General features: G+C 62.1%; 100 protein-coding genes and 1 other RNA gene. 59 read left to right on the forward strand and 42 right to left on the reverse strand.

Features of this window, described 5'->3' with window-relative positions; translation table 11 throughout:
• Window positions 1-30 precede the first annotated feature (30 nt).
• From AC5PZ0_RS04195 to AC5PZ0_RS04250, 12 genes are all read right to left on the reverse strand, one after another.
• Entirely contained in the window at window positions 31-1,485 is a 1,455-nt protein-coding gene (locus AC5PZ0_RS04195) for a mannose-1-phosphate guanylyltransferase/mannose-6-phosphate isomerase (protein WP_027595300.1), read from the reverse strand.
• Between the two features lie 37 nt (window positions 1,486-1,522).
• Window positions 1,523-2,170, reverse strand: coding sequence for an alginate O-acetyltransferase AlgF (locus AC5PZ0_RS04200; protein WP_027595301.1), 648 nt, complete (start codon window positions 2,168-2,170; stop codon window positions 1,523-1,525).
• A gap of 20 nt (window positions 2,171-2,190) precedes the next feature.
• Window positions 2,191-3,348, reverse strand: coding sequence for an alginate O-acetyltransferase (locus tag AC5PZ0_RS04205; RefSeq protein WP_027595302.1), 1,158 nt, complete (start codon window positions 3,346-3,348; stop codon window positions 2,191-2,193).
• A gap of 11 nt (window positions 3,349-3,359) precedes the next feature.
• Window positions 3,360-4,817 carry an MBOAT family O-acyltransferase gene (locus tag AC5PZ0_RS04210; protein WP_085273969.1) on the reverse strand — a complete coding sequence of 486 codons (1,458 nt, stop codon included), beginning with the start codon at window positions 4,815-4,817 and terminating at the stop codon, window positions 3,360-3,362.
• 190 nt (window positions 4,818-5,007) lie between these two features.
• Complete coding sequence (locus AC5PZ0_RS04215; RefSeq protein WP_493854429.1) at window positions 5,008-6,111, reverse strand: mannuronate-specific alginate lyase; 1,104 nt, start codon at window positions 6,109-6,111, stop codon at window positions 5,008-5,010.
• Window positions 6,112-6,118: 7 nt separating this feature from the next.
• Entirely contained in the window at window positions 6,119-7,558 is a 1,440-nt protein-coding gene (locus tag AC5PZ0_RS04220) for an alginate O-acetyltransferase (protein ID WP_493854430.1), read from the reverse strand.
• Between the two features lie 13 nt (window positions 7,559-7,571).
• Complete coding sequence (algG, locus tag AC5PZ0_RS04225) at window positions 7,572-9,131, reverse strand: mannuronan 5-epimerase AlgG (RefSeq protein ID WP_027595306.1); 1,560 nt, start codon at window positions 9,129-9,131, stop codon at window positions 7,572-7,574.
• A gap of 22 nt (window positions 9,132-9,153) precedes the next feature.
• Window positions 9,154-10,632 (reverse strand): alginate export family protein, encoded by a 1,479-nt coding sequence (locus AC5PZ0_RS04230; protein WP_493854431.1) that lies wholly within the window; start codon window positions 10,630-10,632, stop codon window positions 9,154-9,156.
• Entirely contained in the window at window positions 10,629-12,188 is a 1,560-nt protein-coding gene (algK, locus tag AC5PZ0_RS04235; protein WP_493854515.1) for an alginate biosynthesis TPR repeat lipoprotein AlgK, read from the reverse strand. Before algK ends, AC5PZ0_RS04230 begins: the two co-directional genes overlap by 4 nt.
• Window positions 12,189-12,221: 33 nt before the next feature.
• The gene (locus AC5PZ0_RS04240) at window positions 12,222-13,388 is read right to left on the reverse strand and encodes an alginate biosynthesis protein Alg44 (RefSeq protein WP_027595309.1); all 1,167 of its coding nucleotides are present in this window, start codon (window positions 13,386-13,388) and stop codon (window positions 12,222-12,224) included.
• A gap of 36 nt (window positions 13,389-13,424) precedes the next feature.
• Window positions 13,425-14,906 carry a glycosyltransferase family 2 protein gene (locus AC5PZ0_RS04245; RefSeq protein ID WP_172960386.1) on the reverse strand — a complete coding sequence of 494 codons (1,482 nt, stop codon included), beginning with the start codon at window positions 14,904-14,906 and terminating at the stop codon, window positions 13,425-13,427.
• Window positions 14,907-14,987: 81 nt separating this feature from the next.
• The gene (locus tag AC5PZ0_RS04250) at window positions 14,988-16,304 is read right to left on the reverse strand and encodes a nucleotide sugar dehydrogenase (RefSeq protein WP_493854432.1); all 1,317 of its coding nucleotides are present in this window, start codon (window positions 16,302-16,304) and stop codon (window positions 14,988-14,990) included.
• Window positions 16,305-17,493: 1,189 nt separating this feature from the next.
• Between AC5PZ0_RS04250 and AC5PZ0_RS04255 the strand changes: the two genes are divergently transcribed.
• Complete coding sequence (locus tag AC5PZ0_RS04255) at window positions 17,494-18,312, forward strand: RHS repeat-associated core domain-containing protein (RefSeq protein WP_493854433.1); 819 nt, start codon at window positions 17,494-17,496, stop codon at window positions 18,310-18,312.
• Between the two features lie 122 nt (window positions 18,313-18,434).
• Here the strand turns inward: AC5PZ0_RS04255 and yaaA are convergent, their stop codons facing one another.
• Entirely contained in the window at window positions 18,435-19,214 is a 780-nt protein-coding gene (gene yaaA, locus AC5PZ0_RS04260) for a peroxide stress protein YaaA (protein WP_493854434.1), read from the reverse strand.
• Between the two features lie 136 nt (window positions 19,215-19,350).
• On the opposite strand from yaaA, the gene AC5PZ0_RS04265 reads away from it, so the two are divergent.
• From AC5PZ0_RS04265 to moaE, 5 genes are all read left to right on the forward strand, one after another.
• Window positions 19,351-20,487 (forward strand): polysaccharide deacetylase family protein, encoded by a 1,137-nt coding sequence (locus tag AC5PZ0_RS04265; RefSeq protein ID WP_493854435.1) that lies wholly within the window; start codon window positions 19,351-19,353, stop codon window positions 20,485-20,487.
• Between the two features lie 266 nt (window positions 20,488-20,753).
• Entirely contained in the window at window positions 20,754-22,148 is a 1,395-nt protein-coding gene (locus AC5PZ0_RS04270; protein WP_027595314.1) for a PhoH family protein, read from the forward strand.
• Window positions 22,149-22,348: 200 nt separating this feature from the next.
• Entirely contained in the window at window positions 22,349-22,819 is a 471-nt protein-coding gene (gene moaC / locus AC5PZ0_RS04275) for a cyclic pyranopterin monophosphate synthase MoaC (RefSeq protein WP_027595315.1), read from the forward strand.
• Window positions 22,819-23,064: a MoaD/ThiS family protein gene (locus tag AC5PZ0_RS04280; protein ID WP_493854516.1), complete on the forward strand. Its 246-nt coding sequence runs from the start codon at window positions 22,819-22,821 to the stop codon at window positions 23,062-23,064. The genes moaC and AC5PZ0_RS04280 overlap by 1 nt, the downstream gene beginning before the upstream one ends.
• A gap of 2 nt (window positions 23,065-23,066) precedes the next feature.
• A complete protein-coding gene (moaE, locus tag AC5PZ0_RS04285) occupies window positions 23,067-23,513 on the forward strand; it encodes a molybdopterin synthase catalytic subunit MoaE (RefSeq protein WP_493854436.1) in 447 nt (148 codons plus the stop codon).
• Window positions 23,514-23,673: 160 nt separating this feature from the next.
• Here the strand turns inward: moaE and rhlB are convergent, their stop codons facing one another.
• A complete protein-coding gene (rhlB, locus tag AC5PZ0_RS04290; RefSeq protein ID WP_027595318.1) occupies window positions 23,674-25,137 on the reverse strand; it encodes an ATP-dependent RNA helicase RhlB in 1,464 nt (487 codons plus the stop codon).
• A gap of 101 nt (window positions 25,138-25,238) precedes the next feature.
• Window positions 25,239-25,895, reverse strand: coding sequence for an alpha/beta hydrolase (locus AC5PZ0_RS04295; protein ID WP_099455253.1), 657 nt, complete (start codon window positions 25,893-25,895; stop codon window positions 25,239-25,241).
• 331 nt (window positions 25,896-26,226) lie between these two features.
• Between AC5PZ0_RS04295 and AC5PZ0_RS04300 the strand changes: the two genes are divergently transcribed.
• From AC5PZ0_RS04300 to AC5PZ0_RS04315, 4 genes are all read left to right on the forward strand, one after another.
• A complete protein-coding gene (locus tag AC5PZ0_RS04300; RefSeq protein ID WP_027595320.1) occupies window positions 26,227-27,255 on the forward strand; it encodes an amino acid ABC transporter substrate-binding protein in 1,029 nt (342 codons plus the stop codon).
• 67 nt (window positions 27,256-27,322) lie between these two features.
• A complete protein-coding gene (locus tag AC5PZ0_RS04305; RefSeq protein ID WP_099430380.1) occupies window positions 27,323-28,501 on the forward strand; it encodes an amino acid ABC transporter permease in 1,179 nt (392 codons plus the stop codon).
• A gap of 10 nt (window positions 28,502-28,511) precedes the next feature.
• A complete protein-coding gene (locus AC5PZ0_RS04310; protein ID WP_027595322.1) occupies window positions 28,512-29,609 on the forward strand; it encodes an amino acid ABC transporter permease in 1,098 nt (365 codons plus the stop codon).
• Between the two features lie 10 nt (window positions 29,610-29,619).
• Complete coding sequence (locus AC5PZ0_RS04315) at window positions 29,620-30,384, forward strand: amino acid ABC transporter ATP-binding protein (RefSeq protein ID WP_003251792.1); 765 nt, start codon at window positions 29,620-29,622, stop codon at window positions 30,382-30,384.
• A gap of 116 nt (window positions 30,385-30,500) precedes the next feature.
• On the opposite strand, the gene algW is transcribed toward AC5PZ0_RS04315, so the two are convergent.
• Window positions 30,501-31,661 (reverse strand): Do family serine endopeptidase AlgW, encoded by a 1,161-nt coding sequence (gene algW / locus AC5PZ0_RS04320; protein ID WP_027595323.1) that lies wholly within the window; start codon window positions 31,659-31,661, stop codon window positions 30,501-30,503.
• 214 nt (window positions 31,662-31,875) lie between these two features.
• Here algW and AC5PZ0_RS04325 point away from each other — a divergent pair, with 214 nt between their 5' ends.
• From AC5PZ0_RS04325 to cysN, 3 genes are all read left to right on the forward strand, one after another.
• Window positions 31,876-32,634 (forward strand): Nif3-like dinuclear metal center hexameric protein, encoded by a 759-nt coding sequence (locus AC5PZ0_RS04325; RefSeq protein ID WP_027595324.1) that lies wholly within the window; start codon window positions 31,876-31,878, stop codon window positions 32,632-32,634.
• Window positions 32,635-32,900: 266 nt separating this feature from the next.
• Entirely contained in the window at window positions 32,901-33,818 is a 918-nt protein-coding gene (cysD, locus tag AC5PZ0_RS04330) for a sulfate adenylyltransferase subunit CysD (protein WP_003251799.1), read from the forward strand.
• A gap of 15 nt (window positions 33,819-33,833) precedes the next feature.
• Window positions 33,834-35,735 carry a sulfate adenylyltransferase subunit CysN gene (gene cysN / locus AC5PZ0_RS04335; protein ID WP_027595325.1) on the forward strand — a complete coding sequence of 634 codons (1,902 nt, stop codon included), beginning with the start codon at window positions 33,834-33,836 and terminating at the stop codon, window positions 35,733-35,735.
• Between the two features lie 129 nt (window positions 35,736-35,864).
• Here the strand turns inward: cysN and AC5PZ0_RS04340 are convergent, their stop codons facing one another.
• From AC5PZ0_RS04340 to AC5PZ0_RS04350, 3 genes are all read right to left on the reverse strand, one after another.
• Complete coding sequence (locus tag AC5PZ0_RS04340; protein WP_265968557.1) at window positions 35,865-36,128, reverse strand: bacteriocin immunity protein; 264 nt, start codon at window positions 36,126-36,128, stop codon at window positions 35,865-35,867.
• Window positions 36,125-38,488 carry a pyocin-S2/colicin E7-DNase domain-containing protein gene (locus tag AC5PZ0_RS04345; protein ID WP_493854437.1) on the reverse strand — a complete coding sequence of 788 codons (2,364 nt, stop codon included), beginning with the start codon at window positions 38,486-38,488 and terminating at the stop codon, window positions 36,125-36,127. Before AC5PZ0_RS04345 ends, AC5PZ0_RS04340 begins: the two co-directional genes overlap by 4 nt.
• Window positions 38,489-38,600: 112 nt before the next feature.
• Window positions 38,601-39,080, reverse strand: a complete 480-nt coding sequence (locus AC5PZ0_RS04350) for an Lrp/AsnC family transcriptional regulator (protein ID WP_027595326.1) — start codon at window positions 39,078-39,080, stop codon at window positions 38,601-38,603.
• 127 nt (window positions 39,081-39,207) lie between these two features.
• Here AC5PZ0_RS04350 and AC5PZ0_RS04355 point away from each other — a divergent pair, with 127 nt between their 5' ends.
• The gene (locus tag AC5PZ0_RS04355; RefSeq protein WP_493854438.1) at window positions 39,208-40,404 is read left to right on the forward strand and encodes a methionine gamma-lyase; all 1,197 of its coding nucleotides are present in this window, start codon (window positions 39,208-39,210) and stop codon (window positions 40,402-40,404) included.
• 36 nt (window positions 40,405-40,440) lie between these two features.
• On the opposite strand, the gene AC5PZ0_RS04360 is transcribed toward AC5PZ0_RS04355, so the two are convergent.
• Both AC5PZ0_RS04360 and AC5PZ0_RS04365 read right to left on the reverse strand, forming a co-directional pair.
• Entirely contained in the window at window positions 40,441-41,160 is a 720-nt protein-coding gene (locus AC5PZ0_RS04360; protein WP_493854439.1) for a hypothetical protein, read from the reverse strand.
• Between the two features lie 182 nt (window positions 41,161-41,342).
• On the reverse strand, window positions 41,343-41,780 hold the full coding sequence (locus tag AC5PZ0_RS04365) for a Z-ring associated ZapG family protein (RefSeq protein WP_027593992.1): 438 nt from the start codon (window positions 41,778-41,780) through the stop codon (window positions 41,343-41,345).
• A gap of 135 nt (window positions 41,781-41,915) precedes the next feature.
• Here AC5PZ0_RS04365 and AC5PZ0_RS04370 point away from each other — a divergent pair, with 135 nt between their 5' ends.
• The 3 genes from AC5PZ0_RS04370 to zapE all read left to right on the forward strand — a co-directional run bounded on the left by AC5PZ0_RS04370 (window position 41,916) and on the right by zapE (window position 45,106).
• Window positions 41,916-42,551, forward strand: coding sequence for an alpha/beta hydrolase (locus AC5PZ0_RS04370; RefSeq protein ID WP_493854440.1), 636 nt, complete (start codon window positions 41,916-41,918; stop codon window positions 42,549-42,551).
• 25 nt (window positions 42,552-42,576) lie between these two features.
• Window positions 42,577-43,926, forward strand: a complete 1,350-nt coding sequence (locus AC5PZ0_RS04375; RefSeq protein ID WP_099430375.1) for a tryptophan--tRNA ligase — start codon at window positions 42,577-42,579, stop codon at window positions 43,924-43,926.
• A gap of 85 nt (window positions 43,927-44,011) precedes the next feature.
• A complete protein-coding gene (gene zapE, locus AC5PZ0_RS04380; RefSeq protein ID WP_027593995.1) occupies window positions 44,012-45,106 on the forward strand; it encodes a cell division protein ZapE in 1,095 nt (364 codons plus the stop codon).
• A gap of 179 nt (window positions 45,107-45,285) precedes the next feature.
• Here the strand turns inward: zapE and AC5PZ0_RS04385 are convergent, their stop codons facing one another.
• Window positions 45,286-46,206, reverse strand: coding sequence for a GlxA family transcriptional regulator (locus AC5PZ0_RS04385; protein ID WP_172960431.1), 921 nt, complete (start codon window positions 46,204-46,206; stop codon window positions 45,286-45,288).
• Window positions 46,207-46,419: 213 nt separating this feature from the next.
• Window positions 46,420-47,460 carry an NADP(H)-dependent aldo-keto reductase gene (locus AC5PZ0_RS04390; RefSeq protein WP_027593997.1) on the reverse strand — a complete coding sequence of 347 codons (1,041 nt, stop codon included), beginning with the start codon at window positions 47,458-47,460 and terminating at the stop codon, window positions 46,420-46,422.
• A 257-nt stretch (window positions 47,461-47,717) separates the two neighbouring features.
• Between AC5PZ0_RS04390 and rplM the strand changes: the two genes are divergently transcribed.
• From rplM to AC5PZ0_RS04425, 7 genes are all read left to right on the forward strand, one after another.
• Complete coding sequence (gene rplM / locus AC5PZ0_RS04395; RefSeq protein WP_008097538.1) at window positions 47,718-48,146, forward strand: 50S ribosomal protein L13; 429 nt, start codon at window positions 47,718-47,720, stop codon at window positions 48,144-48,146.
• Window positions 48,147-48,160: 14 nt separating this feature from the next.
• A complete protein-coding gene (gene rpsI, locus AC5PZ0_RS04400) occupies window positions 48,161-48,553 on the forward strand; it encodes a 30S ribosomal protein S9 (RefSeq protein WP_009404633.1) in 393 nt (130 codons plus the stop codon).
• A 262-nt stretch (window positions 48,554-48,815) separates the two neighbouring features.
• Window positions 48,816-49,409, forward strand: coding sequence for a ubiquinol-cytochrome c reductase iron-sulfur subunit (gene petA, locus AC5PZ0_RS04405; RefSeq protein ID WP_027593998.1), 594 nt, complete (start codon window positions 48,816-48,818; stop codon window positions 49,407-49,409).
• Window positions 49,409-50,620 carry a cytochrome b gene (locus tag AC5PZ0_RS04410; protein WP_027593999.1) on the forward strand — a complete coding sequence of 404 codons (1,212 nt, stop codon included), beginning with the start codon at window positions 49,409-49,411 and terminating at the stop codon, window positions 50,618-50,620. Before petA ends, AC5PZ0_RS04410 begins: the two co-directional genes overlap by 1 nt.
• Complete coding sequence (locus AC5PZ0_RS04415) at window positions 50,620-51,399, forward strand: cytochrome c1 (protein ID WP_027594000.1); 780 nt, start codon at window positions 50,620-50,622, stop codon at window positions 51,397-51,399. The genes AC5PZ0_RS04410 and AC5PZ0_RS04415 overlap by 1 nt, the downstream gene beginning before the upstream one ends.
• 117 nt (window positions 51,400-51,516) lie before the next feature.
• Window positions 51,517-52,140, forward strand: a complete 624-nt coding sequence (locus AC5PZ0_RS04420; protein ID WP_099430373.1) for a glutathione S-transferase N-terminal domain-containing protein — start codon at window positions 51,517-51,519, stop codon at window positions 52,138-52,140.
• Between the two features lie 10 nt (window positions 52,141-52,150).
• Window positions 52,151-52,579, forward strand: coding sequence for a ClpXP protease specificity-enhancing factor (locus AC5PZ0_RS04425; protein ID WP_265968564.1), 429 nt, complete (start codon window positions 52,151-52,153; stop codon window positions 52,577-52,579).
• 51 nt (window positions 52,580-52,630) lie between these two features.
• On the opposite strand, the gene AC5PZ0_RS04430 is transcribed toward AC5PZ0_RS04425, so the two are convergent.
• From AC5PZ0_RS04430 to AC5PZ0_RS04450, 5 genes are all read right to left on the reverse strand, one after another.
• Window positions 52,631-52,849, reverse strand: a complete 219-nt coding sequence (locus AC5PZ0_RS04430; protein WP_099430372.1) for a YgdI/YgdR family lipoprotein — start codon at window positions 52,847-52,849, stop codon at window positions 52,631-52,633.
• A gap of 142 nt (window positions 52,850-52,991) precedes the next feature.
• Window positions 52,992-53,570: a BON domain-containing protein gene (locus tag AC5PZ0_RS04435; protein WP_027594004.1), complete on the reverse strand. Its 579-nt coding sequence runs from the start codon at window positions 53,568-53,570 to the stop codon at window positions 52,992-52,994.
• Entirely contained in the window at window positions 53,567-54,160 is a 594-nt protein-coding gene (locus AC5PZ0_RS04440; protein ID WP_012274070.1) for a phosphoheptose isomerase, read from the reverse strand. The genes AC5PZ0_RS04435 and AC5PZ0_RS04440 overlap by 4 nt, the downstream gene beginning before the upstream one ends.
• An 86-nt stretch (window positions 54,161-54,246) precedes the next feature.
• Window positions 54,247-54,618 (reverse strand): YraN family protein, encoded by a 372-nt coding sequence (locus AC5PZ0_RS04445; protein ID WP_027594005.1) that lies wholly within the window; start codon window positions 54,616-54,618, stop codon window positions 54,247-54,249.
• Window positions 54,618-56,435 (reverse strand): penicillin-binding protein activator, encoded by a 1,818-nt coding sequence (locus AC5PZ0_RS04450; RefSeq protein ID WP_099455242.1) that lies wholly within the window; start codon window positions 56,433-56,435, stop codon window positions 54,618-54,620. Before AC5PZ0_RS04450 ends, AC5PZ0_RS04445 begins: the two co-directional genes overlap by 1 nt.
• A 187-nt stretch (window positions 56,436-56,622) precedes the next feature.
• On the opposite strand from AC5PZ0_RS04450, the gene rsmI reads away from it, so the two are divergent.
• From rsmI to lpxC, 18 genes are all read left to right on the forward strand, one after another.
• On the forward strand, window positions 56,623-57,498 hold the full coding sequence (rsmI, locus tag AC5PZ0_RS04455) for a 16S rRNA (cytidine(1402)-2'-O)-methyltransferase (protein ID WP_027594007.1): 876 nt from the start codon (window positions 56,623-56,625) through the stop codon (window positions 57,496-57,498).
• Window positions 57,499-57,565: 67 nt separating this feature from the next.
• An RNA gene (rnpB, locus tag AC5PZ0_RS04460) (RNase P RNA component class A) lies at window positions 57,566-57,939 on the forward strand.
• Between the two features lie 308 nt (window positions 57,940-58,247).
• The gene (gene mraZ / locus AC5PZ0_RS04465) at window positions 58,248-58,703 is read left to right on the forward strand and encodes a division/cell wall cluster transcriptional repressor MraZ (RefSeq protein WP_004575120.1); all 456 of its coding nucleotides are present in this window, start codon (window positions 58,248-58,250) and stop codon (window positions 58,701-58,703) included.
• On the forward strand, window positions 58,700-59,647 hold the full coding sequence (rsmH, locus tag AC5PZ0_RS04470) for a 16S rRNA (cytosine(1402)-N(4))-methyltransferase RsmH (RefSeq protein ID WP_493854441.1): 948 nt from the start codon (window positions 58,700-58,702) through the stop codon (window positions 59,645-59,647). The genes mraZ and rsmH overlap by 4 nt, the downstream gene beginning before the upstream one ends.
• Entirely contained in the window at window positions 59,644-59,937 is a 294-nt protein-coding gene (gene ftsL, locus AC5PZ0_RS04475; RefSeq protein ID WP_027594009.1) for a cell division protein FtsL, read from the forward strand. Before rsmH ends, ftsL begins: the two co-directional genes overlap by 4 nt.
• Complete coding sequence (locus AC5PZ0_RS04480; RefSeq protein ID WP_172960429.1) at window positions 59,937-61,673, forward strand: peptidoglycan D,D-transpeptidase FtsI family protein; 1,737 nt, start codon at window positions 59,937-59,939, stop codon at window positions 61,671-61,673. Before ftsL ends, AC5PZ0_RS04480 begins: the two co-directional genes overlap by 1 nt.
• Window positions 61,670-63,160 (forward strand): UDP-N-acetylmuramoyl-L-alanyl-D-glutamate--2,6-diaminopimelate ligase, encoded by a 1,491-nt coding sequence (locus tag AC5PZ0_RS04485; RefSeq protein ID WP_172960385.1) that lies wholly within the window; start codon window positions 61,670-61,672, stop codon window positions 63,158-63,160. The genes AC5PZ0_RS04480 and AC5PZ0_RS04485 overlap by 4 nt, the downstream gene beginning before the upstream one ends.
• Window positions 63,153-64,520 carry a UDP-N-acetylmuramoyl-tripeptide--D-alanyl-D-alanine ligase gene (locus AC5PZ0_RS04490; RefSeq protein WP_493854442.1) on the forward strand — a complete coding sequence of 456 codons (1,368 nt, stop codon included), beginning with the start codon at window positions 63,153-63,155 and terminating at the stop codon, window positions 64,518-64,520. Before AC5PZ0_RS04485 ends, AC5PZ0_RS04490 begins: the two co-directional genes overlap by 8 nt.
• Window positions 64,520-65,602: a phospho-N-acetylmuramoyl-pentapeptide-transferase gene (gene mraY, locus AC5PZ0_RS04495; protein ID WP_099430367.1), complete on the forward strand. Its 1,083-nt coding sequence runs from the start codon at window positions 64,520-64,522 to the stop codon at window positions 65,600-65,602. Before AC5PZ0_RS04490 ends, mraY begins: the two co-directional genes overlap by 1 nt.
• A 6-nt stretch (window positions 65,603-65,608) precedes the next feature.
• On the forward strand, window positions 65,609-66,955 hold the full coding sequence (murD, locus tag AC5PZ0_RS04500) for a UDP-N-acetylmuramoyl-L-alanine--D-glutamate ligase (protein WP_099455899.1): 1,347 nt from the start codon (window positions 65,609-65,611) through the stop codon (window positions 66,953-66,955).
• Entirely contained in the window at window positions 66,952-68,166 is a 1,215-nt protein-coding gene (gene ftsW / locus AC5PZ0_RS04505; RefSeq protein ID WP_099430366.1) for a putative lipid II flippase FtsW, read from the forward strand. Before murD ends, ftsW begins: the two co-directional genes overlap by 4 nt.
• Entirely contained in the window at window positions 68,156-69,235 is a 1,080-nt protein-coding gene (gene murG, locus AC5PZ0_RS04510) for an undecaprenyldiphospho-muramoylpentapeptide beta-N-acetylglucosaminyltransferase (protein ID WP_099430365.1), read from the forward strand. Before ftsW ends, murG begins: the two co-directional genes overlap by 11 nt.
• Entirely contained in the window at window positions 69,228-70,676 is a 1,449-nt protein-coding gene (gene murC, locus AC5PZ0_RS04515; protein WP_027594017.1) for a UDP-N-acetylmuramate--L-alanine ligase, read from the forward strand. The genes murG and murC overlap by 8 nt, the downstream gene beginning before the upstream one ends.
• On the forward strand, window positions 70,673-71,629 hold the full coding sequence (locus AC5PZ0_RS04520; RefSeq protein ID WP_275747166.1) for a D-alanine--D-alanine ligase: 957 nt from the start codon (window positions 70,673-70,675) through the stop codon (window positions 71,627-71,629). The genes murC and AC5PZ0_RS04520 overlap by 4 nt, the downstream gene beginning before the upstream one ends.
• A 5-nt stretch (window positions 71,630-71,634) precedes the next feature.
• Window positions 71,635-72,504, forward strand: a complete 870-nt coding sequence (locus tag AC5PZ0_RS04525) for a cell division protein FtsQ/DivIB (RefSeq protein ID WP_027594019.1) — start codon at window positions 71,635-71,637, stop codon at window positions 72,502-72,504.
• Between the two features lie 14 nt (window positions 72,505-72,518).
• Window positions 72,519-73,781 (forward strand): cell division protein FtsA, encoded by a 1,263-nt coding sequence (ftsA, locus tag AC5PZ0_RS04530; protein WP_027594020.1) that lies wholly within the window; start codon window positions 72,519-72,521, stop codon window positions 73,779-73,781.
• Between the two features lie 55 nt (window positions 73,782-73,836).
• Window positions 73,837-75,033 carry a cell division protein FtsZ gene (gene ftsZ, locus AC5PZ0_RS04535; RefSeq protein WP_003251871.1) on the forward strand — a complete coding sequence of 399 codons (1,197 nt, stop codon included), beginning with the start codon at window positions 73,837-73,839 and terminating at the stop codon, window positions 75,031-75,033.
• Window positions 75,034-75,145: 112 nt separating this feature from the next.
• Window positions 75,146-76,057 carry a UDP-3-O-acyl-N-acetylglucosamine deacetylase gene (gene lpxC, locus AC5PZ0_RS04540; RefSeq protein ID WP_027594021.1) on the forward strand — a complete coding sequence of 304 codons (912 nt, stop codon included), beginning with the start codon at window positions 75,146-75,148 and terminating at the stop codon, window positions 76,055-76,057.
• A gap of 52 nt (window positions 76,058-76,109) precedes the next feature.
• On the opposite strand, the gene AC5PZ0_RS04545 is transcribed toward lpxC, so the two are convergent.
• The gene (locus tag AC5PZ0_RS04545; RefSeq protein ID WP_027594022.1) at window positions 76,110-76,565 is read right to left on the reverse strand and encodes a DUF721 domain-containing protein; all 456 of its coding nucleotides are present in this window, start codon (window positions 76,563-76,565) and stop codon (window positions 76,110-76,112) included.
• A 308-nt stretch (window positions 76,566-76,873) separates the two neighbouring features.
• Between AC5PZ0_RS04545 and secA the strand changes: the two genes are divergently transcribed.
• The 4 genes from secA to AC5PZ0_RS04565 all read left to right on the forward strand — a co-directional run bounded on the left by secA (window position 76,874) and on the right by AC5PZ0_RS04565 (window position 82,730).
• Window positions 76,874-79,609: a preprotein translocase subunit SecA gene (secA, locus tag AC5PZ0_RS04550; protein ID WP_265968568.1), complete on the forward strand. Its 2,736-nt coding sequence runs from the start codon at window positions 76,874-76,876 to the stop codon at window positions 79,607-79,609.
• 193 nt (window positions 79,610-79,802) lie between these two features.
• On the forward strand, window positions 79,803-81,020 hold the full coding sequence (argJ, locus tag AC5PZ0_RS04555; protein ID WP_493854443.1) for a bifunctional glutamate N-acetyltransferase/amino-acid acetyltransferase ArgJ: 1,218 nt from the start codon (window positions 79,803-79,805) through the stop codon (window positions 81,018-81,020).
• A 136-nt stretch (window positions 81,021-81,156) separates the two neighbouring features.
• On the forward strand, window positions 81,157-81,789 hold the full coding sequence (locus AC5PZ0_RS04560) for a glutathione S-transferase family protein (RefSeq protein ID WP_493854444.1): 633 nt from the start codon (window positions 81,157-81,159) through the stop codon (window positions 81,787-81,789).
• Window positions 81,786-82,730, forward strand: coding sequence for a Nudix family hydrolase (locus tag AC5PZ0_RS04565; protein ID WP_493854445.1), 945 nt, complete (start codon window positions 81,786-81,788; stop codon window positions 82,728-82,730). Before AC5PZ0_RS04560 ends, AC5PZ0_RS04565 begins: the two co-directional genes overlap by 4 nt.
• Window positions 82,731-82,986: 256 nt before the next feature.
• On the opposite strand, the gene AC5PZ0_RS04570 is transcribed toward AC5PZ0_RS04565, so the two are convergent.
• Genes AC5PZ0_RS04570 through AC5PZ0_RS04580 form a run of 3 tightly spaced genes read right to left on the reverse strand, consistent with a single transcriptional unit; the run spans window position 82,987 to window position 86,542 of the window.
• Window positions 82,987-83,553 (reverse strand): cob(I)yrinic acid a,c-diamide adenosyltransferase, encoded by a 567-nt coding sequence (locus AC5PZ0_RS04570; RefSeq protein ID WP_493854446.1) that lies wholly within the window; start codon window positions 83,551-83,553, stop codon window positions 82,987-82,989.
• Between the two features lies 1 nt (window position 83,554).
• Window positions 83,555-85,585: an ATP-binding protein gene (locus tag AC5PZ0_RS04575; RefSeq protein WP_085273638.1), complete on the reverse strand. Its 2,031-nt coding sequence runs from the start codon at window positions 85,583-85,585 to the stop codon at window positions 83,555-83,557.
• Window positions 85,586-85,624: 39 nt separating this feature from the next.
• On the reverse strand, window positions 85,625-86,542 hold the full coding sequence (locus AC5PZ0_RS04580) for a putative 2-dehydropantoate 2-reductase (protein ID WP_238209511.1): 918 nt from the start codon (window positions 86,540-86,542) through the stop codon (window positions 85,625-85,627).
• A gap of 100 nt (window positions 86,543-86,642) precedes the next feature.
• On the opposite strand from AC5PZ0_RS04580, the gene AC5PZ0_RS04585 reads away from it, so the two are divergent.
• The 3 genes from AC5PZ0_RS04585 (at window position 86,643) to AC5PZ0_RS04595 (ending at window position 89,547) form a co-directional block, all read left to right on the forward strand.
• Window positions 86,643-87,128: a YajQ family cyclic di-GMP-binding protein gene (locus tag AC5PZ0_RS04585; protein WP_027594030.1), complete on the forward strand. Its 486-nt coding sequence runs from the start codon at window positions 86,643-86,645 to the stop codon at window positions 87,126-87,128.
• A gap of 114 nt (window positions 87,129-87,242) precedes the next feature.
• Complete coding sequence (locus AC5PZ0_RS04590; protein WP_493854447.1) at window positions 87,243-88,085, forward strand: mechanosensitive ion channel family protein; 843 nt, start codon at window positions 87,243-87,245, stop codon at window positions 88,083-88,085.
• A gap of 217 nt (window positions 88,086-88,302) precedes the next feature.
• The gene (locus AC5PZ0_RS04595; RefSeq protein ID WP_085273635.1) at window positions 88,303-89,547 is read left to right on the forward strand and encodes an MFS transporter; all 1,245 of its coding nucleotides are present in this window, start codon (window positions 88,303-88,305) and stop codon (window positions 89,545-89,547) included.
• Window positions 89,548-89,694: 147 nt separating this feature from the next.
• Here the strand turns inward: AC5PZ0_RS04595 and AC5PZ0_RS04600 are convergent, their stop codons facing one another.
• Both AC5PZ0_RS04600 and AC5PZ0_RS04605 read right to left on the reverse strand, forming a co-directional pair.
• Window positions 89,695-91,242, reverse strand: coding sequence for an AmpG family muropeptide MFS transporter (locus AC5PZ0_RS04600; protein WP_027594033.1), 1,548 nt, complete (start codon window positions 91,240-91,242; stop codon window positions 89,695-89,697).
• Window positions 91,243-91,285: 43 nt separating this feature from the next.
• Window positions 91,286-91,639 carry an MGMT family protein gene (locus AC5PZ0_RS04605; protein WP_027594034.1) on the reverse strand — a complete coding sequence of 118 codons (354 nt, stop codon included), beginning with the start codon at window positions 91,637-91,639 and terminating at the stop codon, window positions 91,286-91,288.
• 153 nt (window positions 91,640-91,792) lie between these two features.
• Between AC5PZ0_RS04605 and AC5PZ0_RS04610 the strand changes: the two genes are divergently transcribed.
• The 5 genes from AC5PZ0_RS04610 (at window position 91,793) to groL (ending at window position 96,371) form a co-directional block, all read left to right on the forward strand.
• Entirely contained in the window at window positions 91,793-92,803 is a 1,011-nt protein-coding gene (locus AC5PZ0_RS04610; protein WP_027594035.1) for a DUF481 domain-containing protein, read from the forward strand.
• Between the two features lie 75 nt (window positions 92,804-92,878).
• On the forward strand, window positions 92,879-93,610 hold the full coding sequence (locus tag AC5PZ0_RS04615) for a HugZ family pyridoxamine 5'-phosphate oxidase (protein WP_493854448.1): 732 nt from the start codon (window positions 92,879-92,881) through the stop codon (window positions 93,608-93,610).
• A 64-nt stretch (window positions 93,611-93,674) separates the two neighbouring features.
• Window positions 93,675-94,139, forward strand: coding sequence for an FxsA family protein (locus AC5PZ0_RS04620; protein ID WP_027594037.1), 465 nt, complete (start codon window positions 93,675-93,677; stop codon window positions 94,137-94,139).
• 246 nt (window positions 94,140-94,385) lie between these two features.
• Window positions 94,386-94,679, forward strand: a complete 294-nt coding sequence (locus AC5PZ0_RS04625; RefSeq protein ID WP_012274036.1) for a co-chaperone GroES — start codon at window positions 94,386-94,388, stop codon at window positions 94,677-94,679.
• 48 nt (window positions 94,680-94,727) lie between these two features.
• A complete protein-coding gene (gene groL / locus AC5PZ0_RS04630) occupies window positions 94,728-96,371 on the forward strand; it encodes a chaperonin GroEL (protein WP_265970262.1) in 1,644 nt (547 codons plus the stop codon).
• Window positions 96,372-96,694: 323 nt separating this feature from the next.
• Here groL and AC5PZ0_RS04635 read toward each other — a convergent pair whose 3' ends face one another.
• Window positions 96,695-97,423 (reverse strand): phosphatase PAP2 family protein, encoded by a 729-nt coding sequence (locus AC5PZ0_RS04635; protein WP_493854449.1) that lies wholly within the window; start codon window positions 97,421-97,423, stop codon window positions 96,695-96,697.
• Between the two features lie 181 nt (window positions 97,424-97,604).
• Between AC5PZ0_RS04635 and colR the strand changes: the two genes are divergently transcribed.
• From colR to AC5PZ0_RS04660, 5 genes are all read left to right on the forward strand, one after another.
• The gene (gene colR, locus AC5PZ0_RS04640) at window positions 97,605-98,288 is read left to right on the forward strand and encodes a two-component system response regulator ColR (protein ID WP_003255215.1); all 684 of its coding nucleotides are present in this window, start codon (window positions 97,605-97,607) and stop codon (window positions 98,286-98,288) included.
• Entirely contained in the window at window positions 98,278-99,588 is a 1,311-nt protein-coding gene (locus AC5PZ0_RS04645) for a sensor histidine kinase (protein ID WP_099430357.1), read from the forward strand. The genes colR and AC5PZ0_RS04645 overlap by 11 nt, the downstream gene beginning before the upstream one ends.
• A 107-nt stretch (window positions 99,589-99,695) precedes the next feature.
• Complete coding sequence (locus AC5PZ0_RS04650) at window positions 99,696-100,376, forward strand: class I SAM-dependent methyltransferase (protein WP_027594041.1); 681 nt, start codon at window positions 99,696-99,698, stop codon at window positions 100,374-100,376.
• A gap of 6 nt (window positions 100,377-100,382) precedes the next feature.
• On the forward strand, window positions 100,383-101,084 hold the full coding sequence (locus tag AC5PZ0_RS04655) for a lipopolysaccharide kinase InaA family protein (protein WP_493854450.1): 702 nt from the start codon (window positions 100,383-100,385) through the stop codon (window positions 101,082-101,084).
• Window positions 101,081-101,308 (forward strand): hypothetical protein, encoded by a 228-nt coding sequence (locus AC5PZ0_RS04660; RefSeq protein ID WP_027594043.1) that lies wholly within the window; start codon window positions 101,081-101,083, stop codon window positions 101,306-101,308. The genes AC5PZ0_RS04655 and AC5PZ0_RS04660 overlap by 4 nt, the downstream gene beginning before the upstream one ends.
• Before the next feature lie 179 nt (window positions 101,309-101,487).
• Here the strand turns inward: AC5PZ0_RS04660 and AC5PZ0_RS04665 are convergent, their stop codons facing one another.
• The 7 genes from AC5PZ0_RS04665 to AC5PZ0_RS04695 form a co-directional block, all read right to left on the reverse strand.
• Window positions 101,488-104,544: a multidrug efflux RND transporter permease subunit gene (locus AC5PZ0_RS04665; RefSeq protein WP_493854451.1), complete on the reverse strand. Its 3,057-nt coding sequence runs from the start codon at window positions 104,542-104,544 to the stop codon at window positions 101,488-101,490.
• Between the two features lie 12 nt (window positions 104,545-104,556).
• Window positions 104,557-105,735 (reverse strand): efflux RND transporter periplasmic adaptor subunit, encoded by a 1,179-nt coding sequence (locus tag AC5PZ0_RS04670; RefSeq protein WP_493854452.1) that lies wholly within the window; start codon window positions 105,733-105,735, stop codon window positions 104,557-104,559.
• Between the two features lie 273 nt (window positions 105,736-106,008).
• Complete coding sequence (locus AC5PZ0_RS04675; RefSeq protein ID WP_493854453.1) at window positions 106,009-107,106, reverse strand: DUF1513 domain-containing protein; 1,098 nt, start codon at window positions 107,104-107,106, stop codon at window positions 106,009-106,011.
• Between the two features lie 2 nt (window positions 107,107-107,108).
• Window positions 107,109-108,173, reverse strand: a complete 1,065-nt coding sequence (locus AC5PZ0_RS04680) for an imelysin family protein (protein WP_099430352.1) — start codon at window positions 108,171-108,173, stop codon at window positions 107,109-107,111.
• Between the two features lie 19 nt (window positions 108,174-108,192).
• Window positions 108,193-109,620, reverse strand: coding sequence for a di-heme oxidoreductase family protein (locus tag AC5PZ0_RS04685; RefSeq protein WP_099430351.1), 1,428 nt, complete (start codon window positions 109,618-109,620; stop codon window positions 108,193-108,195).
• Between the two features lie 259 nt (window positions 109,621-109,879).
• Complete coding sequence (locus tag AC5PZ0_RS04690; protein ID WP_085273627.1) at window positions 109,880-111,214, reverse strand: imelysin family protein; 1,335 nt, start codon at window positions 111,212-111,214, stop codon at window positions 109,880-109,882.
• 147 nt (window positions 111,215-111,361) lie between these two features.
• Window positions 111,362-113,413 (reverse strand): putative bifunctional diguanylate cyclase/phosphodiesterase, encoded by a 2,052-nt coding sequence (locus AC5PZ0_RS04695; RefSeq protein WP_027594050.1) that lies wholly within the window; start codon window positions 113,411-113,413, stop codon window positions 111,362-111,364.
• Between the last annotated feature and the right edge of the window lie 80 nt (window positions 113,414-113,493).

The following is a 113,493-nucleotide window of genomic DNA, read 5'->3' on the forward strand; positions in this document are numbered from 1 at the left end:
AAAGGGGAGCGGTTTTTCTGAGCACTGTACTTATTGCGCGATGGTCTTCACCGAAACCCCACGCTCGACCGGCGTCGAAGTGCGCCCATACACATCTTCGAAACGCTCGATGTCATCCTCGCCCAGGTAGCTGCCGGACTGCACTTCGATGATCTCCAGTGGGATCTTGCCCGGGTTGCGCAGGCGGTGCACCGAGGCGATCGGGATGTAGGTCGACTGGTTCTCGGTGAGCAGGAACACGTTCTCGTCGCAGGTCACCTCGGCGGTGCCGGACACCACGATCCAGTGCTCGGCGCGGTGGTGGTGCATCTGCAGCGACAGGCTGGCGCCTGGCTTGACGGTGATGTGCTTGACCTGGAAGCGGCCGCCCATGTCCACCGAATCGTACGAGCCCCATGGGCGGTACACTTCCAGGTGGTTCTGGGTCTCGCTGCGGCCTTGCTCGTCGAGGGTCTTGACCATCTGCTTGACGCCTTGGACCTTGTCCTTGTGGGCAATCATCATGGCGTCCTTGGTCTCGACCACGACGATGTTCTCAAGGCCGATCACCGACACCAGCTTGCCGTTGCCGTGGATCATGCAGTTGCGGCTGTCTTGCACCACCACATCGCCCTTGGTGACGTTGCCGTTGTCGTCCTTCTCGTGCACATCCCACAGCGATGACCAGCAGCCCACGTCGCTCCAGCCGGCCGACATCGGCACCACGCAGGCGCGCTGGGTCTTTTCCATCACCGCGTAGTCGATGGAGTTGTCCGGGCAGCAGGCGAAGGTGGCTTCGTCGATGTTCAGCACATCACCGTCTGCCTGGCTGCGCTCCAGGGCCAGCACGCAGGTGTCGTAGATGTCGGCGTCGTGCTTTTTCAGCTCTTCGAGGTAGCGGCTGGCGCGGAACAGGAACATGCCGCTGTTCCAGAAGTAGCCCCCGGCCTTGACGAACTCGGCGGCGCGTTTCTCGTCGGGCTTTTCAACGAACTGCGCCACCCGCGCCACACCTTCAGGCAGCAGTGCGTCCTGGCTGGAGCGGATGTAGCCATAGCCGGTCTCGGGTTTGGTCGCCGGCACGCCGAACAGCACCATCTCGCCACGCTCGGCGGCCACGGTGGCCAGGGCCAGGGCGCGCTGCAGGGCTTTCTGATCGTCGATCACGTGGTCAGCGGGCAGCACCAGCATCAGGTCGTCGCGGCCTTCGCTGACCAGCTTCATCGCGGTCATCGCCACGGCTGGGGCGGTGTTGCGGCCGAACGGTTCCATCAGGATGCCCTGGGTTTTCAGCTTCAGTGCCGAGAGCTGTTCCTGAACGATGAACGTGTGGTCCTTGTTGCAGACCACGATCGGCGCGTCCATGCCTTCGAACACCAGGCGTTGGATAGTTTGTTGGAACAGCGTGTGCTCACCGGTCAGGGCCAGGAACTGCTTGGGGAACTGCTTGCGCGACAGAGGCCACAGACGCGAACCGCTACCACCAGAAAGAATTACCGGGATCATGATGTTTCTCCAATAAGGTCGTTAATGAGGCAGGGGATCAGTTAGTGGACACTGGGCGGGTAACCCAGACCGGCGACAGGCTGCTGCCGGAACCGGTGACGTACAACACGGCAGCTTCGCCGCGCTCCAGGGCGACGGGTTTGACGTCGCTGACTTTCTTGTCGCCGGCATACAAGGCGAGGTTGACCTTGACCGGGTTGATCTCACGCTCGCCACGGCCTTTGGCGGCGACCGGCGTTACCACTTCGGTCTTGCCATCGGCGGTCTTCAGGGTCAGCGACTGGTCGCTGAGGTTCTGTACGCGTACCAGGGCTTTCTGCTTGTTCTTGAACGGCGGCTCTTCGATCAGTTGCGGGTTGCCGCTGCCGCTGTTGACCAGGGTGTAGTACTTGTCCGAGGCCAGCTTGACCGGCACGCTCTTGCCGCCCACCTGGGCGGTGTAGTCACCGCCTGGGAGGAAGCTGAAATCGCTGCTGGCCTGGGCGCCGACCTGCTTGATCTGGGTGTTGCCGACCGAGGCGGCGGCAGGCGCGCTGGCGGCGTTGTACAGGCGCACGAAGGTCGAACCTTTCGGTGCGGTGGGGCCGTACAACGCGGCGTCGGCACCGGCGAAGGCCTGCATCGAGGCAAGGGACAGGCCTGCTGCGAGGGTGAGGGCTTTGGCAATGGAAGTCTTGGTAGTCATGTGCATTTCCTCTCTTTCGATCAGTGGTTCGTCCGGGTGGACGACAGGGCCAGGTTTTCTTCGGATTTACGGGAGTTCTTCAGCTGGGCGATCCACTGCGGATCGAAGCTGCTGAGGTCGTTTTTCATGGGCAGATAACGTTCGGGGAATTCCCACACCACGACTTGTGGGGCGGCATTTTTGAAGGCATCGCTTTGCAGGTACTTGAGCATCGGCAGCAGCGGGCCGTGGCCGTCTTCGGCGTAGTTGGCGACGTCGCTGCGCAAGGCTTGCTGCAAGGCGCCGAGGAAGTTCCAGTGCGGGTTGGCGCTGTAGCTGGTGCCGACCAGTGCGACCGGGATCTGGCTGTCGGCGAACAGCGCGTCGCCCGCATCGCCAGCGGCTTGGGCTGGGCGCGTGGTGCGTTGCTGCAGGTTGTCCGGGCTCGGCAGCAGGTTGCTGAACAGCGGGTCGAGTGGCAGGAAGTTGGTCAGGTCGCCTTTGTAGGGCGCCGTGTTGCCGGCTTCGGTGATGAAGGTTTGCGGGTCGCCATTGAGCAGGCTCTGGCGGCTGACCGCTTCGGCCAGGGCTTGTGCCGCGACTTCGGCGCCCATCGGCGTCCAGTGCGTGTCGGTGCGCAGGAACACCTGGCCGCGGGCCTTGGCCTGTTCCATGGGCGCCATCAGGTCTGGGGCGAACACGTTGGCCTGGCGGGCTTGGGCATGGAAGCGGTTGTACAGGTCGTCGTGCAGGCTGGCGGGCAGCTCCTTGCCGACGTATTCGGAATAGACCCGCGCCTTGGCCGGCACGATTGCCAGCACCAGCTGGCTGCCGTGTTGTTGCAGGGTGTCGCGCACGCCACGGATCAGCGCCAGGTTTTCTTGCATCAGTTGCTCGGCACCGGCGGTGGGTTTGAACTCTTCATCGCTGAACAACCACTGGTCGCGGCCCAGCACCACGCCCGGGCGGCCTTCGTTGAACAGCTTGAAGTCCAGCGCCGCCCAGAGGTTGGTGCCCAGGCGCTTGATCGGGAACTGCTCGTCGTAGTGGGTCTCGGCGGCCTTGGCCAGCTTGCCGTTGAGCAGGGTCATCTGCGCGGTGCGCTGGAAGCTTTCCAGGCCGCCGGTGGACCAGGCGCCCATGCCGACCAGCAGGCCGAGGAACGACAGCGAATAGGTAATGCGTAATGTCCGGGTCATGGTCATCAACCTCAGAACTGGAAGTAAAGGAACGGCGAGTAGCTCTGCGCCGAAAGCTTGAGGATCGAGGCCACGAACAGCAGCAGGACCAAGGCGCGGGTCATCACCCGAGTCCAGTCCAGGCCGATCGAGCCGTCGGCGTTGACCTGCACCGGGGTTGCCTTGGGTGTCGGCTTGGCATTGCGGTAGAAGTCGCGCAGGCCGAAGAACGCCAGGGTGAGGTAGGCGATGACCAGGGTGGCCACCTGCAAGCCGGTCAGCTGGGCGCGGTTGAGCTCCGACAGCTGCCATTCACCAAAGCTGAACATGGCGGCGTACATGCGCCCGGCCACGTGCAGGTTCTCGGCGCGGAAAATCACCCAGCCGACCACGACCAGCAGGAAGGTGAAGGCCCACTTGACCGGGTTGAAACGCTGCGGGTTGGTGTCGATGCCCAGCGCCCGCTCGATCGCCAGCCACATGCCGTGCCAGGCGCCCCAGAGGATGTAGGTGAAGTTGGCGCCGTGCCACAGCCCGCCCAGCAGCATGGTCAGGAACAGGTTGCGGTAGGTGTTGAAGGTGCCTTTGCGGTTGCCGCCCAGGGTGATGTACAGGTAGTCACGCAGCCAGGTCGACAGGCTGATGTGCCAGCGGCGCCAGAACTCGGTGATCGACTGGCTGATGTAGGGCTGCTTGAAGTTCTCCATGAAGCGGAAGCCCATCATCAGGCCCAGGCCGATGGCCATGTCGCTGTAGCCGCTGAAGTCGAAGTACAGCTGCGCGGTGTAGGCCAGGGCGCCCAGCCAGGCATCGCCGGTGGTCGGGTTCTGCAGGGCGAAACAGTGGTCGGCCACCACCGCCAGGGTGTCGGCGATGAACACTTTCTTGATGAAGCCCTGCATGAAGCGGGTGCAGCCTTCGGAGAACTTGTCCAGGGTGTGGGTGCGGTTGTTGAACTGGTCGACCAGGTCTTTGAAGCGCAGCACGGGGCCGGCGATCAGGTGCGGGAAGATCGCCACGAACGCCGCGAAGTCGATCAGGTTGCGGGTGGCCGGGGTGTCGCCGCGGTACACGTCGATGATGTAGCTGATCGACTCGAAGATGTAGAACGAGATACCGATCGGCAGCAGCACGTGGGTGAGGATGAACGGCTCCAGGCCGAACGAGGTGATGATCGCATTGAGGCTGTCGACGCCGAAGTTGGCGTATTTGAAGTAGCCGAGGATGGCCAGGTCGACGCCCACGCCCAGCAGCAGCCAGCGCTGGGCCGGTTTGGTACGCACGCCGGCGGCGCCGACTTTCAGGCCGATCCAGTAGTTCCACAGGGTCACGCCGGCGAACAGGGCGAGGAAGTCCACCCGCCACCAGGCATAGAAGATGTAGCTGGCGATCAGCAGTAGCAGGTTGCGATAGCGTTGCCCGCTCAGGTAGTACAGGCCGAGAAAGATCGGCAAGAACAGGAACAGGAACACGTTGGACGAGAAGACCATCCCGGTTCTCCTAATTTGTTCACAGCATCCAGGGCAAAACGCCCCCCAAACCCCCCACGCAATGTGGCGGGCTACCTAGATCCCTGTAGGAGCTGGCTTGCCTGCGATGCAAGGCGAAGCCTTGCCCAGCGATAGTCAGGGGCCGCTTCGCGGCCCATCGCCGGCAAGCCGGCTCCCACAGGGTTTTGCGTTATTTCTTCGAAGCCGCGCTCGGGTCATAGACCCGGGTCAGGTTGCCGCCGAGCCTGAAGCTGTCGAACGGCTGCATACCGTGCTTGCGATCAAGGGTGTCGCCGACGCACTGGTACAGCGCGCACCAGGGCTCGAGCCAGGCGTACTTGCTGTCGACCTTGAGGTCTTTCATGTCCTGTTTTGTACCGGCGCGTTCAGCGAAATGGCGCGGGTCACGGGCGCCGGCCAATACGCCTTCACCCAGGCGCTGCAGGGCGAAGTTGTTCTCGCTGCGCAGGTCCACGCCATTGACCTTGGCGAAGCTGGCGATCATCGCCAGCGGTGGCAGGGCATAGTTGTGGTAAGCCAGGGCGCGCTGCTTGCGTTTGATTTCGTTGGGCAGGAAGCCTTGGTCGTCGATCTGGTTGGCGCCGACCTTGTATTCCTTCACGGCCCAGTCGAACAGGTCGCGACGGTCGGTGGCCACGGCGGTGGCCATCACCGACCAGGCCGCCCAGTAGCTGTGGTTATTGATCTTCTCCAGCGGCAGGTCGCTCCAGTCGCGCACGGTCTGCTCGGCCAGGCGGGCGAACCAACGCTCGATCTGCTCGGCCTCGGCCTGGTGCGCGGCCAGGGGCTGCGCGTTGGAGAACTTCAGGCGCAGCCACGATCCGCTCATGCTGCCCAGTGCCCATTTGCGCATCGACTTGCCGGTGTGGTTGTAGTCGGTGGACAGCAGGGCGTCGGCCCGCGCCCAGGTTTCGAGCCAGGCCAGCGTGCAGTCGAGCTGCGCCGGGCGGCCGTCACGCATGTACTGGCCGACCATCTTGCTGACCCCTTTCTCCAGCGTGGTGATGTCGGCCGTGGAGTCGCGGAAGGCTTTTTCCGAGGCCACATTGAGGGTCGCCCGGGCCTTGTCGGAGCCTTCGTACTTGCTGCGAAACTGCAGCGCGCCGGTGTACGGCCTGGGGGCAGGTTCGCAGCGGAACTTGCCATCGCTGGTCTTGAGCTTTTCGATCCCCTCGTAGTAACCCAGGGGCGGTACCAGCGCGGCGTGCGCGGCGCCGCCGAACAGGGCCAGGCTGAGCAGGGCGGGGCTGATGAGTCGCTTGAATGGGGTCATGGTCGCCTCACTGGCCGGCTTGCGCGGTTTGCGCAGGCACGGCGAAGTTGTTGCGTTTGCAGAGTTTGGCCTCGACCTTCTGGGTGCCTTTCTCCGGCCCCTGGACCTCGAAGGCCAACAGGTTCTGGCTGGCCCAGTCTTCGTCTTCGCGCATCTGGAAGACGAAGCGGCCGTCGGTGTCGGAGGTTTCCGGTTTCTCCAGCTTGATGTCCTCGTGGCGGCCGTTGAGGTACCAGAGGGTGGCCTGCAGCACCTTCACCGAAGGGTCTTCGAACTTGACGTCCATCTGCAGGTTGCGGTTGATCAGGTCTTTGATCACACCGCCCTTGCCGTTGACCATCAGCTCGTTCTTGCCGGGCTTGAGCGTGGCGCTGGCGCTCATCAGTGCCGGGCGTGCGTCACAGCCATCGTCGAGCAGGCCGAGGATCTGCCGCCAGATGGTTTCCTGGTCCAGGCGATACAGCGGGGAGAACTCCCAGATCAGAATCTTCGGCGGGTTTTTCTGGAACTCTTCGCTGCCCAGGTACTGGATCATCGAGCCTTCCAGGCCACCGCCAGGGAAGGCGACGTTGAGCACGTCGGCGCCGATGTACTGTTCGAGGAAGCCCGAGAAGTTGTAGTTCTTGCCGCTGTGGCTGGTTCCGACCAAGGTGATCTGCGCGTTGCCGCCATCGCCGAACAGGTCGTCGCCGCCGCTCGCGCCTTTTGGCTCGGTGGCGAACTGGTCCATGTACTGCACGGCGTAACTGGTGCCGCAGAGCTGGCCGGCGACGTTGTGCAGGGTGCCGGTCTTGCCCATGCGCCCGGACTTCTTGGTTTCGAATTCCTTGCGTGGGATGCCTTCGAAGGCCGGCATGTGGTGCACGGTGTCGGCCACGATCTTGGCGGCGCGCTCGGCGCCATACGGCGTCCAGTGCTGGTCCCCGCGGAAGTAGAAGTCTTTGCCCTGGTCGGCGGCGGCCAGTTGCTCGTTGGTCAGCGGCGACAGGTCGGGCACGTTGTAGCCCATCTTGCTGAAGCGCTGGAGCATGGCCTGGTAGTTGCCCAGGGCCTTCTGGTAGTCGAAGGCGGCTTTTTCTTCCGGCTTGAGCATGTTGCGGTTCACCAGGCCACGGGTCGGCTGGTAGACCACGACCAGTTCCACGCCGCGCTTCTTGAACGCGTCGTGCACCTGCTGCAGGCGTTTGTAGCCGGCGGGGGTGGTGTTGAACTCGGTGCGCAGGTCCTCGCGGGTACGGAACAGCCAGTCGCCCTGGGCCTGTACCAGCGTGGTGAAGTTCTGCTGGTAGCGGGTGGTGTAGCGGCTGGCGTCGTGCGCCTCGGGGCACAGTTGGCAGCAGGGTTCGGCGCTGAACGTCGGGGCTTTCACCTCGTCGGCGCGCACGCCCTGGCTGATCGCCAGAAGGGCGGCGGACAGGCCCAGCAGTTTCATCAGGTGTGGAGTCATGGTCTGGGCTTCCTTAATCGATCATTTCGGTCTGGCGTTCGACCGGGTCGATCAGCACAGCCTTTTGCTGGCGCACCAGCAGGTCGAGGATTTCGTCCTGGCGCTCGCCGAGGATGCCGTTGAGGCTGATGCCGTTGGCCTTGCGCGGCGCGAGCATCGACACCTTGTACAACTCGACCGACAGCGGCGAGTCGATCGACAGCGGCCCGGAGCCGTTGGCCGCCAGCTCACCGCCCACCACGATCAGCGAGACTTTGGTGTCGAACGGGTCGAGGGCGATGTCGCGGTCGGTGTCGGACAAGTCCTTGATGTGCCCGTAGACACCCACCAGGCCATTGGCCATGGCGACGTTTTCGTACAGGCGGATGTTCACGCTGTTGCGCACGCGGATGCCGTGGCGGCGGTTGTTGATCAGCTTGTTGCCCCAGATCAGGTTGTCGCCGCTTTCATACAAGGTGATGCCGTCGGTGTGGTTGCGGTAGATCTCGTTGTAGGCGATCAGGTTGTTGACGCTGTTACGGTCGATCACCACGCCCGAGAGCTTGTTGTCGTAGCTCTTGTTGTTGATGATCCAGCTGTCGTTGACCTCACGCGAGACGATGATCCCGTGCTTTTTCTTGGTGCCGTACACCGTGTTGCCGGCGATGATCAGGCGGTGCGAACGGTCGTGCGGGTCAATGCCGTAGACGATGTTGTCGCGGTAAGTGTTGTCCTTGACCACGAAGTCCTGCGTCTCGTAGCAGTAGAAGCCGTACCACATGTCGCTGAACTCCGAGCCGATGATCCAGCCGGTCGGCTCCGGGCGGCCCATGCGCTTGGCCATGTTCGGCGTGTACTGCGAGATGCTCACACCGTACGACTTGGACTTGGCGTAGCCGAAGCTGGCCATCTTGGTGTTGACGATGTAGGTCTCGGTGCCGCCCCACGACAGCAGGAACGGGCGGAATTCCTTGGGCGAGCGGAAGGTCGCCGGGCCGTTGTCCTTCTCGCGCCAGCCGGTGACCTGGGTGTCGCTGACGAACAGCTTGCCGTCGTTGACCAGAAACGCGCCGCCCTCCTGGGACAGGCGCAGTTGCTTGACCTTGCCGTTGATTTCGAGGATGCCCTTCTGCCCGACCACGATTGGCAGGCGCGCCAGGTACACCCCCGGCTCGACTTCGCTGAGGTACTGCTTGGGTACCTTTTTGCTCAGCTCGACCAAGTCGACATGGCCGTCATCGACGAATATCGCCTGGGGGATGCCGTGCTGGCGTTGCACCCATTCGGCGGCCTTGTTGTCGCCACCGATGAACTCCTTCAGCGACTCTTCCTGCAGCATGCGGCGCACGCTGACTTTGCCTTTGTGGCGGCGGTCGATCTTGTTCTGCACCGCCTCGGCAGTGAAGCCGCTGAGGTCGGGCAGTTTCGGTGGGTCCATGTGCAGCGGCTCGGTGGGCGCGCTGGACACGGTGTAGGTCTTGGCCTGCTGCAGTTCCTTGGCGATCACCGTGGGTTCTGCGGCGACGGCAAGGCCTGAGGCCAGCAGCAAGGCGCTGGCCAGGAGGCTGTGACGTAGGTGCGGGTGAAGGGGCATGACAAGAAATCCTCTACCGGCCTCAGAAGCGCCAGATCACGTCGACAAAGGCACGGTGCATGTACGAGTCCGCTTCCTTGCCATAGGCGTCACCTGGCTTGAACACACCGGCGCGCAGGCGCACCAGCGCGGACGGTTCGTCGATTGCCTGGCTCATCGAAGCGGGCAACAGGCCCTGCTTGAAGTACTTGGTGACGACCACGTCCATCTCCTGGCCGAGGTCTTTTTCGCCATTGATCAGCGGGCGGTTCACGCCGTTGTCGTTGACCGCAGCGTTGATGCCGCTGGAGCCAATGTTCTGCTCGCCATCGACGCGCCAGAACTTGTGGTAGATCAGGCTGGCGTCGTAGTCGTCGCGCAGTTGCCACGAGGCAAACAGGGTGGCCGCCTGCAGGTTGCCCAACTCGCCACGGAAGGCCTCGCCGAAGCGGTGCACGCGCGAGCGGGTACCGGTGAAGTTGGAGCGGTTGCTCTCAAGGCCGGTCTGCTCGAAGTTGTTCGAGCCGTCATCGCCACCGCCGCCGCTGCCACGGGCGTAGGCCGCACCGACTTGCCAGTTGGGGTCAAGGCGCAGGCGGATGCCGAGGTCGGTGGCCCAGGCGTTGACGTCGCCGCTCTGCTTGCCGGTGGCCACTTGATCGTCGCCCACCTGTTGGCTGCTGAGCTTGTCGCGGTCACCGGTCAGCCAGGTCAGGCTGCCCCAGTAGTTGACGGTGTGGTCGTTGCGCCAGTTGTAGGCGTCACTGTTGGCTTCCAGGCCCAGCCAGGTGAGGTCGCCGGTGCGGGTCTTGTCAAGCGCGTCGATCGTCTCGCCGGGGCTTTTCAGGCTGCCGCTGTCATGGGTGTGGTGGGCACGCAGGCCGACCCAGTGGCCGGGGGTCCATTGCGTGGCGACGTTACCGTAGAGGTGCGTGCGGTCTTTGTCTTCCGGGGCCAGTTCGGTGAGGTCGGTGCGGTACTCGCTGAAGCGCTGGGCCACGCCCAGGTCGGCCTTGAGCAGGGTGGTGTCGAAGGTCCAGTTGAGGGCTTCGATGTTGGTGTCGCGCCACATGCCGTCGTCGCTGCGCAGGCGCTGGCGGCCTAAGCGCAGTTGCTCGCCAGGGTACTGGGTGAGGCCGCTGTAGCCGACCCAGAACTCGCGCATGGCCAGGTAGCTTTTGTCCGGCTTGCGGTTGTCGTCACCGGTGTCGGTGGTGGTGCCGTCGTCGTTCTGGCGCAGGGTGTCGGTTTCGATGGTGTCGGTGGCCGCGACGGCCTGGCCCATGGCGTAGGCGCTCCAGTTGCCGCGCTCGCCGTACACCCAGGGGCGCAGGTCGAGGCCGAGGCCGTTGACGTCACCGCCGGGCCGGGTGCCGAGGTCGCGATCGTCTTCCGACTGGCCGGTGATTTTCACGTCCAGGCCGAAGTTTTTCTGCGCGGTCATGTCGGCCAGGGTCGGGCAGGACCACAGCAGGGCGAAGCTCAGGCCGATGCCGGCTTTCACGAAGGGATTGAGCGTCATAGCGAGTCCTCACCGTCTACTTCTTGTTCGTCGTCTTGCAGGGCTTCGAGGGCCAGGGTGCTGTTGGCGCCTTGGGCCATGCTGCCGCGCGCCTGTTTTTCCTGCGTCAGCAGGGTTTGCGCCTGGCTGCGCTGGTCTGGCGTGAGTTGCTGATCGAGTTGCTGCAGCAGTTCGGCCGACTGTGGCGTCGGGTTGGCCTGCGACAGTTGCGCGAACACCCAGGCGTTGCCAGGTTGCGGGCGGATGCCATGGCCTTCGCTGAACAGCTGGGCCAAGGCATAGTCGGCGCTGTTCTGGCCGCCACGGGCGGCAGCGAGCAGGTGGTCGACGGCCTTCTGTGGCTCGACATTGCCCAGGTAACCGCGGCGGTACAGCTGGCCTAGGTAGTAATGGGCGCTGACCTCGCCAGCGTCGGCGGCGGCCTGCAGGTGCTGTTCGGCTTTTGCCGCATCGGCGGGCAGCGTCTTGCCTTCGTAGTAGAGGCGGCCCAGCAGCAGTTCGGCGCGTGGCTGTTCGGCGGCGCGGCCTTTGTCGATGTAGGCCAGTAGCTGGTCGGTGTCGCCCAGCTCGGGGAAGTCGTAGACCAGTTGCGCAAGGCTGACCCACGACGCCGGGTTGGCCGGCGCCACCTGTTCGAGCAGGTCCTTGGCGGTTTTTTCGTCGGTCTGGCCGAGGCTGCGGTCAGCCAGCACACGGGCGACGCTGTCGACCCGGGTGGCCGGTACGGCGCCGCGGGCATAGGCCGCCTTGAGCTGGCCGAGCAGGGCGGCTTGCTGGTCGGGCTCGCCGCGCTTCTGGTACACGGTGGCCAGTTCGACGTAGCAGATGTCGGTGGTATTGAGCGCGGCTTTGCAGATGCTCTCGACCTTGCCCAGGTGCTGGTCGTAGGTGCCCTGGGTGCGATACAGCAGCACCTGGGCCAGGCCCGCCTCCGGGTTGCCGGCGGCGCGCCACTGGTCGATCTGTTGCTGCGCGTTGACGTTGGGGAAGCTCTGCGGGTATTGCAGGTAGAGCATCGCCAGCGGGATCAAGGTATTGCTTTCGCCTTGCTGGGCGGCGCGTTTGAGCAGCGTTTCGGCCTCTTCACGTTCAGCCTGGGTGCTGTCGGGCTTGGCCACCAGCAGGCGGCCTAGCCGAGCCTGGGCCCGTGGCGACGTGGAGGCGGCGGCGCGGTAGGTGGCTTCGGCTTGCTTGATCTGCGCGGGGTCGCGGGTGGCGACCTTGATGTCGGCCAGGCCGACTTGCGCATCGCTGTAGCCGAGGTCGGCCAGGGCCTTGTAGTTGCGCTCGGCCAAAGCGGTGTCGCCGCGCTTGAGGGCTTCGTTGGCCAGGCGCTGGTCAGGCAGGCCGGCACAGCCGGCGAGCGTGATGGCCAAGGCAAGCGTGCCCCATGTGAATGGGCGAGCGCTGCGCGCCCGTTCGCGGCACAAGGCCGCTCCTACAGGTTTTGCGCCAGGCGACAGATGGGGGAGCGACTCGGGCCCTGTAGGAGCGGCCTTGTGCCGCGAACGAGCGCGCAGCGCTCGCAAAACAGGCAACATTAATGCAATAGGCATGACGCGATCGGGCTCAGTCATCGGCTTGTCCTCTTACAGCCCACGGGCCACGGCTTTGTCGATCAGCCAGTTGAACGACGGCCCGCGGTCGCTGCTGACCGAAGCAGGGCGCCCGGCAAGTTCTGCTGGCAGGCCGCTGTCAGGCTTGATCTGCACACGGATGTCGGAGGCCAGGTCTTCGCTGTTGAGGCTGGCGCTGCTGACGATCTGGCCGGTGCGCACCTCGTCTTCGCCGGCCACCTGGAAGTTGACCCGGGTGCCGGGCGTGACCTCGTCGAACTGGCGGTAGCTGAAGCGCGCTTCGACCATCGGGTTGGTGGTGCGTGGGATCAGCTGGAAGATCGGTTGGCCCTTGGCGGCGTACTGGCCGTCATCCACCAGCTGGCGGGCGACCACACAATCGCAGGGGCTGGTGAGGGTGCCGGAAAGCTGCTTGCCGAACAGTTCCTCAACCTTGGCCGGCTCCAGTTGCGAGTCGTCCAGGTGGCCTTTGAGCATGTCCAGCATGCTGGTGCTGAAACTCGCCAGGGGCGCGCCCTTGACCACTTGGCCGCCGCTTTCAACCAAGCTGTTCACGGTGCCGTCGCGGGGCATGGTGACGCTGGTGGTGGGCACTGCGACCACGCCCGCTTCGGCGTGGCTGACGAAGTACATGCCGTACAGCGACTTGGCAACGAAACCGAAGGCGGCCACGCCGATCACGAACACGCCGAGGGTCACGCTGACCGCCTTGAGGCGGCCGAAGGCGGTCAGGCCGGCACCGCCATCCTTCTGCTTGCGCGCCTTGGTGAAGTTGTCGCGCTGCAGCGTGCTGAGCACATCACCGATGCTGATCAGCTCACCCGACAGGTGGCTGGTGATGATGTGCCGCAGGGTGGCGATGTCGCGCGGCTCCAGGTTCTGGAACTGTGCGCCGGTACGGCCATTGCTGGGGTTGAAAGAGCGCACCTGGAACTCGATGTCGATCGACAGGCCCAGGTTGTCGACCACGAACTGCAGCCGCCCGCGCAGCACATCGCCCACCGACAGTTGCTGTTTGGTGTGGAAGCTCAGGCCACCGGCGGACAGGTCATCGACCTTCACTTCGTGGGTTTGGCGCTGGTTATCCAGAAAGCGCAGCTTGGCTGGAATGCGCACCCGGGCGTGTTGGCGCTGGGCTTCGGACTCATGCACGACGTTGACGTTCACGGCGGTATTCATGGTGGTTTGTTCCTGTTAGATCCGATCCGGTTGGGCTCACACGACCATGAACAGCACAGCAACGAAGATGCTGGCCGCCGAGAAGGTCATGGTCCGCGAGGACCAGGTGTTGAACCATTGTTGAAAGCTGGCGAGGTCACGTTTGAGGGCAGTGGGCTGGCGGGTCCAGGACTGCTTGTCGAGGCGGAAGAACACGTAGATCTTCATCATCGCGCCGACGATCTGGTTGTAATAAAGGATCAGCGGATAGGCCGGCCCGACCTTGTGCCCGGAGCACAGCAGCATCACGGTCAGGATCAGGCGAGTGATGCCGATCCACAGCAGGTACACCAGCAGGAAACCCAGGCCAAACTTGAGGCTGGCGATCACCGCCACGGTCAGGCCCAGCAGGCTGGTCCACATCGACACGCGCTGGTCGAACAGGACGATGCTGGTGAACAGCCCCAGGCGCCGCAGGCCCAGGCCCAGCGCGCGGGAGTTCTGCCGCAGGTTGTTGCCGTACCAGCGGTACATCAGTTTGCGGCTGGCCTTGAGGAAGCTTTTTTCGGGCGGGTGCTCGACGGTGTTGATGGCGGCATCCGGCACGTAGAAGGTGTCGTAGCCCAAGCGCATCAGGCTGAACCAGCTGGACTTGTCGTCACCGGTGAGGAACTTGAAGCGGCCCAGGCGCCAGTGCATCAGCGAGTCGCTTTCGACGTCGGCGATGAACTCGGGGTTGGTCACCACACTGGCGCGGAACATCGACATGCGCCCGGTCATGGTCAGCACGCGCTTGGACAGGGCCATCGAACACATGTTGATGTGGCGCTGGGCGAAGCGCAGCTTGTGCCACTCGCTCATGATGTAGCCGCCGCGCACTTCGCAGAATTCGTTGGTGGTCAGGCCACCGACATTGGGGTAGAGCTTGAACCACGGCACGGTCTTGCAGACCACGCCATCGGCCAGCACGGTGTCGCCGTCGATCACGGCCACCACGGCGTTTTCGTCTGGCAGCATCCGCGAGATGGCGCGAAAACCATAGGCCAGGCCGTCACGCTTGCCGGTGCCGGCGATGCGCACGATGTCCAGCTTGACGTGTGCCGGCGGGTTGTATTTGGCCCACAGGCTTTTCACCAGCAGCTCGTCCGACATCTCCACCAGCGAGCAGACCACGGTGGTGGGGAAGCCGCAGTTGATGGCTTCGCGGATCACCGAGCTGTACACCTGCGCGGTGGTCAGCGCATCGATACGAAAGCTGGTGACCATCAGGTACACGTGGGACGGGTCCGCAGCCTTGCCCAGCTTCTGCACCTTGCGGCGCAGGTACGGGTAAACGGCGTACAGGAAGATCATGCCGCGGATGAAATGGGTGGCGCCCATCGAGTAGCGCCAGATGCCGACTGCGCCGACCAGGAAGATGAAGTGCTTCGACTGCGAGTCGAAGATATCGGCCGGCAGGGCCAGGGCGATCAACATGAGCAGGCTCATGTAGAGCAGCCACCCGGCGCACTGCAACAGCACTGTCTGGAGCCTTTGCATGTTCAGCATCCGTCGCGAAATCAGGGAAGGAAGGGCAGCGCGTGTTCCCTGAGGAGCACCTGCGCTGCCCGGCCAAGGGTGTTACCAGCAGATGCCTTCGGTACGGCTGGTGCCGCAGGTGGCTTTGCTCATGAAGCCCACCAGGTCGATCACCTGTTTGCCTTCCGGCGCTTGCTGGGCAAGGGCGCGGAACTGCTCGTCACGGTTGCCCAGGACGATGATGTCGGCGTTGTCGATGACCTGCTGGAAGTCGGCGTTGAGCAGCGAGGAAACGTGCGGGATCTTCGATTCGATGTAGTCCTTGTTGGCGCCGTGAACACGGGCGTACTGGACGTTCTCGTCGTAGATGCCCAGCTGGTAGCCCTTGCCGATCAGGCGCTCGGCCAGTTCCACCAGCGGGCTTTCACGCAGGTCGTCGGTGCCGGCCTTGAAGCTCAGGCCGAGCAGGGCGACCTTGCGCTTGTCGTGGGCTTCAATCAGCTCGAAGGCGTTCTGCACCTGCGACTCGTTGCTGGCCATCAGCGAATCGAGCAGTGGTGCTCGCACGTCGAGGCTGGCGGCGCGGTAGGTGAGGGCGCGCACGTCCTTTGGCAGGCACGAGCCGCCGAAGGCGAAGCCTGGGCGCATGTAGTACTGCGACAGGTTCAGTACCTTGTCCTGGCAGACCACGTCCATCACGTCGCGACCATCGACACCGACAGCCTTGGCGATGTTGCCGATCTCGTTGGCGAAGGTGATCTTGGTGGCGTGCCACACGTTGCAGGTGTACTTGATCATCTCGGCCACTTCGATCGGCTTGCGGATGATCGGTGCGTCGAGTTCTTCGTACAGGCTTTGCAGCACGTCGCCGCTGGCGCTGTCCAGTTCACCGATGACCGTCATCGGTGGCTGGTCGTAGTCCTTGATCGCGGTGCTTTCGCGCAGGAACTCAGGGTTGACTGCAACACCGAAGTCGACCCCGGCCTTTTTGCCTGAGCAGTCTTCGAGGATCGGAATCACCACGTTCTTCACGGTGCCCGGCAGCACGGTGCTGCGTACCACGATGGTGTGGCGGCGGGTGGTGTCACGCAGCACGTAGCCGATTTCGCGGCACACCGACTCGATGTACTCAAGGCCCAGGTCGCCGTTCTTCTTGCTGGGCGTACCGACGCAGATCATCGACACATCGCTGGCGCGGATGGCCTCGGCGAAGTCGGTGGTGCCGCGCAGGCGGCCATTGGCGATGCCCTGTTGCAGCAGTGCTTCCAGGCCAGGTTCGACGATGGGCGACTTGCCCTGGTTGATCAGGTCGATCTTGGTGCTGGACACGTCCACACCAATCACTTCATGGCCTCGCGCCGTCAGGCAGCCTGCACAGACTGCCCCTACATAACCCAAACCAAAGATGCTGATACGCATCGCTATCACCTCATGTGTGTTTATCACGCCGGCTCCTTCGGAAAGAGCCGGGCCAGGTTGATTAACAACAGTTTTTGGGCGCACGGGTCCATGGCGAATGCACACTTCGCCGAGCGCAGGCAAAATTATTCCGGAGCGCGAAAAGTTATGCGCTCAAACTTGGCAGTAAAAAGCCATTATTAAAAAACGTGCCTTGGCGTGCAGCCGTCTTTATTGCAATGCGCTACGTGGCGCGCTGCTGTGCTTGTTTTTTCAAGTGGATAAATCCTTTGAAATCAACCACTAGGACGATTTGTAAGGGCGCGTCTCTCCTGCGTGGACAGGGCTCTTGGGGGGTGCCCGTTATACCTGTCGAAGTTGCTGTGGCAGGCAGTGGATACCTGCCGTTGTCATCTGTAAGTCATCTCTCACAGCCCAGGGGCAGGAAATTCGTTACGGCACTATGAGCGATCCGGTATGACAGAAGTTCCTGGCTGGGTTTTGCCCGGATGAAAGATTTCTAAATAATTCTTCAGTGATAAATAGTTTCAATCTGATAGCACTGGGGCGTTTCGTCCCGGTATATAAAGGGCGAGATTGAGGGGGGATGTTTTAATGCCAGTATCGAAAAATATTTTTCAAAAAACGTCAAAAAAGGTACGAACGGTCTTATGGCGTTTGGCGATAAAGGGTGGGCTGGTGGTTTTTTGGCGTCGGGATTGTGGCGTGGTGGCGGTTTGATTCAGGGTCGGTGTGGGGGCGGTTGGTGGCTATTTGCCGTGATGGATTGTGTGGGGGTTGGTGCATGGCGGGGGATTTTCTGTGGTTTCGAGATCGAGCGCCGCCCGCGCGGCGCATCGCGAGCAACGCTCACTCCTACGTTTGTTTCGGGCCAGTCACGCCTGTGAAGGCGGCGCGCGACCGCCTCCCACAAGGTTAATTGGCCCGAAACAACTGTAGGAGCAGCCTTGTGCTGCGAAGCGCCGCGAAGCGGCGCTCGGTCTTGAAGCCGCAGATGTCATGTCGGGCAACTGGCTGCCTCTGCCCCAATTTTACGCGAACGCGATACTTGCTCGCCAAAGCACCAAATGCTTGAGGCCGTTTGCTAAAGGCTCTTACAAGCTAGCAGATCTGTTAGTAGTTTCACGGGTAAAACTTATAAACACTGGCAGGCAATTCGGGGGTATGCACTATAAGAAAGGAGTTAACGATGGAGCGTGATAAACGTACGGCACGGTATTTCTATCAAGGGAATAAGTTGGTTGGTGTAAAAAAGGCTGCACAGGATTGTACAATTTTCCGCGTCGTGAACCAGCCGTTAGCAGAGTGTCGCTCCAGCGATAGCTTTGTAGGTTTGCTGGCGGTTGATAGGGCAGGGTCTGTAATTCAACTCATGCAGAGAAACGACGGGGAACATTGTGCCTATTCAGTATATGGGGACGCCCCGCTGCCCAGAACGCACCTGGCCCTGGGGTTCAATGGCGAGCAGCTGGAGCAGAGCACCGATCGCTATTGGTTAGGCCAAGGCTATCGGAAATACGATTCACGGTTAATGCGATTTCTTTCGCCTGACCGAATAAGCCCTTTTGGCGCGGGCGGGCTGAATGCCTATGGTTACTGTACAGGCGACCCTGTTAATTATAGTGACCCTAGCGGGCGCATGAGAGATTGGGTCGCATTTTTGCTTTACAGGAAGAAGCTGGCGAGTATACGTAGTCATCTGAAAATGGTAAGGCGGAGGCTGGATGTTGAAAATGAAACTTATGACAAGCGATTGAAGCGTTTCGACAAAGAGTCGACTACGGAAAACCATAAAAGGTTAACGAAAACAGAAGATAAGCGTGATAAGGCTCAGGGAGAGCTGGACTACTATCAAGAGCAAGAAAAACACTATAGGTATAAAAAGGCGAAGGCCCGATACGCGGGTCACACTGAAGAAGCACTGCATAAGAAGCTGCTAGATAAGAGAGGCTGGAATATCGGTGCTGCAGAGCTTCAGCGAATAGCTACAGCGGTACGTAGTTATTAGAGGTTGGGGTGAGTGTGCGTAGGTTTCGTGGTAATGGAACAGAGTGAGCGTATTGACAGAAATGTCCGAGATTGTGACGAAAGGAGCAGCTAGAGGTTCTGCTCCTTGCATCAAATGTGTCTCTAGACGTCCGGCTGATCCCGCAAAAACACCAGATGATCCGCCTTCGACTGCTCGGCACTGTAGTAGTACCCCTGCACATCGAACTGCTTCAACTGCTCTGGGTCGCTGATGCGCTGCTCGATCACGAAGCGGCTCATCATCCCGCGGGCTTTCTTGGCGTAGAAGCTGATGATCTTGTACTGGCCGTTCTTGAAGTCCTTGAAGTCGACGTTGATCACGCGGGCCTTCAGGGCGCTGCGTTTTACCGCGCTGAAGTACTCATTGCTGGCCAGGTTCAGCAGCACGTCATCACCTTGGTCGGCCAGGGCCTGGTTCAGCCATTCGCTGATGCGCGTGCCCCAGAAGGCATACAGGTCCTTGCCGCGGGCATTGGCCAGCTTGGTGCCCATTTCCAGGCGGTACGGCTGCATCAGGTCGAGCGGGCGCAGCAGGCCGTACAGGCCAGAGAGCATGCGCAGGTGGTCCTGGGCATAGCTGAAGTCGTCTTCGCCAAGGCTCTCGGCGTCGAGGCCGGTGTACACGTCACCTTTGAACGCCAGTAACGCTTGCTTGGCGTTGGCCGGGGTGAAGTCTGGGGTCCAGCTGCCGAAACGGGCGGCGTTGAGGCCGGCGAGTTTGTCGGACAGGTGCATCAGTTCACTGATCTGGGCGGGCGACAGCTCGCGCAGTTGCATGATCAGTGCCTGGGAGTCGTCCAGGTACTGGGGCAGGGTGAAACGCTCGGTCACCGGCGGGGTGTCGTAGTCGAGGGTCTTGGCGGGGGAAATCACCGTCAGCATCGGGTCGGCTCCTGGAATCGTTGCCGGGGATTCTACGGGCTGGGCCTGGCAAGTCCAAACTATGCCGACGATAGTCACAGACCATCGCCAAGCCAGGCGCTATAGTGCGCGTTTTGCTGTTGCGGAGCTTCCCAACGTGCGCATTGCATCGGCCTTGCTGGCCACGCTGTTGAGCCTGGCCGTGCAGGCCGCCCCATCACCCCAGGCAAGCCTGGACCGCAGCCTGTGGCCCGAACAGCTGGACAGCCCGGCGCTGTTCGATGTGGCCTCGCGCGCCGAGATCCTCTCGTTCGCCCAGGTGCTGCACGAGAGCGAACTGCTGGACGATGGCGCACTGGCGGCCCGGCTAGGGTTGCGGCAGATCAACCTGCAAAAGGTCCGCCTGGTGCGGGCACGCCTGTGGCAGCGTTTGTGGCAGGGTTATCAACAGGCCCAGCGCAGCTGCGAACAGGATGCTTCGTTCTGCTACCCGGTCACGTCGATGGCGGAATTGCGTACGCAGGCAGCGACGTTCGCTGCAGATGTCGGCACGTTTTATACCGGCTGGGTCGAGCCGAGCCATCAGTTCCATGTCCGTTACCTGGATGAGCAACTGCGCAAGGCCGCCCTGTTGCCGAACACCAGCAGCGAGGTCGAGCGCCTTTCCAACCGGGAACGCAATGGCGATGAGCTCAACGATCGCATGTTCCTGCTGACCTTCGTGGGGGGCCCAGGGCCCGACGGCGGCTATACCGATACCCTCACCCATTACCTGCGCCGGCAAAAGCTTGAAGGCACGTTCTTCGTGCTTGGCAATCGCCTGCAGCAACGCCGTGACGCTGCCACCGTGGAGGCTCTGCGACAGCTCTATCGCGGGCAATGCGTGGGTATTCAGGGCTGGGAGTACCGCTCTCATGCCCAGTGGCAGGGCTGGCAGGATTCGTTGCGGCGCAGCCAGGCGCGGGTGCAGGCTGACCTGCCGGCGCAGTACGTGCCGCTGTTCCGCCCGCCTTATGGCCAGCGTCGGGCCGATGGCGAAGCGTTCATGGCCAGCCAGCAGTTGCAGGTGTCGTTGTGGGATATCGATGCCCAGGATGAGGGCCCGTTGAGCGCAGAGGCCTCGGCGCAGCGGGTGCTGACCTTGATGCTGCTGTGGCGCAAGGGGGTGATCCAATTCCACGACAGCCTGCCCAAGGCACAGCCGGCGGTGGAATGGTTGTTGCGCAACACCGCGCAGAGCGGCATTGGCTGGGAGGGCTGCCAGGCTTATGGGCATCGTGAGCAGGGGGACTAATATCTGACTGTAGACCTCACTCGCCCCCTCGCCAACCCCTGTTCGTCAATCGGAAAAATAAACTTCACCTGCGCGTAAAAATGCTTTTTTTAGTCATCGTTTATGCGGTATGAAGAAACCAGACAGCCGAGCCCTGCAGCACAGGTGGCGTCATCCACCGTGTCAGGTTCGCTTCCCGCCCGTAGCAACGCGGATACGGGAAGACCGGCAGTCACTCTGCGGCGCAGCAGACCGCGCCGTGTGGCTTCGACATAAGGTGACCGAGTATGGATGACCAAGGACGCAACCCTTCCTCCAGCAAGCCAATCCTGTATGTGCTCGATACCAACGTCCTGATTCACGACCCCAACGCATTGCTCAACTTCGAGGAGCACCACGTCGCCATTCCGATGACGGTGCTGGAGGAACTCGACAAGCTCAAGACCGGTAAACAAAGCATCGCCGCCGAATGCCGCCAGGCCATTCGCCTGATCGACCAGACCTTAGGTAACGCCTCGCCCAGCGATGTCGAGCAGGGCGTGCCGATCCAGCGCAACAAGAGTGGGCCCAAGGGCTTCCTGTCCATCCTGATGACCCCGCGCAACGAGCCGAACAAGCTGCTGCCGGAAAACCTCAACGACAACATCATCATCAACCAGTTGCTCGAAGTACGGGCCCGGCGCACCGACCTTGACGTGGTGCTGGTCACCAAAGACATCAACATGCGCCTGAAGGCGCGTGCTTGCGGTATCGCGGCCGAGGACTACAGCACCGACCAGTTGGTCGATGACGTGTCGCTGTTGTCCAAGGGCTACCATTCGGTCACCGGCTCGTTCTGGGACCGGGTCAGCAAGGTCGACACCCGCCAGGAACGGGGCCGCACCTGGCATCGTGTGCAAATGATCGACAACCTGCCGGCAGTGCACATCAACGAGTTCATCATCGATGAACAAGGCTTCGTCGGCTGGATCAAGGGCATCCGCGATGATGAACTGCTGCTGCTCGACCTGCATCAGGAACCCCTGTTGCACCAGGAAGCCTGGGGCCTGAAACCGCGAGACATCCATCAGAGCCTGGCCCTGTTCGCCTTGCTCGACCCGGATATCCACCTGGTCAACCTGACCGGCGCCGCTGGCTCGGGCAAGACCATCCTGGCCCTGGCCGCGGCCATCGAGCAGACCATGGTCAGCAAGCGTTACCGGCGCATCATCGCTACCCGCAGCGTGCAGGGGCTGGACCAGGAGATCGGCTTCCTGCCGGGCACCGAAGCGGAGAAGATGGAGCCCTGGCTGGGTGCCATCACCGACAACCTCGAAGCCTTGCACATGGATGACGAGAGCACCCACGGCAGCGTCGAGTACATCCTTGAGCGGGTGCCGCTGCAGTTCAAGTCGCTGAACTACATTCGCGGTCGCAGCTTCCAGCAGAGCCTGATCCTGATCGACGAGTGCCAGAACCTCACGCCGCACCAGATGAAAACCATCATCACCCGTGCCGGTTCCGGTTCCAAGGTGGTCTGCCTGGGCAACCTGGCGCAGATCGATACCCCTTACCTGTCCGCGACCAGCTCGGGCCTGACCTACCTGACCGAGCGCTTCAAGGACTTCCCCCATGGCGTGCACATCACCCTGCAGGGTGTGCCACGGTCGGTACTGGCCGAGTACGCCGAGTCGCATCTGTAACCCACCCAGCCGGGCGGTACGCCGCCCGGCCTCTTCGCGGGGCAAGCCCGCTCCCACAGTAGATCCACTCGATTCAAGGCCAGTGGAGATCCTGTGGGAGCGGGCTTGCCCCGCGAAGAGGCCAGCACCGACAGTACATGCCACTGCTCAAACCTGACCCACAGGTTTACACTCTGTGTTCCCTTCACAGGAGCAGAGCAGTGCTGACACATCTTGATTCCCAGGGGCGGGCCAACATGGTCGACGTCACTGAAAAGGCCGTGACCGAGCGCGAGGCGATTGCCGAGGCGCGGGTGCGCATGTTGCCGCAGACCTTGCAGATGATCGTCGACGGTGAGCACCCCAAGGGCGATGTGTTCGCCGTGGCGCGCATTGCCGGTATCCAGGCGGCGAAAAAAACCAGCGACCTGATCCCGCTGTGCCATCCGCTGATGCTGACCAGCGTCAAGGTCGAACTCAGCGCCGAAGGGCAGGACGCAGTGCGCATCGTCGCCCGCTGCAAGCTGGCCGGCCAGACCGGCGTCGAGATGGAGGCACTGACCGCTGCCAGCGTTGCCGCGCTGACGATCTACGACATGTGCAAGGCCGTGGACAAGGGAATGGTGATCGAGCAGGTGCGCCTGCTGGAAAAACTCGGCGGCAAGAGCGGCCACTACAAGGTGGACGCGTGATGAAGGTCAAGGTGATGTATTTCGCCCGTTACCGGGAATTCCTCGGGCTCGATGCCGAACGTGTGGAAGGTGACTTCGCGGTGATCGACGATGTGCGCAAGGCGCTGATGGCCAAGGGCGGGCAATATGAATTGCTGGCGGAGCAGAACCTGATGTGCGCGCGCAACGAAGAGCTGTGCCGGCTCGACGAGCCGCTGCAAGAGGGCGACGAAGTGGCGTTCTTCCCACCGGTGACCGGAGGCTGAGCATGACGGTGCGAGTGCAGCACGGGGCGTTTGACCCGGGTGTCGAGGTCAATGCCATGCATGCCGCGAATGTCGGCGTGGGTGCGGTGGTCGGGTTTGTCGGCTACGTGCGTGATTTCAATGATGGCCGCGAGGTGGCCGGGATGTTCCTTGAGCACTACCCGGGGATGACCGAAAAGGCGTTGGCCAAGATCGTGGTCGAGGCCGAGCAGCGCTGGCCCTTGCTCAAGGTCGAGGTGTTGCACCGGATTGGCGCGATGGAGCCGGGCGAACCGATCGTTTTCGTCGGTGTGGCCAGTGCCCATCGGCAGGCGGCGTTCGATGCCTGCAACTTCATCATGGATTACCTGAAGACCCGGGCGCCGTTCTGGAAGAAGGAAAACACCCAGGACGGGCCGCGCTGGGTGGAAGGCAAGCAGAGTGACCAGGATGCGGCGGGGCGCTGGTAAGCCGATCGGTGTACTTCGGAAGCAGCACGGCCTCTGTAGGAGCAGCCTTGTGCTGCGAAAGGGCCAGTGCTAACACCAATGATGACTGTGTTGTCACCGGCCTCTTCGCAGCACAAGGCTGCTCCTACAGAGATCGCGAATTACCTGGGCTCTGCGTGCCTCAATGATGCTTGCGCGGCACCGGCTTGAGCAGCTCATCCGGCGGCATCTCGCATTTGATCTTGCGCCCCAGCAGCTCTTCGATCGCCGGCAGTTGGTAGGAATCGTCCTCGCCGGCAAAGCTGATCGACACGCCACTGGTCCCCGCGCGGCCGGTACGGCCGATGCGGTGAACATAGTCATCGGCATCTTCGGGCAGGGTGAAGTTGATCACGTGGCTGATGCCATCGATATGGATGCCGCGGCCCGCCACGTCGGTGGCCACCAGCACGGTAATCCGGCCTTCGCGGAAACTCTCTAGCGTACGAATGCGCTTGTGCTGCGGCACGTCACCCGACAGTTGGGCGGCGTTGATGCCGTCGCGCACCAGCTTCTCTTCGATACGCCGCACTTCATCCTTGCGGTTGGCGAACACCATCACCCGTTCCCACTTGTTCTGGGTCACCAGGTTGTACAGCAGCTTGTACTTGTCGCTGCCGGCCACCGCGTAGACGTGCTGCTCGACCGTCTCGCTGGCGACGTTTTCTGGCTCGATCTCGACGATGGCCGGGTTGGTGGTCCACTGCTTGGCCAGGTTCATCACGTCTTCGGTGAAGGTGGCGGAGAACAGCAGCGTCTGGCGTTCGCTTTTCGGCGGGGTCTGGCGAATGATCTGACGTACCTGTGGGATAAAGCCCATGTCGAGCATGCGGTCGGCTTCGTCCAGCACCATCACTTCGACCATGTCCAGGTGCACTTCACCGCGCTGGTTGAAGTCCAGCAGGCGGCCCGGCGTGGCGACCAGGATGTCGCAATGACGCGCTTCCAGGGCCTTGAGCTGCTTGTCGAAGTCCATGCCACCGACAAAGCTCATGACGTTCAGGCCGGTGTACTTGGTCAGGGCGGCGGCGTCCTTGGCGATCTGCACCACCAGTTCGCGGGTTGGCGCGATGATCAGCGCGCGCGGTTCGCCCATGAAGCGTTCTTTGGGCGGCGGCGTCTGCTGCAGCTGGGAAATGATCGAGATCAGGAACGCGGCGGTCTTGCCGGTGCCGGTCTGGGCTCGGCCGATCGCGTCCTGGCCGCGCAGGGTGTAACCCAATACCTGCGCCTGAATCGGCGTGCAGTAGGGGAAGCCCAGGTCGTGGATCGCGTGCATCACTTCACTGGACAGCTTGAAGTCGTGGAAGCGGGTTTTACCTTCCTGCGGCTCTACCACGAAATCTTCCAGCTTCCACAGGCTGGCCTGCGGCTTTGGCTTGCGTTCGCGGCGCGGTTTGTCCTTGGCCGGTTTGTCGGTGGCGGCAGGCGCTTGGGCCTCAGGGCTGGCGTCGGCGAGTGTTGGGGCCGGCTGAGGCGCTGGCTGAGACTGGGGCTGAGCCACAGCAGCGGGAGCAGGCGCGGGCGTTTTCACGCTGGCAGCGGGATCGACGGCCTGAGGCGCGGCGTCTCCTTTGCCGAATATTTTTTTGAGTGCCTTGAGCACGATCGTCTCATCAACTGGTTAAGGAATGTACGCCGGGCAGTGTAAAGCAAGAACTGGACACGGCGTAGCGGAATACACCTACAACGACGGGCGAGCCTGGCTTATTGCAATTGCTTGCTCAACCAGTCGTGGATATCGCTCAGTTCCTCGATGGCCACTTCATGCTCCATCGGGTACTCGTGCCATTGGGCGGCAACACCCCAGGTATTCAGGTATTCGAAGGCCGTGCGCCCCATCGAAGGGATCACCACCGGGTCGTGCACGCCATGCAGGCACAGGGCCGGGGTGCGTTGCTGGCAGGCGCTGAGCTCGTGGGCATCGTTGAAGGTGGGCGCGTAGGTGGACAGCGCGATCACCCCGCCCAAGGCTTCTTGCCACTTTATATAAGCCGTGTGCAGTACCACGGCGCCACCTTGGGAGAAACCGGCCAGGAAAATCCGCGACAGATTGATGCCCTTGGCCTGTTCGGCCTTGATCAGGGCGATCACCTGGTCGGCCGATTCCTCCAGCTGCGCCTCGTCGATGGCGCGCGCCGGGGTCATGGCCTTGATGTCATACCAGCTGGGCATGGCATAGCCGCCATTGATGGTGACTGGGCGGGTAGGGGCCTGGGGCATGATGAACCGAGTACTGAGCAGTCGTTCCTGCATGAATTCGGCAACCGGTAGGAAGTCGTAACGGTCGGCGCCCAGGCCGTGCAACCAGATCACACAGGCGTCGGCGGTTTTCTGCGGTTCGAGAATCAGCGGGTTGGTCATGACTGCTCCGAAAGTGTGCGTGTCTTGTTTTCGTGTGCGTAAAAAGAAGGCGCTGCAAATGATTGTCGGAAAAAGAATGTCGCAACGATACAACTTTCCCTACTTGACGAGCGCTTAAACGCTTTAGCCGTCAACTGTGGTACGCCCTTTGCTATGAATCATCCGATGCAAGGGTCAGGCCGTGACGGTAACACCCTTTGCACGTGAAGGCTGTCATAGAACAGCCCATTGCGCCATTGACCCAATAACAAGCCAACACGGGTCGGATACGCCTCAAAAGGGTGCGGTGCAATTCCGGCTCGGTACAACAAGAGCGATTTGGAGGTTGTGAATGAAGATGTTGAAAACCACCCTGGCAGTCCTGACCGCTGCCGCTGCGCTGGGCGCTGTGACAACCGCCCAGGCCGGCGCCACGCTTGATGCGGTAAAGAAGAAGGGCTTCGTCCAGTGTGGCGTGAGCGACGGTCTGCCAGGCTTCTCGGTACCTGATGCGCAAGGCAAGATCGTCGGTATCGACGCCGATGTCTGCCGCGCCGTTGCTGCCGCCGTGTTCGGCGATGCGACCAAGGTCAAGTTCAGCCAGCTCAACGCCAAGGAACGCTTCACTGCGCTGCAGTCTGGCGAAGTCGACGTGCTGTCGCGCAACACCACCTGGACCAGCTCGCGCGATGCCGGCATGGGCCTGGTGTTCGCCGGTGTCACCTACTATGACGGCGTCGGCTTCCTGGTCAACAAGAAGCTGGGGGTTTCCAGTGCCAAAGAGCTCGATGGCGCGACCATCTGCATCCAGGCCGGTACCACCACCGAGCTGAACGTTTCCGACTACTTCCGCGCCAATAACCTGAAGTACACCCCGATCACCTTCGACACCTCCGACGAAAGCGCCAAGTCGCTGGAGTCCGGCCGTTGCGACGTGCTGACCTCGGACAAGTCGCAGCTGTTCGCCCAGCGTTCCAAGCTGGCCGCGCCGACCGACTACGTGGTGCTGCCGGAAACCATCTCCAAGGAACCCTTGGGCCCGGTGGTACGCAAGGGCGACGAAGAATGGTTCAGCATCGTCAAGTGGACCCTGTTCGCCATGCTCAACGCCGAAGAGGCCGGCATCACGTCGAAGAACGTCGAGGCTGAGGCCAAATCCACCAAGAACCCGGACAACGCCCGCCTGCTTGGCGCTGACGGCGAGTACGGCAAAGACCTCAAGCTGCCCAAAGACTGGGTAGTCCAGATCGTCAAGCAAGTGGGCAACTATGGCGAAGTGTTCGAGAAGAACCTGGGCCAGAGCACTGACTTGAAGATCGACCGTGGCATGAACGCCCTGTGGAACAACGGCGGCATCCAGTACGCGCCACCTGTGCGCTGATGGCTGCACCCTGCGGCGGCATCCCGCCGCCGCAGGCTGTTCGAATCCCTACTGTCCGGGGCACTTCATGCAAAATCGAATCGGCGCACAAAAGGGGCTATCCCTGAACGATCCGCGTGTGCGCGCGTGGTTGTTCCAGGTTCTCACGATCGTCTTCGTGGTGGGCCTGGGCTGGTACCTGTTCCACAACACGCAAACCAACCTGCAACACCGGGGCATCACCTCGGGCTTCGACTTCCTCGACCGCAGTGCCGGCTTCGGCATCGCCCAGCACCTGATTCCTTATGTGGAATCCGACAGTTACGCGCGGGTGTTCGTCATCGGCCTGCTCAACACGCTGCTGGTGACGATCATCGGCGTCATCCTGGCGACCGTCTTGGGGTTCATCATCGGTGTGGCACGGCTGTCACCGAACTGGATGATCAACAAACTGGCGACCGTGTATGTGGAGACCTTCCGCAACATTCCACCTTTGCTGCAGATTCTGTTCTGGTATTTCGCGGTGTTCCTGACCCTGCCAGGGCCGCGGGGCAGCATCAACATCAACGACCTGTTCTTCATCAGCAACCGGGGCCTGAACATGCCCGGCGCCTCGATGGCCGATGGCTTCTGGCCGTTTGTCATTGCCCTGGCGCTGGCGATCGCGGCCATCGTGGTGATGGTGCGTGTTGCCAACAAACGCTTCAACGAGACCGGTGAGCCGTTTCACAAGTTTTGGGTGGGGCTGGCGCTGTTCATTGCCATCCCTGGCCTCTGCGTGCTGCTGTTCGGCAGCCCCGTGCACTGGGAAGTGCCGCAGTTGAAGGGCTTCAACTTCGTCGGTGGCTGGGTGCTGATCCCGGAACTGCTGGCATTGACCCTGGCGCTGACGATCTACACCGCGGCGTTCATTGCCGAAATCGTGCGCTCCGGCATCCGTTCGGTCAGCCATGGCCAAACTGAAGCTGCGCGTTCGCTGGGCCTGCGCGAGGGCCCGACCCTGCGCAAGGTGATCATCCCCCAGGCACTGCGGGTGATCATTCCGCCGCTGACCAGCCAGTACCTGAACCTGGCGAAGAACTCGTCGCTGGCGGCCGGTATCGGCTACCCAGAGATGGTCTCGCTGTTCGCCGGTACGGTGCTCAACCAGACCGGCCAGGCCATCGAGGTGATTGCCATCACCATGAGTGTCTATCTCGCCATCAGCATCAGCATTTCGCTGCTGATGAACTGGTACAACAAGCGCATTGCGCTGATCGAGCGGTGAGGATACGCCCGTGAATGCTCACGTTTTCAAACCTGACATGCCGCCACCGGTGAAGACCGTCGGCGTGCTCGCATGGATGCGTGCCAACCTGTTCTCCAGCTGGCTCAATACCCTGCTGACCCTGTTCGCCCTTTATTTGGTGTGGCTGATCGTACCGCCTTTGCTGCAGTGGGCGCTGATCGATGCCAACTGGGTCGGCACCACCCGCGCAGACTGCACCAAGGAGGGCGCCTGCTGGGTGTTCGTGCAGCAGCGCTTTGGCCAGTTCATGTACGGCTACTACCCGACGGAACTGCGCTGGCGCGTGGACCTGACCGTGTGGCTGGCCGTGCTCGGCGCCGCGCCGCTGTTCATCAAGCGCTTCCCGCGCAAGGCCGTGTATGGCCTGGGCTTCCTAGTGCTGTACCCGGTCCTTGCCTACACCCTGCTGCATGGCGGCTACCTGGGCCTGGAAAGCGTGCCGACCAGCCAGTGGGGCGGGCTGATGCTGACCCTGGTGATCGCCACCGTGGGTATCGTCGGTGCGTTGCCGCTGGGCATCCTGCTGGCATTGGGGCGGCGTTCGCGGATGCCGGCGGTGAAGGTGGTCTGCGTGACCTTCATCGAGTTCTGGCGCGGCGTACCGTTGATCACCGTGCTGTTCATGTCCTCGGTGATGCTGCCGCTGTTCCTGCCCGAAGGCATGAGCTTCGACAAGCTGCTGCGGGCGATGATCGGCGTGATCCTGTTCCAGTCGGCGTACATCGCCGAGGTGGTGCGCGGTGGCCTGCAGGCCATCCCCAAGGGGCAATACGAAGCGGCTGCGGCCATGGGCCTGGGCTACTGGCGTGCGATGGGCCTGGTGATCCTGCCCCAGGCGCTGAAGCTGGTGATCCCCGGCATCGTCAACACCTTCATTGCCCTGTTCAAGGACACCAGCCTGGTCATCATCATCGGCCTGTTCGACCTGCTCAACAGCGTCAAGCAAGCGGCGGCCGACCCGGCCTGGCTGGGCATGGCCACCGAGGGCTACGTGTTCGCTGCGCTGGTTTTCTGGATTTTCTGTTTCGGTATGTCCCGCTACTCCATGCACCTGGAGCGCAAGCTGGACACTGGCCACAAGCGTTAGGAGTTTCGAAATGAGTGAAGCGATCAAGCAGCCTGCTGGCCCCGAAGGCATCATCCAGATGCAGGGTGTGAACAAATGGTACGGCCAGTTCCATGTGCTCAAGGACATCAACCTGAATGTGCGCCAGGGCGAGCGCATCGTGCTGTGCGGGCCATCCGGGTCGGGCAAGTCGACCACCATCCGCTGCCTTAACCGGCTTGAAGAGCACCAGCAGGGCCGCATCGTCGTCGATGGCGTCGAGCTGACCAACGACCTCAAGCAGATCGAGGCGATCCGCCGTGAGGTCGGCATGGTGTTCCAACACTTCAACCTGTTCCCGCACCTGAGCATTCTGGAAAACTGCACACTGGCGCCGATGTGGGTGCGCAAGATGCCGCGGCGCAAGGCCGAGGAAATCGCCATGCATTATCTGGAGCGGGTGCGTATCCCTGAGCAGGCGCACAAGTACCCGGGGCAGTTGTCGGGTGGCCAACAGCAGCGTGTGGCGATTGCCCGGGCGCTGTGCATGAAACCGAAGATCATGCTGTTCGACGAGCCGACGTCGGCGCTCGACCCAGAGATGGTCAAGGAAGTGCTCGATACCATGGTGGGCCTGGCCGAGGACGGCATGACCATGCTCTGTGTCACCCACGAGATGGGCTTTGCCCGCACCGTGGCGAACCGGGTGATCTTCATGGACAAGGGGGAGATTGTGGAGCAGGCGGCGCCGGATGATTTCTTCGACCGGCCGCGCAGTGATCGGACCAAGTTGTTCTTGAGTCAGATTTTGCATTGATGCTGGTGGGGCCGCTTTGCGGCCCATTCGCAGCGCAAGGCTGCTCCTACAAGGCAATGCGATCCCCCTGTAGGAGCAGCCTTGTGCTGCGAATGGGCTGCAAAGCAGCCCCAGTGTTACTTCTCTTCCTGCGTCGTCGCCGGAGCAGGCGGCGGCCGCAGCCCCACCTCGGCGACCAGCTTCAGCTGCTGCCCATTGCGCATCACCTCGATGGTGATCTTCTCGTTGGGCTTGATCCGCGCCACCTGGTTCATCGACTTGCGCCCGTCACCCGCCGGCTCGCCGTTGATGCTCATGATCACGTCACCCAGCTGCAGCCCGGCTTTTTGCGCCGGCCCTTCGCGGAAGATCCCCGCCACGACGATGCCTGGGCGATTCTGCATACCGAACGACTCAGCCAGTTCCTGGCTCAGCGGCTGCACTTCGATGCCCAACCAGCCACGGATCACCTGGCCGTGTTCGACGATCGACTTCATCACCTCCAGCGCCAGCTTCACTGGGATGGCGAAACCAATGCCCTGAGAGCCGCCGGACTTGGAGAAAATGGCCGTGTTGATGCCGATCAGGTTGCCGTTGGCATCGACCAGTGCACCGCCGGAGTTACCCGGGTTGATCGCCGCGTCGGTCTGGATGAAGTCTTCGTAGTTGTTCAGGCCCAGCTGGTTACGGCCGGTGGCACTGATGATGCCCATGGTCACGGTCTGGCCGACGCCAAAGGGGTTGCCGATGGCCAGCGAGACATCACCAATGTGGATGTTGTCGGAGCGGCCGATGGTGATGGCCGGCAGGCTCTTCAAGTCGATCTTCAGCACCGCCAGGTCGGTTTCCGGGTCGCTGCCGATCACCCGCGCCAAGGTCTCGCGGCCATCCTTGAGCGCTACCACGATCTGGTCGGCGCCACTGGTGACGTGGTTGTTGGTCAGCAGGTAGCCCTCGGGGCTCATGATTACCGCCGAGCCCAGGCTTGACTCCCAGCGCTTCTGCTTGGGCAGGTTGTCGCCAAAGAAGCGGCGGAACTGCGGGTCTTCGAACAGCGGATGGGCGCTCTTGTTGACCACCTTGGTGGTGTACAGGTTGACCACTGCCGGTGCGGCCAGGGTCACGGCGTCGGCATACGACACCGGGCCCTGCATGATCCGGGTGGTTTGCGGGGCCTGCTGCAGGTTGACGTCCTGGCTGGGCAGGCCGACCCATTGCGGGAAGCGCTGGATGATCAGCATGGCGATCAACACACCGGTGAGCAGGGGCCAGCCAAAGTAACGCAGAGCCTTGAACATGAACGAATCCTGGGAGTAGGGCGGGAGCCAGATAGCAGCGCCACGGGGCGCGAGCGCGCGCGATCATACACCTGAAACCGCTGATCGGCGAAGGCTTGTCTGGCCTGCACCCAGGCGGCTGACGCCGGTTTCCCCAAGGCCGGCGACGGCTCATAATGGCGGCCAGTATACGGGTGTTGAACCCGGCAAAAACGCAGATTTCGAGGAGATTTTCATGGCCGTCGCTCTGAACACCCTGGTCGAGGAAGCCGAGCGCTACCTGGGCAGTGCGAAGATCCAGGATTATTGCCCCAACGGGCTGCAGGTCGAGGGCCGTCCGCAGGTCAGCCGCATTGTCAGCGGTGTCACGGCCAGCCAAGCGTTGCTGGATGCCGCGGTCGAGGCTGAGGCCGACCTGGTGCTGGTGCACCATGGCTACTTCTGGAAGGGCGAGAACCCGTGCATCACGGGGATCAAGCAGCGCCGTTTGAAAACCCTGCTCAAGCACGACATCAGCCTGCTGGCGTTCCACCTGCCGCTGGATGTACACCCGGAGGTGGGCAACAACGTGCAGCTGGCGCGCCAGTTGGATATCACCGTCGAGGGGCCGCTGGACCCGGAAAACCCGAAAGTGGTTGGCTTGGTCGGTTCGCTGGCTGAGCCGATGACTGCACGGGATTTTGCCCGGCGGGTGCAAGAGGTGATGGGGCGTGAGCCGTTGCTGGTTGAAGGCGAGCAGATGATCCGCCGCGTGGGCTGGTGCACCGGGGGCGGGCAGGGGTATATCGACACCGCGATTGCCGCAGGGGTCGACCTGTTCATCAGTGGCGAGGCGTCGGAACAGACCTTCCACAGTGCCCGCGAAAACGGCGTCAGCTTCATCGCCGCCGGGCACCATGCCACCGAGCGCTATGGCGTGCAGGCCCTGGGCGACTACCTGGCCCGGCGCTTCGCCGTGGAACATCTGTTCATCGATTGCCCCAACCCGATCTAACCCTTCCGGATCGCCCACAACCCCTGTAGGAGCAGCCTTGCGCTGCGAAGAGGCCGGTACAGGTAAAGTGCCACCACTGGCCTCTTCGCAGCCCAAGGCTGCTCCTACAACGGCTGGTGGTGAGTAGCCAGAGCCCAAACCCCCAGTCATATCGTTAGATTGTTTCGATCTAGCCCGCCTCCTAAATAGAATCAGCCGCTGTGATAAAGTGGCTCGCTCGAACACGGCCCGCAGGCCGTCCATAAGATCGTTTTTCGTGAGTAGCCATGGTCGACAAACTGACGCACTTGAAACAGCTGGAGGCGGAGAGCATCCACATCATCCGCGAGGTGGCCGCCGAGTTCGACAACCCGGTGATGCTGTACTCGATCGGCAAGGATTCCGCCGTGATGCTGCACCTGGCGCGCAAGGCCTTCTTCCCGGGCAAGCTGCCGTTCCCGGTGATGCACGTCGACACCCAGTGGAAATTCCAGGAGATGTACAGCTTCCGCGACAAGATGGTCGAGGAAATGGGCCTGGAGCTGATCACCCACGTCAACCCTGAGGGTGTGGCGCAGGGCATCAACCCCTTCACCCATGGCAGCTCCAAGCACACCGACATCATGAAGACCCAGGGCCTCAAGCAGGCGCTGGACAAGCATGGTTTCGACGCCGCCTTCGGTGGTGCCCGCCGTGACGAAGAGAAGTCGCGCGCCAAGGAACGCGTCTACTCGTTCCGCGACAGCAAGCACCGTTGGGACCCGAAGAACCAGCGCCCCGAGCTGTGGAACGTGTACAACGGCAAGGTCAACAAGGGCGAGTCGATCCGCGTCTTCCCGCTGTCGAACTGGACCGAGCTGGACATCTGGCAGTACATCTACCTCGAAGGCATCCCGATCGTGCCGCTGTACTTCGCCGCCGAGCGTGAAGTCATCGAGAAGAACGGCACCCTGATCATGATCGACGACGAGCGCATCCTTGAGCACCTCTCCGAGGAAGAAAAGGCCCGCATCGTCAAGAAGAAGGTGCGTTTCCGTACCCTCGGTTGCTACCCGTTGACGGGTGCTGTCGAGTCCGAAGCCGAGACCCTGACGGACATCATTCAGGAAATGCTCCTGACCCGTACGTCCGAACGCCAGGGCCGTGTCATCGACCACGATGGCGCCGGCTCCATGGAAGACAAGAAACGCCAAGGCTACTTCTAATTTCAGGGTTACTCCATGTCGCACCAATCTGATCTGATCAGCGAGGACATCCTCGCCTACCTGGCCCAGCACGAGCGCAAGGAACTGCTGCGTTTCCTGACCTGCGGCAACGTCGACGACGGCAAGAGCACCCTGATCGGGCGCCTGCTGCACGACTCGAAGATGATCTACGAGGACCACCTCGAAGCCATCACCCGTGATTCGAAGAAGTCCGGTACCACCGGCGAAGAAGTCGACCTGGCGCTGCTGGTCGACGGCCTGCAGGCCGAGCGCGAGCAGGGCATCACCATCGATGTTGCCTACCGCTACTTCTCCACCGCCAAGCGCAAGTTCATCATTGCCGACACCCCGGGCCACGAGCAGTACACCCGTAACATGGCCACCGGTGCATCCACCTGTGACCTGGCGATCATCCTGGTCGATGCCCGCTACGGCGTGCAGACCCAGACCCGTCGTCACAGCTACATCGCCTCGTTGCTGGGCATCAAGCACATCGTCGTCGCCGTCAACAAGATGGACCTCAAAGGGTTCGACGAAGGCGTGTTCGAAGAAATCAAGGCCGACTACCTGAAGTTCGCCGATGCCATCAACCTGACGCCGAGCAGCCTGCACTTCGTGCCGATGTCGGCGCTCAAGGGCGACAACGTGGTCAACCGCAGCGAGCGTTCGCCGTGGTACACCGGCCCTGCGCTGATGGAAATCCTCGAGACCGTGGAAGTCGCGGCCGACCGCAACTTCACCGACCTGCGCTTCCCGGTGCAGTACGTCAACCGTCCGAACCTGAACTTCCGCGGCTTTGCCGGCACCCTCGCCAGTGGCGTGGTGCACAAGGGCGACGAAATCGTCGTGCTGCCGTCGGGCAAGAGCAGCCGGGTCAAGTCCATCGTCACCTACGAAGGTGAGCTGGAAAACGCCGGCCCAGGCCAGGCGGTGACTCTGACCATGGAAGACGAGATCGACATCTCCCGTGGCGACCTGCTGGTGCATGCCGACAATGTCCCGCCGGTGACCGACCAGTTCGACGCGATGCTGGTGTGGATGGCCGAAGAGCCCATGCTCCCCGGCAAGAAATACGACATCAAGCGTGCCACCAGCTATGTGCCGGGCTCGATCGCCAGCATCACCCACAAGGTCGATGTGAACACCCTCGAAAAGGATGCGGCCAGCGCGCTGCAGCTGAACGAGATCGGTCGCGTCAAGGTGTCCCTGGACAGCGCCATCGCGCTGGACGGCTATGACAGCAACCGCACCACCGGTGCGTTCATCGTCATCGACCGCCTTACCAACGGCACCGTTGGCGCCGGCATGATCATCGCACAGCCAGTGCTGCCGCACGGCAGCACCGGCCAGCATGGCAAGCAGGCTCACGTGTCCACCGAAGAGCGTGCCCTGCGCTTCGGCCAGCAGCCGGCCACCGTGCTGTTCAGCGGCCTGTCCGGCGCTGGCAAGAGCACCTTGGCCTACGCCGTGGAGCGCAAGCTGTTCGACATGGGCCGTGCGGTGTACGTGCTCGATGGCCAGAACCTGCGCCACGACCTGAACAAGGGCCTGCCACAGGACCGCGCCGGCCGCACCGAGAACTGGCGCCGCGCCGCCCATGTGGCGCGCCAGTTCAACGAAGCCGGCATGCTGACCCTGGCCGCCTTCGTCGCCCCGGATGCCGAAGGCCGCGAACAGGCCAAGGCGCTGATCGGCAAGGAGCGCCTGGTGACCGTTTACGTCCAGGCCTCGCCGATCGCCTGCCGCGAGCGCGACCCGCAGGGCCTGTATGCTGCCGGTGGCGACAACATCCCGGGTGAAAGCTTCCCGTTCGATGTGCCGCTGGACGCTGACCTGGTGATCGATACCCAGAACACCAGTGTCGACGAAGGCGTGAAGCAGGTGCTGGATGTGTTGCGTCAGCGTGGCGCGATCTAAGCGCTGAGGCTGCATGAAAAACCCCGCTTCGGCGGGGTTTTTTGTTTGTGTCCGGACGTGCAAATCTCACAGGTCTGGAACGCACTAATTTTTTAAGGAGTAACACCCCGTATGAGCGGGGTGTTGGATTTACTCTGCTTTAAATCCTGGCTTGCCGTTAGCTGCGCGCCACTCTTTTATGATGCGTACGATTTCCTCTGGCGTATCAAGGCCGTCTGCCTCAGGCCAGTATATTAAGTCCGAGCCATTCGGATGTTCGCTTAGCGATTTAAATCTCATGATGTGTGAATCTAAATCCTGTTCGCTTATATTGTTGGGTGGGTTTGTAATTGAGGTTATAAATTCAAGGAATTCCAGTTCTGTGAATTCAGATATGCTGTTTTTTGGAGTCATTCTGATGCCCCGTAATGTATGTTGTGATGCGCTGCCGGCGTGACAATCTTCAAGTTGTCAGCATCGTATACAGCTCCATGTTCGGAAATTGGAATCACGTGATGGAGTATAAAAGTAGCGTGCCCCTTGTAGTGATCTTTGTCACGTGCTTTGGGGGCGTGTCCTCTAGCCATGAGATTTCTATTTGTAGTGTTAAATTGACTAGACAGCTCGGGGTGTTCGGCTACAGCCTTCCAGAATGCGGCTCGGAAAGCATCGAAATCTCGAAATTCCCGTCCCCTCAGCACATCCGCAATCTGTGTTGGAATTTCTGCCCCGGTCTGCCTGGCTGCTTCATCGAGCCAGATACCAGTGATTGGCGAGCCTAACCCTGTAGCAATCCCTGGCTCATATCGCGGACTCTTGAACACCACCAGAATAGGCGGCAAACCCGAATCCAGCGGAAAGGTGATTATCAGCCGTTCTTGATCCAGTAGCTCCAGAGCCGGATAACCGTCCTGCTCGGTGCTTACAGGATTAAGGCTGCTGCCGGTGTAAACGACAGTCCCAGGTGGTGCCGGCGGAAGACTGGTAGAGCTTCCCTGTTCATCCCCCGGTGCGCTGGCTGGGGTCCAGGTCAGAATTCGCTGAGGGTTCTCCAGTGCCAGGCTGTAAAGCTGGCGCTCGCTGTCGAAAGTCGCGGCGCGAACGGGTACTGGCTTAGCGCCAGGTACCACGTAGAGATCCAGCCCATGTTGGTCTTCGGCCCCTGCAAGAAGGTAAGGTAAATCGATACTGGTTGATGAGAGGGCAAGGGCGACTAGATCCGGACCGTTCGGAGGTGAAAGGTTAGCGAGGGGCGTGCTGATGAGGTAGTGACGTTCGCTGTTGGCCAACGTGGACGGCCAGGCCATTGCCAGGGAGCCCACCGCTAGGGCGGGAGTGGAAGCCGCAATAATCCTGGTCAAAGCTGCAGATATTGCAGCCCCTAACGCTGTATAGGCGGTCTCGGCGATTGCGAACGTTGCAGCACCGATGGGGATGATTGCAGGGACCGATGCCGCCAGTCGGCCTTCGTGGTTGTAACTTATACGTTTGAGCAACGTCTCGAGCTGCTGCCGTTCCGCCTCGGCAGCTAAACGCTCAGTTTCGGCTTGCTGGCGTGCCGCTTCTTCTGCGGCCAATCGCTCAGCTTCGGCTTGCTGCCTCACCACTTCCTCGGCAGCCAGGCGCTCAGCCTCAGCCTGTAGCCGAGCGGCTTCCTCAGCCGCCGCCTGTTGCGCTGCAAACTGAGCTTGTAAGTGTTCAACCTCGGCCGCGCGCTGGTTAAGATTCTGCGTAGCACTTGTGAAGGTATCGAGGAACCTGATCGATTCGCTCAATGCAAGGGCCTGGTGATATTCCTTCCAGCGCTGACCAGCTCGGCGCAATCTTTGCTCATCCACAAGATGCAACAGCCCTTCCAGTTGGGGTTTCGACAGAGGGCTGCTGATCCGCGGATTTTGATCTGGGTACTGCGGTATTTGCGATTGTTTGCTCTGCACCAGAGCAGAGGCGGTGGCCAAGTAAGCATTGAACGTTTGGGCGAGTGTGTAAGCGTCCCCAATGACGGTTTGCCCGAGCTCATGCTGAATAACATTAGGCAAACATTCGAAGTGAATTTGCCGCTCTACGTGAATCTGCGCTGTTCTACGCGCAATCACCTTCAGCAGGTCTAAAGGCTGCTGGGTCAGCTCCTCTTGATCTACCTGTCCTGCCAGCCCTTTGAGTTCATCCGCTAGCGACTGATGCTTCTGGGCTAGCAGGTGTAAACGATAGGCGCCGTCCCACGACCTCTGCAGTTTTGTGGCCCATTCCACACCCAAGGCTTCACCCGTTGTTGATTCGATGAAACCAGGGTCGAGAAACCGACTCATCATTGAATCGCCGCGCTTATAGAACGCGGGTACGCCAAAATAACTATTTGCGTCGGGTAAAATCTGCAGGTAGTTCTCACGCATCTGGCTGATACGTGAGGTCAAAACCTGTTGTTCAACTATTGCTTTTAAAGATTGGTTGGGTGTGTTCTGCGCGTCGGATCTGATTTGAGCTTTTAATGCGGCAATCGTTTCTGGGAGCTGGTTTATCTCTTGAGTATATTTTTCTTCGTGGTCTTTCTCGATGACCTGATATTCCTCTGTCAACACTCTCCGTGTTGAAATGACCCGCGCAATATCATTTTTGGTTGGGCTGGTACCGCGAGGGTAGCCTTCACTCAGCCCCCAGCCCCCTCCGCCTGGTCCGCCTCCACCGCCACCCAGTAACCTGAGTTCAGCACCCGTGGGGGCAGCGGCGCTAATCCAAAGCCCTTCGGTGAGATAATACGTTTTGTCCTGTGCCATGTAGGTTCTCCTGATCACTACATGGCAAAGCTTTTCGTGAATTGAATGTGCAGTATGTCAGTTGCGGCCTATCCATCGGTAGGACCCTTCCTGCCGTTCGGAAAGGTCTGAATCAGATATGCTTTTCCGACACAGGAATCACGCGCCTCTCTTTCACTGCCTTGTACGAAAAGCTCGAATAAATTTCTTTAACTCCCGGCAACCGCTGCAGTACTTCTCGGGTGAATTCCCCAAACGATTCAAGGTCCCGCGCCAGTATTTCCAGCAAGAAGTCATAGCGCCCGGAAATATTATGGCAGGCAACGATTTCGGGTATTTCCATCAACCGCTTCTCAAAGGCCAAGGCCATGTCTTTGGTATGCGAATCCATCATGATGCTGACAAAAGCGGTTACGCCAAACCCCAATGATTTAGGGGAAAGAATGGCCTGGTAGCCGGTGATATAGCCGTTATCTTCCAGCAATTTGACCCGCCGCCAGCAAGGCGAGGTGGTCAGCGCTACCTGGTCGGCAAGCTCGGAGACGGTAAGGCGGGCGTTGTCCTGCAGGGCGGCGAGCAGGGCGCGGTCGGTGCGGTCGAGGCTCGAAGGCATGGTTTGCCCTCCTGATCGAATAATTGTTGTTTTTGTTCCAAAAAGTGCTCGATTGCGTGGGCTATTTTGGAAAAATTCAGGCAGCTCGGTGGCATAAGCTTATAACAAACCACCAGAGGCTGTTGCCATGCGCGACTCCCATAACAATACCGGTTTTTCCACACGGGCCATCCACCATGGTTATGACCCGCTTTCCCATGGGGGCGCCCTCGTGCCGCCGGTGTATCAAACAGCGACCTATGCCTTCCCCACCGTTGAATATGGCGCTGCCTGCTTTGCAGGGGAGGAAGCGGGGCACTTCTACAGCCGCATTTCCAACCCGACGCTGGCTTTGCTGGAACAGCGTATGGCGTCGTTGGAAGGGGGCGAGGCCGGGCTGGCGCTGGCTTCGGGGATGGGGGCCATTACCTCGACGATCTGGACCCTACTGCGGCCGGGTGATGAACTGATTGTCGGGCGCACGTTGTATGGCTGTACCTTTGCCTTCCTGCACCATGGCATTGGCGAGTTCGGGGTGAAAATCCGTCACGTCGACCTTAACGACACTAAGGCACTCAAGGCGGCGATCACCAGCAAAACACGGATGATCTACTTCGAAACACCCGCCAACCCCAACATGCAACTGGTCGATATCGCGGCGGTGGCTGACGCCGCGCGTGGGCATGATTTGCATATCGTGGTCGACAACACTTACTGCACGCCTTATTTGCAGCGGCCCCTGGAAATGGGAGCCGACCTGGTGGTGCATTCGGCCACCAAGTACTTGAGCGGCCATGGTGATCTCACCGCAGGGCTGGTGGTGGGGCGCAAGGCGCTGATCGACCGGATACGCCTGGAAGGCCTCAAAGACATGACAGGCGCGGTGCTGTCGCCCCATGACGCTTCGCTGTTGATGCGGGGTATCAAGACCCTGGCCCTGCGCATGGACCGCCATTGCGCCAACGCCCAGCAGGTGGCGGAGTTTATCGCGCGACAGCCGCAGGTCGAGTTTATCCACTACCCAGGGCTGCCCTCGTTTACCCAGTACCAACTCGCTCAACGGCAGATGCGCCTGCCGGGCGGCATGATCGCCTTTGAGCTCAAGGGCGGCATCGAAGCCGGGCGGCGCTTTATGAATGCCCTGCAGCTGTTCGCGCGGGCGGTGAGCCTGGGCGATGCCGAGTCGCTGGCGCAGCATCCGGCGAGCATGACCCATTCCAGCTATACGCCGAAGGAGCGGGCACATCACGGGATATCGGAGGGGTTGGTGCGCTTGTCGGTGGGGCTCGAGGATGTGGAGGACCTGCTTGAGGATGTTCGCCAGGCGCTGATGGTTTGCAGTTGAAGCGGCTGTACGGGCCCTGACATTGGCATAGCCGCGTCAGGGCCTTACGCCTGGAGGGCAGACTTCATCAGGGTTGTTCAGGTACGCGGCGTTTCTTTCCAGAATACTCAGGCGCAACTCAAGAGGAGACTGGCCTTGCGTGCAAACGTAGGTGTAAGGCACACCTTTGAACGTGCGCAACATCAAGGGCGTTTGCCGGCCTGCTGGGGCCAGACGCACAATTGCCTGGTCTTCAAGGCTGGCGAAAGTGATGGGTATGTTGTCGCAATCCAGCAACTCGAAGAGCGTTGGGTAGGCGTTATCGAAGGGGGAGGGTAAGGCGCATACGCAATTTTCCTTATGGATGTAAAGTGCGCGTGCGTAGCGAGCGGAAGACCGAACGAACAACCGGTAGCCCTTTTCCACACTGCGAAAGTAAAGGTGCAGCGGCGCGGCATCGACTGCCTCAGCAACATAGCCAAGGTAATTCGATTCATCACGCTTGCTGGGTTCAACCGGTTTTACAGCCGGCGTGGGATTCTGCTCATGGATAGGTGCTCGGCTTCCTCGGTTTCCACGAGTGGTCATCACGGTGTGGCGGAAAATGCGGCCGGCCCATCCCGCGTGGGCAATGCCACCCATCGTTGGTTTTTGCGTGGTAGGGGCAGAATTGCCGCCGATCTCGGCAGGTCTGCCCAGGAGTTCATCGAGGAAATTGAGGCTACCGTCCACGGCCTCGACAGTGGCGATGAATGAGCGTTGTCGGTGAGTCAGCATAAGAGTTCTCCTAGGTTGGATAGGCTTATGCAGGGTCCGGTAATACTTGGATGACAGGCACTTGGAAATACGTTCTGAGCACGTTGGGTGATTCTGTTGCAGGCTCGGTGCCGCTTGCTAAACCTTTCTCCACCCTTCAGAAAACAAAAGGCCTCTTTCGAGGCCTTTTTCAGTGCATCAGCTCAACGCTTGAGCCCGTAGCTCTCATCGAGCATACCCGGCGAGTTCGGCGTTTTTGGCGCGTAGTCGCGTGGCACTTCGGCGGTGTCCTTCGGCGGGGTCAGACGGTCGCGTGGGCCTTGGGCCGCTTCGGAGTGCAGGGCGGCCAGCAGGCGCTGGCGGGTGACGTCGTCGAGGGCCAGGGTGTTGGCGCCATCGGCGAGGTGATCCTGGACGTCCTGGTAGCTCTGGGTGAGTTTCTTGACCAGTACGGCGGTGCTGTTGAAGTGGGTGACCACTTCGTTCTGGTAGCTGTCGAAACGCTGCTGGATGTCATCCAGTTGACGTTGCGTGCTGCTCGGCGCGGCATTGGGCAGCAGGCGGGCTACGACGAAACCAACCACCACGCCGATGACCAGGGCCAGGGTCGGCAACAACCAAACAAGGAGCGAGAGTTCCACGAGTCCTTCCTCTATAAACGGCTTTGCTTTACGTTAACGGCTCAGACCTGCGCTGTATACCGCGAGCGATCGCAAATCAGAACAGAATTCCTCACCTAGACGAATCGACCCTTCCCGAGGTCACGGAGTAGTGCCTTGCTTGTCCGCGAAACCCCCTTGTTCATCGATGGCCCTTGCGGCCAGTTGGAAGCCTTGTACCTGGACGTTGCCGATGCCCGCGGCGTGGTGCTGATCTGCCACCCCAACCCGGTCCAGGGCGGCACCATGCTCAACAAGGTAGTTTCGACGTTGCAACGCACCGCGCGTGACGCCGGTTACGTGACACTGCGCTTCAACTACCGGGGTGTCGGCCAAAGCGCCGGCAGCCATGATATGGGCGCGGGCGAGGTAGCCGATGCCGAGGCAGCGGCTGCCTGGTTGCGGGCGAAGCACCCTGAGTTGCCGGTGGTGCTGATGGGCTTCTCGTTCGGTGGTTTCGTCGCGACCAGCCTGGCAGGGCGCCTTGAAGGCGCTGGGGTTGAGTTGCAACACCTGTTCATGATCGCCCCGGCGGTGATGCGCCTGACAGACGAATTCCCGTTGCCGCAACGCTGCCCGATCACCCTGGTGCAGCCCGACAGCGACGAGGTCGTCGATCCGCAGTTGGTCTACGAATGGTCTGACACCCTGTCGCGCCCCCATGAGCTGCTGAAAGTGGCAGAATGCGGACACTTCTTCCATGGCAAGCTGACCGATCTGAAGGATCTGCTGCTGCCGCGCCTTTCGAATTGAGCCAAGCCTGAATAAGCGAACACCCATGACCACGCGCATCCTTACCGGTATCACCACCACCGGCACCCCGCACCTGGGCAACTACGCCGGCGCCATTCGCCCGGCGATCCGCGCCAGCCAACAACCCGGTGCCGATTCGTTCTACTTCCTGGCCGACTACCACGCCCTGATCAAGTGCGACGACCCGCTGCGCATCCAGCGCTCGCGCTTGGAAATCGCTGCCACCTGGCTGGCCGGTGGCCTCGATCCGGACAAGGTGACCTTCTACCGCCAGTCCGACATCCCGGAAATCCCCGAACTGACCTGGTTGCTGACCTGTGTCGCTGCCAAGGGCCTGCTCAACCGTGCCCATGCCTACAAGGCCTCGGTGGACAAGAACGTCGAGAACGGTGAAGACCCGGACGCCGGCGTGACCATGGGGCTGTTCAGCTACCCGGTGCTGATGGCCGCCGACATCCTGATGTTCAACGCCCACAAGGTGCCGGTCGGCCGTGACCAGATCCAGCACGTGGAAATGGCCCGTGACATTGGCCAGCGCTTCAACCACCTGTTCGGCCAGGGCAAGGACTTCTTCGCCCTGCCGGAGGCGGTGATCGAAGAGAGCGTGGCGACGTTGCCGGGCCTGGACGGGCGCAAGATGTCCAAGAGTTACGACAACACCATCCCGCTGTTCACCAGCGCGAAGGACATGAAAGACGCTATTTCGCGCATTGTGACCGACTCGCGCGCGCCGGGCGAAGCGAAAGACCCGGACACTTCGCACTTGTTCACCCTGTACCAGGCCTTCTCGACGCCGGAGCAATGCGCCGGGTTCCGCGAAGAGCTGCTGCAGGGCCTGGGCTGGGGCGACGCCAAGCAGCGTCTGTTCCAGCTGCTGGATGGGCAACTGGCCGAGAAGCGCGACCACTACCATCAACTGATCTCGCGTCCATCGGACCTGGAAGACATCCTGTTGGCCGGTGCCGCCAAGGCCCGCAAGATCGCCACGCCGTTCCTTGAGCAACTGCGCGAAGCCGTTGGCCTGCGTTCGTTCCGCAGCAGCGTGCAGGCCAACACCGAAGTGAAGAAAAAGGCCGCCAAGAGCGCGCGGTTCGTCAGCTTCCGTGACGAGGATGGCAGCTTCCGCTTCCGCCTGCTGGCCGCCGACGGCGAGCAACTGTTGCTGTCGCGCAGCTTCGCCGACGGCAAAAGCGCCGGCGCTGTAAGCAAGCAACTGCAGCAAGGTGGCGAAGCCGATGTGCGTGCTGAAGGGCTGAGCTTCAGCCTGTGGCTGAATGGCGAGCAGGTGGCTGAAGGGCCGCAGTTCGACACGGCCGAAGCCCGTGATGCGGCTGTTCAAAGCCTGCACGAGGCCCTGGTGCCACAGCAGGACTGAGACAGTTTGACGCAAGTCTGATTGCCATTAAGCGGGCCTGTCGCTACAGTGACGGCCCGTTTTTTGTTGCCTCGCTAACGAAATCATGACGCCCCTAGAACGATACCAAGCAGATCTGAAACGTCCCGACTTCTTCCATGATGCGGCGCAGGAGACTGCGGTGCGTCACTTGCAGCGCCTGTACGACGACCTGGTGCACGCGCAGAACAACAAGCCGGGCGTGTTCGGCAAACTGTTCGGCAAGAAAGAGCAGACGCCGGTCAAGGGCCTGTACTTCTGGGGTGGGGTAGGGCGTGGCAAGACCTACCTGGTCGACACCTTCTACGAGGCGCTGCCGTTCAAGCAGAAGATGCGGACGCACTTCCACCGCTTCATGAAGCGCGTGCACGAGGAAATGAAAACCCTCAAGGGCGAGAAAAACCCGCTGACCCTCATCGCCAAGCGTTTCAGCGATGAAGCCAAAGTCATCTGCTTCGACGAGTTCTTCGTCTCCGACATTACCGATGCGATGATCCTCGGCACCTTGATGGAGGAGCTGTTCAAGAACGGCGTGTCCTTGGTGGCGACGTCCAACATCGTGCCGGACGGCCTGTACAAGGACGGCCTGCAGCGTGCGCGCTTCCTGCCCGCCATCGCCATGATCAAGCAGTACACCGACGTGGTGAACGTCGACAGTGGCGTCGACTATCGCTTGCGCCATCTGGAGCAGGCCGAACTGTTCCACTTCCCGCTCAATGACGCCGCACACCAGAGCATGCGTGCCAGCTTCAAGGCGCTGACCCCTGAGTGCACCCAGGCTGTCGAGAACGATGTGCTGATGATCGAGAACCGCCCGATCAACGCCCTGCGCACCTGCGATGACGTCGCCTGGTTCGACTTCCGCGCCCTGTGCGACGGGCCGCGTAGCCAGAACGACTACATCGAGCTGGGCAAGATCTTCCATGCCGTGTTGCTGAGCAATGTCGAGCAGATGGGCGTTGCCACCGATGATATCGCCCGCCGGTTCATCAACATGGTCGACGAATTCTACGACCGTAACGTCAAGCTGATCATTTCGGCTGAGGTGGAGTTGAAGGACCTGTACACCGGTGGCCGGCTGAGCTTTGAATTCCAGCGGACCTTGAGCCGGTTGCTGGAGATGCAGTCGCACGAGTTCCTGTCGCGCGCGCACAAGCCTTGAATACTGGGGCCGCTTTGCGGCCCATCGCTGGCAAGCCAGCTCCCACAGGGTCAGCAACTCGCTTACGAACTTTGTTCTCTGCTCGACAACTCGGTCCAAAGGGCTGCTCCCACAAGTACCGCGCGGTCCCTGTAGGAGCTGGCTTGCCTGCGATGGGGCGCGTAGCGGCCCCCTAGGCCTCAAGCCTCTTGCATGAACTGCTGCCGATACTGGTTCGGCGACAACTCCGTGTGCTGGCGGAACAACCGGGCAAAGAAGCTTGCGTCGTCGTAGCCCACTTCGTAGCTGATGGTCTTGATGCTCTTGCGCGTGCTCGACAACAAGCCCTTGGCGGTCTCGATCCTTAGCCGTTGCAGGTAATGCAGCGGCTTGTCGCCCGTTGCGCCCTGGAAGCGCCGCATGAAGTTGCGAATGCTCATGCCGTGGTTGCGGGCCACGTCCTCGAAGCGGAACTTGTCGGCGAAGTGCTCTTCCAGCCAATGCTGGATCTGCAGAATGATCAGGTCCTGGTGCAGTTTCTGCCCACCAAAACCCATGCGCCCCGGGGTGTAGTTGCGCTGCACTTCGTAAAGGATGTCGCGGGCCACGGCGCGGGCCACGTTGGCACCGCAGAAGCGCTCGATCAGGTAGATATACAGGTCACAGGCCGACGTCGCACCGCCCGCGCAATAGATATTGTCGGCATCGGTCAGGTGCTTGTCCTGGTTCAGGCGGATTTTCGGAAAACGCTCGGCAAAATTGGCGAAGAAACGCCAGTAGGTCGTCGCCTCCTTGCCGTCGAGCAGGCCGGACTCGGCCAGCCAGAACACGCCAGAGGCTTCAGCGCACAGCACGGCGCCACGGGCATGTTGCTCACGCAGCCACGGCAACACCTGTGGATAACGCTGCATGAGGTTGTCGAAGTCGTCCCAGAACGCTGGGAGGATGATGATATCGGCATCGTTCAGGCCGCCGTCGACCGGCAGCTGGACATTACTGAAGCTGTCCACGGGCTGGCCGTCTGGGCTCACCAGGCCAATTTCGAACATGGGCTGCAGGCCCAGGCCCAATTGCTTGCTGTACCGCAGGCTGGCGAGGTGGAAGAAATCCTTGGCTTGCATCAAGGTCGAAGCAAACACCTTGTCAATGGCCAGGATGCTGACGCGCCGCAGCGACGCGGAGGGTTGGGTAAACATCATTGTCATTGTTCTTATAGGGTAGAGTGGTCAATCACCGGCTGGATCGTCTTATTTTTTGGCGATTGTGTCTACCCCGCAGAATTGCACGGTCCCTTTCGCGAGTTCACCCGCGAAAGGGACAGCGTTGCACTGGGTTCAGGGCGCCGGGTTAGGCTGGTCCTGATGAATCGCCTCGATCGCCGCCAGCAGCTCATCGCTCAGCTTCAGGTCCAGGCTCGCCAGGTTGCTCTCGAGCTGTTCGACGCTAGTCGCACCGATAATGTTGCTGGTCACGAACGGCTGGCGTGTGACGAACGCCAGGGCCATCTGCGCCGGGTCCAGCCCATGTGCCTGGGCCAGTTGCACATAGCGGCTGCAGGCCGCCACGGTCTGCGGGTTGGAGTAGCGGGCGAAGCGGCTGAACAGCGTCAGGCGGCCTTTTTCTGGCCGGGCGCCGTTCTCGTATTTGCCCGACAGCATGCCAAAGGCCAGCGGCGAATAAGCCAGCAGCCCGCATTGCTCACGGATGGCGATTTCCGCCAGGCCCACCTCGAAACTGCGGTTGAGCAGGTTGTACGGGTTCTGGATCGACACCGCGCGCGGCCAGCCGCGGGCTTCTGCCAGTTGCAGGAACTTCATGGTGCCCCACGGCGTTTCGTTGGACAGGCCAATGTGGCGGATCTTGCCCGCGCGCACCTGCTCGTCGAGCACTTCGAGGGTTTCTTCCAGTGGGGTGAAGTGGTCCTGTGGCAGGTGCTGATAGCCCAGCTTGCCGAAGAAGTTGGTGCTGCGCTCCGGCCAGTGCAACTGGTACAGGTCGATGCGGTCGGTTTGCAGGCGTTTCAGGCTTTCGTCCAGCGCCGCGACGATGTGCTGGCGGTTGTGCTTGAGCTGGCCATCACGGATGTGGCTGATGCCGTTGCCGGGGCCTGCGACCTTGCTGGCCAGGATCCAGTCGTCGCGATCACCCTGCTCGCGGAACCAGTTGCCGATGATGCGCTCGGTGGCGGCATAGGTCTCTGGGCGCGGTGGCACCGGGTACATTTCGGCGGTGTCGATGAAGTTGACCCCGGCGGCCTTGGCCATCGCAATCTGCTTGAAGGCCTCGTCCTGAACGTTCTGTTCGCCCCAGGTCATGGTGCCCAGGCACAGGGCGCTGACGTTGAGATCGGTACGGCCGAGCTGGCGGTATTCCATCGGGAGAACTCTCCTTGGTAAAGAAGCCCATAAAAGCAGGTTGAAATTTTTCGCGCAATCTGGATAATTCGGCACCTCTCCGTGTGGCGGAAGTGATGCACCACCACGCAGGAAGAACCCCGTCGAACATTGGCGTGCCCGACCCGAGCCCCCAAAAGCGTCTGTGTTCGGCTGCGCGCTTGCCCTTGGCAAGCTGTGCACTATCCAGTAAGATTCGCCGTCTATTTTTCGCTGGGCGGCCTCTGAGGCTTTAGAGAATGAAAACTTTTACTGCTAAACCGGAAACAGTAAAGCGCGAGTGGTTCGTAGTCGACGCCGCTGGCCAGACCCTGGGTCGTCTGGCTACCGAAATCGCTAGCCGTCTGCGTGGCAAACACAAACCAGAATACACCCCTCACGTTGACACCGGCGACTACATCGTCGTCATCAACGCCGAGCAAATCCGTGTAACTGGCGCCAAGTCTTCCGACAAAATGTACTACTCCCACTCCGGCTTCCCAGGCGGTATCAAGGAAATCAACTTCGAGAAGTTGATCGCCAAGGCCCCTGAGCGTGTTATCGAAACCGCGGTCAAAGGCATGCTGCCGAAGAACCCGCTGGGTCGCGACATGTACCGTAAGCTGAAAGTGTACGCGGGTGCTGCTCACCCACACACTGCTCAGCAGCCTCAAGAACTGAAGATCTAACGGGATAGTTCATTATGTCGGCGACTCAAAATTACGGCACTGGCCGTCGCAAGACCGCAACCGCTCGCGTTTTCCTGCGTCCGGGTACTGGTAACATTTCCATCAACAACCGTTCTCTGGACGTGTTCTTCGGCCGCGAAACCGCTCGCATGGTTGTTCGCCAGCCGCTGGAGCTGACCGAGACCGTTGAGAAGTTCGACATCTACGTCACCGTTGCTGGTGGTGGTGTCAGCGGTCAAGCCGGTGCGATCCGTCACGGTATCACCCGCGCTCTGATGGAATACGACGAAACCCTGCGTGGCGCTCTGCGTCGTGCTGGCTACGTCACCCGCGACGCTCGTGAAGTTGAGCGTAAGAAAGTGGGTCTGCGTAAAGCGCGTAAGCGTCCTCAGTACTCCAAGCGTTAATTTCGCTTCGGCAGTCGAAAAAGCCCGGTTCCTTTGGAACCGGGCTTTTTTTATGTCTTGAACTAACCTGTCAGCATGTCCGTGACGGCTTACCGCATAGACGCAGATCAAGCAAAGCGAGGGTTGTAGCCCGTAACCGGGTAATCACCTTGTCAGTGTGTGGATTTGTTTCTTACCATGGCGGCCAATTTTTAGTGCCACAGACATTACCTAAGTACAGGCCTGATCCAACAGGCCAAGCAAGCTGATGGGAGAGGACTGAATGAGCAATGACGGCGTCAACGCAGGCCGGCGCCGCTTCCTCGTAGCCGCGACCTCTGTGGTCGGGGCGGCGGGGGCAGTGGGGGCTGCGGTACCGTTCGTGGGGTCATGGTTTCCCAGTGCCAAGGCGAAAGCCGCGGGTGCACCGGTGAAGGTGAATATCGCCAAGGTCGAGGCCGGGCAGCAGATGGTGGCCGAGTGGCGTGGCCAGCCTGTGTTCATCGTACGGCGAACGGAGGAGATCCTCGGGAACCTCAAGAAAATTACCGCAGACCTGTCCGACCCCGAGTCGAAGGCCTCGGTGCAACCCACCTACGTCGACCCGCAGGTGCGCTCGATCAAGCCGGAAATACTCATTCTTGTAGGCCTGTGCACCCACCTGGGCTGCTCGCCGACGTTCCGCCCTGAAGTGGCGCCCGCCGACCTGGGGCCAAAGTGGGTAGGGGGCTATTTCTGCCCGTGCCACGGTTCCCACTATGACCTGGCTGGCCGTGTCTACAAGTCGCAGCCGGCGCCTCTCAACCTGCCAGTGCCGCCGCACTCGTATGAGTCGGACGACATCATTGTCATCGGCGTCGATCAGGAGAACGCATGATGAGCAAGTTCATGGACTGGATTGATGCGCGCTTCCCCGCCACCAAGATGTGGGAAGACCACCTGAGCAAGTATTACGCGCCCAAGAACTTCAACTTCCTGTATTTCTTCGGCTCCCTGGCGTTGCTGGTGTTGGTCAACCAGATCGTCACCGGTGTGTGGCTGACCATGAGCTTCACGCCCTCGGCAGAAGAGGCCTTCGCCTCGGTCGAGTACATCATGCGTGACGTGGAATACGGCTGGATCCTGCGCTACCTGCACTCCACCGGCGCGTCGGCGTTCTTCATCGTGGTCTACCTGCACATGTTCCGCGGGCTGCTCTACGGCTCCTACCAGAAGCCACGTGAGCTGGTCTGGCTGTTCGGCATGCTGATCTACCTGGCGCTGATGGCAGAGGCCTTCATGGGCTACCTGCTGCCTTGGGGGCAGATGTCGTACTGGGGTGCCCAGGTGATCATCTCGCTGTTCGGTGCGATTCCGGTGATCGGCGACGACCTCACCCAATGGATTCGTGGTGACTACCTGATTTCCGGTATTACCCTGAACCGCTTCTTCGCCCTGCATGTGGTAGCCCTACCGATCGTGATCCTGGGCCTGGTGGTGCTGCACATCCTGGCCTTGCATGAAGTGGGTTCGAACAACCCCGATGGCGTCGACATCAAGAAGAAAAAGGACGAAAACGGTATCCCGCTGGACGGCATTCCGTTCCACCCGTACTACACCGTCAAGGACATTGTCGGCGTGGTCGTGTTCCTCTTCGTGTTCTGCGCCGTGGTGTTCTTCTTCCCGGAAATGGGCGGTTACTTCCTGGAGAAACCGAACTTCGAGCAGGCGAACGCCTTCAAAACGCCTGAGCACATTGCGCCGGTGTGGTACTTCACGCCGTTCTACGCGATCTTGCGTGCGGTGCCTGACAAACTCATGGGTGTGATCGCCATGGGTGCCGCCATCGCCGTGCTGTTCGTGTTGCCTTGGCTCGACCGCAGCCCGGTGCGCTCCATGCGTTACAAAGGCTGGATCAGCAAGCTCTTCCTGCTGGTGTTCTGCGTGGCCTTCGTCATCCTCGGCATATTGGGCGTGCTGGCACCGACACCAGGGCGCACCTTGCTGTCGCAGGTGTGCACGGTGTTGTACTTCGCCTACTTCCTGCTGATGCCGTTCTACACAAGGCTCGAGAAGACCAAACCGGTTCCGGAAAGGGTGACTGGCTGATGAAAAAGTTGATTGCAGTATTTTTGCTGGCAGTGATGCCTGCCTTTTCCTTCGCTGCGGAACACGGCCTGGAGCTGGACAAGGTCGACATCGACCTGACCGACAAAGCTGCCATGCAGGATGGTGCGCGTACCTTTGCCAACTATTGCATGGGTTGCCACAGCGCCAAGTTCCAGCGCTACGAGCGGGTCGCCGATGACCTGGGTATCCCCCACGAGCTGATGCTTGAAAAGCTAGTGTTCACCGGTGCCAAGATTGGTGACCACATGAACATCGGCATGAAGCCAAGCGATGCCAAGACCTGGTTCGGCGCCGCGCCACCCGACCTGACCCTGGTCGCCCGGGTGCGGGGTACCGATTGGCTGTACACCTACCTGCGCAGCTTCTATGAGGACAAGTCGCGTCCTTATGGGGTGAACAACAAGGTGTTCCCTAACGTCGGCATGCCCAACGTGCTGGTCGGCCTGCAGGGCAACCAGGTGGTTGGCTGCAAGCAGGTGCAGAGTGTGGTCGATGGCAAGAAGCAGTTTGACCCGCTGACGGGCAGCCCATTGACCCATGAAGCGTGCGACCAGCTGACCATCACGCCGAATTCCGGTACCCTGACGACCGAGCAGTTCGACGAGAAGGTCAAGAACCTGGTGACCTTCCTGGCCTATTCGGCCAACCCGGTCAAACTGGAAAGCCAGCGCATTGGTACCTATGTGTTGCTGTACCTGGCTTTCTTCTTCGTATTCGCCTATTTGCTCAAGCGTGAATACTGGAAGGACGTGCACTGATCACGCAGTAATTTCTGGTAGTTGAACGCGCCCGGGGGGCCCTAGCAGATTTGCCAGGGTACCCCGGGCGCGTTTTCATTTAGAGTTTTACGAGCATCTCGTGCGAGGAGGCGCTACATGGGCGCAACCAACAGGTTAGCCTGCTATTCCGATCCCGCTGATCACTATTCTCATCGGGTACGCCTCGTTCTTGCCGAAAAAGGCATCAGCGTGCAGATCGTCGACGTCGATCCTGGCCGTCTGCCGCCCAAGCTGGTTGAGGTGAACCCCTATGGGAGCGTGCCGACCTTGGTCGACCGCGACCTGGCGTTGTATGAGTCGACCGTGGTGATGGAATACCTCGAAGAGCGTTACCCGCATCCACCCTTGATGCCGGTGTACCCTGTGGCGCGCGGCAACAGCCGCCTGCTCATGCACCGTATCCAGCGTGACTGGTGTGCCCTGGCGGACACCGTGCTCGACGCGCGCAGCACTGACGCTGCCCGGGCCGAGGCGCGCAAGGCGCTGCGTGAGAGCTTGACCGGTGTCTCGCCGCTGTTCGGTGAGTTCGCCTGCTTCATGAGTGATGAGCAAAGCCTGGTCGATTGTTGTCTATTGCCCATACTCTGGCGTTTGCCGGTCATGGGTATCGAATTGCCGCGGCAAGCCAAGCCGCTGCTGGATTACATGGAGCGACAGTTCGCCCGCGAGCCTTTCATGGCGAGCCTGTCCTCTGTAGAACGTGAAATGCGCAAGCTTTAAGGAGCTGTTGATGAACTCCAGTCGCCCCTATCTGGTTCGAGCACTGTACGAGTGGATCGTCGACAACGATTGCACGCCCCATATGCTGGTCAATGCCGAATTCCCGGCAGTCCAGGTGCCGCAAGGTTTTGCCAGTGATGGTCAGATTGTCCTGAATATCTCGCCGAGCGCCGTGCGCAGCCTGCACATGGATAACGATGCGGTGAGCTTCGAGGGCCGCTTCGGCGGCGTCGCCCACACGTTGTTCGTGCCGATTGGTGCGATCCTCGGTATCTACGCCCGTGAGAACGGGCAGGGCATGGTCTTCGAGCTGGAGCCGTCGTTGGAAGACGATGAGCTGGAAGACGACGACGTCGAGCCGGATGATGACGGCCCACCTGAAGGGGGTGGCCAGCCGCCGCGTCCGACAGGCCGGCCGAGCCTCAAAGTGGTCAAGTAACAAAAAAGGCGATCCAACCGGATCGCCTTTTTATTTGCGTTGCACCTGCGATTACAGGTCGCTGATGGTGCGCACCTGGTCTTTGTTGATGCGGGTGCGTTTGCCGTCGAGTTGCTGGAACTCGTAGAAGCCAGTGGCCTTCTCGTAGCGCGGCGCGTCGACGGCCTGGAACTCGCGGCCGTCGTTCAGGGTGATCAGGCTGGGGGTGGAGCAGCCGGCCAGGGTGGCGAAGGTGCCAATCAGCAGGGCAGGCAGCAGGAGCTTCTTCATGCGGTGTTTCCTGAATTTCTGAAGGGTAAAGCTTTGTGGTGGCCTGTATGCCCCTCATCGCCGGCAAGCCGGCTCCCACAGGTAAACCACGAACCCTGCGAGAGCCGGCTTGCCGGCGATGAGATCGGAACAGGCCAATGAATCAGTCGATGTACTCGAACAGCTTGACGATCTTCTGCACGCCCGACACGCTCTGGACCACGCCGGTGGCGGCGTTTGCCTCTTGCTGGGTCACCAGGCCGAGCAGGTAGACGATACCGTTTTCGGTAATCACCTTGATGCGCGAGCTTGGCACGGCGTTGTCGGTCAGCATCTGGGTCTTGATCTTGGTGGTCAGCCAGGCGTCGTTGTTGCGCGCGAGGATGGAGGACGGCTGCATCACCTGCAGTTCGTTGTGCACCTTCTTCACGCGCTGCACTTGGCCTGCAGTCTGCTCGGCCAGGCTCTTGAGGTCGGCGCGCGGGGTTTGGCCGGCGAGCAGGACAATACCGTTGTAGCTGCTGACAACGATGTGCGAGCCCTTGTCCAGGTCTGGGCTGGCCTTGGAAATATTCACCGCAGCCTTGGTTTCGATCAGCGAGTCATCGATCTTGCTGCCAATGGTGCGCGTGCCGCGATCGTCCTCGATTGGCGAATTGCGGGTGGAGGTCAGCACCGAGCTGCAGCCGGTAACGCTCAGGCACAGGGTCAGGGCCATCAGGCCGAGGCGCATAGGGGTCATTCTTCACTCCCGAACAGTTGGCTGTCGATCAGGTCGCACAGGCAGTGGATCGCCAGCAGGTGGACTTCCTGGATACGCGCGGTGACTGTCGAGGGCACGCGGATTTCCACGTCCTCGGGCAGCAGCAGCGAAGCCATGCCGCCACCGTCACGTCCAGTCAATGCTACGACAATCATTTCGCGATCATGTGCGGCCTGGATCGCTTGAATCACGTTGGCCGAGTTGCCGCTGGTGGAAATCGCCAGCAACACATCGCCGGGCTGGCCCAGGGCGCGAATCTGTTTGGAAAAGACTTCGTTGTAGCTGTAGTCATTGGCAATCGAGGTCAGCGTCGAGCTGTCGGTTGTCAATGCGATGGCCGGCAGGCTCGGGCGCTCGCGCTCGAAGCGGTTGAGCAGCTCTGACGAGAAGTGCTGGGCATCGCCGGCCGAGCCGCCGTTGCCGCAGGCGAGCATCTTGCCCTCGTTGAGAAGCGCATTGACCATGACCAGGCTGGCCTGCTCGATGTGCGGTGCCAGGATGTCCATTGCCTGTTGCTTGGTATCGATGCTGGCCTGGAACAGCCGGCGAATTCGGGATTGCATGTCCATCTGGTGACCTTAAGTGGGGCGGTGGCCTTTGCTGCGCGCATCAACGACCAGCCCGCGAAACATAGAGCAAAAAATATGAAGTGGGTTCAGCATTCGAAGGCGTTTTTCAGCCATTGAAGCGGTCTGCCTGCGTGGTGGCTGCCCTGCAGGGCGACAACGTCGAAGCGGCAGGGGTGTGTGGCCCAGCGGCACTCCTTCTGCAGGAAAAGGCTGGCAGCCAGCACCAGCCGTTTCTGCTTGCGCCCGTCGATACTGCCGAGGGCGCCACCGAAGCTCGCGTGCAGCCGGTAGCGGACTTCGACGAATACTACTGTATCGGCGTCGAGCATGACCAGATCAAGCTCACCGCCTTTGCATCGCCAATTGCGTGTCAGCAGCTGCAAACCTTGCCCTTGGAGGTACTCAAGGGCTTGGTTTTCGGCTGCATGGCCGGCCTGGGTAGGCGATGCGTCGGGCATCAGCGGGCGGTGTCTGGCAGGCGCTTGACCTGGCCACCGGCGAACTCGGCCCACGGCAGTTGACGTTCGATGCGCTGGTTGGCGTTCATGCTCAGGCTGCCGGACAGGCCCTGGATGCGGTTATCCGGCAGGGCTTTCAGCTGGCCCAGGCGGGGTGCCAGGCTGTAGGCATCCACACCCATGGCGTACAGGCGGCCGAGGCTGCCGGCTGCTTGTGGCCATTGCTGGACCACTTGCTGGCGCAGGCTGTTGCTGGTGTCGAGCAGCCACGGTGTTTCGCAGAAGCGAATGCCGTTCATGTCGTTGTACTGGTTGACGTCACCGCTGGCGCTGTACAGGTTCGAGGTGGCGTAGACCGGCACGTCGCCCGCGTACTGGAAGTTCAGCGTCGGCTTGATCTGCTGGGCCTGCTGCGGCGTCGAGGCGAGGAAGATGAAGTCGATGTCCTGGCGGCGCGATGGCTGCGCGGCGATGTTGCCGCCTACCGTGCTTTGCAGGCTCTTGGCGCGGCCTTCGCTTTGGCGCAGTTGGAACAGGTCGGCAATTTGCTGGGCCAGGGCGACCGGCTGGGCGATGCGCTCGGCGGCGAGCAGGGTGCCGCCGTTGCTTTCCCAGTCTTTGCGGAAGGCGGCGAGCACGCGGTCGCCCCATTCACCGCTTGGCACCAGGGCAACGGCACGTACCTTGCCGTCGGCGCGGGCGCGGCGCGAGACTTCGCGGGCTTCGTCTTCAGCGGCGAGGCCGAACTGGAAGAGTTGCGGCGGGGCTGTCTGGCCGGCGTCTGCATAGTTCAGTGCCAGCGTGGTGATTGGCAACTGCTGATTAGCAGCGAGCTTCTTCACCAGGGGTTTTTCCAGCGGGCCGACTACAAGTTGCACACCAGCGGCCTGGGCCTGGCGGTAGAAGTCGTCCAGCGAGGTGATGCGCGAGCTGTCGAATACCTGCACGGCTGGCGCCGGTTGGCCCGATTGCTGGGCCTGGAAGTGAGCGGCCATGAAGCCATCGCGCAGCGCGCGGGCGACACCCGCCAAAGGCCCTTCCTGGGGCAGCAGCAGGGCGATCTTGGTCAATGGCTGGCTGGCCAGCTCCTTGAGCTTGACCAGCGCCACCGGCAGTTGCTGGGCGGCCGGGTGGTCCGGGTGCTGTTTGCGCCAGGCATCGATGGCGGCTTGCTGTTGCTCCAGGGTGCCGGCGGTTTTCACTGCCAGGGCCAGGCTGGTCCAGCCGGCCAGGACCGGGTCGGTGGCGGGCTGCTGCAACTGCTCTGCCGGCAATGCGGCAACCAGTGCCCAGATGGCGTCATTGTTGGCGCTGGCGGCCTGGCCGCTGAGCAGCGGGGCGAGCAGGATGCGCTGTTGTGCCGCTGCCAGCGACTGGCCATCGGCTTCAAGGGCGGCCGCGTGGACGCTGTAGGTGCGTGCTTGCTGTTCTACCGGCAGTTCGCCAACGCGCTGCAGGCTGGGGTGCGACAGCGCGCTCAGCGCCGCTTTGGGCTGGTTGCGGCTCATCGCCAGCTCGGCGCCAAGGGTGCTGGCGAACACTTGCTGGGCGGGCTTGAGCGTGTCCATCGGGACCTGCTCGAGAATGCGTGCGGCGCGCGGGTAGTCCTTCTGCTTGTACGCAAGGTCTGCGGCGCTCAGGCGCAGCAGGGCGGCGTCTTCCGCGGACTTGCTGGAGGCGGCCTTTTCGAGCAGTTGCTCGATACTGGCGTCCGGAGTGCGCGGCAGCTCGCCCAGGCTGGATGAGGGCGAGCTGGCGCAGGCTGCCAGCAGGGTAGCGAGGCAGAGGGCTGAGAGCAGCCGCAGGCAAGCGATCATGTAAAGGTCCTGTTACTCGATCAAGTTGGCCGGCAATTGTACCCAAGCACTGGCCGGGGCGCGATGTTGCTGATGCTGATCCTTCACTATAGGCGGCTGGCCGGTGAACGCCTGCGAAGTTCTTTGCGCCCTGTTGCGGGCGCTCGGGCTACAATGGCGCCTTTGATCCGAAAGACAGGTGTGCGCAGTGACTGATGTGGCAGGGGCTTCGAAATCCACCGTGGGTACGCTGTATGTGGTCGCAACGCCCATCGGCAACCTCGACGACATGAGCGCCAGGGCGCTGAAGGTGCTGGCGGATGTCGCCCTGATCGCGGCCGAGGACACGCGCCACTCGATCCGCCTGCTGCAGCACTTCGGTATCGACACACCGCTGGCGGCCTGCCATGAGCACAATGAACGTGACGAAGGTGGGCGTTTCCTGACCAAGCTGTTGGCCGGCGACAACGTGGCGCTGGTGTCCGACGCCGGTACGCCGTTGATTTCCGACCCTGGCTACCACCTGGTGCGCCAGGCGCGGGCGGCGGGTGTGAATGTGGTGCCGGTGCCCGGTGCGTGCGCGTTGATCGCCGCGCTTTCTGCGGCGGGTCTGCCCTCCGACCGTTTCATCTTCGAAGGCTTTTTGCCGGCGAAGACGGCGGGGCGCCGGGCACGCCTGGAGCAGGTGAAGGAAGAGCCACGTACGTTGATCTTCTATGAGGCCCCTCACCGCATCCTCGAGTGCCTCGAAGACATGGAGGCAGTGTTCGGTGCTGAGCGCCCGGCGCTGTTGGCGCGCGAGCTGACCAAAACCTTCGAAACCCTCAAAGGGCTGCCCTTGGCTGAGTTGCGTGCTTTTGTCGCGGCCGATAGCAATCAGCAGCGCGGAGAGTGCGTTGTATTGGTGGGCGGCTGGAGTGCGCCTGAGGGCGAGCAGGCCATCAGTGTCGAGGCGCAGCGTGTGCTGGACTTGCTGTTAGCGGAGTTGCCGCTCAAACGGGCGGCGGCACTTGCGGCGGAAATTACCGGCGTACGTAAGAACCTGTTGTATCAACTTGCCTTGGAAAAGCAGAAAGCACAGTAGTGGCAATTTGATATAGTTTACGGTATCGCTTGTTCTTGAGCGCGGCTGCCGTTAACCTTGTCAGCGGAGAGTCGATTGGACAGTCGCTGCCTGCTTTTGTTCCGCAGCTTTTGTTGCGAAACGGCAGGGGGAGGAAAGTCCGGGCTCCATAGGGCAGAGTGCCAGGTAATGCCTGGGAGGCGTGAGCCTACGGAAAGTGCCACAGAAAATAACCGCCTAAGCACTTCGGTGCCGGTAAGGGTGAAAAGGTGCGGTAAGAGCGCACCGCGCGACTGGCAACAGTTCGTGGCTAGGTAAACCCCACTCGGAGCAAGACCAAATAGGGTTCCATTAGGCGTGGCCCGCGTCGGAACCGGGTAGGTTGCTAGAGGCGTCCAGTGATGGCCGTCGTAGAGGAATGACTGTCCTCGACAAAACCCGGCTTACAGATCGACTCTCCACCTCTCCCTCCCTGCTTGAATCGATAGCAGGCGCGCTCTGGTAATACCGAAAAAATCTTACTCTTAATAAATCACTTTAACTTCGAACTCCATACGCTTGCGTGGGTTTGATTTTTCTCGTGTTTTTTTCCCGCCTGAACTCTTTCCACATTCCTTTATCGCGCTAAATCTCGGTCCTGTAAGGCTTTTCCTTATGAACGTGCCTTGACGGTGCAGCGGGCGGATTCCTATAGTGTGCGCAAGTGGCAGAAAGTGGGATGAAGTGGGTTTTCTGGCACAAAAAAGCTACCATTGTGGGGAATCGCAGCCGTGTTCCGCGGAGCCAACGCCGTCAGCCTCGATGCCAAAGGCCGTCTCGCCATGCCGAGCCGGTACCGCGACGAGCTCGATTCGCGTTGCAATGGTCAGCTGATCGTGACCATCGATGCTGTAGACCCCTGCTTGTGTGTCTACCCCCTCGATGAGTGGGAACAGATAGAAGCCAAGTTGCGTGCCTTGCCGTCGTTGCGTGAGGAAAACCGCCGCCTGCAGCGTTTGCTGATCGGTAATGCGGTTGACCTGGAGCTCGATGGCAGTGGGCGTTTTCTGGTGCCGCCCCGCCTGCGTGAGTACGCCAAGCTCGACAAGAAGGCGATGCTGGTGGGGCAACTGAACAAATTCCAGCTGTGGGATGAGGATGCCTGGAACGCGGTTTCGGCAGCCGACCTTGCAGCTATTCAACAACCGGGCGCCATGCCCGACGAATTGCGTGACCTGATCCTGTGACCATAGATAGCGGCTTCAACCACATTACCGTCCTGCTCGACGAAGCTGTCGAGGCATTGGCCCTGCGCGCCGACGGTTGCTATCTGGACGGCACCTTTGGCCGTGGCGGACACAGCCGTCTGATCCTCAGCAAGCTCGGGCCGCAAGGGCGGCTGCTGGGCTTCGACAAAGATCCACAGGCGATTGCCACAGGGCAAGCGCTGGCGGCCGAAGACGGCCGCTTTGTCATTGTGCAGCGCAGCTTTGCCGAGTTGGGCGCGGAAGTGGCCGAACGCGGCCTGGCTGGCAAGATCAGCGGTATCCTGCTTGACCTGGGCGTTTCCTCGCCGCAGCTGGATGATCCTGAGCGCGGCTTCAGTTTCCTCAACGATGGCCCGCTGGACATGCGCATGAACCCTGACCAGGGCATCAGCGCTGCCGAGTTCATCGCTACCGCACCCGTGGAAGAAATAGCCCGCGTATTCAAAGAGTACGGCGAGGAGCGTTTTGCCGGGCGCATGGCGCGCGCCGTCGTGGAACGCCGCGAAAAGCAGCCCTTCACCCGTACTGCCGACCTGGCCGAAGTGCTCAAGGTCGCCAACCCGGCGTGGGAAAAAGGCAAGAACCCGGCCACCCGCGCCTTCCAAGGCCTGCGCATCCACGTCAACAACGAGTTGGGTGACCTTGAGGCTGGGCTTGAGGCCGCGCTTGATGCGCTGGAAATCGGTGGTCGCCTGGCGGTCATCAGCTTCCACTCGCTCGAAGACCGCATCGTCAAATTGTTCATGCGCAAGCTGGTCAAGGGCGAGGCAGACAACCTGCCGCGCAACCTGCCGGTACAGCACAAGGTCTTCGAACCGAAAATCAAGCTCATCGGCAAGGCGCAGTTCGCGTCCGAGGCTGAGCTCAAGGCCAACCCGCGGTCGCGCAGCGCCGTGATGCGGGTGGCGGAGAAGCTGCGGTGAGCAGGCTGTTTGCCAAGCCATTGCCAGGCGGAAGCTTCCTGATGCTTCTGCTGTTCGTCGGTGTCCTGGTTTCGGCCATCGCCGTGTCCTACAGCGCCCACTGGAACCGTCAGTTGCTCAATACCCTGTACGGCGAATTAAGCGAGCGCGACAAGGCCCAGGCTGAGTGGGGGCGCTTGATCCTTGAGCAAAGCACCTGGACCGCCCACAGCCGTATCGAGAGCCTCGCTTCCGAGCAATTGAAAATGCGCGTCCCTGCGGCTGACGAAGTGCGGATGGTGGCGCCATGATGAAGCTCGAAGGCGCACTCTACCCCTGGCGCTTCCGGGTAGTGATCGGTTTGCTGGCACTGATGGTGGGTGCCATCTGCTGGCGCATCATCGACCTGCAGGTCGTCGACCGTGACTTCCTCAAGGGCCAGGGTGACGCCCGCAGCCTGCGGCATATTCCGATTCCTGCGCACCGTGGCCTGATCACCGACCGCAACGGCGAGCCGTTGGCGGTCAGCACGCCGGTCACCACCCTGTGGGCCAACCCCAAGGAAATGCAGGCCGCCAAGGACCGTTGGCCGCAGCTGGCGGCTGCATTGGGGCAAAACGCCCAGCAGTTGACCGAGCGCCTGACCCAACAGGCCAACAAGGAATTCATCTACCTGGTCCGCGGGCTGACCCCGGAGCAGGGCCAGCAGGTGCTCGACCTGAAAGTGCCGGGCGTGTATGGCCTGGAAGAATTCCGCCGCTTCTACCCGGCCGGTGATGTCACCGCGCACATGGTCGGCTTTACCGACCTTGATGACCACGGGCGTGAAGGGGTAGAGCTGGCCTACGACGAATGGCTGGCCGGCGTGCCGGGCAAGCGACAGGTGATCAAGGACCGGCGCGGCCGGCTGATCAAGGACATTCAGGTCACCAAAAACGCCAAGGCCGGTAAGACCTTGGCGTTGTCGATAGACCTGCGTCTGCAATACCTGGCCACCCGTGAACTGCGCAACGCCATTGCCGAACAGGAAGCCAAGGCCGGCAGCCTGGTGATCATGGACGTCAAGACCGGTGAGGTCCTGGCCATGGTCAACCAGCCGACCTACAACCCGAACAACCGTCGCAGCATGTTCCCTGCCGCGATGCGTAACCGGGCGATCATCGACGTGTTCGAGCCAGGTTCGACCGTCAAGCCGATCTCCATGAGTGCGGCGCTGCAGAGCGGGCGCTGGAAAACCACCGACAAGGTCGAGGTTTACCCGGGCAGCCTGCAGATCGGCCGCTACACCATCAAGGACGTTTCCCGCAGCGAGGGCCCGATCCTCGACCTGACCGGCATCCTGATCAACTCCTCCAACGTCGGCATGAGCAAGATCGCTTTCGACATCGGTGGCGAGGCCATCTACCGGGTCATGTCCCAGGTCGGCCTGGGGCAATACACCGGCCTGGGCTTCCCGGGCGAGCGGGTGGGCAACCTGCCTAACCACCGTGAGTGGCGCAAGGCCGAGACCGCGACCCTGTCTTATGGCTATGGCGTATCGGTGACTGCTCTGCAGCTGGTGCATGCCTACGCGGCGCTGGCCAACGACGGCAAGATGGTGCCGCTGTCGATCCTCAAAGTGGACAAGGCGCCCGAGGCTGTTCAGGCGATTCCGAAAGAAACCGCCGAAACCGTCCAAGGCATGCTGCAGCAGGTGATCGAGGCGCCGCGCGGGGTATTCCGTGCGCAGGTGCCGTTCTATCACGTGGGTGGCAAGTCCGGTACGGCGCGTAAGGCGACCGTTGGTTCCAAGGGCTACACCGAAAACGCCTACCGCTCGCTGTTCGCAGGCTTCGGCCCGATGAGCGATCCGCGTTACGCCATCGTCGTGGTCATCGATGAACCAAGCAAGGGCGGCTACTTCGGTGGTCTGGTTTCGGCGCCTGTGTTCAGCAAGGTCATGTCGGGCACCCTGCGTTTGATGAACGTGCCGCCAGACAACCTGCCGCCGCCACCCACCGCACAACCACAAGTCACTGCAGCTGCCGCCAAGGGAGGGCGTGGATGATGACAATGCCATTGAGCAAGCTTTTCGCCCACGCCAGCCGCGATCCGCTGATCCGCGAGCTGACCCTGGACAGCCGCGCCGTGCGTCCGGGTGACCTGTTCCTGGCCGTCCCGGGTGCCAAGGTCGATGGGCGCGACCATATCGCCGACGCCTTGGCCCGTGGCGCTGCCGCCGTTGCCTACGAAGAGCAGGGCGCTACCGTGCTGCCGATCACCGACGTGCCGCTGATCCCGGTCAAGGGCCTGATCGCCCAGCTGTCGGATATCGCCGGTCGCTTCTATGGCGAACCGAGCCGCCAGTTGAACCTGGTCGGGGTTACCGGCACCAACGGCAAGACCAGTGTCACTCAGTTGGTGGCGCAGGCGCTTGACGTGCTGGGCCAGCGTTGCGGCCTGATCGGCACCCTGGGTACCGGCTTCTACGGTGAGCTGCAGAGCGGCCGCCTGACCACGCCAGACCCGATCGCGGTGCAGTCGACGCTCTACGACCTGAAAAAGGGCGGTGCCAAGGCCGTGGCGATGGAGGTGTCCTCGCATGCCCTGGAGCAGGGGCGCGTCGCCGCGCTGGAATTCGATATCGCGGTCATGACCAACCTGTCCCGTGATCATCTGGATTACCACGGCAGCATGGAGGCCTATGAGGCCGCCAAGGCCAAGCTGTTCGCCTGGCGCAGCCTGCGCTGCCAGGTGGTCAACCTGGACGACGATTTTGGCCGCCGCCTGGCGCTGGCGTATGCCCGCCGTCCGAGTGCCGATCATATCGAGACCCGGCTGCTCAGCTACAGCCTGGAAAACCCGGAAGCGTCGCTGTATTGCCGTGAAGCCACCTTCGATGACGATGGCGTGCGCGCGATCCTCGTGACCGCCCAGGGTGAGCGTACGTTGCGCAGCCAGCTGCTTGGCCGCTTCAACCTGAGCAACATGCTCGCGGCCGTGGCCACGCTGCTGGCCCTGGATTACTCGCTGGACGAAATTCTCAAGGTCACCCCGCAGTTGCAAGGGCCGGTTGGCCGCATGCAGCGCTTGGGTGGCGGCGACAAACCGCTGGTGGTGGTCGATTACGCCCACACCCCGGATGCCCTGGAAAAAGTACTCGAGGCCCTGCGCCCGCATGCGCACGGCAAGCTGCTGTGCCTGTTCGGCTGCGGTGGCGACCGTGACCGTGGCAAGCGCCCGCTGATGGCCGGTGTGGCCGAGCGCCTGGCTGACCGCGTGCTGGTTACCGATGACAACCCGCGCAGTGAAGACCCACTGCGGATCTTCGACGATATCCGCCCTGGTTTTGCCAAGCCAGACAGCGTCGAGTTCGTCGCTGGCCGCGGCGAAGCCATCGCCCACCTGATCGCCACTGCCGCAGCCGATGACGTTATCGTCCTGGCCGGCAAGGGGCACGAGGATTACCAGGAGATTCACGGCGAGCGCCACGATTTCTCCGATCTGGTCGAAGCCGAGAAGGCACTTGCAGCCTGGGAGGCTCCACATGCTTAAAGCCATGACACTCAGCCAGCTGACCACAGCACTGAGTGCTCGCCTGGTCAACGCCGACGCCAGCTTTAACGGCGTCAGCATCGACAGCCGCAGCGTTACTGCCGGGCAGTTGTTCGTCGCGCTGACGGGGGCACGCTTCGATGGCCATGATTACCTGGCCGATGTAAAAGCCAAGGGCGCCGTTGCCGCGCTGGTCGAGCGCGAAGTTGCCGATGTCGACCTGCCGCAGTTGCTGGTCGCCGACTGCCGTCTGGCCCTGGGCCAGCTCGGGGCGCTGAACCGCGCTGCGTTCGACAAGCCTGTCGTAGCCATCACCGGCTCCAGCGGCAAGACCACGGTCAAGGAAATGCTGGCCAGCATCCTGCGCACCCGTGGCCTGGTGCATGCCACCCGCGGCAACCTGAACAACGACCTCGGTGCCCCGTTGACCCTGCTGGAAATTGCCCCGGAGCACAGCGCGGCGGTGATCGAGCTCGGTGCTTCGCGCATCGGTGAGATCCGCTACACCGTCGGCCTGACCCAGCCCCAGGTGGTCATCATCAATAACGCCGGCACCGCCCACGTGGGTGAGTTCGGCGGCCCTGAGAAAATCGTCGAAGCCAAGGGCGAGATCCTCGAAGGCCTGGGCGAGGGCGGCACGGCCATCCTCAACCTGGACGACAAGGCCTTTGGCATCTGGAAGGCACGTGCAGGGGCGCACACGGTCATCAGCTTCGCCCTCACTAACGTTAGCGCCGATTTCCATGCCACCGACATTGGTCGTGATGCGCGTGGTTGCCCGTCGTTCAAGCTGCATGGCGCCGGTGAAACCGTATACGTGCAACTCAATGTGCTGGGCGAGCACAACGTCAGCAACGCGCTGGCCGCCGCCGCCGCTGCCCATGCCGTCGGTCTGAGCCTGAGCGGCATTGCCACTGGGCTGAACGCCGTGCAACCGGTCAAGGGCCGCACCGTGGCGCAGATCGCGCCAAATGGTGTGCGCGTGATCGACGACAGTTACAACGCAAATCCCACCTCCATGTGCGCGGCCATTGATATACTCGCCGGCTTTTCCGGCCGCACCGTCCTGGTGCTCGGGGATATCGGCGAATTGGGCCAATGGGCGGAAGAAGGCCACCGTCAGGTGGGTGACTACGCGCGTGGCAAGGTCGACGCCCTGTACGCAGTGGGTACCAACATGACACATGCGGTCAAGGCGTTCGGCGCCAATGGCCGTCATTTCGCTACTCAAGCTGAGCTGATCGACGCGGTTAGCGCCGAAAATGCCAGCGACACCACAATCTTGATCAAGGGCTCGCGTAGCGCTGCGATGGAAAACGTCGTGGCGGCTTTGTGTGGTTCAAGCGGGGAGAAACATTAATGCTGCTGCTGTTGGCTGAGTATCTGCAACAGTTCCATAAAGGCTTCGCGGTCTTCCAGTACCTGTCCCTGCGCGGGATCCTGGGTGTACTGACCGCGTTGTCACTGGCGCTGTGGCTGGGCCCTTGGATGATCCGTACCCTGCAGATCCGCCAGATCGGTCAGGCTGTCCGTAACGACGGCCCGCAATCGCACCTGTCCAAATCCGGCACCCCCACCATGGGCGGCGCGCTGATCCTGTCTGCAATCGCCATCAGCACCCTGCTGTGGGCTGACCTGTCCAACCGCTACGTGTGGGTCGTGCTGATCGTCACCCTGGCGTTTGGCGCCATCGGCTGGGTCGACGACTACCGCAAGGTGATCGAAAAGAACTCCCGTGGCTTGCCAAGCCGCTGGAAGTACTTCTGGCAGTCGGTGTTTGGCCTCGCTGCTGCGGTCTTCCTTTACAAGACCGCCCCTACCAGCGTTGAAACCACACTGATCCTGCCGTTCATCAAGGATGTCACCATCCCGCTGGGCGTTGGCTTCATCGTTCTGACCTACTTCGTCATCGTCGGCTCCAGCAACGCGGTCAACCTCACCGATGGCCTCGACGGCCTGGCCATCATGCCAACGGTCATGGTGGGCGGTGCATTGGGCATCTTCTGCTACCTGTCGGGTAACGTGAAATTCGCTGAGTACCTGCTGATCCCGTATGTGCCGGGTTCAGGGGAACTGATCGTGTTCTGCGGCGCATTGATCGGCGCCGGCCTGGGCTTCCTGTGGTTCAACACTTACCCGGCGCAAGTCTTCATGGGTGACGTTGGCGCGCTGGCGCTGGGCGCCGCGCTGGGCACCATCGCGGTGATCGTTCGCCAGGAAATCGTCCTGTTCATCATGGGCGGCATCTTCGTGGTGGAGACCCTGTCGGTGGTGATCCAGGTCGCCTCCTTCAAGTTGACTGGCAAGCGTGTGTTCCGCATGGCGCCGATCCACCACCACTTTGAACTCAAGGGCTGGCCTGAGCCACGGGTGATCGTCCGTTTCTGGATCATCACCGTGATTCTGGTGCTGGTCGGCCTTGCAACCCTGAAACTGAGGTAGATGAGCGTGTCACTGATCGCTTCCGACCAATTCCGCATCGTTGTCGGCCTCGGCAAGAGCGGCATGTCCCTGGTTCGCTTCCTGGCGAGCCGGGGCATTGCCTTTGCGGTCGCCGACACCCGCGAGCAACCGCCGGAACTGGACACCCTGCGCCGTGATTACCCGCAGGTGGAAGTGCGCTGTGGCGAGCTGGACGTGGACTTCCTGTGCCGCGCCAACGAACTGTACGTGAGCCCGGGCCTGGCCTTGTCCACCCCGGCGCTGCAACAGGCTGCGGCACGGGGTGTGGCCCTGTCGGGCGACATCGAGCTGTTCGCCCGCCATGCCAAAGCGCCAATCATCGCCATCAGCGGCTCCAACGCAAAAAGCACAGTGACCACCCTGGTTGGCGAAATGGCCGCTAAGGCGGGCAAGCGCGTGGCCGTGGGCGGTAACCTCGGCACGCCAGCCCTGGACCTGCTGAGCGATGAGGTGGAGCTGTATGTGCTGGAGCTGTCCAGCTTCCAGCTGGAAACCACAGACCAGCTCAACGCCGAAGTCGCCACCGTGCTGAACATCAGCGAAGACCACATGGACCGCTACAGCGGCCTGCCGGCTTATCACCTGGCCAAGCACCGCATCTTCCGGGGCGCTCATCAGGTGGTGGTAAACCGCCAGGACGCGCTGAGCCGGCCATTGCCGGTCGAAGGCCGGCCGTGCTGGAGCTTTGGCCTGAACCAACCGGACTTCAAGGCCTTCGGCCTGCGTGAGGTCGACGGCGAGAAGTACCTGGCGTTCGAATTCCAAAACCTGATGCCCGTGCGCGAACTGAAAATTCGCGGTTCGCACAACCACAGCAACGCCCTCGCAGCCCTGGCCCTCGGCCATGCCGCAGGCTTGCCATTTGCACCGATGCTCGACGCCCTGCGCGAGTTTGGCGGCCTGGCCCATCGTTGCCAGTGGGTGCGCGAGCGCAACGGTGTCAATTGGTACGACGACTCCAAGGCCACCAACGTCGGTGCTGCGCTGGCGGCCATCGAAGGCCTGGGCGCGGATATCGCCGGCAAGCTGGTGTTGATCGCCGGCGGTGACGGCAAAGGTGCCGACTTTGCCGCGTTGCGTGAGCCAGTGGCGCGCTTCTGCCGTGCGGTGGTGCTGTTGGGCCGTGATGCCGAGCGCCTCGCCGAAGCGTTAGGCGAAGGTGTACCGCACGTGCGGGTCAAGACCCTGGAAGACGCCGTCGAGCAGTGCGCCGCCCTGGCTCAGCCGGGTGATGCCGTGCTGTTGTCGCCGGCCTGCGCCAGCCTCGACATGTTCAAGAACTTTGAAGAACGCGGGCGCCTGTTCGCCCAAGCGGCGGGAGGGCTGGCATGATCTTCGGCATCTTCAAGCCGTACCCGTCGCCGCTGATCAGCGGCCGTGGCATCGACCTCGACTTCGCCATGCTTGCCGGCTGCCTGGCATTGCTGGGCCTGGGCCTGGTGATGATCACCTCGGCGTCCTCGGAAGTGGCCGCGGTGCAGTCGGGCAACCCGCTTTACCACATGTTCCGTCACCTGGTGTACGTGGTCATCGGCCTGGTCGCCTGCGGCGCCACCATGCTGGTGCCGATCGCCACCTGGCAGCGCATGGGCTTCATGATGCTGCTGGGCGCCTTCGGCCTGCTGGTGCTGGTGCTGGTGCCGGGTATCGGCCGGGAAGTGAACGGTTCCATGCGCTGGATCGGTTTCAGCTTCTTCAACGTGCAGCCGTCGGAGATCGCCAAAGTCTTCGTGGTCATCTACCTGGCCGGCTACCTGGTGCGCCGGCAGACCGAGGTGCGCGAGAGCTGGATGGGCTTCTTCAAACCGTTCATCGTACTGCTGCCGATGGCTGGCCTGCTGCTGATGGAGCCGGACTTCGGTGCCACCGTGGTGATGATGGGCGCTGCGGCGGCCATGTTGTTCCTCGGCGGGGTGGGGTTGTTCCGCTTCAGTTTGATGGTGGTGCTGGCGGTGGTCGCGGTGTTTGTCCTGGTGCAGGCCCAGCCGTACCGGATGGCACGTTTGATCACCTTTACCGACCCCTGGTCCGACCAGTTCGGCTCGGGCTACCAGTTGACCCAGGCCTTGATCGCTTTCGGCCGCGGTGAGTGGCTGGGCGTTGGCCTGGGCAACAGCGTGCAGAAGCAGTTCTACCTGCCCGAGGCGCACACCGACTTCGTGTTCTCGGTGCTGGCTGAAGAGCTTGGCGTGGTCGGCTCGCTGGTCACCATCGCGCTGTTCGTTTTCGTCACCGTGCGCGCCTTGTACATCGGCCTGTGGGCCGAAAAGGCCAAGCAGTTCTTCGCCGCCTACATGGCGTTCGGCCTGGCCTTCCTGTGGATCGGCCAGTTCCTGATCAATATCGGCGTGAACGTCGGCCTGCTGCCGACCAAGGGCCTGACCTTGCCGTTCCTCAGTTACGGGGGCAGCTCGCTGGTGATTTGTTGCGCCTGCGTGGGCTTGCTGCTGCGTATCGAGTGGGAGAGCCGCACGCACCTGGGCAGCGAGGAACACGAATTCAACGAAAGCGATTTTGCCGAGGAGCCCAGTCATGGCCGCTGACGGCAAGAACGTACTGATCATGGCAGGCGGTACCGGGGGCCACGTGTTCCCGGCCCTGGCCTGCGCCCGTGAATTCCAGGCACGGGGTTACAGCGTGCACTGGCTGGGCACGCCGAAAGGTATCGAAAACGAACTGGTGCCCCAGGCCGGTCTGCCGTTGCACCTCATCCAGGTCAGCGGCCTGCGCGGCAAGGGCAAGCTGTCGCTGCTCAAGGCGCCGTTCACCCTGGTCAAGGCGGTGCTGCAGGCACGGCGCATCATTCGTCAGCTCAAGCCTGTGTGCGTGCTGGGCTTCGGCGGCTACGTGACCGGGCCGGGCGGTGTGGCCGCGCGGTTGTGCGGTGTGCCGCTGGTCATTCACGAACAGAACGCGCGCGCGGGTACCGCCAATCGGTTGCTGGTGCCACTCTCGGCACGCGTCTGCGAAGCTTTCCCGAACACCTTCGCGGCCAGCGGCAAACGCCGCACCACCGGCAACCCGGTGCGCCCGGAGCTGTTCATGGACGCGCAACGCGCACCCTTGGCCGAACGCCGTGCACGCCTGCTTGTGCTCGGGGGCAGCCTGGGTGCGGAACCATTGAACAAATTGTTGCCTAAGGCCCTGTCTGAAGTGCCTGCAACACTGCGGCCAGAGGTGTTCCACCAGGCTGGCAAGCAACACGCGCCGATCACCGCCGAGCGTTATCACGAGGCGGGCGTCGAGGCTCAGGTAGAGCCTTTCATCAAGGACATGGCCCAAGCCTATGGCTGGGCCGACATCGTGGTGTGCCGGGCCGGTGCCCTGACCGTCAGCGAACTCGCGGCGGCGGGCCTGCCTTCGATGCTGGTGCCGTTGCCCCATGCGATCGACGATCACCAGACCCACAACGCCCACTATCTGGCTCGGGAAGGCGCTGCCTTCCTGATGCCACAAGCGACAACTGGCGCAGCGCAGCTCGCTGAACGCCTGAACGAGGTGCTGATGCAACCCGAGAAACTCAACACCATGGCTGGCACCGCACGGCGCCTGGCCAAACCTGCCGCAACCAGCACCGTGGTCGATATCTGCCTGGAGGTGGCCCATGGTTGAAAGCCAGAAAGCCATGCCGCAGCCAAAAATGGGCCGCATCCGTCGCATCCACTTCGTCGGTATCGGCGGCGTGGGCATGTGCGGCATCGCCGAAGTACTGCTGAACCTGGGCTATGAAGTGTCCGGTTCCGACCTCAAGGCCTCGCCGGTTACCGAGCGGCTGGAGTCGTTCGGCGCAGAGATCTTCGTTGGCCACCGTGCCGAAAACGCTGCCAACGCCGACGTACTGGTGGTGTCCAGTGCCATCAACCCGGCCAACCCGGAAGTCGCCACTGCCCTGGAACGTCGTATTCCCGTGGTGCCGCGCGCCGAGATGCTCGCCGAGCTGATGCGCTACCGCCATGGCGTGGCCGTTGCCGGCACGCACGGCAAGACCACCACCACCAGCCTGCTGGCCTCGGTGTTCGCCGCTGGCGGCCTGGACCCGACGTTCGTCATCGGCGGGCGCCTGACCGCAGCGGGCACCAATGCCCAGCTGGGCACCAGCCGCTACCTGATCGCCGAAGCGGACGAGAGCGACGCCAGCTTCCTGCACCTGCAACCGATGGTCGCCGTGGTCACCAACATCGACGCCGACCACATGGCCACCTACGAGGGTGACTTCAACAAACTGAAGAAAACCTTCGTCGAGTTCCTGCACAACCTGCCGTTCTATGGGTTGGCAGTGATGTGCCTGGACGACCCGGTGGTGCGCGAGATCCTGCCGCAGGTCAAACGCCCGACGGTCACCTACGGCTTCAGCGAAGAGGCCGACATCCGCGCCATCAATGTGCGCCAGCAGGGCATGCAGACGCACTTCACCGTGCTGCGCCGCGACTGCGAGCCGCTGGAGGTGTCGGTGAACATGCCCGGCAACCACAACGTGCTCAATGCCCTGGCAACCATTGCCATCGCCTCTGACGAAGGCATCAGCGACGAGGCCATCGTCCAGGGGCTGTCCGGCTTCCAGGGCGTTGGCCGACGCTTCCAGGTCTATGGCGAGCTGCCGGTCGACGGCGGCAGCGTGATGCTGGTCGACGATTACGGTCACCACCCGACTGAAGTGGCTGCAGTGATCAAAGCCGTGCGCGGGGGCTGGCCAAGCCGCCGCCTGGTGATTGTCTACCAGCCGCACCGTTACAGCCGCACCCGCGACCTGTACGACGACTTCGTACAAGTGCTGGGCGACGCCAACGTGCTGCTGCTGATGGAAGTCTACCCGGCCGGTGAAGAGCCGATCCCGGGTGCGGACAGCCGTCAGCTGTGCCACAGCATCCGCCAGCGCGGCAAGCTGGACCCGATCTACATCGAACGTGGCGCCGAGCTTGCGCCCCTGGTCCAGCCGCTGCTGCGTGCCGGCGACATCCTGCTGTGCCAGGGTGCCGGTGATGTCGGTGGCCTGGCCCCGCAATTGATGAAAAGCCCGCTGTTCGCTGGCGCCAAGCAGGAGAAGTCGAAATGACCAGCGCCTACGACAAGCTGCACTCGACCCTGGACGTCAAGGCGTTCGGCCGCGTCGCCGTGCTGTACGGCGGCAAGAGTGCCGAGCGTGAAGTCTCGCTCAAGTCTGGCGCCGCCGTGATCGACGCCTTGACCCGCGCCGGTGTCGACGTGGTTGCCATCGATGTGGGTGACGACCTGCTCGACCGCCTGCAACGCGAGAAGATCGACCGCGCCTTCATTATCCTCCACGGCCGTGGCGGTGAAGACGGCAGCATGCAAGGCCTGCTCGAGTGCCTGGGCATCCCTTACACCGGCAGCGGCATCCTCGCGTCGGCCCTGGCCATGGACAAACTGCGCACCAAACAGGTGTGGCAGAGCCTGGGCATTCCGACCCCGCGCCACGCGGTATTGGCCAGCGAAAGCGATTGTTTGAAGGCCAGTATGGAACTGGGCTTCCCGCTTATCGTCAAACCCGCCCATGAAGGCTCTAGCATCGGCATGGCCAAGGTGAACAGCGAGCAGGAACTGGTCGCCGCCTGGCAGGACGCCGCCAAATACGATTCCCAGGTACTGGTGGAGCAGTGGATCCACGGGCCGGAGTTCACCATCGCGGTACTGCGCGGCCAGGTGCTGCCGCCGATCGCCCTGGGTACGCCGCACGTGTTCTACGACTACGACGCCAAGTACATCGCCAACGATACCCAGTACCGCATCCCGTGCGGCCTGGACAGCGTCAAGGAACAGGAACTCATCGACCTGACCGCGCGCGCCTGCGATGCCATCGGCATCGAAGGCTGGGGGCGGTTGGATGTGATGCAGGACGAGCAGGGCCGGTTCTGGCTGCTCGAAGTCAACACCGCACCCGGCATGACTGATCATAGCCTGGTGCCCATGGCGGCCCGCGCGGCCGGCTTGGACTTCCAGCAACTGGTGCTGGCAATCCTGGCCGCCAGCGTCGAGACGCGAGGTTAACAGCCATGCAAGGCGCGATGTTACGTCATCAGCAACCCGCCACCGGCCGTAACAAGCCGGTGCCGCGCGGTGCCAGTCGAATGGTGGCCAAAGAGCCCATGTCGGCGCGCCTGCCCAAGGCCAACTTCAGTGGACTCAAGCGCCTGCTCTGGCCGGTGCTGCTGGTGGCAGCAGGCTTCGGCGCCTATGAGGGCGCCATTCGCCTGATGCCCTACGCCGACCGGCCGATCACCAAGATCGCGGTGCAGGGCGACCTCAGCTACATCAGCCAGCAGGCGGTGCAGCAGCGGATCGCCCCGTTCATGGCGGCGAGCTTCTTCAGTGTCGACCTACCGGCGATGCGCGCAGAGCTCGAGCAGATGCCGTGGATCGCCCACGCCGAGGTGCGGCGCGTGTGGCCGGACGAGGTGGTGATCCGCCTGGAAGAACAGCTGCCAGTGGCACGCTGGGGTGATGAAGCCTTGCTCAATAACCAGGGCCAGGCCTTTACCCCGCGTGAGCTGGCCAACTATGAGCACCTGCCGCAGCTGTTCGGGCCGCAGCGTGCTCAGCAACAAGTCATGCAGCAGTATCAGGTATTGAGCCAGATGCTGCGCCCCATGGGCTTTTCCATCGCTCGCCTGGAACTGCGCGAGCGAGGCAGCTGGTTCCTGACCACCGGTGCGGGCAGCACCGGGCCAGGCATCGAACTGCTGTTGGGGCGCGACCATCTGGTGGAGAAGATGCGCCGTTTCATTGCCATTTACGACAAGACGCTTAAAGAGCAGATCACCAACATCGCCCGCATCGATCTGCGATACGCCAACGGACTTGCCGTTGGTTGGCGGGAACCGATTGCACCGACGACGGCCCAACCCGCCGTTGCGAAGAATTAGAGAGAGGCAGGACCATGGCAAACGCGCATAGCGGCAAAATGATCGTCGGGCTGGACATTGGCACCTCCAAGGTGGTGGCGCTGGTCGGCGAAGTGGGCGAAGACGGCACCCTGGAGATCGTCGGGATCGGTACCCATCCGTCCCGCGGCCTGAAGAAGGGCGTGGTGGTGAACATCGAGTCGACCGTGCAGTCGATCCAGCGCGCGGTGGAAGAAGCGCAGCTGATGGCGGGCTGCCGGATCCACTCGGCGTTCGTCGGCGTGGCCGGCAACCACATCCGCAGCCTGAACTCCCACGGCATTGTCGCCATTCGCGACCGTGAGGTCAGCGTTGCCGACCTTGAGCGCGTGCTCGACGCCGCCCAGGCCGTGGCCATCCCGGCCGATCAGCGCGTGCTGCACACCTTGCCGCAGGACTACGTGATCGACAACCAGGAAGGCGTGCGCGAGCCGCTGGGCATGTCCGGCGTGCGTCTGGAAGCCAAGGTCCACGTGGTCACCTGTGCGGTCAACGCGGCGCAGAACATCGAGAAGTGCGTACGCCGCTGCGGCCTGGAAATCGACGACATCATCCTTGAGCAGCTGGCTTCGGCCTACTCGGTGCTGACCGACGACGAAAAAGAGCTCGGCGTGTGCCTGGTGGACATCGGTGGCGGTACCACCGACATCGCCATCTTCACCGAAGGCGCGATCCGCCACACCGCGGTCATCCCGATTGCCGGCGACCAGGTGACCAACGACATCGCCATGGCCCTGCGCACTCCGACCCAGTACGCCGAAGAAATCAAGATCCGCTACGCCTGCGCACTGGCCAAGCTGGCCGGCGCCGGCGAAACCATCAAGGTGCCGAGCGTGGGTGATCGCCCACCGCGCGAGCTGTCGCGCCAGGCCCTGGCCGAGGTGGTGGAGCCGCGTTACGACGAGCTGTTCACCCTGATCCAGGCCGAACTGCGCCGTAGCGGCTACGAAGACCTGGTGCCGGCCGGCATCGTCCTGACCGGCGGCACCGCGAAGATGGAAGGCGCCGTTGAACTGGCCGAGGAAATCTTCCACATGCCGGTACGCCTGGGCGTACCGCACAGCGTTCGGGGGCTGAGCGACGTGGTGCGCAACCCGATCTATTCCACCGGCGTGGGCCTGCTCACCTACGGCCTGCTGAAGCAGTCCGAGGACATGGTCCTGACCGGTAACAGCAACAGCAGCAGCAACAGCTATGGCGATGAACCGAAGGCCCCAGTGCTTGAGCGCTTCAAGCGGTGGGTCCAGGGCAATTTCTAAGTTTCAAAGCAGTAGTGGTAGGCGCAACAACTAGAGAACTGTAAGGAGAGGGAAAATGTTCGAGCTCGTAGACAACGTCCCGCAAAGTCCGGTCATTAAAGTGATCGGCGTTGGCGGTGGTGGCGGCAACGCCGTCAACCACATGGTCAAAAGCAGCATCGAAGGCGTGGAATTCATCTGCGCCAACACGGATGCCCAGGCGCTGAAAAACATCGGCGCGCGTACCATCCTGCAATTGGGCACTGGCGTGACCAAAGGCCTGGGTGCAGGTGCCAATCCAGAAGTCGGCCGTCAGGCCGCGCTGGAAGACCGTGAGCGCATCGCCGAGGTGCTGCAGGGCACCAACATGGTGTTCATCACCACCGGCATGGGTGGCGGTACCGGTACCGGTGCAGCCCCGATCATCGCCGAAGTGGCGAAGGAAATGGGCATCCTCACCGTCGCCGTGGTGACCCGTCCGTTCCCGTTCGAAGGCCGCAAACGTATGCAGATCGCCGATGAAGGCATCCGCATGCTGGCCGAGAGCGTCGACTCGCTGATCACCATCCCCAACGAGAAGCTGCTGACCATCCTGGGCAAGGATGCCAGCCTGCTGTCCGCCTTTGCCAAGGCTGACGACGTGCTGGCCGGTGCCGTGCGCGGTATCTCCGACATCATCAAGCGCCCTGGCATGATCAACGTCGACTTCGCCGACGTGCGTACCGTGATGGGTGAGATGGGCATGGCGATGATGGGTACTGGCTGCGCCAGCGGCCCGAACCGTGCGCGTGAAGCCACCGAGGCGGCGATCCGCAACCCGTTGCTCGAAGACGTCAACCTGCAAGGCGCCCGCGGCATCCTGGTGAACATCACCGCCGGCCCTGACCTGTCGCTGGGTGAGTACTCCGACGTAGGTAGCATCATCGAAGCCTTCGCCTCTGACCACGCGATGGTCAAGGTCGGCACCGTGATCGACCCAGACATGCGCGATGAGCTGCACGTCACCGTGGTCGCCACTGGCCTGGGCGCACGCATCGAGAAGCCGGTCAAAGTGGTGGACAACACCCTGCAGACCGCTCAACAGGCGTACGAGGCTTCCAACCCGGCACCGGTTCGCCAGGAGCAGCCTGCGGTCAACTACCGTGACCTGGAGCGCCCGACTGTAATGCGCAACCAGGCCCATGCAGGTGCCGCCGCGGCAGCTAAACTCAACCCTCAGGATGACCTGGACTACCTTGATATCCCGGCTTTCCTGCGTCGTCAGGCTGATTAATGGAATTTATCAGGGGTATAAAGGTGATTGGTATTCAGCAAAGGTCGGGTCTGTTATCATCCCCAGCCTTTGTTGATACCTGTTCGCAATTTGCGCTGAAGCGGCCAATGCCATGATTAAACAACGCACCCTGAAGAATACCATCCGTGCCACAGGTGTCGGTCTGCACTCCGGGGAGAAGGTATACCTGACCCTCAAGCCTGCACCTGTTGACACCGGCATCGTCTTCCGCCGCGCTGATCTCGACCCTGTGGTCGAAATCGCAGCGCGTGCGGCCAACGTTGGCGAGACAACCATGTCGACGACGTTGGTCAACGGTGACGTCAAGGTCGATACGGTCGAGCACCTGCTCTCCGCCATGGCGGGCCTGGGCATCGATAACGCCTACGTCGAGCTCTCCGCCTCGGAAGTGCCGATCATGGATGGCAGCGCCGGACCCTTTGTATTCCTGATTCAGTCTGCCGGCCTGGAAGAACAGGACGCAGCCAAGAAGTTCATCCGCATCCTGCGCGAAGTGACAGTGGAGGAGGGCGACAAGCGCGCTACCTTCCTGCCTTTCGACGGGTTCAAGGTGAGCTTCGAGATCGACTTCGATCACCCGGTCGTCAGCGGCCGGACCCAGAGCGCCAGTGTCGATTTTTCCAGCACGTCGTTCGTGAAAGAAGTCAGCCGTGCCCGCACCTTCGGTTTCATGCGGGACATCGAGTACCTGCGCAAGCATAACCTTGCGTTGGGCGGCAGTGTGGAAAACGCCATCGTGGTAGACGAGACAGGCGTGTTGAACGAAGACGGCCTTCGCTATGAAGACGAGTTCGTGAAGCACAAGATTCTCGACGCCATCGGTGACCTCTACCTGCTGGGCAACAGCCTGATCGGCGAGTTCAAGGGCTACAAGTCCGGGCACGCGCTGAACAACCAACTGTTGCGCAAGCTCATTGCTGAAACCGATGCCTGGGAAGTGGTCACTTTCGAAGATGCCAGCACGGCACCGATCTCGTACATGCGCCCTGTTGCGGCCGTGTAAGTTCGAACACTCTCTAGTTCATTAAGGCCACCTTCGGGTGGCCTTTTTTATTTCAGCCTTTATCCCGGGCGTGGCTGGCAAGGCGTTCCAGGGCAGCGCGCAATTTCGGGTCGGCAATCCCCTCGGCGGTATCGCGAAGGCTTTCGGCGGCATTGCTCGACAGCGCCGCAGCATGCCCGCCACGCTTGGCAGGCACCAATGGCGGTTGCACCTTGTACAAGATGCGCCGCAGGTTGCCGAACGCTTCCATGGCCTGCAATTCGCGCATGAGGCGCTTTTGCTGATACCGCAAGCGAGTAGCCCAATGGCCGTCGGTAACCACCAGCAACAATACCCCATCACGCCACGATGCCACGTGGCAGTGCTCGCGGGCAGCCGGTTGCAGTTGGCTTTCCAGCAAGCGCTGCAGGTGTTCCAGGCGTTCGGCCTGGTTCAGCAGCAGGCGCAGCGGGCGCACCTGGCGCAGCAGGGCGGACGGTAGCTGGGCAGGGGAGGGTTTGTAGGCCATGGTGGTCGCAGGAGGTTACAAGAGCGGCAGTTTAACACCTCTGTTGCCTGTGCCGGCCTCTTCGCCGGTACAGACCACACAAGGTAAGACTCATTCTCGATACGTTTCATCTTGCTGAGCCTTGAACTCAGGGAAAATGACCCTATCTAAGAAACGCCCCTGCCAAAACGCTGTATCAGCATCGTGGAAATCCACCACTTTCCTCACCATCGTTTCCGGGTAGAATGCTCGTTCGCATGCGGCCTCAGGGCTGCACGGGCGACTCATGGGGCCGCCCTCCATCCCTACGTGTGGAAGATCCTGCCGATATGTTTGCGCCTTTGTTAAAGAAACTTTTTGGAAGCAAGAATGAGCGTGAAGTCAAACGCATGCTCAAGACGGTGACTATCGTCAATGCCTTCGAAGAGAAGATGGTGGCCCTCTCCGATGAGCAACTGCGGGGCAAGACCGCAGAGTTCAAGGAGCGCTTGGCCAAAGGCGAGACACTGGACCAATTGCTGCCCGAAGCCTTCGCCGTCGCCCGTGAGGCCGGCAAGCGCGTCATGGGCATGCGCCACTTCGACGTGCAGCTGATCGGCGGCATGACCCTGCACGAGGGCATGATCGCAGAAATGCGCACCGGTGAAGGCAAGACCTTGGTCGGTACCCTGGCCGTCTACCTCAACGCATTGTCCGGCAAAGGCGTGCACGTGGTCACCGTCAACGACTACCTGGCCCGCCGTGACGCCAACTGGATGCGCCCGCTGTACGAGTTCCTCGGCCTGTCCGTGGGCATCGTCTCGGCCTTCCAGCCGCCCGAAGAAAAGCGCGCTGCCTACGCCTCCGACATCACCTACGGCACCAACAACGAATTCGGTTTCGACTACCTGCGCGACAACATGGCGTTCAGCCAGGAAGAGAAGTTCCAGCGTGAACTCAACTTCTCGGTGATCGACGAAGTCGACTCGATCCTCATCGACGAAGCCCGTACCCCGCTGATCATCTCTGGCCAGGCCGAGGACAGCTCCAAGCTGTACATCGAGATCAACCGCCTGATCCCGCGCCTGACCCAGCACATCGAAGAAGTCGAAGGCCAGGTCACTCAGGAAGGCCACTTCACCATCGATGAGAAGAGCCGCCAGGTCGAACTCAACGAAGCCGGTCACCAGTTCATCGAAGAGATGCTCACCCAGGCTGGCCTGCTGGCCGAAGGCGAGAGCCTCTACTCGGCGCACAACCTGGGCCTGCTGACCCACGTCTACGCCGGCCTGCGCGCGCACAAACTGTTCCACCGCAACGTCGAGTACATCGTCCAGGACGGCCAAGTCCTGCTGATCGACGAGCACACCGGCCGTACCATGCCTGGCCGTCGCCTGTCCGAAGGCCTGCACCAGGCCATCGAGGCCAAAGAAAACCTGAACATTCAGGCCGAGAGCCAGACCCTGGCGTCGACCACCTTCCAGAACTACTTCCGTCTTTACACCAAGCTGTCCGGCATGACCGGTACCGCCGACACCGAAGCGTTCGAGTTCCAGTCGATCTACGGCCTGAACGTGATGGTGATCCCGCCGAACAAGCCGCTGGCGCGTAAGGACTTCAACGACCTGGTGTACCTGACCGCCGACGAGAAATACGCCGCGATCATTGCCGACATCAAAGAGAGCATGACCCAGGGCCGTCCGGTGCTGGTGGGTACCGCCACCATCGAGACCTCCGAGCACATGTCCAACCTTCTGCTGAAGGAAGGCATCGAGCACAAGGTCCTCAACGCCAAGTACCACGAGAAGGAAGCCGAGATCATCGCCCAGGCCGGTGCGCCAGGCGCGTTGACCATCGCCACCAACATGGCCGGCCGTGGTACCGACATTCTGCTGGGCGGTAACTGGGAGGCCGAAGTGGCCGTCCTGGACAACCCGACCCCTGAGCAGATCGCCCAGATCAAGGCCGACTGGCAGAAGCGTCACCAGCAGGTGATCGAGTCGGGTGGCCTGCACGTGATCGCTTCCGAGCGTCACGAATCGCGCCGTATCGACAACCAACTGCGTGGTCGTTCCGGCCGTCAGGGTGACCCGGGCTCCAGCCGCTTCTACCTGTCGCTCGAAGACAGCCTGATGCGCATCTTCGCCTCTGACCGGGTGAAGAACTTCATGAAGGCGCTGGGCATGCAGTCTGGCGAGGCGATCGAGCATCGCATGGTCACCAACGCCATCGAAAAAGCCCAGCGCAAGGTCGAAGGCCGCAACTTCGACATCCGCAAGCAGTTGCTCGAATACGATGACGTGGCCAACGAGCAGCGCAAGGTGATCTACCACATGCGCAACAGCCTGCTGGCGGCCGAGAACATTGGCGATACCATCGCCGAATTCCGCAAGGAAGTGCTGGACGCTACCATCAGCCAGCACATCCCGCCGCAGTCGCTGCCCGAGCAGTGGGACGTGGCCGGCCTGGAAGCCTCGCTGTCGAGCGATTTCGCCATGAAGCTGCCGATCCAGCAATGGCTCGACGAGGACGACCACCTCTACGAAGAGACCCTGCGCGAGAAGCTGCTGAGCGAGATCACCAGCGCCTACACCGAGAAGGAAGACCAGGCCGGCATCGACGCCCTGCGCACCTTCGAGAAGCAGATTCTGCTGCGCGTGCTGGACGACCTGTGGAAAGACCACCTGTCGACCATGGACCACCTGCGCCACGGCATTCACCTGCGCGGTTATGCGCAGAAGAACCCGAAGCAGGAGTACAAGCGCGAGTCGTTCACCTTGTTCCAGGAGCTGCTCGAGTCGATCAAGCGCGACACCATCCGCGTGTTGTCGCACGTTCAGGTGCGCCGCGAAGACCCGATCGAAGAAGAAGCGCGCCTGCGCCGCGAGGCCGAAGAACTGGCCAGCCGTATGCAGTTCCAGCATGCCGCCGCGCCAGGCCTTGAAAGCGAGGAGTTGAACGAGGAGGGCGCCGAAGTGGCCGTGGCCGCAGCGCCGGTGCGCAACGACCAGAAGCTGGGCCGTAACGAGCCATGCTGGTGCGGTTCGGGCAAGAAATTCAAGCATTGCCACGGGCAGATCGAGTGATCTGACCCAGTCGCAGTAACGTGACAAACGGGGCCGCTGTGCGGCCCATTCGCGGCACAAGGCCGCTCCCACAGGGACCGCACCGGCTCAGAAGGCTGCGCTTGCCCTGTGGGAGCGGCCTTGTGCCGCGAATGGGTCGCGAAGCGGCCCCGCTCTTCCATCATCATTTCACCGTTTTTCTAGGAGCGCTCTAATGGCTGTTGGTCTTGGTCCTTTGCCCACCCTGCACCCGGTTCCGGGTTTTGAACTCGGCATCGCTTCTGCCGGCATCAAGCGCCCTGGGCGCAAGGATGTGGTGGTCATGCGCTGTGCCGAAGGCTCCAGCGTTGCTGGCGTGTTCACCCTCAACGCCTTCTGCGCAGCACCGGTGATCCTCTCCAAGCAGCGTGTTCAGGGCACTGTGCGTTACCTGCTGACCAACACCGGCAACGCCAACGCCGGTACCGGTGCACCGGGCCTGGCCGCTGCCGAGCGCACCTGCGCCAAACTCGCCGAGCTGACCGGCGTGCCGGCCGAGTCGGTACTGCCGTTCTCCACTGGCGTAATCGGCGAGCCGCTGCCGGTCGAGAAGATCGAAGGCGCCCTGCAGGCCGCCCTGGACAACCTGTCGGAAAACAACTGGGCTGAAGCCGCCACCGGCATCATGACCACCGACACCCTGCCCAAGGGTGCCAGCCGCCAGTTCCAGCACGATGGCGTGACCGTGACCGTGACCGGCATCAGCAAAGGCGCCGGCATGATCCGCCCGAACATGGCCACCATGCTCGGCTACATCGCCACTGACGCCAAGGTCGCACCCAAGGTGCTCAAGGACCTGATGCTCGACGGCGCCAACAAGTCGTTCAACCGCATCACCATCGACGGCGACACCTCGACCAACGACTGCTGCATGCTGATCGCCACCGGCAAGGCCAACCTGCCAGAAGTCACCGAAGCCAGCGGTGCGCTGTTCGATGCCCTGAAAAAGGCGGTGTTCGACGTGTGCATGGAGGTGGCCCAGGCCATCGTCCGTGATGGCGAAGGCGCCACCAAGTTCGTCACGGTGCAGGTCAACGGGGGTGGTAACCACCAGGAATGCCTGGACGTCGGTTACGCCGTCGCTCACTCGCCGCTGATCAAGACCGCACTGTTCGCCTCTGACCCCAACTGGGGCCGCATCCTGGCCGCCGTCGGCCGTGCGGGCGTGCCGGAGCTGGATGTCAGCCTGATCGATGTATACCTGGACAACGTCTGCATTGCCAGCCAAGGCGGGCGCAGCCCGAGCTACACCGAAGCGCAAGGCTCTGCGGTCATGGCCCAGGAAGAGATCACCATCCGCATCGAACTGGGCCGTGGTGCCTGCAGCGAAACCATCTGGACCACCGACCTGTCCCACGAGTACGTGAAGATCAACGCCGAATACCGCACCTGATTCAATTGGGGCCGCTTTGCGGCCCTTCGCGGCACAAGGCCGCTCCTACACCGGTCTGCGCTGTACCTGTAGGAGCGGCCTTGTGCCGCGAAGGGCTGCGAAGCAGCCGCAAAACCCCGACAAATGGAGCCGAACCATGAGCTATCACCTGATCATCGGCGACAAGCTGTATTCTTCCTGGTCGCTACGCGGCGCCCTGGCCCTCGAACTGGCCGGCGTCCCCTACGAAGAAACCCTGGTCAAACTCAACCAGCCCGACACCCGTCAGCGCCTGCTCGCCTACTCTGCCACCGGCAAAGTGCCGCTGCTCAAGACCGAGCATGGCGTGATCGCCGACTCCCTGGCCATCGCCGAATACCTCAACGAACGCCACCCCGAAGCGCAGCTCTGGCCTGCCGACGTGGCCGCCCGTGCCCAAGCCCGTTCGGCCTGCGCGCAGATGCACAGCGGCTTCTTCGCCTTGCGCGGGGCGATGCCGTTCGATCTGTCCCGTGACCAGGCCCTTGAGTCTGTGCCGCTGGAGGTGCAGATCGACATCGACCGTATCGTCGCGCTGTGGTCCGAATGCCGCCTGGTCGCCAAGGACACGGGCCCGTTCCTGTTCGGCAAGCCGACCCTGGTGGATGCCTACTTCGCCCCGGTGGCCGTGCGCTTGCGCAGCTACCGCGTCGAAGTCCCGGCAGAGGCAGCGGCTTACATCGAGACTATCTACCAGTGGCCGGCATTCAAAGCCTGGCAGCAGGCTGGCCTGGCGGAGCGCGAAGTGTGAAACGCATTCATGTAGCGGCAGCGGTAATCCGCGGTGCCGATGGCCGCATTCTGATTGCGCGGCGGGCAGATACCCAGCACCAGGGCGGCCTTTGGGAGTTCCCGGGTGGCAAGGTGGAAGAGGGCGAAAGCGTCGAGGCGGCGCTGGCCCGTGAGCTGCGCGAGGAACTGGGTATCGACGTGACCCGGTCGCGGGCGCTGATCAAGGTCAGCCATGACTACCCGGACAAACAGGTGCTGCTGGACGTTCGCGTTGTCGAAGGGTTCACCGGTGAACCCCATGGCGCCGAGGGCCAGCCTTTGGAGTGGGTAGCACCGCGCGACCTCGCGCAGTACGACTTCCCTGCCGCCAACAGGCCAATTGTTGCCGCTGCACGGCTGCCGGATCAGTATCTGATCACGCCGGAGGGCCTGGAAGTGCCGCAGATGCTCAAGGGCATCCAGAAGGCCGTGGCCAACGGTACCCGGCTGATCCAGCTGCGAGCGCCGGACATGTACGACCCCAAGTATCGCGATGTGGCGGTGGATGCGGTCGGCCTGTGCGGTGGCAAGGCCCAGTTGATGCTCAAAGGGCCGCTGGAGTGGCTGGGCGACTTCCCGTCGGCCGGTTGGCACCTGACGGCTGCGCAGTTGCGCAAGTATGCCGCCAAGGGGCGACCGTTCCCTGAGCACCGCTGGTTGGCGGCGTCCTGCCACAGTGCTGAAGAGTTGGCATTGGCCGAGCAGATGGGGGTCGATTTTGTCACCTTGTCGCCGGTGCAGGCGACCCAGACGCATCCTGAAGCGGTGCCTTTGGGGTGGGAAGCGGCGCAGCGGGCGATTGCAGGTTTCAGCCGGCCAGTGTTCTTGCTGGGTGGGGTAGGGCCGGGTGATCGTGAGCGGGCCTGGGAAGCGGGCGCGCAGGGTGTGGCCGGGATCCGGGCGTTCTGGCCTGAGCTCTGAGTCGCTTGTGATTGGGGCCGCGGTGCGGCCCATTCGCGGGCAAGCCCGCTCCCACAGGTAACTGCGCAGGCTCAGACCTTGTGAGGGCCCGGTAGGAGCGGGCTTGCCCGCGAATGGGCTGCGTAGCAGCCCCAGCACGCTCAGCCTTCAGGCTTCGGCGCAGGCTGCCACAGGTAACTGCGCAGGTTCAGACCTTGTGAGGACTCGGTGGGAGCGGGCTTGCCCGCGAATGGGCTGCGTAGCAGCCCCAGCACGCTCAGCCCTGAGGCTTCTCAGCAGGCTGCCACAACACCTCGGCAACCCCCTGCCGCCGCCCAATGATCCGCGCTGCCACAAACAACAGATCCGACAGCCGGTTGATATACGCCAACCCGGCACCCTCCAGCGGCTCCAGCGCATTCAGCTGCTGACACCGCCGCTCCGCACTGCGGGCCAGGCACCGGCACACATGCGCCTGCGCCACCAACGCCGAACCACTGGGCAAGATGAAATTCTTCAACGGCCCCAGCTCTTCGTTCCACACGTCGATTGCCGCTTCCAACCGCTCTACCTCGGCCAGGTTCAACGCCTGGTAACTGGGCATTGCCAGCTCGCCACCGAGGTCGAACAAGCGGTGCTGACAGGGCGCAAGCACATCGCTCACTTCGTCCAGCCCCTGCTCAGCCAGGCCGGCGAGCAGCACCCCTAACTGGCTGTTGAGGCTATCCACCTCACCGATGGCTTCGATACGCGGGTGGTCCTTGGGCACCCGGCGGCCGTCGCCCAGGCCGGTTTCGCCTTTGTCGCCAGTGCGGGTGTAGATCTTCGACAGGCGGTAGCCCATGTCATGCCTCCGTGGTGTTTGGTGCCGTCGCTGCCGGCTGGCCGAGGGGCAGGCGCAAGGTGAAGCAGGTGCCCTGGCCGGGCGTGGACTGCACCTCCATCTGCCCCTTGTGGTTGTTGGTGATGATGAAATACGAAACCGAAAGGCCAAGGCCTGTGCCTTGGCCGATCTCCTTGGTGGTGAAGAACGGCTCGAAGGTGCGCTTGCGCACCGCTTCAGGCATGCCCACGCCGTTGTCCTCGACCTGGATCTCGGCCCAGGGTGGGTTGAGCCGGGTGCGCAGGGTGATTCGGCCGGGCTCGCTGGGTTGCGGGCGCAGGTGGATGGCCTGAGCGGCATTTTTCAGCAGGTTGAGCAGCACTTGTTCCAGCTCGTTGGCGGTGCAGGGCACGGGCCCAAGGTTCGGGTCGAACTGGCGGACAATGGCCTGGCCCTTGAAGTCAAAGCCAATGGTGAGGTCGAAGTCGTTGCTGGCGATTTCCACAGCCTGGTCGATCAGCGCTGGCAGGTCGCAAGGTGCCAACTGGCGGTTGCTGCGGCGGCTGAAACTGAGCATGTGGGTGACGATTTTGGCCGCCCGGGCGCCGGCCTGTTGAATGCCGTCGAGCAGTTGCGGCACTTCGCGGCTTTCGAGGTAACGGTTGACGGTGGGCAGGTCGATGCCCAGCTCTTCGGCCTGCTCCTGGTTGCGCGGCAACTCCGGGGACAGGCGCCGACGGATATTCTGCACGTTATGCAGGATCGCCCCCAGCGGGTTGTTGATCTCGTGCGCCATGCCTGCAGCCAGGCCGCCCACTGAGAGCATCTTTTCCGATTGCACCATCATTTCTTCCAGTGACAGGCGCTGGGTAATGTCGTCGATGCGGATCACCACGCCGCGGCCGCCGCCGCCCATCAGCGGATAGAACGTCAGGGCGTAGTGGCGCAGGTCCTCGCCCTTGGGCCAGGTCACCCGCTCGATTTTCGCCACTCGGTGTTTCTCTACGGTTTCCTTGAGCTGCGGCAAAAACGGTTTGAGCGGCTCGAAGGCGATGAAGATCGGCTGGTTCAGCGCCTCGTCCAGGGGTGTTCCGGAGAGCACCGTGGCCTCGTGGTTCCACTGGGTGACGTAGAGCTGCTCGTCGAGGGCGATCAGCGCCGAGGGCATGGAGTCGATGATGCTGTTGAGGTAGTTCTGGAAGCCTGTGAGTTTTTTCTCGATCTTGCTGCGCACCTGGACTTCCAGCTCCAGCTTGCGGTTGGTGTGGCGGGTTTCTTCGGCCAGGCCCTGGGCCTGGTCATAGGCGGTCTGGAATTCGTCGCGGGTGCGCTTGAGCTGCTGCTCGCGGGCCTCGATGCGCGAGAGCATGGTGTTGAAGGCCTCGGCCAGGCTGCCGATTTCGTCATCGTTGCCGCGGCGGGCACGCAGGGCGTAGCTTTCTTCGCGGGTGACCTGGCGGCTGAGCTCTTCGAGCTGGTTGATCGGCTGGGTGATCAGGCGCTTGATCTGCCGCGCAACGACGATCCACAGCAGGATGCTGAACACTAGGATACCGAGGCTGGCACTGAGCGTGCCGGTGTAGAAGGCGGTCGGCAGTTCGCTGCTGGCCACCAGCAGCAGGTGGGCAGGTGGGTCGGCTTCGCGGGGGATGCGAATCAACTGCGTGCTGCGAAATTCCATCAGGCGCCAGCCGTCGATGTTGCGAAATCGCTTGGGCAACGCCAGCGGTTCGCCGTGCTGCAGCTGCGCCAGCATGCGGCCGTCACCGCCGTAGACGGCGGCGGCGCGCAGTGGCATGTAGCTGTCCAGCTCCTTGAGCAGGGCATTGGCGCTGTCTGCGCTGTCGCCGGCACGCGCTGACAGCTGCGGGTTGGCGATCAGCCGGCCGATGGTCTGCAGCGCCTGGGGCGCCATGCTCTCCTGGGTGATCCAGTAGGCGGCGCTGATGAAGGTCAGGTTGGCCACCAGCAGAATGGTCACCAGCAGCACCAGCAGGGCCGCCAGCAACTTTTGCCCGACCGGGAGGTTTTCCAGGCGTTGGCGCAGGGTCATGGGCAAGGCAGTGTCCGTATCCGGTTGAAAGGGCCAGCGTCAGGCGCTGGGCAAGCCGCGTGCCTGCAGGTTATCGACCAGTCGCTGGTGCAGGCGTTCCAGTTCCGGCAACGCCACACCATGCCGCTCGGCGGCGCGGCACACATGGCCGAGCAGGTAATGGACCTCGGTACGTCGGCCTGCGCGCACGTCCTGGTACATGGAAGAGTAGTTGGCGGCGGTGGCGAGGATCACCCGTTGCACTTCTTCGTCCAGGTCCTCGGCAGCCTGGGGTTGGCCACAGCGGTGCAGCAGCTCTGCCAGCTCGTCGCACAGGGCGGTCACTTCGGCCAGGTGCTCCAGCAGGCCGCCATTGCGACACTCATGCAGCACGGTCAGCGGGTTGATCGCGCAATTGAGCGCCAGCTTGCGCCACAGCCGGGTGAGGATATCCACGGTCCATTCGGCCGGGATGCCGGCATCGTGCAGGTCATCGAACCAGGCCGGGATCCCGGGTTTGAGTGGGTCACCCAGCCAGTTGAAGCCGTGGCCAGCGAAGCGCACCTGCCAATCGCCCTCGCGGAACGCCCCTTCGGTGCTGGAGGCGAAGATGCAACGGGCATGGGGCACCTGGTCGGCGACCTCGTCCTGGCTGCCCAGGCCGTTCTGCAGCAGCACCAGCTCTGCGCCTTCGGCGAGCCGCGGTGCCAGGCGCTTGATGGCCGGCGCTGCGTCGTACGCCTTGCAGGCCACCAGCAGGCGGTGAATAGGGCCATGGGCGTCGGCCGTTTCGGCGGGGATCGCGTAATGCCTGGAGGTGTCCTGCTCGAACAAGGTCAGGCCGCCCACACGCTGATAGGCCTGCAGCCGCTGCTCGTCGCGCAGGATCAAACGTACCGCCTTGCCGGCGCGCGCCAGGCGGCAAGCCCACAGGCTGCCCAGGCTACCCGCGCCGAGAATATGCCAGGTGCTGCTCATATGCGTTTCGCAACCCGTTATAATGAGCCCGCATTTTAACCATCTAACTCAGCGTGCTCCATCTTCAGGCCGAGCGCGCTTTTATTTTTGGAGAATACCCATGCCTTCGTTCGACGTGGTATCGGAACTGGACAAGCACGAAGTGCAGAACGCTGTAGACAACGCCGTCAAGGAACTCGATCGCCGTTTTGACCTCAAGGGCAAGGGCAGCTTCGAGTTCAAGGACAAGGAACAGACCGTGCTGCTGACCGCCGAGGCCGAATTCCAGCTCGAGGCGATGATCGAGATCCTGCGCGGTGCGCTGGTCAAGCGCAAGATCGATGTCAAATGCTTGGAAACCAAGGATGCCTATGCGTCCGGCAAAGAAATGAAACAGGAAGCCAAGTTCCGCGAAGGCATCGACAAAGAGCTGGCGAAGAAGATCGTCGCCCACATCAAGGATGCCAAGCTCAAGGTCCAGGCTTCCATCCAGGGTGAGCAGGTGCGTGTCACCGGCAAGAAGCGTGACGACCTGCAAGAGGCGATCGCTGCCCTGCGCGCCAAGGAATTCGACATGCCGCTGCAGTTCAACAACTTCCGCGATTGATCGAAGCGTCACCAGGAACCTCGATGGCGTAATGATGTCCATGGGGGCCGTGGCCGCGGAAATGCCCGCGGCCAGTTTTACCGTGCACATGCCGTTCGGCATCAGGAGATGAACATGGATTTGAACGCTGAAGTCGATCAGCTGGTCCGCCAATCCCAAGCCTGGGTCCCGTTGATCATGGAGTACGGCAGCCGCGTGTGCCTGGCGTTGCTGACCCTGGCCATCGGCTGGTGGGTCATCAACAAGGTCAGCGCGCGCTTGGGCAAGCTGGTCGGCCTGCGCAATGCCGACCTGGCATTGCAGGGGTTCATCAGCACCCTGGCCAATATCATCCTGAAGATCCTGCTGTTCGTCAGCGTGGCGTCGATGATCGGCATCGAGACCACCTCCTTCGTTGCGGCTATCGGTGCTGCCGGCCTGGCCATTGGCCTGGCGTTGCAGGGAAGCCTGGCGAACTTTGCCGGCGGTGTGTTGATCTTGATGTTCCGCCCGTTCCGCATTGGCGATTGGATCGAAGCGCAGGGTGTCAGCGGCACCGTGGACAGCATCCAGATCTTCCACACCGTGCTGCGCACCGGTGACAACAAGACGGTGATCATGCCTAACGGCAGCCTGTCCAACGGCATCATCACCAACACCAACCGCCAGCCGACCCGCAAAGTGGTGTTCGACGTGGGCGTGGATTACGAGGCCGACCTGCAAAAGGCGCGCAACGTGCTGCTGGAACTGGCGCAGGACCCGCGTGTGCTGGCCGACCCTGCACCGCAGGCGGTGATTTCGACGCTGGGCGACAGTTCGATCACCGTGTCGCTGCGTATCTGGACCAAGACGTCCGACTATTGGGATGTGATGTTCATGCTCAACGAGCATGCCCGTGACCGGTTGAAGGCCGAGGGCATCGATATTCCGTTTCCGCAGCGAGTGATTCGTGTGGTGCAGGAGACGGCTAACCAGTAACACTGCTGTTCAAACAAGCCGGGGCCGCTGTGCGCCCCATCGCCGGCAAGCCGGCTCCCACAGGTTCAGGTTGTCATCTAACTTTGTGGGAGCCGGCTTGCCGGCGATGGGGCGTGCAGCGGCCCCGGTTTTTCCACCTCATTACACTTGTTCACAGCTAAACCCCGCCACTTCTGGCATATAGCCTGACCCCACCTGCCTCTACCCGAAGCTCACCATGAAACCACTGCTGTACATCACCCCCCTCCGAGCCTTGCTGTTTGGCCTCACCCTGGCCCTGTTCGAGTTGCTCACTTACCTGGCCAGCGACGCGGTCATGCCGGCCATGCCCGTGGTGGTCGACGACCTGAACGCCAGCCCCGAATACATCCCCCATGCCCTGAACCTGTACCTGCTCGGTGGCGTGGTCCTGCAGTGGCTGATCGGCCCCCTGGCAGACCGCTATGGCCGTCGCCCGCTGCTGTTGGGGGGGTGTGTGTTCTTCGGCGTTGCGTGCCTGGCGACCTTCTGGGTCCATGACATCGGCTTGTTCAACCTGCTGCGCCTGTTGCAGGGCATCGGCCTGGGCTTTGTGGTCACGGTCAGCTACCCGGCCCTGAACGAGGCGTTCAGCGAAGCGGACGCGGTGCGCATGATGGCCCTGCTGGCCAACATTGCCCTGCTGTCGCCGCTGCTCGGCCCGCTGGTGGGGACCTTGCTGCTGCAATGGCTGGACTGGCGTTGGCTGTTCGTGGCCTTTGCCATCGGCGCGGTGCTGGCCTGGGTGCTGCTGTACCGCTTGATGCCGGAAACCCTGGGTGTGGAGCGGCGCGATGGTTCGCGGCTGCCGTTCACCCCAATTCACCTGCTGCCACTGTTGTCCGGCTACGGCCAGTTGCTGGCCAACCGCCGCTTTGTTGCCGGCAGCGCAGCCCTTGGCCTGGTCGGCTTGCCTTTGATTGGCTGGATTGGCCTGTCGCCGGTGCTGCTCATCCATGATGAGGGGCTGAGTACGATGGAATATGCCTTGTGGCAATTGCCGGTGTTCGGCGGGCTGATCATGGGCAACCTGATCATCAACCGCATTGCCGACCGTTACCCGCTGCCAGCCCTGGTGCGTGGCGCACTGTGGCCCTACCTGGCAGGCCTGTCGTTGATGGTGCTGGCGACTTGGTACTGGCCGACGGTGACCAGCGTGGTCGCTGGCATGTCGCTGTACGCGCTGGGGTTGGGTGTGGCCAACGCCGTGCTGTACCGCATGACGCTGTTCTCCAGCGAGCAAAGCAAGGGGCTGGTCTCGGCCATGCTGGGGATGATCACCATCGCCTTGCTGGGCCTGGGTGGGGCACTGCTGGCGATGATCGGGGCAGGTGCCAGCCTGCTGCACTTTGCCTTGGCAGCCAGCGTGGCGGGTGCGCTGGCGCTCTGGCCGTTGTGGTTCGTGGTGGGTGGCCGGCCTGGGGAAGGGGCGGTGGCTCAGTAGCTTGCCGGCGCCGGCCATGCGCAATTCCTGTAGGAGCAGCCTTGTGCTGCGAAGAGGCCGGTGACAGAACAGTGAATCTTCGCTGCTGTTACCGGCCTCTTCGCAGCACAAGGCTGCTCCTACAGTGATACATGTAAATAGAGGGGTTCAGGGCCGTTCGGCCGCTGGGTTCTCCTCGGGCACGGGCTTGCCGCGCCCAGCCTCCTGACGCCACTGCAGGGCGATCAGAATCAACGTCGGCACGCCCAGCAGGGCGGTGATCAGGAAGAAGTCGTGGTAACCGAACTTCTCCACCATAACCCCCGAATAGCCGCCAATCAGCCGTGGCAGCAACAGCATGATCGAGCTCAGCAGCGCGTACTGGGTGGCCGAGAACTTCAGGTTGGTCAGGCTCGACAGGTAGGCGACGAACGCCGAGGTGGCCATGCCAGAGCTGAAGTTGTCCAGCGAGATGGTGACCACCAGCATGTCCAGGTTCGGGCCCATGTCGGCCAGCATCAGGAACAGGATGTTGGTCGCCGCCGAGGCCGCGCCACCGATGAACAGGATCGGCATGATGCCGAAGCGCACGATCAACAGGCCGCCGACGCCAGCACCGACCAAGGTCATGATCAGGCCGAAGATCTTGCTGACGCTGGCGATCTGGTCCTTGGTGAAGCCCATGTCGATGTAGAACACGTTGGCCATCACGCCCATCACCGTGTCCGACATGCGATAGGTGGCAATCAGCCCGAGCAGCAGCAGCGCTTGCCAGCGGTAGCGGGCAATGAAGTCGTTGACCGGAGTAAGCACCGGGGCAAGGCCACGCCGGCCCATGGTCGACAGGCACGCCCAAGTCAGCATCGCGTACAGGATCAGGCGCAGGAAGGCGCGGTCTTCGAGCAGCAGGTCGAGGGGCGTCGCATCACCGAAGAACACGCTGGCCCAGTCGGTATTGAACAGCTGGGTGAAGCTGGCAGGCACCGACACCAGCAGCACGATCAACACGAACACCGACGCCAGCTGGTGCACCAGGCCGTAACGCGCCGCCGACAGCTGAGTACGCAGCGGCACTGACGGTTCACGCATGACCAAAGTGGTGAACAGCGCCGGCAGCATCAACAGGGCGAACATGATGTAGGTGCCGGCCCAGGCCTTGTGCAGGTAGCTGAAACCGGTGGAGCCAAACCATTCGGCGAAGAACAGCGCACCGGCCGTGGCCAGCAGGGCCGCCACCCGGTAACCCGCCATGTAGCTGGCAGCCAGGGCGGCCTGGCGCTGGTCATCGGCAATCTCCAGGCGATAGGCATCGACGGCGATGTCTTGGGTGGCCGAGGCGAAGGCAACCAGAACCGCCAGGGCGATCAGCCACGACAGGTGCTGCTGAGGGTCGCACAGGCTCATGCCGACCAGCCCGATCACCACCAGTGCCTGCGACAGCAACAGCCACGAACGGCGGCGCCCCAGGCCGCCGAGCAGGGGCAGGCGCCATTGGTCGAGCAGCGGCGACCAGACCCATTTGAAGGCATAGGCCAGGCCGATCAGGCTCGCGTAACCAATGGTCTCGCGGGCCACGCCAGCTTCGCGCAACCACACCGAAAGGGTCGAGAACACCAGCATGTAGGGCAGGCCGGCGGCAAAGCCGAGCAGCAGAAGTACCAGGGTTGACGGGCTGGCATAGGCAGCGAGCGCAGCGCGCCAGGTTTTACGGGGCATGGGCCAACATCTGCCTCAAGTTTGCGAATACAAAGCGCGCACTCTAACCGCTGTGCTCCATCGGGCGCCAGCCATGGCGCGTCATATCCACACGATTATTGGTCACATTTACGCCTTCTGCGCGCAGCCGCGCCCGTTGTTCGTCGCCAGAGGGCGTGCCTAAAGCCAGGCTCAGCCGCCCGCCAGCGCCCAGTACCCGATGCCAGGGCAGGCGAGTGTCGGGTGGTAGCTGCCCGAGGGTACGCCCAACCCAACGTGCCGCGCGGCCAAGGCCCGCCAGCTCGGCAAGCTGGCCGTAGCTGACCACCTTGCCTTCGGGCACTTGCCCGAGTACCGAATACAGGGCCGTTCGTCGGGCCTCTGGCGTTTCCAATGTGTGCGCGTATGCCTCGGACATCAGTGCCCCCGTGGCCTGTGGATGAAACCGGACCAATGGTGACGGTAAATGAGTGTTGAACTCAATCGGAGGCTCCCGGTCTGTCCTTGCTCTGGTTGTCGGTATCTGGATAATGCCCGGCTTTTTTCGTCTAATCGAACCCGTAGTCCGCTTATGTATTCTAGATCCTTGTTGTGCCTGCTAGCTGCTTCCCTGTGCGCCGCGCCTGCGGTTGCCGACACCGTGTGGATGAAAAACGGTGACCGTCTCAGTGGCAAGATCAAAGTCTTCGACGGTGGCAAGCTGCTGCTGGAGACCCCCTATGGCGGGTCTATCGCGCTGGACTGGAAAGCCGTCAAGACCCTGGAAAGCGACCAGGAACTGCTGGTCAAGCAGGACGCCTACAGCGGTGAGCGGGCTAAATCGCTGAAGGCCGCCGAAGACGGCAAGGTCACCCTGGCCAATGGCGAGGCGCCCAAGACCGTCGACCTGGCCAGCATCGAACAGATCATGAAGCCCAAGCCGGTGGTCGAAGACCTGGTCTGGAAAGGCAACGTCGATGTTGCCCTGGACTACAAGCGTGCCGAGAACGACACCGACGACTATGACGTAGGCTTCAAGACCACAGCACGGCATGGCCGCTGGCGGCACAACGCCGAGGGCGAATACAACCGCGAGAGCAAGGACGACGTCACCACCACCGATAACTGGAGTGCCGAGTACGCCCTCGACCGCTTCATTACCGAGAAGTGGTTCTGGCAGGGGCGCATGGAATACAAGCGCGACCACATCGAGGACCTGGCTCGCCAGCGCACCGTGGGTACAGGCCCGGGCTACCAGTTCTGGGACGACGAGCTGGGTGCGTTCTCGCTGGGCTCGCTGATCAACCGTACCGATTTCGAGTACCAGGACGGCGCCAAGGACAACTTCTATGCCGCGGCGGTCAAGTGGGACTACACCCGCTACCTGATCGGCAAGAACGTGCAGCTGTTCACCAATGGCGAAGTTGCCAAGCCGCTGGGCAACGTGGCCGACTACTCGCTGGATGCCGAGGTTGGCCTGCGCTACAAAGTCACCGAATGGGCCTCGCTCAACCTCAAGGCCGAGAAGGACATCATCAGCGGCACGCGTGACAGTGACCTGGACAAGACCCGCTACACGGCAGGCTTTGGCGTGACCTGGTAACGCGCCTACAGTGGCAGCGGCGGGTGATAATGCTTATCTTGTCACCCATCCAGTCCGCCGCCAGGAGCGCCCTTCGTGAGTAACAAAGCCATCCGCCCCGCCCGGGAACTGCTGCTCAAGGAATACCGCGGCGTGCTCTCGACCCATTCCAAGTCCATGCCCGGCTTCCCGTTTGGTTCCGTCGTGCCGTATTGCCTGGATGCACAGGGCAACCCGCTGATTCTCATCAGCCGCATCGCCCAGCACACCCACAACCTGCAAAAAGACCCTAAATGCTCGTTGCTGGTCGGTGAGCGTGAAGCCGAGGATGTGCAGGCGGTCGGCCGCCTGACGGTGATGGCCGAAGCACACAAGCTAATGGATGAAGCCGCCATCGAGGCCGCTGCCGAGCGCTACTACCGGTACTTCCCCGACGCGGCCAATTACCACAAGGCTCACGATTTCGACTTCTGGGTGCTGCAGCCCGTGCGCCACCGCTACATCGGCGGCTTTGGCGCCATTCACTGGCTTGACCACGTGACCCTGGCCAACCCGTTCGCGGGCAAGGCCGAGGCGAGCATGATCGAACACATGAACAGCGATCACGCCAATGCCATCGCCCATTACGTCGAACTGACCGACCTGCCACGCACAGCCCCTGCGTTCATGGTCGGTGTCGACAGCGAAGGCATGCACCTGCGTATTGGTCAGGGCATCTACTGGCTGCCGTTCCCAAGCCTTTGCAATACGCCGACACAAGTTCGCGAAGCGTTGGTTTTACTGGCACGCGCCGACCAGTGGCCGGTTGCTGCTGAAGTCGAGGGTTGAAATTGGGAGCGGTCGCATCCATCTGAGGTCTTATTGGAAGGTCTCTTCCGTCGAGGAATCTTTGATGCGTGCTTTTCTACTGTTGCTTCTGCTGTTTCCTGTGCTGGAGCTGTTCGTCTTCGTCAAGGTCAGTGCGGCCATCGGGTTTTTCCCGGCGCTGCTGCTGATCATCGCCGGTTCGGCACTGGGTGTGCTGGTGATGCGCGTGGCCGGGCTGGCCACCGCACTGCGTGCCCGTGAAAGCCTGCAGCGCGGCGAATTGCCCGCTGAGGACATGTTCCAGGGGATGATGCTGGCGGTGGGTGGCGGCTTGCTGCTGCTGCCAGGTTTTATCAGCGACGTGCTGGGCCTGATCTGCCTGCTGCCGTTCACCCGTCACCTGGCTGCGCGCAAGATGCGCCAGCGTGCCGAAGAGCAGGCCATGCGCCAGCGTGCGTTTCAGGATGATCCGTTCCAGGCGCAGCCGCCGCGTGATGCCGGCCACCGCCCCAACGTGATTGAGGGCGAGTACGAGCGCCGCGACAAGTGACATTCAGGGGCCGCATCGCGGCCCCTGTTCTTTTTCCGTTCAGCGCTGATTAAAAATTTTCCGTATCAAGCCTTGTAATTGCCTATGGCGGCCTCATGTATGGGTCACCGCAAGGTTTCTGGTGGCGACACCAGACATAACTCAGGTGGTTCGCCCCGCGCGGGCCACCCCCGGCAACGCCGGACCGCATCAACCCGCCGGTGTCGATACCGGCCGATGAAAACCACAATTTGGGAGAGATCGACAATGAAGCTTCGTCCTCTGCATGACCGCGTAGTCATCCGTCGCAGCGAAGAAGAATCGAAAACCGCTGGCGGTATCGTCCTGCCGGGTTCGGCCGCTGAAAAACCAAACCGCGGCGAAGTTGTCGCCGTTGGCACCGGCCGCATCCTGGAAAATGGCGAAGTACGCGCGCTGGCCGTGAAAGTGGGTGACAAAGTGGTTTTCGGCCCTTACTCGGGCAGCAACACCGTGAAAGTCGACGGCGAAGACCTGCTGGTAATGGCCGAGAACGAAATTCTCGCCGTTATCGAAGGCTGATTTCCCCGATTTCCCGTTATTCCAAAGAATTCCAAGGATTAAACGATCATGGCTGCTAAAGACGTAAAATTCGGCGATTCCGCCCGTAAAAAAATGCTGGTTGGTGTCAACGTTCTGGCTGACGCAGTAAAAGCGACCCTGGGCCCGAAAGGCCGCAACGTGGTCCTGGCCAAGAGCTTCGGCGCACCGACCATCACCAAGGACGGCGTTTCCGTTGCCAAAGAAATCGAGCTGAAAGACGCCTTCGAAAACATGGGCGCCCAGCTGGTCAAGGAAGTCGCTTCCAAGGCCAACGATGCAGCCGGTGACGGCACCACCACCGCTACCGTTCTGGCTCAAGCCATCGTCAACGAAGGCCTGAAAGCCGTCGCTGCCGGCATGAACCCGATGGACCTGAAGCGCGGTATCGACAAGGCCACCGCCGCTGTCGTCGCCGAGCTGAAAAACCTGTCCAAGCCATGCGCCGACTCCAAGGCCATCGCTCAGGTAGGCACCATCTCCGCCAACTCCGACAACTCCATCGGTGAAATCATCGCCGAAGCCATGGAAAAAGTCGGTAAAGAAGGCGTGATCACCGTTGAAGAAGGCTCGGGCCTGGAAAACGAACTGTCTGTCGTAGAAGGCATGCAGTTCGACCGTGGCTACCTGTCGCCGTACTTCGTCAACAAGCCGGACACCATGGTTGCCGAGCTGGAAGGCGCGCTGCTGCTGCTTGTCGACAAGAAGATCTCCAACATCCGTGAGCTGCTGCCAGTGCTGGAAGCCGTTGCCAAGGCCGGCCGCCCACTGCTGATCGTTGCTGAAGACGTTGAAGGCGAAGCGCTGGCTACCCTGGTCGTCAACAACATGCGCGGCATCGTCAAGGTTGCTGCGGTCAAGGCACCTGGCTTCGGCGACCGCCGCAAGGCCATGCTGCAGGACATCGCGGTCCTGACCGGCGGTACCGTTATCTCCGAAGAGATCGGCCTGTCCCTGGAAACCGCTACCATTGAGCACCTGGGTAACGCCAAGCGCGTCATCCTGTCCAAGGAAAACACCACCATCATCGACGGCGCTGGCGTCGACGGTGACATCGAAGCACGCGTCAAGCAGATCCGTGCCCAGATCGAAGAGACTTCCTCGGACTACGACCGTGAGAAGCTGCAAGAGCGTCTGGCCAAACTGGCTGGCGGTGTTGCCGTGATCAAGGTCGGTGCTGGCACCGAAGTCGAAATGAAAGAGAAGAAAGCCCGCGTTGAAGACGCCCTGCACGCTACCCGTGCAGCCGTTGAAGAAGGCGTGGTGCCTGGCGGTGGTGTTGCCCTGGTTCGCGCCCTGAACGCGATCGTTGACCTGAAAGGCGACAACGAAGACCAGAACGTCGGTATCGCACTGCTGCGTCGCGCTGTTGAAGCCCCGCTGCGTCAGATCACTGCCAACGCCGGCGACGAGCCAAGCGTTGTGGCCGACAAGGTCAAGCAGGGTTCGGGTAACTTCGGTTACAACGCTGCTACCGGCGAATACGGCGACATGATCGAGATGGGCATCCTGGACCCAGCTAAAGTGACCCGTTCGGCACTGCAAGCTGCTGCTTCGATTGGCGGTCTGATGATCACCACCGAAGCCATGATTGCTGATGCTCCGAGCGACGCTCCAGCTGGCGGCGGCATGCCAGACATGGGCGGCATGGGTGGCATGGGCGGCATGATGTAAGCCAGCCTTACCCCTAGCCTCATAAAAAAGCCCCGGCTCGCGAGAGCCGGGGCTTTTTTTGTGCTTCGTGGTGAACATTGGGGCTGCTTTGCAGCCCATTCGCAGCGCAAGGCTGCTCCTACAGGTGCCACGCAGCCTTGTGTGAGCATTGGGGCTGCTTTGCAGCCCATTCGCAGCGCAAGGCTGCTCCTACAGGTGCCACGCAGCCTTGTGTGAGCATTGGGGCTGCTTTGCAGCCCATTCGCAGCACAAGGCTGCTCCTGCAGGTTGCTTTTTGTGGGAGCAGCCTTGTGCTGCGAATGGGCCGCGCAGCGGCCCCTCACTCAGGCAACACGGGCCTCCACAGCAGGCGCCTCAACCCGCCCGCGCCGGTACAGAACCAGGTAATACGACCCCAACCCGATCAACCAGCAGAACACCGCCGTCCACACGTTATGCGACAAGAAGTGCGCCCCTTGCATCATCCGCCCGACCGACAGCACCGAACCGGCGACCAGCGCCACCCCCAACGCCACCCGTGCCAGGCGCGGGCGTCGGTCACGCAGCGCAAAGAACAACGCGAACAAGCAGAAGCCGGTCGCAGCATGCCCGCCCGGCCAGCACAGCCCCGGCTTGTCCGTGGCGGGGCGTGCCTCCAGCAGCTTGCTGTAGGTTTCCTTGCCGCCGAACTGGCTCAGGCTCCAGGGGCACTGCACCTGGGTGACCTTCTTCAGTGGTGTCACAAACGCCGTGGACAAGCCCAGCGCCAACACCAGGCAACCCAGCTCCCGGCGCCAACCGAACAAACGCTTCCAGAAGAAACTCACGGCAAAGGTCAGCAAGGCCAGCAGCCCCAGCAGGATCACCACCTGCTTGACCCCATCATGCAGTACGTTCTCCAGCAAATAGCTGTGCCGGCCGATGAATTGCCCGGCAGCCGGGTCGAAGAACAGGTTGGCCACGTCCATGTCGACCGAGGTCAGCTCAAGCAGGATCAATGCCACTGCCGTCACCAGAGGAATGCCCAGGTACAGCCAGAGATTGATCGGGCGAGGGCGGGTACGTTCGTGCATGACGACTCCAGGGCGCAAAAAAGATCGGGCATTATCGAGTGGGCGCTATCCTGTGTCCGTGAAGGATCGGTGAAAAAACTGTCAACTCCGGTGAATTTTCCCCAGGGGTGGCACAGTGCAGGCATTGGCCTTAAGCTGCGCCTGCCGCGCACCACAGCGAAGCGCCGCACAGGAGAACCCGATGCGCATTCTATTGGTTGAAGACAACCGCGATATTCTTGCCAACCTGGCCGATTACCTCGGCATGAAAGGCTACACCGTCGATTGCGCCCAGGACGGCTTGTCGGGCTTGCACCTGGCGGCCACCGAGCACTACGACCTGATCGTCCTCGACATCATGCTGCCCGGCATTGATGGCTACACCCTGTGCAAACGCCTGCGCGAAGACGCCCGGCGTGACACCCCGGTGATCATGCTCACCGCCCGCGATCAGCTGGACGACCGCCTGCAAGGCTTCCGCTCGGGTGCCGACGATTACCTGCTCAAGCCGTTTGCGCTGTCGGAGCTGGCCGCGCGCATCGAAGCGGTGCTGCGCCGTGCCCAAGGTGGTGGGCGTCGCACCTTGCAGGTCGCCGACCTGAGCTACGACCTCGACACCTTGGAAGTCACGCGCCAAGGCCGCCTGCTCAAACTCAACCCGGTCGGCCTCAAGCTGCTTGCCGTGTTGATGCAGAAAAGCCCCCACGTGCTGCGACGCGAAGTGCTGGAAGAAGCCCTGTGGGGCGACGACTGCCCTGACAGCGACAGCCTGCGCAGCCATGTGCACCAGTTGCGCCAGGTGATCGACAAACCGTTCGAAAAACCGCTGCTGCATACCGTCCATGGCGTCGGCTATCGCCTCGCCGAGGGCCGCGATGGAGTTTAAGCAAAGCCTTGCCCAGCGCATCATCATCGCCTTTGCGTTGATGAGCGCGCTGGTGGCCGGCGCCTTCGCCTTCGGCATCGTCGCCACGGTGCACCTGGTTGAAGAGCGGCTGATTTCCACCGTGCTGGGCGGCGACCTGCAACGCCTGTTGCGCATGGACAGCGTCAGTGACTGGAGTCATCGGCCGCGTCCGGACCAACTGTTCTACTTCAGTGGCGGGCGTGACGATTTCGAGTTGCCCAAAGACTTGCGCCACCTCGACAGCGGCTTCCACGAAGTGTTTCGCGACCAGCTGTCGTACCACGCGATGGTCGAGATCGTCGATGGCCGTCGCTACGTATTGCTGCAAGACCAGAGCGATTTCGAAGAGCGCGAGCGTGTGCTGTTCGCTGTTGTGGTCGTCGGCTTCGTGCTCAGCCTGGTGCTGGCCGTGATCCTGGGGTGGCTGGTGGCGCGCCGGGTGATGGCGCCGGTGATCCGCCTGGCGCGTCAAGTGCGCCACCGCGACCAGCTACTCGGCCTGGCACCGCCGCTGGCACCCGATTACGCGGCCGACGAAGTGGGCCAGTTGGCCGTAGCTTTCGACGACACGCTGGGCCGCTTGCGCGACGCCTTGACCCGCGAGCGGCTGTTCACCAGCGACGTCAGCCACGAGCTGCGAACCCCGCTGATGGTGCTGGCCACGTCGTGTGAGCTGCTGCTGGAAAACCAGGCACTGGACCCGCGTGCACGCAGCCAGGTCGAGCGGGTGGCGCGGGCGACCGAAGAAATGCGCGAACTGGTCAAGACCTTCCTGATGCTTGCCCGAGCCCAACGCGATGAGGGTGCCGTGGCCTCCCAGGCGACCTTGCGCGAGGTTGCGGATGAACTCACTGGGGTTTGGCGCGAAACGATCGAGCAGAAGGGGCTCACGCTGTATTTCGACGGCCGCGTCAGCGCAAGCCCGGTGCTGTACAACGCCACCTTCCTGCAATCGGTGATGGGCAACCTGCTGCGCAACGCCGCGCACTACACCGACAGCGGTTACATTCGCCTGAGCCTGGAAGCGAACGGGTTCAGCGTCGAGGACAGTGGCGTGGGCATCCCCGAGGAGCAGCGCGAGGCGATGTTCAAACCCTTCGTGCGCGGCGCTGAGCGGCGTGGCGAAGGGCTGGGCTTGGGCCTGTCGCTGGTGCAGCGCATCTGTGACGACCAGGGGTGGCGCGTCACCTTGACCTCGACCTTGCCGCACGGCTGCCGTTTTCAGGTGGACCTGAGCCAAAGCGTGGAGAAGGGCAGCCCTTCGGGGTTGGTCGGGTAATTTTTGGTAATACCTCTCCAAAGAACTAACACTTTTTTCACATTGGCATAACCTGATTCCAACGCTTGCTTACCTAAGGTGAGCGCACTGGAGTCAGGAGATGCCCAATGCGTAGCCCCATCAAGCTTGAATTTTCCGAGAAATACGACAAAGACCACGCGCGCGAGTATTTCCTCAAGCATCAGGATGGTCTGGCCCGTCGCCTTTCCCACAAGCGTGACGAGCAGTTGGCACGTCGCGCCTTGGCGTTGGCCGGTGAGCCGGGCCTGGTACTTGACCTGCCCTGCGGTGCTGGGCGCTTCTGGCCGTTGCTGGCGGAAAAACCCAACCGAGTCATCATCGGCGCCGACAACTCCGAGGCGATGATCGAGACAGCCTGTGCCGCGCAACCGCCAGAGGTGGTCGCCCGGGTACGCCCCTTGCAGACTTCTGCGTTCGCCATTGACCTTCCTGACAATTCGGTCGACAGCATTTTCTGCATGCGGCTGTTCCATCACATCGGCGAAGCGGCCCACAGAAAGACAATTCTTTCGGAATTTCAACGAGTTAGCCGTGATAGTGTGATTCTGTCGCTGTGGGTGGACGGCAACTTCAAAGCTTGGCGCCGGAAAAAGCTCGAGCAGCGTCGCAGCGCCAAGGCCGAGCAGGACAATTACCAGAATCGTTTCGTGTTACCAGCGGACACGGTCGAAGAAGAATTTGAGGCCGCCGGTTTCAGAATCCAGGAACGCTTGGACTTCCTGCCGTTCTATGCCATGTGGCGAGTCTATGTATTGCGTAAGGGGTAGTGTTTGATGGCTGTAGCCCAGGGTGGGGAGTCGCGGTTCGATTTTTACTGGCGCCAGCAGGGCGAATGGGTCGAGGAACCCAACCAGCGGCGTGGTGGCGAAAGTGGCGTGCAACGCCTCAACGATGCCAACGGCAAACTGCTGTATGCCAAGCGCCAGGTCGGGCACATCTACCGCAGCCTGCTGCACCCCTTTGGCCGGCCGACCGTTTTGCGTGAACTCGATGCCATCAACAGCTTCGAGCAATTGGGTGTACGTGTTCCGCACATCGTCTTTTGTGGTGCCGAGCGCGATGCCGATCATCAATGGCGCGCGCTGCTGGTCAGCGAAGCGCTGGATGGCTTTGTCGAGCTCGACACCTGGCATGCCGAAGGTGCCCGCGAGCGTTACCCTCAGGCGGTGCATGAGCGCATGCTCAAGGACCTGGCGGATAACCTGGCGCGTATGCACCTGGGGCACTGGCAGCACGGCTGCCTGTACGGCAAGCATGTGTTCGTGAAGGTGATCGGCGAGGGCGAACAGGCCCGGGTCGAAGTCGCTTTGCTGGACCTAGAGAAGTGCCGGCGGCGCATCAGCTGCCAACGTGCGGCGGCGAATGACCTGCGTCAGCTGCGCCGCCACTCGTCGTTCACTGATGCGGAATGGCAGACATTGCTCTATTTTTACCAAATGGCGTTTGGCAGCGTTGTCAAAGGGTTAGGGCAATGAAACTAGAAATCGCTCGAGCTTTGTTCCTGGTGGCTGGATTGGCCGTGACCACTGTGGCGGTGGCTGCCTGGGAAGAGCCGAAGCCGACGGTGTTCAGCAAGGCCGAGATGGCTGACCAGTGCGCTTTGCCACGTGTGGCAAAGCCGCAGGAACAGGCCAAGCCGGACCAAGACCTGTTGCTGTTCCTGTTCGGTATGCGTCAGGGATTGCGGCCGTTCGGCTGAACCTGGGTGGTGCTTGAAAACCAGAGGCCCTGCATAGCGGGGCCTCTGGTTTTTTTGTTTGTGAGTGCCGTCGGCCAACTACGATTCCGGTAGGAGCAGCCTTGTGCTGCGAAGAGGCCGGTGAAAGCACCCTGAATCTTCGCTGCTGCGACCGGCCTCTTCGCAGCACAAGGCTGCTCCTACCGGGAAATGTCAGCTGGCACAGGTGCCTTGGCCACCGTCTTGTGCGCCAGAAAGGTGTAGATGCAAGGCAGCACAAACAAGGTAAACAACGTCCCGATCGACATCCCGGTCGCAATCACCGTGCCGATATCGAACCGGCTCACTGCCCCTGCGCCGGTCGCCAGAATCAACGGCACCATGCCAAACACCATCGCCGCCGTGGTCATCAGTACCGGCCGCAGGCGGATGGCGGCCGCTTCCTCGATTGCCTCACGCACGCTCAGGCCTTTTTCTTCGCGCAACTGGTTGGCAAATTCGACGATCAGAATACCGTGCTTGGTAATCAGCCCGATCAGTGTCACCAGCCCGACCTGGGTATAGATGTTCATGCTGGAAATACCCAGGAACAGCGGCAACAGCGCCCCGCAGATCGACAACGGCACAGTCACCAGAATCACCAGCGGATCGCGGAAGCTTTCGAACTGCGCCGCCAGCACCAGGAAGATGATCGCCAGCGCCAGGCCGAAGGTTACCCACAACGCGCTGCCTTCCTGAACATACTGGCGCGCCACCCCGGCATAGTCGAAGGCGAAGCCTTCCGGGGCTTCTTCGCGGGCGATGGCCTGCACGGTCTGCAATGCTTCGCCCAGGCTGACCATGGGCACGCCTTGGATGATGGCCGAGTTCAACTGCTGGAACTGGTTGAGCTGGCGCGGGCGGGCGCGGTCGCTGAGGGTGATGAGGGTCGACAGTGGCAGCAACTGGCCCTGGTCGTTCTTCACGTAGTAGTTGTTGAGCCAGCCAGGGTTGTTGCGGTACGGCCGCTCGACCTGGGCAATCACCTTGTAGCTGCGGCCCTCCAGGGTGAAACGGTTGATTTCCCCCTCGCCCAGCAGGGTGGCCAAGGTGCCGCCCAGGGCGTCCATCGAGACGCCCATCTGCGCCGCTTTGGCCCGGTCGATGTCGACCACCACTTCCGGTTTGTCGAAGGCCAGGTCGATGTCGAGGAAGGCGAACTTGCCCGATGCCTGGGCGCGTGCCTTGATACGTTGGGCCACGTCCAGCAGGGCCGGGTAGTCCCCCGCGGTGTTGATCACGAACTGGAACGGCAGGCCCTCACCGGTGCCGGGCAGCGACGGCAGGTTGAAGCCGAAGATCTGCAGGCCGCCGATTTCTTCAAGTTTGGCCTGCACCAGCGGCAGCAGCTCCATCTGCGTGCGCTCGCGCTCGTTCCAAGGCTTTAGCAGGAAGCCGCCAATGCCGCTCTGCACACCGTTGAAACCGTTGATCTGAAACGACGAGTAATACTCGGGGAAGGCTTTGAACAGCGGCGTGAACTGGTCGGTGTAGGCGTTGAGGTAGTCGAGGTTGGCCGGCTGCGGCGAACTGCTGATCATGAAGATCACCCCTTGGTCCTCGTTGGGCGCCAGCTCGTTCTGGGTGAATTTGAGCAGTACCGGGATCAGGCACAGGACAATCACCGCGAACACCAGCACTACCGGCCGGCTGTCCAGGGTGGTGTGCAGCAGGCGCTGGTAGCGCACCTTGAGGCGCTCGAACAGCAGGTCGAGGCGATGGGCAAGGCCCGAGGGGTTCTGTTCCTGGCGCAGCAACAGCGCGCACATCATCGGTGACAGGGTCAGGGCGACGACGCCGGAGATGATCACTGCACCGGCCAAAGTCAGGGCGAATTCTTTGAATAACGCGCCTGTGAGCCCGGTCAGGAAGCCGATGGGGGCATACACCGCGGCCAGGGTGATGGTCATCGACACCACCGGCATGGCGATTTCCCGTGCACCTTCCAGCGCCGCGTCGAACGGCGTCTTGCCTTCTTCCATGTGCCGGTGGATGTTCTCCACCACGACAATGGCATCGTCCACCACCAGGCCGATGGCCAGCACCATCGCCAACAGGGTCAGCAGGTTGAGGGAGTAGCCCATCATCTGCATGAAGAACAGCACGCCGATCATCGACAGCGGGATGGTCACCACCGGGATCAGCACCGAGCGCAACGCGCCGAGGAACAGGAACACCACGACGATGACGATCAGCACCGCTTCGCCGAGGGTCTTGATCACCTCGTCGATGGAGGCCTGGATGAACAACGTGGCGTCGTAGGCAATCGACACTTTCAGCGCCGAGGGCAACTGGCTTTCGAGTTCCGGCATGATGCGCCGGACTTCTTTGATCACCTCCAGCGGGTTGGCGGCCGGTGTGGCCTTGATGCCGATGTAGACCGAAGGGATCCCGTCGAACGAACTGACCGTGTCGTAGTTTTCTGCACCCATTTCGACCCGTGCCACATCCCCCAGCAGCACCCGGCTGTCGCCGCTGGTCTTGACCGGCAGGGCAGCGAACGCTTCGGCAGACTTGAGCTCGGTGCTGGCATTGATGCTGGTGACCACGTACTCGCCTTTTACCTCACCGGCGGCCGAGAGGAAGTTGTAACGGCGCACGGCGTTGGTCACGTCGGTGGCCGAGAGGCCGTAGCCGGCCAGTTTCACCGGGTCGATCCAGATGCGCATGGCGAACACCTGGTTGCCGAGGATCTCCGCTTCGGCCATGCCCGGCAGGGTGGCCAGTTTGGGTTGGATCACTCGGGACAGGTAGTCGGTGATCTGCGGGTTGCTCATTTCCTTGCTGTAGAAGCTGATGTACATCAGCGCCGAGGCGTCGGCGGCCTCTTTGCTCAGCACCGGGTCTTCGGCGTCTTGCGGCAGCTTGTTGCGCACCTCGTTGGCCTTGGCCAGCAGTTCGGTGAACAAACGGTCACTGTCGGCGCCGACGCGCGCATAGATGGAGATGATCGAGAAGTTCTGCCGACTCACCGAGGTCATGTAGTCGATGCCTTCGGCGCTGGCCAGGCTCTGTTGCAGCGGCTGGGTGATGTAGCCCTGGATGGTCTCGGCGTTGGCGCCGGGGTACGCGGTGGTCACCGTGATCAGGGCGTTTTCCATCTGCGGGTACTGGCGAATCTGCAGTTTGCTCCAGGCCTGAAAGCCCAGCAGCAGAATCAGCAGGCTGACGACGCTGGCCAGGACCGGGCGACGGATGAACGGGTCGGTGAACGCCATGCCTGCCTCCTGTCAGTCGTTGTGCGGGGTGCCTGGATCAGCCTTGCCTGGGTCAGGAGCACCTTGCTCAGGTGTGAGCGCCTTGTCCTGGCCGATGCGGATCGCCGCGCCGGGTGTGAGCTTGAGTTGCCCTGCGGTAACCACCTGCTCGCCGGCCTGCAGCCCCTTGCTGACCACCACCACGCCGTCGCGGCGCTCGCCGGTCTGCACGGTGCGCTGCTCGGCGATGAGCGGGGGTTGGCCGTCGTCGGTTTTTTCCGGGTTGCCGTCCTTGTCCTTTTTCGTGGTGGCGACATACACCGAGTTGCCATACAGGGTGTAGGTGATGGCGCTTTCCGGCACCACCACCCGCGGCTGTGGCGCGGGCAGCAGGATCAGCAGGTTGGCGAACATGCCAGGCAGCAGCTTGCCGTCAGGGTTGGCCAAGGTTGCGCGGACCAGCAGGTTGCGGGTGCTTTCCTCGACCTTGGGGTTGATGGCGCTGAGGCTGGCGGTGAAGGTCTGGCCCGGGTAAGCGGCGACCTGCACCAGCACCTGCTGGCCTAGGCTCAGGTGCGGCAGGGCCTGCTCGGGCACGTTGAAGTCGACGTAGAGACTGGACAGGTCTTGCAGGGTGGCGATCACCGTGCCAGCGGCGAGGTAGTCGCCGACATCCACCTGGCGAATGCCGATGGTGCCGCTGAAGGGCGCACTGATGCTTTTTTTGGTCTTCGAGGCCTTGAGCTGATCGACCACGGCCTGGTTGCGCCGGTACTGGGCGGTGAGGCGGTCGTACTCGCCCCGGGAGATGGCCGAGTCGCCGACCAGCTGGCTGCCGCGGCCGAAATCGACCTTGGCCAGCCCCAGGTCGGCCTGGGCGGTGCCGAGCAGGGCGGTTTCCTGTTCGTCATTGAGTTGCAGCAACAGGTGCCCGGCCTTGACCTTCTGCCCGGAGTCGAAGTGCAGGCTTTTGACGATGCCTTCCACCTCAAGGCTCAGCTCGACGCCTTGCAGGGCCTTGAGGCTGCCGACGGCGGGCAGGCGTTCTTGCCACTGGCGTTCTTCGGCCAGCGCTGCCGCCACGGTGATCGGCGGCTTGGGGGCTGTGAACACCTGGATCTGCTGGTAGATCGAGAAGGCCTTGTAGCCCCCCAGGGCCAACACGATCAGCAGAACGACGGCCAACATGATGAGCATGCGGCGGCGAAGCATAGGTCCGGTTCCTTGGAAGCGTGGTTGTTATTCGTTTTGACACGACAACGGGCGATCCTGCCCACGTGTGGATGGGGGAAGTATTGACTGTTTTTGGCAGGTGGGGAAGGGCGGGTGCAACGGGATTATTCAAACATTGGCGCGTGCACTGCCGTGTAGGAGCAGCCTTGTGCTGCGAAGAGGCCCGAGCCAGCACTGGAGATTTACAGTGCTGGCTCGGGCCTCTTCGCAGCACAAGGCTGCCCCTGCATGGACCGCGATGTGCCTGGGCAATCAGGCCAGGTGCAGGTGGTTGTCCCAGAACCCGGAAGGCAGGTCCATCGGTTGCCCGATCAGCTCAGCCTTGCGGCAATCGTAGAACCGGCAACGCCCCTGCCCGGAGGTGACGACAAAGCCATCCTTCACCGCGCCAACCCCGGCGCAATCTGGCATCGGCGCATCCAGCTTCACCGCGCCGCTGTCCAGGTCCCAGACAAACAACCGGTTGGCTCGCGGTGCCGTCAGCGCCACCAGCCGCAGGTCGCTGTGAATCGCCACGCTGGCAGTGTACTGGGCCATGGCCTGCAACTGCCGCTCCGGCACGGGGAAGGCCTTGAACGGTTCGCCCGGGCGCTTGATCGCCAGCAGCTCGGCGGTTTCGTCGGCGTCGCCCATGAATTGCTGGCAGGCGGCAATGGTGCCGTCGTCGCCAATTGCCAGGTGACGCACGCTGTTCATCTGCTGGGCGAGGGTTTCTTTGCTCAGCAGGGTGCCGTCGCGCTGCATCAGGACCAGGCTTGGTTGCATGGCGTCGAGGTTCATCTCCACGCGGCTTTCGGCCTCGGTGCGGATGCCGCCGTTGGCCACCACCAGGGTTTCCCCGTCCGGCAGCCAGGCCACTTCATGCGGGCCGATGCCGTGGGTCGACAGCTCGCCGCTGTGCACCAGGCGTTCGCCTTCAAAACGGTACACACCGAGCACGCCGCGACCCGGGTCGGTAGTGTCGTTCTCGGTGGTGTACAGCCATTCCCCGCCCTTGTGGATGACCGCATGGCCGTAGAAGTGGCGGTTGGGCTGCGAGACCACGGTTTGCAGCAGCCGCCCATCGCGCAGGTCGACCAGGTAGCTTTCGGTACCTGGGCGGCGGGCGACGAACAGGGCGATCGGCAGCGTTGGGTGGTTGATGATGGCATGGCAACGCTGGGCAACCGGGGTGCTGAACACCTGGGTGCCGTCCAGGCGGAACCCGACGGCGTAATGCTTGCCATCGCCGTCGTCGCGCGCCGAGAGCAGCAGGGGTTCGCTGCCTTTGTTGCGGAACAGGCTCCAGCCGCCCAGGGTGAGGGCGCTGAGCAGTACGCTACCGAGTTTGAGGGCCTGGCGTCGCAGCATGATCAGTCACCGTCGTTGGCATTGAAGCCCAGCTGGATGTTCAACGCCTTGGCCAGCTCGCCTTCGTGCAGGCGGTGGACAACGTTGAGGCTGTCGTAGATCTGGTTGAGGGTCTGCTTGCCGGCGTCGTCGGCCAGCAACTCGCCGAGGGTTTTCTGATTGTCGGCCAGCTGTTTGAGCGCAGTAGCGTAGGCGTCGTCGATCTTGTCTGCCAAGGCTTTCTGGTCGCTGCCCAACAGGCCACGCAGGCCTTTGTTGTCGACCCCGACCCAGACCGCCTGGGCGGCTTTGAGGCTGGCCTCCAGGCTTTTGAGCGAAGCGTGGCTGCGCCAGGCCTCGGCCTGCAGCGGCTGGGCAATGCCCTTGCTCTGGCGGCCCATGGGGGCGCCAAGCTTCTTCTTCAGGGTGTCCAGGGCGGTGACCTGGGCGCGCAGCAGGTCGGCGATGGCCTCGTGGGAATCGGCGTAGCGCTGGTTGGGGAACTTGGTCATCTGCGAGAGCATGCCGTCGGTGCTGTTCCAGCCCTTGAGGATCTCTTCGGCCAAGGCCTTCTGGTGCTCGGCGATGGCCACCAGCAGTGGGCAGTAGCGGGCTTTCTGCTCTGCCGTGGCAACGTCTGGCTTGCTGTCGAAGAGGATGTACTCGTAAGCCGACAGGCCGCGCACCACGACGCTGGCCTTGCCCAGGGCAGCGGCGTCGACGGGTTTGTCACCGTTGACCAACTGCTCGACCTGGCGGCCGACCAGGTTCTTCTTGTCGGGCCAGAACTGCACCTGCCAGGCGCGGTTGCCTTCGGCCAACGGGCCGACCAGCAACGGTTGCAGCTCGGCCCAGGCTTTTTGCGCAGTGAGGAAGTCGGCGCGGGCGGTGTCCAGGTTTGCCTTGCCTTCGCAATAGGCCAGGGCGCTGACGGCCAGCTGGCGGTCGGCTTCGACCCAGCGGCTGTAGGTCGGCAGGATCACCTGCTTGGCGATGGCGGCGGAGGTCACGGCTTGCGGGTCCTGCGGCGAGCAGGCACCGAGGGCGAGTGCGGCGAGGCTGGTGAACAACAGTTTGGGTCGGAACATGCCCGGCTCCTTGCGCGTTTTAAAGTGAGTTCAGGAAAGCCAGCAGCGCGGCACGCTGCTCGGCATTGAAGGTGAGGACGAAATTACGTGCCGCTTCGGCTTCGCCACCGTGCCAGAGCACGGCTTCGAGCAGGTTGCGGGCGCGGCCGTCGTGCAGGAACTGGCTGTGGCCACTGACCGTTTCACTCAGGCCGATGCCCCACAGCGGCGGGGTGCGCCAGTCCTGGCCATTGGCCGCGAATTCGGTGCGTTCATCGGCCAGGCCCGGCCCCATGTCATGCAACAGCAGGTCGCTGTAGGGGCGGATCACCTGGCCGGCCAGCTCAGGTTCGGCCGCATTTGCGGCGGTGGTGAACTGCGGGGTGTGACAGCCCTGGCAACCGGCCTGGAAGAACAGGTTCTTGCCTGCCAGCACCTGCGGCGCACCCACGTCACGACGGGCAGGCACGCCCAGGTTGCGGGTATAGAAGGTCACCAGGCGCAGGATGTTGTCGCTGACTTCCTTTTCGCCCCCCATGCCATCGCCATTGGGCGCGGCCAGGCAGTCGACTTGCGCTGCGGTGCAGTCGTCCTTGGGTTGCAGGGTGGAGGTCAGGCCCATGTCGCCGGCAAATGCATGGACGTTCTGCTGGTTGACGTTGGGTTGCCCGGCTTTCCAGCCGAAGCGGCCCACCACGGTCTTGCCCTGGGCATCATCCCAGACCCGGTTGGCTCGGCCGCGGATGCCGTCGCGGTTGCGGTCGTCCGGGTCTTCGTTGGCCAGGATGTCGGCTTCGGGGATGGCTTCGAGCAGGCCGAGGCCGATCATCGGCGGCGCAACGCGGGCCGAGAAGCGGGTGTCAGGGTGCATTGCCCCGTAGCCCAGCTGGGTGATCTGCAAGCTGGGCCGACGCAGCTCGACCTGGTGGCCGTCCTTGAACGTGACGGCCTGGTTGGCGTAGGTCACGCGGACCTTGCCCTCCGGCGCCACGCCGGGGATAGCCATGTCCTGCAACTGGGTGCCGTACACGGGCTCGGGGACCACGCCCAGGCGCTCGACCACCTTGGCCAGGTAAGGCTGGTCGGGGATCGACAGGCGCACCAGCATCGACACCGCGTTGCTGTCATTGAGCTCGGGTGGGTGGCCGCGGCCATCGCGTACGTGGCAGTTCTGGCAGGCATTGGTGTTGAACAGCGGGCCGAGGCCATCACGCGCGGTGGTGGTGGACGGGGCGATCACCCAGGGGTTGCGGAAAAAACTGTTGCCGACGGCGAAGTCCAGGCGCCGCTCGGGCGAAAGGTTGGCCGAGGGCAGGGAATAGGCATTGCGATCGCTGCGCTGCACCGTCGCCTTGCCACCCGACAGCGCTTCGCCGGGCTCTGCCTGGGTGAAACGCGGGGCGTCGTCACAGGCGGCGAGGGCAAAGGCCAGCAGCAGGGGAGAGAGTCTGAACAGCGACGAGGACATCAAGGATCCTGGGCGTGAGCGAAAAACCGGCGTGCAAGCTTAGCAAAGTGGGGATGTTTGAATAAGAGCAATTTGCAATTGCTGGATGAAATCAGTGTCAGCTACATCTGTTGCTTGTGCCGGCCTCTTCGCGGGTAAACCCGCTCCCACACAGATCTCAGAATCATACCGTCCTGGTGGGAGCGGGTTTACCCGCGAAGAGGCCAGAAGCAAAAAAGGCGACCCAAAGGTCGCCTTTATCAGAACCGCTACAGCCGAATCAGAACTCGTGATCCGCAGTATCCGGGTTCAGGTTGGCAATGCCCAGCTTGCCTGCAGCCTGTTCGATCGCGCCGGTCTGCTTGACCAGCGAGGCGATGGCGTCACGCACGACTTGGTTGCCAGCGGCGTTGTCTGCAGCGATCAGTTGGTCGTAGTGCTCGCCTTTCAGGGCGTGGTCGACGATCACCTGGATCTTCGCTTCGGTGGCTTCCAGGTCGGCCTTCAGGGTGGCGTCGGTAGCCGGGTCGACCTTGGCCACCAGCGACGACAGGCTCGGGCCGGTCAGCTTGGTGCCATCCGGGCGGGTGTACTCGCCCAGGTAGACGTTGCGGATACCCTTGGCGTCGTAGAAGTGCGAGTAGTGGGTGTTGTCGCTGAAGCAGTCTTGCTCGTCTTCAGGCGAATTGGCTTCCAGCGAGACCTTCATGCGCTCGCCCGCCAGTTCGCCCAGCGACAGGCTGCCCATGCCGAACAGCATCTTGCGCAGGCCGTCGTTGACCGGCTCGGCTTCCAGGGTGGCGCGGTAGTTGTCGGCAACGTTCGGTGCCCAGTTGCCGACCATCTCTTCGAGGTCCTTGACCAGCAGGTCGGTGGCCGCCTTCAGGTAGGCACGACGGCGGTCGTTGTGGCCGCCAGTGGCACCGTTGCCTTCCAGGTAGTCGGAAGCAGGGCGGTTGCCAGCGCCTGGGCCGGTGCCGTTCAGGTCCTGGCCCCAGAGCAGGAATTCGATGGCATGGTAGCCGGTGGCGACGTTGGCTTCGGAACCGCCCAGCTCGTTCAGGCTGGCCAGCTTCTCTGGAGTGATGTCCTTGACGTCGACCTTCTCTTCGCCGACCTGGATCTCGGTGTTGGCGATGATGTTGGCGCTGGCCGCCGGGTTGCCCAGGGCGTGCTCGTAGCTCTTGTCGACGTAGTCGATCAGGCCTTCGTCCAGGGGCCAGGCGTTAACTTGGCCTTCCCAGTCGTCGATGATGGTGTTGCCAAAGCGGAAGGCTTCGCTCTGCAGGTAAGGTACGCGCGAGGCGGCCCAGGCGTCCTTGGCGGCTTTCAGGGTTTCGTCGTTGGGCTTGGCCAGGAACGCGTCGACTGCCGTCTGCAGGGCCTTGGCGGTGCTCAGCGAGTCGCTGTACACGGCGTAGACCATGTCGGCGTAATGCTTGACCACGGCCTTGCCGGCCGCTTCGTCGACAGCCCCAGGCGCGGCGGCGGTGGTGCTGGCGGCAGCAGGCGCTTGCGCTTGCGGAGCAGCGGCCTTGTCATCCTTTTCGCCACATCCGGCGAGCGCGATGGCGATGGCCAGCAGACTGGCGGAGGCCAGAGGCATTCGAATCATTGTTGGTTTCCCTGCGTCGTGTGGTTGGACCGTGCGCCATGGCACGCGAAACCGCAACATCATGCGAAAGATTTGCATTTGCTGTAAAGAGGCGAGCGCGCAATTCATGTAAATGCCCGTCACGGCCTGTAACCGGGGCCGCCAGGGCTACAGCATGGACACCTGATTGCGCTGTGCCTGCTTGAGGTAACTGGTCAGCTCGCGAGCCGACAGTGGCTTGCTGTAGTGGTAGCCCTGACCCTCGTGGCAACCCTGGGCGATGATGTAGGTCTCCTGCTCGGCGGTTTCCACGCCTTCAGCGATAACCTGCATGCCCAGGCTTTTGCCCAGCTGGATGATGGCGCGCACGATGGTGGCGTCGTCATCGTCGTCGAGCAGGTCCTGGACGAAGCTCTTGTCGATCTTGATCTTGTCCAGCGGCAACGACTTCAGGTAGCTGAGCGACGAGTAGCCGGTACCGAAGTCGTCAATGGCGATCAGTGCCCCGGAGCGGCGCAGGCTGAGCAGGTGCTGGGCGGCGGTGCTGATGTCTTCCATCAGGCCGGTCTCGGTCACTTCCAGCTCCAGGCTGCGCGGCGGCAGGCGGTAGGCCTGCAGCAGGTTGTTGACCACGCGTGGCAGTTCGCTGTGGTGCAACTGCACGGTCGACAGGTTGACCGCCATGCGCAGGTCGCTGAAGCCCAGGTCGTGCCATTCGCGCAGCTGCCGGCAGGCCTGGTCGAGTACCCATTCGCCGATGGTGATGATGTTGCCGTTCTGCTCGGCCAGCGGGATGAACTGGTCGGGCGGGACCATGCCCAGCTCCGGATGTTGCCAGCGCAGCAGGGCCTCGACGCCAACCACGCGGTGGTCGCGGTAGCTGATCTGCGGCTGATACACCAGGTACAGCTGATTGCGCGGCAGGGCTTCGCGCAGGTCTTTTTCCAGCTCGCGGCGGCGGCGCATCTCACTGTCGACGCTGGCGATGTAGAACTGGTAACGGTTGCGTGAGCGGGCCTTGGCCAGGGTCATGGTCTGTTCGGCTTTTTGCAGCAGCTTCTCGGTGCTGTCGCCGTCTTCTGGGAACAGGGTGATGCCGATGGTGGCACGCAGGCGGATCTGCTGATGGTCGAGGTCGAAGGGCACCTCCAGGTCATCGAGGATGCTCTGGGCCAGCTCGGCAGCCTCATACGGCTGCTCGATGTTGGCCTGAACCAGGGCGAACTGGTCGCCACCCAACCGCGCCAGCGCCCCCAGGCGGCCACTGTGGGCGCGCAGGCGGTCGGCCAGGGCCAGCAGCAACTGGTCACCGACCTGGTAGCTGAACTGCTCGTTGATGCCTTTGAAATCGTCCAGGCCTACGCACAGCACTGCGACGCGATGCTGCAGGCGGCCGCCATCGACAAGGATCTTGTCCAGCTGTTGCTGCAGTTGCTGGCGGTTGGGCAGGCCGGTGAGGAAGTCGTACTGGGCCATGCGTTGCAGGCTGTTCTCGGCCTCGTGGCGCAGGTGCGTATTGCGCTCGATGGAGGCGAGCAGCTGGTTGGCCGTGTTCACCCACAGGCCCAGTTCGTTTTTCTCGTGGCCCTTGAGCAGCGGGATCTGGTGCTGGCTGGGGCGATCGGGGTTGATCTGGGTAAGGTGCTCGATGATTTTCGACAGTGGCTTGGTCAACAGCCAGTGGTAGACCAGGTACAACACCAGGCCCATGGCCAGGGCGCGCAGCACGCCGGAGATGAAGATGATCACGGCGTTGATCAAAAAATCTTCGCCGTAAGACGAGGTGTCGAGGGTGATGCTCAGGTCGCCGTAGTATTCGCTGTAGGGGCCGCGACCGACCAGTTGGGTGGTGTAGGTGCGTTCCTGGCCGAGGATCAGGTCGGTCAGCCAGCGCATGGACATATCCTGCAGCGGGCGGGACTTTTCGGCCAGCATGGTTTCATTGGGGTGGCCGATGGATGCCATGCGCACCGATTCGTCCTGGAACAGGCCTTCCATCACCTGCATGCCCATCTCCCGGTCAAGGCTGTACACCGCCTGGGTAGAGGGGTCACGGAACATGTCGAGGATGCGCTGGGCATCGTTGTCGACAGCCTGGCGGGTCTTGTAGGTGTCGTAGACGATTTGCGCACAACTGAGCACGACGCCCACTGCGAGCGCCGACAGCAGCACGACCCTGAGCAACTTGACCGACAAGCTGTTCCGCAATTCCAGCTTCAATGGGGTTTCCTTAATCCATGCGCATGGCATCATTTTGCCATCAATGAAACCAATACACTATCGGCCGGTGTGCCACGGAC

Source organism: Pseudomonas sp. 5.2, from assembly GCF_059025405.1.

Excerpts from the sequence above, each read along its gene's own strand:
- AC5PZ0_RS04685 (WP_099430351.1), bottom strand. The coding sequence starts at position 109,620 with ATGTCCTCGTCGCTGTTCAGACTCTCTCCCCTGCTGCTGGCCTTTGCC.
- cysD (WP_003251799.1), top strand. The coding sequence starts at position 32,901 with ATGGTCGACAAACTGACGCACTTGAAACAGCTGGAGGCGGAGAGCATC.
- yaaA (WP_493854434.1), bottom strand. The coding sequence starts at position 19,214 with ATGCTGACGGTGATTTCCCCCGCCAAGACCCTCGACTACGACACCCCG.
- AC5PZ0_RS04205 (WP_027595302.1), bottom strand. The coding sequence starts at position 3,348 with ATGACCCGGACATTACGCATTACCTATTCGCTGTCGTTCCTCGGCCTG.
- AC5PZ0_RS04665 (WP_493854451.1), bottom strand. The coding sequence starts at position 104,544 with ATGGCGTTCACCGACCCGTTCATCCGTCGCCCGGTCCTGGCCAGCGTC.
- AC5PZ0_RS04670 (WP_493854452.1), bottom strand. The coding sequence starts at position 105,735 with ATGCTTCGCCGCCGCATGCTCATCATGTTGGCCGTCGTTCTGCTGATC.
- AC5PZ0_RS04680 (WP_099430352.1), bottom strand. The coding sequence starts at position 108,173 with ATGTTCCGACCCAAACTGTTGTTCACCAGCCTCGCCGCACTCGCCCTC.
- ftsZ (WP_003251871.1), top strand. The coding sequence starts at position 73,837 with ATGTTCGAGCTCGTAGACAACGTCCCGCAAAGTCCGGTCATTAAAGTG.
- rplM (WP_008097538.1), top strand. The coding sequence starts at position 47,718 with ATGAAAACTTTTACTGCTAAACCGGAAACAGTAAAGCGCGAGTGGTTC.
- AC5PZ0_RS04445 (WP_027594005.1), bottom strand. The coding sequence starts at position 54,618 with ATGCCCGACGCATCGCCTACCCAGGCCGGCCATGCAGCCGAAAACCAA.
- AC5PZ0_RS04600 (WP_027594033.1), bottom strand. The coding sequence starts at position 91,242 with ATGCCCCGTAAAACCTGGCGCGCTGCGCTCGCTGCCTATGCCAGCCCG.
- AC5PZ0_RS04305 (WP_099430380.1), top strand. The coding sequence starts at position 27,323 with ATGCAAAATCGAATCGGCGCACAAAAGGGGCTATCCCTGAACGATCCG.
- AC5PZ0_RS04620 (WP_027594037.1), top strand. The coding sequence starts at position 93,675 with ATGCGTGCTTTTCTACTGTTGCTTCTGCTGTTTCCTGTGCTGGAGCTG.
- AC5PZ0_RS04580 (WP_238209511.1), bottom strand. The coding sequence starts at position 86,542 with ATGAGCAGCACCTGGCATATTCTCGGCGCGGGTAGCCTGGGCAGCCTG.
- AC5PZ0_RS04490 (WP_493854442.1), top strand. The coding sequence starts at position 63,153 with ATGCTTAAAGCCATGACACTCAGCCAGCTGACCACAGCACTGAGTGCT.
- AC5PZ0_RS04675 (WP_493854453.1), bottom strand. The coding sequence starts at position 107,106 with ATGCTGCGACGCCAGGCCCTCAAACTCGGTAGCGTACTGCTCAGCGCC.
- AC5PZ0_RS04250 (WP_493854432.1), bottom strand. The coding sequence starts at position 16,304 with ATGCGTATCAGCATCTTTGGTTTGGGTTATGTAGGGGCAGTCTGTGCA.
- AC5PZ0_RS04220 (WP_493854430.1), bottom strand. The coding sequence starts at position 7,558 with ATGACTCCACACCTGATGAAACTGCTGGGCCTGTCCGCCGCCCTTCTG.
- AC5PZ0_RS04230 (WP_493854431.1), bottom strand. The coding sequence starts at position 10,632 with ATGACGCTCAATCCCTTCGTGAAAGCCGGCATCGGCCTGAGCTTCGCC.
- AC5PZ0_RS04595 (WP_085273635.1), top strand. The coding sequence starts at position 88,303 with ATGAAACCACTGCTGTACATCACCCCCCTCCGAGCCTTGCTGTTTGGC.
- AC5PZ0_RS04270 (WP_027595314.1), top strand. The coding sequence starts at position 20,754 with ATGGATGACCAAGGACGCAACCCTTCCTCCAGCAAGCCAATCCTGTAT.
- AC5PZ0_RS04350 (WP_027595326.1), bottom strand. The coding sequence starts at position 39,080 with ATGCCTTCGAGCCTCGACCGCACCGACCGCGCCCTGCTCGCCGCCCTG.
- algK (WP_493854515.1), bottom strand. The coding sequence starts at position 12,188 with ATGCCTATTGCATTAATGTTGCCTGTTTTGCGAGCGCTGCGCGCTCGT.
- murC (WP_027594017.1), top strand. The coding sequence starts at position 69,228 with ATGGTTGAAAGCCAGAAAGCCATGCCGCAGCCAAAAATGGGCCGCATC.
- AC5PZ0_RS04295 (WP_099455253.1), bottom strand. The coding sequence starts at position 25,895 with ATGACCAACCCGCTGATTCTCGAACCGCAGAAAACCGCCGACGCCTGT.
- AC5PZ0_RS04605 (WP_027594034.1), bottom strand. The coding sequence starts at position 91,639 with ATGTCCGAGGCATACGCGCACACATTGGAAACGCCAGAGGCCCGACGA.
- zapE (WP_027593995.1), top strand. The coding sequence starts at position 44,012 with ATGACGCCCCTAGAACGATACCAAGCAGATCTGAAACGTCCCGACTTC.
- AC5PZ0_RS04480 (WP_172960429.1), top strand. The coding sequence starts at position 59,937 with ATGAAGCTCGAAGGCGCACTCTACCCCTGGCGCTTCCGGGTAGTGATC.
- AC5PZ0_RS04435 (WP_027594004.1), bottom strand. The coding sequence starts at position 53,570 with ATGACCCCTATGCGCCTCGGCCTGATGGCCCTGACCCTGTGCCTGAGC.
- AC5PZ0_RS04420 (WP_099430373.1), top strand. The coding sequence starts at position 51,517 with ATGGGCGCAACCAACAGGTTAGCCTGCTATTCCGATCCCGCTGATCAC.
- AC5PZ0_RS04240 (WP_027595309.1), bottom strand. The coding sequence starts at position 13,388 with ATGAATACCGCCGTGAACGTCAACGTCGTGCATGAGTCCGAAGCCCAG.
- AC5PZ0_RS04210 (WP_085273969.1), bottom strand. The coding sequence starts at position 4,817 with ATGGTCTTCTCGTCCAACGTGTTCCTGTTCCTGTTCTTGCCGATCTTT.
- algW (WP_027595323.1), bottom strand. The coding sequence starts at position 31,661 with ATGTTCAAGGCTCTGCGTTACTTTGGCTGGCCCCTGCTCACCGGTGTG.
- AC5PZ0_RS04385 (WP_172960431.1), bottom strand. The coding sequence starts at position 46,206 with ATGCAAGCCAAGGATTTCTTCCACCTCGCCAGCCTGCGGTACAGCAAG.
- AC5PZ0_RS04635 (WP_493854449.1), bottom strand. The coding sequence starts at position 97,423 with ATGCACGAACGTACCCGCCCTCGCCCGATCAATCTCTGGCTGTACCTG.
- AC5PZ0_RS04560 (WP_493854444.1), top strand. The coding sequence starts at position 81,157 with ATGAGCTATCACCTGATCATCGGCGACAAGCTGTATTCTTCCTGGTCG.
- AC5PZ0_RS04525 (WP_027594019.1), top strand. The coding sequence starts at position 71,635 with ATGCAAGGCGCGATGTTACGTCATCAGCAACCCGCCACCGGCCGTAAC.
- AC5PZ0_RS04355 (WP_493854438.1), top strand. The coding sequence starts at position 39,208 with ATGCGCGACTCCCATAACAATACCGGTTTTTCCACACGGGCCATCCAC.
- AC5PZ0_RS04485 (WP_172960385.1), top strand. The coding sequence starts at position 61,670 with ATGATGACAATGCCATTGAGCAAGCTTTTCGCCCACGCCAGCCGCGAT.
- AC5PZ0_RS04430 (WP_099430372.1), bottom strand. The coding sequence starts at position 52,849 with ATGAAGAAGCTCCTGCTGCCTGCCCTGCTGATTGGCACCTTCGCCACC.
- moaE (WP_493854436.1), top strand. The coding sequence starts at position 23,067 with ATGACGGTGCGAGTGCAGCACGGGGCGTTTGACCCGGGTGTCGAGGTC.
- AC5PZ0_RS04425 (WP_265968564.1), top strand. The coding sequence starts at position 52,151 with ATGAACTCCAGTCGCCCCTATCTGGTTCGAGCACTGTACGAGTGGATC.
- ftsA (WP_027594020.1), top strand. The coding sequence starts at position 72,519 with ATGGCAAACGCGCATAGCGGCAAAATGATCGTCGGGCTGGACATTGGC.
- AC5PZ0_RS04585 (WP_027594030.1), top strand. The coding sequence starts at position 86,643 with ATGCCTTCGTTCGACGTGGTATCGGAACTGGACAAGCACGAAGTGCAG.
- AC5PZ0_RS04280 (WP_493854516.1), top strand. The coding sequence starts at position 22,819 with ATGAAGGTCAAGGTGATGTATTTCGCCCGTTACCGGGAATTCCTCGGG.
- AC5PZ0_RS04375 (WP_099430375.1), top strand. The coding sequence starts at position 42,577 with ATGACCACGCGCATCCTTACCGGTATCACCACCACCGGCACCCCGCAC.
- AC5PZ0_RS04520 (WP_275747166.1), top strand. The coding sequence starts at position 70,673 with ATGACCAGCGCCTACGACAAGCTGCACTCGACCCTGGACGTCAAGGCG.
- AC5PZ0_RS04650 (WP_027594041.1), top strand. The coding sequence starts at position 99,696 with ATGCGTAGCCCCATCAAGCTTGAATTTTCCGAGAAATACGACAAAGAC.
- AC5PZ0_RS04300 (WP_027595320.1), top strand. The coding sequence starts at position 26,227 with ATGAAGATGTTGAAAACCACCCTGGCAGTCCTGACCGCTGCCGCTGCG.
- cysN (WP_027595325.1), top strand. The coding sequence starts at position 33,834 with ATGTCGCACCAATCTGATCTGATCAGCGAGGACATCCTCGCCTACCTG.
- algG (WP_027595306.1), bottom strand. The coding sequence starts at position 9,131 with ATGCCCCTTCACCCGCACCTACGTCACAGCCTCCTGGCCAGCGCCTTG.
- ftsW (WP_099430366.1), top strand. The coding sequence starts at position 66,952 with ATGATCTTCGGCATCTTCAAGCCGTACCCGTCGCCGCTGATCAGCGGC.
- AC5PZ0_RS04660 (WP_027594043.1), top strand. The coding sequence starts at position 101,081 with ATGAAACTAGAAATCGCTCGAGCTTTGTTCCTGGTGGCTGGATTGGCC.
- AC5PZ0_RS04570 (WP_493854446.1), bottom strand. The coding sequence starts at position 83,553 with ATGGGCTACCGCCTGTCGAAGATCTACACCCGCACTGGCGACAAAGGC.
- argJ (WP_493854443.1), top strand. The coding sequence starts at position 79,803 with ATGGCTGTTGGTCTTGGTCCTTTGCCCACCCTGCACCCGGTTCCGGGT.
- AC5PZ0_RS04415 (WP_027594000.1), top strand. The coding sequence starts at position 50,620 with ATGAAAAAGTTGATTGCAGTATTTTTGCTGGCAGTGATGCCTGCCTTT.
- AC5PZ0_RS04345 (WP_493854437.1), bottom strand. The coding sequence starts at position 38,488 with ATGGCACAGGACAAAACGTATTATCTCACCGAAGGGCTTTGGATTAGC.
- AC5PZ0_RS04315 (WP_003251792.1), top strand. The coding sequence starts at position 29,620 with ATGAGTGAAGCGATCAAGCAGCCTGCTGGCCCCGAAGGCATCATCCAG.
- AC5PZ0_RS04410 (WP_027593999.1), top strand. The coding sequence starts at position 49,409 with ATGAGCAAGTTCATGGACTGGATTGATGCGCGCTTCCCCGCCACCAAG.
- AC5PZ0_RS04360 (WP_493854439.1), bottom strand. The coding sequence starts at position 41,160 with ATGCTGACTCACCGACAACGCTCATTCATCGCCACTGTCGAGGCCGTG.
- lpxC (WP_027594021.1), top strand. The coding sequence starts at position 75,146 with ATGATTAAACAACGCACCCTGAAGAATACCATCCGTGCCACAGGTGTC.
- petA (WP_027593998.1), top strand. The coding sequence starts at position 48,816 with ATGAGCAATGACGGCGTCAACGCAGGCCGGCGCCGCTTCCTCGTAGCC.
- AC5PZ0_RS04625 (WP_012274036.1), top strand. The coding sequence starts at position 94,386 with ATGAAGCTTCGTCCTCTGCATGACCGCGTAGTCATCCGTCGCAGCGAA.
- AC5PZ0_RS04610 (WP_027594035.1), top strand. The coding sequence starts at position 91,793 with ATGTATTCTAGATCCTTGTTGTGCCTGCTAGCTGCTTCCCTGTGCGCC.
- AC5PZ0_RS04690 (WP_085273627.1), bottom strand. The coding sequence starts at position 111,214 with ATGATTCGAATGCCTCTGGCCTCCGCCAGTCTGCTGGCCATCGCCATC.
- AC5PZ0_RS04655 (WP_493854450.1), top strand. The coding sequence starts at position 100,383 with ATGGCTGTAGCCCAGGGTGGGGAGTCGCGGTTCGATTTTTACTGGCGC.
- AC5PZ0_RS04645 (WP_099430357.1), top strand. The coding sequence starts at position 98,278 with ATGGAGTTTAAGCAAAGCCTTGCCCAGCGCATCATCATCGCCTTTGCG.
- AC5PZ0_RS04200 (WP_027595301.1), bottom strand. The coding sequence starts at position 2,170 with ATGACTACCAAGACTTCCATTGCCAAAGCCCTCACCCTCGCAGCAGGC.
- secA (WP_265968568.1), top strand. The coding sequence starts at position 76,874 with ATGTTTGCGCCTTTGTTAAAGAAACTTTTTGGAAGCAAGAATGAGCGT.
- AC5PZ0_RS04575 (WP_085273638.1), bottom strand. The coding sequence starts at position 85,585 with ATGACCCTGCGCCAACGCCTGGAAAACCTCCCGGTCGGGCAAAAGTTG.
- colR (WP_003255215.1), top strand. The coding sequence starts at position 97,605 with ATGCGCATTCTATTGGTTGAAGACAACCGCGATATTCTTGCCAACCTG.
- AC5PZ0_RS04340 (WP_265968557.1), bottom strand. The coding sequence starts at position 36,128 with ATGACTCCAAAAAACAGCATATCTGAATTCACAGAACTGGAATTCCTT.
- mraY (WP_099430367.1), top strand. The coding sequence starts at position 64,520 with ATGCTGCTGCTGTTGGCTGAGTATCTGCAACAGTTCCATAAAGGCTTC.
- AC5PZ0_RS04195 (WP_027595300.1), bottom strand. The coding sequence starts at position 1,485 with ATGATCCCGGTAATTCTTTCTGGTGGTAGCGGTTCGCGTCTGTGGCCT.
- AC5PZ0_RS04440 (WP_012274070.1), bottom strand. The coding sequence starts at position 54,160 with ATGGACATGCAATCCCGAATTCGCCGGCTGTTCCAGGCCAGCATCGAT.
- murG (WP_099430365.1), top strand. The coding sequence starts at position 68,156 with ATGGCCGCTGACGGCAAGAACGTACTGATCATGGCAGGCGGTACCGGG.
- AC5PZ0_RS04325 (WP_027595324.1), top strand. The coding sequence starts at position 31,876 with ATGGCCGTCGCTCTGAACACCCTGGTCGAGGAAGCCGAGCGCTACCTG.
- rpsI (WP_009404633.1), top strand. The coding sequence starts at position 48,161 with ATGTCGGCGACTCAAAATTACGGCACTGGCCGTCGCAAGACCGCAACC.
- AC5PZ0_RS04545 (WP_027594022.1), bottom strand. The coding sequence starts at position 76,565 with ATGGCCTACAAACCCTCCCCTGCCCAGCTACCGTCCGCCCTGCTGCGC.
- AC5PZ0_RS04255 (WP_493854433.1), top strand. The coding sequence starts at position 17,494 with ATGGAGCGTGATAAACGTACGGCACGGTATTTCTATCAAGGGAATAAG.
- AC5PZ0_RS04245 (WP_172960386.1), bottom strand. The coding sequence starts at position 14,906 with ATGCAAAGGCTCCAGACAGTGCTGTTGCAGTGCGCCGGGTGGCTGCTC.
- AC5PZ0_RS04215 (WP_493854429.1), bottom strand. The coding sequence starts at position 6,111 with ATGACCCCATTCAAGCGACTCATCAGCCCCGCCCTGCTCAGCCTGGCC.
- AC5PZ0_RS04390 (WP_027593997.1), bottom strand. The coding sequence starts at position 47,460 with ATGGAATACCGCCAGCTCGGCCGTACCGATCTCAACGTCAGCGCCCTG.
- groL (WP_265970262.1), top strand. The coding sequence starts at position 94,728 with ATGGCTGCTAAAGACGTAAAATTCGGCGATTCCGCCCGTAAAAAAATG.
- AC5PZ0_RS04590 (WP_493854447.1), top strand. The coding sequence starts at position 87,243 with ATGGATTTGAACGCTGAAGTCGATCAGCTGGTCCGCCAATCCCAAGCC.
- AC5PZ0_RS04450 (WP_099455242.1), bottom strand. The coding sequence starts at position 56,435 with ATGATCGCTTGCCTGCGGCTGCTCTCAGCCCTCTGCCTCGCTACCCTG.